At 39.1% G+C, this 115,343-nt stretch carries 117 protein-coding genes (2 of these 117 cut by a window edge); 25 read left to right on the top strand and 92 right to left on the bottom strand.

Translation table 11 applies throughout. From position 1 onward, the window contains the following. The 4 genes from H6793_00285 to H6793_00300 all read left to right on the top strand — a co-directional run. Window positions 1-457: the final stretch of a response regulator gene (locus H6793_00285; protein USN95594.1), read on the top strand. It extends 944 nt beyond the left edge of the window; 457 of the gene's 1,401 nt are visible here — the last part of the coding sequence; the start codon falls outside the window, past its left edge; its stop codon occupies window positions 455-457. A 14-nt stretch (window positions 458-471) separates the two neighbouring features. Then, entirely contained in the window at window positions 472-1,131 is a 660-nt protein-coding gene (locus H6793_00290; protein ID USN95595.1) for an rRNA pseudouridine synthase, read from the top strand. Window positions 1,132-1,165: 34 nt separating this feature from the next. Continuing rightward, window positions 1,166-2,575, top strand: coding sequence for a ribosome biogenesis GTPase Der (der, locus tag H6793_00295; GenBank protein ID USN95596.1), 1,410 nt, complete (start codon window positions 1,166-1,168; stop codon window positions 2,573-2,575). A 191-nt stretch (window positions 2,576-2,766) separates the two neighbouring features. Next, complete coding sequence (locus tag H6793_00300) at window positions 2,767-3,465, top strand: hypothetical protein (protein ID USN95597.1); 699 nt, start codon at window positions 2,767-2,769, stop codon at window positions 3,463-3,465. 166 nt (window positions 3,466-3,631) lie between these two features. Here the strand turns inward: H6793_00300 and H6793_00305 are convergent, their stop codons facing one another. Both H6793_00305 and H6793_00310 read right to left on the bottom strand, forming a co-directional pair. Continuing rightward, window positions 3,632-5,371, bottom strand: coding sequence for a glycosyltransferase family 39 protein (locus H6793_00305; GenBank protein USN95598.1), 1,740 nt, complete (start codon window positions 5,369-5,371; stop codon window positions 3,632-3,634). Beyond that, the gene (locus H6793_00310; protein USN95599.1) at window positions 5,352-6,941 is read right to left on the bottom strand and encodes an NAD(P)/FAD-dependent oxidoreductase; all 1,590 of its coding nucleotides are present in this window, start codon (window positions 6,939-6,941) and stop codon (window positions 5,352-5,354) included. The genes H6793_00305 and H6793_00310 overlap by 20 nt, the downstream gene beginning before the upstream one ends. A 285-nt stretch (window positions 6,942-7,226) precedes the next feature. Here H6793_00310 and H6793_00315 point away from each other — a divergent pair, with 285 nt between their 5' ends. The 3 genes from H6793_00315 to H6793_00325 all read left to right on the top strand — a co-directional run bounded on the left by H6793_00315 (window position 7,227) and on the right by H6793_00325 (window position 10,289). Continuing rightward, entirely contained in the window at window positions 7,227-8,318 is a 1,092-nt protein-coding gene (locus tag H6793_00315; protein ID USN95600.1) for a DDE-type integrase/transposase/recombinase, read from the top strand. 84 nt (window positions 8,319-8,402) lie between these two features. Beyond that, window positions 8,403-9,581 (top strand): hypothetical protein, encoded by a 1,179-nt coding sequence (locus tag H6793_00320; GenBank protein ID USN95601.1) that lies wholly within the window; start codon window positions 8,403-8,405, stop codon window positions 9,579-9,581. Between the two features lie 72 nt (window positions 9,582-9,653). After that, entirely contained in the window at window positions 9,654-10,289 is a 636-nt protein-coding gene (locus tag H6793_00325; protein ID USN95602.1) for an aminoacyl-tRNA hydrolase, read from the top strand. Here the strand turns inward: H6793_00325 and H6793_00330 are convergent. Then, the gene (locus H6793_00330) at window positions 10,279-10,866 is read right to left on the bottom strand and encodes a hypothetical protein (protein ID USN95603.1); all 588 of its coding nucleotides are present in this window, start codon (window positions 10,864-10,866) and stop codon (window positions 10,279-10,281) included. The genes H6793_00325 and H6793_00330 overlap by 11 nt on opposite strands. A 446-nt stretch (window positions 10,867-11,312) precedes the next feature. On the opposite strand from H6793_00330, the gene dprA reads away from it, so the two are divergent. From dprA to H6793_00350, 4 genes are all read left to right on the top strand, one after another. Further along, window positions 11,313-12,176, top strand: coding sequence for a DNA-protecting protein DprA (gene dprA / locus H6793_00335; GenBank protein ID USN95604.1), 864 nt, complete (start codon window positions 11,313-11,315; stop codon window positions 12,174-12,176). Window positions 12,177-12,250: 74 nt separating this feature from the next. After that, complete coding sequence (topA, locus tag H6793_00340) at window positions 12,251-14,539, top strand: type I DNA topoisomerase (protein USN95605.1); 2,289 nt, start codon at window positions 12,251-12,253, stop codon at window positions 14,537-14,539. 189 nt (window positions 14,540-14,728) lie between these two features. Next, the gene (locus H6793_00345; protein ID USN95606.1) at window positions 14,729-15,769 is read left to right on the top strand and encodes a hypothetical protein; all 1,041 of its coding nucleotides are present in this window, start codon (window positions 14,729-14,731) and stop codon (window positions 15,767-15,769) included. Between the two features lie 5 nt (window positions 15,770-15,774). Then, the gene (locus H6793_00350; protein ID USN95607.1) at window positions 15,775-16,428 is read left to right on the top strand and encodes a hypothetical protein; all 654 of its coding nucleotides are present in this window, start codon (window positions 15,775-15,777) and stop codon (window positions 16,426-16,428) included. 690 nt (window positions 16,429-17,118) lie between these two features. On the opposite strand, the gene H6793_00355 is transcribed toward H6793_00350, so the two are convergent. The 11 genes from H6793_00355 to H6793_00405 form a co-directional block, all read right to left on the bottom strand. Beyond that, window positions 17,119-18,027 (bottom strand): hypothetical protein, encoded by a 909-nt coding sequence (locus H6793_00355; GenBank protein USN95608.1) that lies wholly within the window; start codon window positions 18,025-18,027, stop codon window positions 17,119-17,121. 9 nt (window positions 18,028-18,036) lie between these two features. Then, entirely contained in the window at window positions 18,037-19,185 is a 1,149-nt protein-coding gene (locus H6793_00360; GenBank protein ID USN95609.1) for a UDP-N-acetylglucosamine--N-acetylmuramyl-(pentapeptide) pyrophosphoryl-undecaprenol N-acetylglucosamine transferase, read from the bottom strand. Then, window positions 19,112-20,362: a putative lipid II flippase FtsW gene (ftsW, locus tag H6793_00365; protein ID USN95610.1), complete on the bottom strand. Its 1,251-nt coding sequence runs from the start codon at window positions 20,360-20,362 to the stop codon at window positions 19,112-19,114. The genes H6793_00360 and ftsW overlap by 74 nt, the downstream gene beginning before the upstream one ends. Then, entirely contained in the window at window positions 20,362-21,405 is a 1,044-nt protein-coding gene (mraY, locus tag H6793_00370) for a phospho-N-acetylmuramoyl-pentapeptide-transferase (GenBank protein USN95611.1), read from the bottom strand. The genes ftsW and mraY overlap by 1 nt, the downstream gene beginning before the upstream one ends. Before the next feature lie 20 nt (window positions 21,406-21,425). After that, window positions 21,426-23,186: a penicillin-binding protein 2 gene (locus tag H6793_00375; GenBank protein ID USN95612.1), complete on the bottom strand. Its 1,761-nt coding sequence runs from the start codon at window positions 23,184-23,186 to the stop codon at window positions 21,426-21,428. 22 nt (window positions 23,187-23,208) lie between these two features. Beyond that, window positions 23,209-23,556, bottom strand: coding sequence for a hypothetical protein (locus tag H6793_00380; GenBank protein ID USN95613.1), 348 nt, complete (start codon window positions 23,554-23,556; stop codon window positions 23,209-23,211). Between the two features lie 152 nt (window positions 23,557-23,708). Further along, a complete protein-coding gene (gene rsmH / locus H6793_00385; GenBank protein ID USN95614.1) occupies window positions 23,709-24,602 on the bottom strand; it encodes a 16S rRNA (cytosine(1402)-N(4))-methyltransferase RsmH in 894 nt (297 codons plus the stop codon). A 335-nt stretch (window positions 24,603-24,937) separates the two neighbouring features. Then, entirely contained in the window at window positions 24,938-25,291 is a 354-nt protein-coding gene (locus H6793_00390; GenBank protein USN95615.1) for a hypothetical protein, read from the bottom strand. Between the two features lie 236 nt (window positions 25,292-25,527). Next, window positions 25,528-25,911: a hypothetical protein gene (locus H6793_00395; protein USN95616.1), complete on the bottom strand. Its 384-nt coding sequence runs from the start codon at window positions 25,909-25,911 to the stop codon at window positions 25,528-25,530. A 37-nt stretch (window positions 25,912-25,948) separates the two neighbouring features. Continuing rightward, a complete protein-coding gene (locus tag H6793_00400) occupies window positions 25,949-27,211 on the bottom strand; it encodes a glycoside hydrolase family 1 protein (GenBank protein USN95617.1) in 1,263 nt (420 codons plus the stop codon). Between the two features lie 43 nt (window positions 27,212-27,254). After that, window positions 27,255-27,959, bottom strand: a complete 705-nt coding sequence (locus tag H6793_00405) for a DNA alkylation repair protein (protein ID USN95618.1) — start codon at window positions 27,957-27,959, stop codon at window positions 27,255-27,257. 48 nt (window positions 27,960-28,007) lie between these two features. On the opposite strand from H6793_00405, the gene H6793_00410 reads away from it, so the two are divergent. Continuing rightward, window positions 28,008-28,628 carry a sortase gene (locus H6793_00410; GenBank protein USN95619.1) on the top strand — a complete coding sequence of 207 codons (621 nt, stop codon included), beginning with the start codon at window positions 28,008-28,010 and terminating at the stop codon, window positions 28,626-28,628. Between the two features lie 94 nt (window positions 28,629-28,722). On the opposite strand, the gene H6793_00415 is transcribed toward H6793_00410, so the two are convergent. From H6793_00415 to H6793_00505, 19 genes are all read right to left on the bottom strand, one after another. Continuing rightward, the gene (locus H6793_00415; protein ID USN95620.1) at window positions 28,723-29,295 is read right to left on the bottom strand and encodes an NYN domain-containing protein; all 573 of its coding nucleotides are present in this window, start codon (window positions 29,293-29,295) and stop codon (window positions 28,723-28,725) included. A 49-nt stretch (window positions 29,296-29,344) separates the two neighbouring features. Then, entirely contained in the window at window positions 29,345-30,577 is a 1,233-nt protein-coding gene (locus H6793_00420; protein USN95621.1) for a hypothetical protein, read from the bottom strand. Between the two features lie 66 nt (window positions 30,578-30,643). Then, a complete protein-coding gene (locus H6793_00425) occupies window positions 30,644-31,696 on the bottom strand; it encodes a DUF4868 domain-containing protein (protein ID USN95622.1) in 1,053 nt (350 codons plus the stop codon). Between the two features lie 86 nt (window positions 31,697-31,782). Further along, window positions 31,783-32,304, bottom strand: a complete 522-nt coding sequence (locus H6793_00430; protein USN95623.1) for a hypothetical protein — start codon at window positions 32,302-32,304, stop codon at window positions 31,783-31,785. After that, window positions 32,305-32,913 carry a class IV adenylate cyclase gene (locus H6793_00435; protein USN95624.1) on the bottom strand — a complete coding sequence of 203 codons (609 nt, stop codon included), beginning with the start codon at window positions 32,911-32,913 and terminating at the stop codon, window positions 32,305-32,307. Then, the gene (locus H6793_00440; GenBank protein ID USN95625.1) at window positions 32,903-33,361 is read right to left on the bottom strand and encodes a hypothetical protein; all 459 of its coding nucleotides are present in this window, start codon (window positions 33,359-33,361) and stop codon (window positions 32,903-32,905) included. The genes H6793_00435 and H6793_00440 overlap by 11 nt, the downstream gene beginning before the upstream one ends. Before the next feature lie 27 nt (window positions 33,362-33,388). Next, complete coding sequence (locus H6793_00445; protein ID USN95626.1) at window positions 33,389-34,516, bottom strand: hypothetical protein; 1,128 nt, start codon at window positions 34,514-34,516, stop codon at window positions 33,389-33,391. A gap of 50 nt (window positions 34,517-34,566) precedes the next feature. Further along, window positions 34,567-35,220, bottom strand: a complete 654-nt coding sequence (locus H6793_00450) for a hypothetical protein (GenBank protein ID USN95627.1) — start codon at window positions 35,218-35,220, stop codon at window positions 34,567-34,569. Continuing rightward, on the bottom strand, window positions 35,217-35,783 hold the full coding sequence (locus H6793_00455) for a hypothetical protein (protein ID USN95628.1): 567 nt from the start codon (window positions 35,781-35,783) through the stop codon (window positions 35,217-35,219). The genes H6793_00450 and H6793_00455 overlap by 4 nt, the downstream gene beginning before the upstream one ends. A gap of 23 nt (window positions 35,784-35,806) precedes the next feature. Further along, window positions 35,807-37,216, bottom strand: a complete 1,410-nt coding sequence (locus H6793_00460) for a glycine--tRNA ligase (protein USN95629.1) — start codon at window positions 37,214-37,216, stop codon at window positions 35,807-35,809. Between the two features lie 34 nt (window positions 37,217-37,250). Next, a complete protein-coding gene (locus tag H6793_00465; protein ID USN95630.1) occupies window positions 37,251-37,688 on the bottom strand; it encodes a hypothetical protein in 438 nt (145 codons plus the stop codon). A 66-nt stretch (window positions 37,689-37,754) separates the two neighbouring features. Further along, entirely contained in the window at window positions 37,755-38,441 is a 687-nt protein-coding gene (gene recO, locus H6793_00470; protein USN95631.1) for a DNA repair protein RecO, read from the bottom strand. Then, window positions 38,438-38,833, bottom strand: coding sequence for a response regulator (locus tag H6793_00475; GenBank protein USN95632.1), 396 nt, complete (start codon window positions 38,831-38,833; stop codon window positions 38,438-38,440). The genes recO and H6793_00475 overlap by 4 nt, the downstream gene beginning before the upstream one ends. Beyond that, window positions 38,827-39,546, bottom strand: coding sequence for a hypothetical protein (locus tag H6793_00480; protein ID USN95633.1), 720 nt, complete (start codon window positions 39,544-39,546; stop codon window positions 38,827-38,829). Before H6793_00480 ends, H6793_00475 begins: the two co-directional genes overlap by 7 nt. A gap of 43 nt (window positions 39,547-39,589) precedes the next feature. Then, complete coding sequence (locus tag H6793_00485; GenBank protein USN95634.1) at window positions 39,590-40,267, bottom strand: hypothetical protein; 678 nt, start codon at window positions 40,265-40,267, stop codon at window positions 39,590-39,592. 15 nt (window positions 40,268-40,282) lie between these two features. Further along, the gene (locus H6793_00490) at window positions 40,283-40,807 is read right to left on the bottom strand and encodes a hypothetical protein (protein USN95635.1); all 525 of its coding nucleotides are present in this window, start codon (window positions 40,805-40,807) and stop codon (window positions 40,283-40,285) included. A gap of 8 nt (window positions 40,808-40,815) precedes the next feature. Then, window positions 40,816-41,004 carry an exodeoxyribonuclease VII small subunit gene (xseB, locus tag H6793_00495; protein ID USN95636.1) on the bottom strand — a complete coding sequence of 63 codons (189 nt, stop codon included), beginning with the start codon at window positions 41,002-41,004 and terminating at the stop codon, window positions 40,816-40,818. A 14-nt stretch (window positions 41,005-41,018) separates the two neighbouring features. After that, on the bottom strand, window positions 41,019-42,131 hold the full coding sequence (gene xseA / locus H6793_00500) for an exodeoxyribonuclease VII large subunit (GenBank protein USN95637.1): 1,113 nt from the start codon (window positions 42,129-42,131) through the stop codon (window positions 41,019-41,021). Then, a complete protein-coding gene (locus tag H6793_00505) occupies window positions 42,128-43,168 on the bottom strand; it encodes a flippase-like domain-containing protein (GenBank protein ID USN95638.1) in 1,041 nt (346 codons plus the stop codon). The genes xseA and H6793_00505 overlap by 4 nt, the downstream gene beginning before the upstream one ends. A gap of 37 nt (window positions 43,169-43,205) precedes the next feature. On the opposite strand from H6793_00505, the gene H6793_00510 reads away from it, so the two are divergent. Together H6793_00510 and H6793_00515 are read left to right on the top strand one after the other, a co-directional pair. Beyond that, window positions 43,206-44,381, top strand: coding sequence for a methyltransferase domain-containing protein (locus H6793_00510; GenBank protein USN95639.1), 1,176 nt, complete (start codon window positions 43,206-43,208; stop codon window positions 44,379-44,381). A gap of 1 nt (window position 44,382) precedes the next feature. Next, a complete protein-coding gene (locus H6793_00515) occupies window positions 44,383-44,655 on the top strand; it encodes a 50S ribosomal protein L27 (protein ID USN95640.1) in 273 nt (90 codons plus the stop codon). Window positions 44,656-44,671: 16 nt separating this feature from the next. Here the strand turns inward: H6793_00515 and H6793_00520 are convergent, their stop codons facing one another. The 30 genes from H6793_00520 to rpsB all read right to left on the bottom strand — a co-directional run bounded on the left by H6793_00520 (window position 44,672) and on the right by rpsB (window position 72,323). Continuing rightward, window positions 44,672-44,962: a Fic family protein gene (locus tag H6793_00520; protein ID USN95641.1), complete on the bottom strand. Its 291-nt coding sequence runs from the start codon at window positions 44,960-44,962 to the stop codon at window positions 44,672-44,674. Next, window positions 44,944-45,312, bottom strand: a complete 369-nt coding sequence (locus H6793_00525) for a hypothetical protein (GenBank protein ID USN95642.1) — start codon at window positions 45,310-45,312, stop codon at window positions 44,944-44,946. Before H6793_00525 ends, H6793_00520 begins: the two co-directional genes overlap by 19 nt. Window positions 45,313-45,398: 86 nt before the next feature. Next, entirely contained in the window at window positions 45,399-45,794 is a 396-nt protein-coding gene (locus H6793_00530) for a response regulator (protein USN95643.1), read from the bottom strand. A gap of 42 nt (window positions 45,795-45,836) precedes the next feature. Next, window positions 45,837-47,447 (bottom strand): CTP synthase, encoded by a 1,611-nt coding sequence (locus H6793_00535; protein ID USN95644.1) that lies wholly within the window; start codon window positions 47,445-47,447, stop codon window positions 45,837-45,839. 79 nt (window positions 47,448-47,526) lie between these two features. Continuing rightward, complete coding sequence (locus H6793_00540) at window positions 47,527-48,729, bottom strand: S41 family peptidase (protein USN95645.1); 1,203 nt, start codon at window positions 48,727-48,729, stop codon at window positions 47,527-47,529. A 59-nt stretch (window positions 48,730-48,788) separates the two neighbouring features. Beyond that, the gene (locus tag H6793_00545) at window positions 48,789-49,940 is read right to left on the bottom strand and encodes a CHAP domain-containing protein (GenBank protein USN95646.1); all 1,152 of its coding nucleotides are present in this window, start codon (window positions 49,938-49,940) and stop codon (window positions 48,789-48,791) included. An 18-nt stretch (window positions 49,941-49,958) separates the two neighbouring features. Next, window positions 49,959-51,089, bottom strand: coding sequence for a peptidoglycan DD-metalloendopeptidase family protein (locus tag H6793_00550; GenBank protein USN95647.1), 1,131 nt, complete (start codon window positions 51,087-51,089; stop codon window positions 49,959-49,961). 116 nt (window positions 51,090-51,205) lie between these two features. Continuing rightward, the gene (locus H6793_00555) at window positions 51,206-52,150 is read right to left on the bottom strand and encodes an ABC transporter permease (protein ID USN95648.1); all 945 of its coding nucleotides are present in this window, start codon (window positions 52,148-52,150) and stop codon (window positions 51,206-51,208) included. Beyond that, window positions 52,150-52,836 (bottom strand): cell division ATP-binding protein FtsE, encoded by a 687-nt coding sequence (gene ftsE / locus H6793_00560; protein USN95963.1) that lies wholly within the window; start codon window positions 52,834-52,836, stop codon window positions 52,150-52,152. Before ftsE ends, H6793_00555 begins: the two co-directional genes overlap by 1 nt. Before the next feature lie 17 nt (window positions 52,837-52,853). Continuing rightward, on the bottom strand, window positions 52,854-53,948 hold the full coding sequence (prfB, locus tag H6793_00565) for a peptide chain release factor 2 (protein USN95649.1): 1,095 nt from the start codon (window positions 53,946-53,948) through the stop codon (window positions 52,854-52,856). A 3-nt stretch (window positions 53,949-53,951) separates the two neighbouring features. Further along, entirely contained in the window at window positions 53,952-55,244 is a 1,293-nt protein-coding gene (locus H6793_00570) for an insulinase family protein (protein USN95650.1), read from the bottom strand. Between the two features lie 9 nt (window positions 55,245-55,253). Next, window positions 55,254-57,869: a preprotein translocase subunit SecA gene (gene secA, locus H6793_00575; protein USN95651.1), complete on the bottom strand. Its 2,616-nt coding sequence runs from the start codon at window positions 57,867-57,869 to the stop codon at window positions 55,254-55,256. Between the two features lie 65 nt (window positions 57,870-57,934). Further along, window positions 57,935-58,303 carry a ribosome-associated translation inhibitor RaiA gene (gene raiA / locus H6793_00580; GenBank protein ID USN95652.1) on the bottom strand — a complete coding sequence of 123 codons (369 nt, stop codon included), beginning with the start codon at window positions 58,301-58,303 and terminating at the stop codon, window positions 57,935-57,937. 19 nt (window positions 58,304-58,322) lie between these two features. Continuing rightward, complete coding sequence (serS, locus tag H6793_00585; protein USN95653.1) at window positions 58,323-59,618, bottom strand: serine--tRNA ligase; 1,296 nt, start codon at window positions 59,616-59,618, stop codon at window positions 58,323-58,325. A gap of 27 nt (window positions 59,619-59,645) precedes the next feature. After that, window positions 59,646-60,434: a PD-(D/E)XK nuclease family protein gene (locus H6793_00590; protein ID USN95654.1), complete on the bottom strand. Its 789-nt coding sequence runs from the start codon at window positions 60,432-60,434 to the stop codon at window positions 59,646-59,648. A 23-nt stretch (window positions 60,435-60,457) separates the two neighbouring features. Next, window positions 60,458-61,708 (bottom strand): class I SAM-dependent RNA methyltransferase, encoded by a 1,251-nt coding sequence (locus tag H6793_00595; protein USN95655.1) that lies wholly within the window; start codon window positions 61,706-61,708, stop codon window positions 60,458-60,460. Further along, window positions 61,701-62,315, bottom strand: coding sequence for an HAD hydrolase-like protein (locus H6793_00600; GenBank protein ID USN95656.1), 615 nt, complete (start codon window positions 62,313-62,315; stop codon window positions 61,701-61,703). Before H6793_00600 ends, H6793_00595 begins: the two co-directional genes overlap by 8 nt. 62 nt (window positions 62,316-62,377) lie before the next feature. Continuing rightward, window positions 62,378-63,187, bottom strand: coding sequence for a hypothetical protein (locus H6793_00605; GenBank protein USN95657.1), 810 nt, complete (start codon window positions 63,185-63,187; stop codon window positions 62,378-62,380). Between the two features lie 8 nt (window positions 63,188-63,195). Then, window positions 63,196-63,450, bottom strand: a complete 255-nt coding sequence (locus tag H6793_00610) for a hypothetical protein (GenBank protein USN95658.1) — start codon at window positions 63,448-63,450, stop codon at window positions 63,196-63,198. Between the two features lie 43 nt (window positions 63,451-63,493). Beyond that, window positions 63,494-65,020 (bottom strand): lysine--tRNA ligase, encoded by a 1,527-nt coding sequence (locus H6793_00615; GenBank protein ID USN95659.1) that lies wholly within the window; start codon window positions 65,018-65,020, stop codon window positions 63,494-63,496. A 12-nt stretch (window positions 65,021-65,032) separates the two neighbouring features. Continuing rightward, window positions 65,033-65,302, bottom strand: a complete 270-nt coding sequence (locus H6793_00620; GenBank protein ID USN95660.1) for a hypothetical protein — start codon at window positions 65,300-65,302, stop codon at window positions 65,033-65,035. Window positions 65,303-65,486: 184 nt separating this feature from the next. Further along, complete coding sequence (gene greA, locus H6793_00625; protein ID USN95661.1) at window positions 65,487-65,948, bottom strand: transcription elongation factor GreA; 462 nt, start codon at window positions 65,946-65,948, stop codon at window positions 65,487-65,489. A gap of 77 nt (window positions 65,949-66,025) precedes the next feature. Further along, window positions 66,026-67,279 carry a prolyl-tRNA synthetase gene (locus H6793_00630; GenBank protein USN95662.1) on the bottom strand — a complete coding sequence of 418 codons (1,254 nt, stop codon included), beginning with the start codon at window positions 67,277-67,279 and terminating at the stop codon, window positions 66,026-66,028. Between the two features lie 22 nt (window positions 67,280-67,301). Continuing rightward, window positions 67,302-67,664, bottom strand: coding sequence for a hypothetical protein (locus H6793_00635; protein USN95663.1), 363 nt, complete (start codon window positions 67,662-67,664; stop codon window positions 67,302-67,304). Between the two features lie 75 nt (window positions 67,665-67,739). Then, window positions 67,740-68,498, bottom strand: coding sequence for a CPBP family intramembrane metalloprotease (locus tag H6793_00640; protein ID USN95664.1), 759 nt, complete (start codon window positions 68,496-68,498; stop codon window positions 67,740-67,742). A 2-nt stretch (window positions 68,499-68,500) separates the two neighbouring features. Further along, on the bottom strand, window positions 68,501-69,625 hold the full coding sequence (locus tag H6793_00645) for a site-2 protease family protein (GenBank protein USN95665.1): 1,125 nt from the start codon (window positions 69,623-69,625) through the stop codon (window positions 68,501-68,503). After that, complete coding sequence (gene uppS / locus H6793_00650) at window positions 69,626-70,324, bottom strand: di-trans,poly-cis-decaprenylcistransferase (GenBank protein ID USN95666.1); 699 nt, start codon at window positions 70,322-70,324, stop codon at window positions 69,626-69,628. It abuts the gene before it with no gap. Between the two features lie 39 nt (window positions 70,325-70,363). Beyond that, window positions 70,364-70,927, bottom strand: coding sequence for a ribosome recycling factor (gene frr, locus H6793_00655; protein USN95667.1), 564 nt, complete (start codon window positions 70,925-70,927; stop codon window positions 70,364-70,366). A 72-nt stretch (window positions 70,928-70,999) separates the two neighbouring features. Next, window positions 71,000-71,599: a translation elongation factor Ts gene (tsf, locus tag H6793_00660; GenBank protein ID USN95964.1), complete on the bottom strand. Its 600-nt coding sequence runs from the start codon at window positions 71,597-71,599 to the stop codon at window positions 71,000-71,002. Window positions 71,600-71,609: 10 nt separating this feature from the next. Next, a complete protein-coding gene (gene rpsB / locus H6793_00665) occupies window positions 71,610-72,323 on the bottom strand; it encodes a 30S ribosomal protein S2 (GenBank protein ID USN95668.1) in 714 nt (237 codons plus the stop codon). A 182-nt stretch (window positions 72,324-72,505) separates the two neighbouring features. Here rpsB and H6793_00670 point away from each other — a divergent pair, with 182 nt between their 5' ends. Then, the gene (locus tag H6793_00670; GenBank protein USN95669.1) at window positions 72,506-72,847 is read left to right on the top strand and encodes a type B 50S ribosomal protein L31; all 342 of its coding nucleotides are present in this window, start codon (window positions 72,506-72,508) and stop codon (window positions 72,845-72,847) included. Window positions 72,848-72,915: 68 nt separating this feature from the next. Continuing rightward, a complete protein-coding gene (gene prfA, locus H6793_00675) occupies window positions 72,916-73,968 on the top strand; it encodes a peptide chain release factor 1 (protein ID USN95670.1) in 1,053 nt (350 codons plus the stop codon). A 501-nt stretch (window positions 73,969-74,469) separates the two neighbouring features. Here prfA and H6793_00680 read toward each other — a convergent pair. Next, the gene (locus H6793_00680) at window positions 74,470-75,192 is read right to left on the bottom strand and encodes a hypothetical protein (protein ID USN95671.1); all 723 of its coding nucleotides are present in this window, start codon (window positions 75,190-75,192) and stop codon (window positions 74,470-74,472) included. A gap of 588 nt (window positions 75,193-75,780) precedes the next feature. After that, window positions 75,781-77,235, bottom strand: coding sequence for a hypothetical protein (locus H6793_00685; GenBank protein ID USN95672.1), 1,455 nt, complete (start codon window positions 77,233-77,235; stop codon window positions 75,781-75,783). Between the two features lie 73 nt (window positions 77,236-77,308). Here H6793_00685 and H6793_00690 point away from each other — a divergent pair, with 73 nt between their 5' ends. Then, the gene (locus H6793_00690) at window positions 77,309-78,112 is read left to right on the top strand and encodes a peptide chain release factor N(5)-glutamine methyltransferase (protein USN95673.1); all 804 of its coding nucleotides are present in this window, start codon (window positions 77,309-77,311) and stop codon (window positions 78,110-78,112) included. Here the strand turns inward: H6793_00690 and H6793_00695 are convergent. The 3 genes from H6793_00695 to H6793_00705 are packed head-to-tail and all read right to left on the bottom strand — an operon-like array spanning window position 78,105 to window position 81,733. Next, the gene (locus H6793_00695; protein USN95674.1) at window positions 78,105-79,337 is read right to left on the bottom strand and encodes a trypsin-like peptidase domain-containing protein; all 1,233 of its coding nucleotides are present in this window, start codon (window positions 79,335-79,337) and stop codon (window positions 78,105-78,107) included. The two genes, H6793_00690 and H6793_00695, sit on opposite strands and share 8 nt — an antisense overlap. A 19-nt stretch (window positions 79,338-79,356) precedes the next feature. Beyond that, window positions 79,357-80,106: a hypothetical protein gene (locus tag H6793_00700; GenBank protein USN95675.1), complete on the bottom strand. Its 750-nt coding sequence runs from the start codon at window positions 80,104-80,106 to the stop codon at window positions 79,357-79,359. Further along, window positions 80,087-81,733 carry an LCP family protein gene (locus H6793_00705; GenBank protein USN95676.1) on the bottom strand — a complete coding sequence of 549 codons (1,647 nt, stop codon included), beginning with the start codon at window positions 81,731-81,733 and terminating at the stop codon, window positions 80,087-80,089. Before H6793_00705 ends, H6793_00700 begins: the two co-directional genes overlap by 20 nt. Before the next feature lie 103 nt (window positions 81,734-81,836). Between H6793_00705 and lepB the strand changes: the two genes are divergently transcribed. Further along, window positions 81,837-82,562 carry a signal peptidase I gene (gene lepB / locus H6793_00710; GenBank protein USN95677.1) on the top strand — a complete coding sequence of 242 codons (726 nt, stop codon included), beginning with the start codon at window positions 81,837-81,839 and terminating at the stop codon, window positions 82,560-82,562. On the opposite strand, the gene H6793_00715 is transcribed toward lepB, so the two are convergent. From H6793_00715 to H6793_00735, 5 genes are all read right to left on the bottom strand, one after another. Then, complete coding sequence (locus H6793_00715; GenBank protein ID USN95678.1) at window positions 82,559-83,419, bottom strand: ParB/RepB/Spo0J family partition protein; 861 nt, start codon at window positions 83,417-83,419, stop codon at window positions 82,559-82,561. The genes lepB and H6793_00715 overlap by 4 nt on opposite strands. Beyond that, window positions 83,409-84,164: a ParA family protein gene (locus H6793_00720; GenBank protein ID USN95679.1), complete on the bottom strand. Its 756-nt coding sequence runs from the start codon at window positions 84,162-84,164 to the stop codon at window positions 83,409-83,411. Before H6793_00720 ends, H6793_00715 begins: the two co-directional genes overlap by 11 nt. A 91-nt stretch (window positions 84,165-84,255) precedes the next feature. Further along, a complete protein-coding gene (locus tag H6793_00725) occupies window positions 84,256-84,453 on the bottom strand; it encodes a hypothetical protein (protein USN95680.1) in 198 nt (65 codons plus the stop codon). A gap of 174 nt (window positions 84,454-84,627) precedes the next feature. Continuing rightward, a complete protein-coding gene (locus H6793_00730; GenBank protein USN95681.1) occupies window positions 84,628-85,761 on the bottom strand; it encodes an RNA-directed DNA polymerase in 1,134 nt (377 codons plus the stop codon). A gap of 121 nt (window positions 85,762-85,882) precedes the next feature. After that, complete coding sequence (locus H6793_00735; GenBank protein USN95682.1) at window positions 85,883-87,601, bottom strand: hypothetical protein; 1,719 nt, start codon at window positions 87,599-87,601, stop codon at window positions 85,883-85,885. On the opposite strand from H6793_00735, the gene H6793_00740 reads away from it, so the two are divergent. Next, entirely contained in the window at window positions 87,596-87,838 is a 243-nt protein-coding gene (locus H6793_00740; protein USN95683.1) for a hypothetical protein, read from the top strand. The genes H6793_00735 and H6793_00740 overlap by 6 nt on opposite strands. 191 nt (window positions 87,839-88,029) lie before the next feature. On the opposite strand, the gene rplU is transcribed toward H6793_00740, so the two are convergent. The 14 genes from rplU to H6793_00810 form a co-directional block, all read right to left on the bottom strand. Then, window positions 88,030-88,341: a 50S ribosomal protein L21 gene (rplU, locus tag H6793_00745; GenBank protein ID USN95684.1), complete on the bottom strand. Its 312-nt coding sequence runs from the start codon at window positions 88,339-88,341 to the stop codon at window positions 88,030-88,032. A 92-nt stretch (window positions 88,342-88,433) separates the two neighbouring features. Continuing rightward, a complete protein-coding gene (locus H6793_00750; GenBank protein USN95685.1) occupies window positions 88,434-91,388 on the bottom strand; it encodes an isoleucine--tRNA ligase in 2,955 nt (984 codons plus the stop codon). 239 nt (window positions 91,389-91,627) lie between these two features. After that, window positions 91,628-92,734 (bottom strand): DUF262 domain-containing protein, encoded by a 1,107-nt coding sequence (locus H6793_00755; protein USN95686.1) that lies wholly within the window; start codon window positions 92,732-92,734, stop codon window positions 91,628-91,630. Between the two features lie 5 nt (window positions 92,735-92,739). Beyond that, window positions 92,740-93,804: an adenine-specific methyltransferase EcoRI family protein gene (locus H6793_00760; GenBank protein USN95687.1), complete on the bottom strand. Its 1,065-nt coding sequence runs from the start codon at window positions 93,802-93,804 to the stop codon at window positions 92,740-92,742. Window positions 93,805-94,061: 257 nt separating this feature from the next. Then, window positions 94,062-94,328, bottom strand: coding sequence for a hypothetical protein (locus H6793_00765; protein USN95688.1), 267 nt, complete (start codon window positions 94,326-94,328; stop codon window positions 94,062-94,064). An 87-nt stretch (window positions 94,329-94,415) separates the two neighbouring features. Continuing rightward, window positions 94,416-97,187, bottom strand: coding sequence for a vitamin B12-dependent ribonucleotide reductase (locus H6793_00770; protein USN95689.1), 2,772 nt, complete (start codon window positions 97,185-97,187; stop codon window positions 94,416-94,418). 142 nt (window positions 97,188-97,329) lie between these two features. Then, complete coding sequence (gene nrdR / locus H6793_00775; GenBank protein ID USN95690.1) at window positions 97,330-97,806, bottom strand: transcriptional repressor NrdR; 477 nt, start codon at window positions 97,804-97,806, stop codon at window positions 97,330-97,332. Between the two features lie 142 nt (window positions 97,807-97,948). After that, complete coding sequence (gene ftsZ / locus H6793_00780; GenBank protein USN95691.1) at window positions 97,949-99,232, bottom strand: cell division protein FtsZ; 1,284 nt, start codon at window positions 99,230-99,232, stop codon at window positions 97,949-97,951. Window positions 99,233-99,349: 117 nt separating this feature from the next. Next, entirely contained in the window at window positions 99,350-100,588 is a 1,239-nt protein-coding gene (gene ftsA / locus H6793_00785) for a cell division protein FtsA (GenBank protein USN95692.1), read from the bottom strand. A 49-nt stretch (window positions 100,589-100,637) separates the two neighbouring features. Continuing rightward, window positions 100,638-101,399, bottom strand: a complete 762-nt coding sequence (map, locus tag H6793_00790) for a type I methionyl aminopeptidase (protein ID USN95693.1) — start codon at window positions 101,397-101,399, stop codon at window positions 100,638-100,640. A 6-nt stretch (window positions 101,400-101,405) separates the two neighbouring features. After that, the gene (locus H6793_00795) at window positions 101,406-101,939 is read right to left on the bottom strand and encodes a nucleoside monophosphate kinase (GenBank protein ID USN95694.1); all 534 of its coding nucleotides are present in this window, start codon (window positions 101,937-101,939) and stop codon (window positions 101,406-101,408) included. Between the two features lie 13 nt (window positions 101,940-101,952). Next, complete coding sequence (locus H6793_00800) at window positions 101,953-102,411, bottom strand: GatB/YqeY domain-containing protein (GenBank protein ID USN95695.1); 459 nt, start codon at window positions 102,409-102,411, stop codon at window positions 101,953-101,955. Window positions 102,412-102,417: 6 nt separating this feature from the next. Further along, window positions 102,418-102,633, bottom strand: a complete 216-nt coding sequence (gene rpsU, locus H6793_00805) for a 30S ribosomal protein S21 (protein USN95696.1) — start codon at window positions 102,631-102,633, stop codon at window positions 102,418-102,420. A gap of 33 nt (window positions 102,634-102,666) precedes the next feature. Beyond that, entirely contained in the window at window positions 102,667-102,960 is a 294-nt protein-coding gene (locus tag H6793_00810) for an ArsR family transcriptional regulator (GenBank protein USN95697.1), read from the bottom strand. A 106-nt stretch (window positions 102,961-103,066) separates the two neighbouring features. On the opposite strand from H6793_00810, the gene priA reads away from it, so the two are divergent. The 3 genes from priA to fmt are packed head-to-tail and all read left to right on the top strand — an operon-like array spanning window position 103,067 to window position 106,501. Then, on the top strand, window positions 103,067-105,013 hold the full coding sequence (gene priA, locus H6793_00815; protein USN95698.1) for a primosomal protein N': 1,947 nt from the start codon (window positions 103,067-103,069) through the stop codon (window positions 105,011-105,013). A 29-nt stretch (window positions 105,014-105,042) separates the two neighbouring features. Continuing rightward, the gene (def, locus tag H6793_00820) at window positions 105,043-105,612 is read left to right on the top strand and encodes a peptide deformylase (protein USN95699.1); all 570 of its coding nucleotides are present in this window, start codon (window positions 105,043-105,045) and stop codon (window positions 105,610-105,612) included. Continuing rightward, window positions 105,581-106,501, top strand: a complete 921-nt coding sequence (gene fmt / locus H6793_00825; GenBank protein ID USN95700.1) for a methionyl-tRNA formyltransferase — start codon at window positions 105,581-105,583, stop codon at window positions 106,499-106,501. The genes def and fmt overlap by 32 nt, the downstream gene beginning before the upstream one ends. Window positions 106,502-106,504: 3 nt before the next feature. On the opposite strand, the gene H6793_00830 is transcribed toward fmt, so the two are convergent. Genes H6793_00830 through H6793_00845 form a run of 4 tightly spaced genes read right to left on the bottom strand, consistent with a single transcriptional unit; the run spans window position 106,505 to window position 111,393 of the window. Beyond that, window positions 106,505-106,864, bottom strand: a complete 360-nt coding sequence (locus H6793_00830) for a hypothetical protein (GenBank protein USN95701.1) — start codon at window positions 106,862-106,864, stop codon at window positions 106,505-106,507. Between the two features lie 38 nt (window positions 106,865-106,902). Beyond that, the gene (locus H6793_00835) at window positions 106,903-108,504 is read right to left on the bottom strand and encodes a hypothetical protein (protein USN95702.1); all 1,602 of its coding nucleotides are present in this window, start codon (window positions 108,502-108,504) and stop codon (window positions 106,903-106,905) included. A 30-nt stretch (window positions 108,505-108,534) separates the two neighbouring features. Continuing rightward, on the bottom strand, window positions 108,535-110,304 hold the full coding sequence (locus tag H6793_00840) for a translation initiation factor IF-2 (GenBank protein ID USN95703.1): 1,770 nt from the start codon (window positions 110,302-110,304) through the stop codon (window positions 108,535-108,537). Between the two features lie 33 nt (window positions 110,305-110,337). Further along, complete coding sequence (locus tag H6793_00845; GenBank protein USN95965.1) at window positions 110,338-111,393, bottom strand: S1 RNA-binding domain-containing protein; 1,056 nt, start codon at window positions 111,391-111,393, stop codon at window positions 110,338-110,340. 152 nt (window positions 111,394-111,545) lie between these two features. Between H6793_00845 and H6793_00850 the strand changes: the two genes are divergently transcribed. Then, complete coding sequence (locus tag H6793_00850; protein ID USN95704.1) at window positions 111,546-112,430, top strand: ROK family protein; 885 nt, start codon at window positions 111,546-111,548, stop codon at window positions 112,428-112,430. Continuing rightward, window positions 112,411-112,881, top strand: coding sequence for a hypothetical protein (locus H6793_00855; GenBank protein USN95705.1), 471 nt, complete (start codon window positions 112,411-112,413; stop codon window positions 112,879-112,881). Before H6793_00850 ends, H6793_00855 begins: the two co-directional genes overlap by 20 nt. Window positions 112,882-112,942: 61 nt before the next feature. Here H6793_00855 and H6793_00860 read toward each other — a convergent pair whose 3' ends face one another. Further along, on the bottom strand, window positions 112,943-113,137 hold the full coding sequence (locus H6793_00860) for a hypothetical protein (GenBank protein ID USN95706.1): 195 nt from the start codon (window positions 113,135-113,137) through the stop codon (window positions 112,943-112,945). A gap of 249 nt (window positions 113,138-113,386) precedes the next feature. Here H6793_00860 and H6793_00865 point away from each other — a divergent pair, with 249 nt between their 5' ends. Continuing rightward, on the top strand, window positions 113,387-115,343 hold the 5' portion of the coding sequence (locus tag H6793_00865) for a DUF2817 domain-containing protein (protein ID USN95707.1). Its footprint extends 8 nt past the window's final position; only the first 1,957 of its 1,965 coding nucleotides appear in the window; the start codon lies at window positions 113,387-113,389; its stop codon lies beyond the right edge, outside the window.

The following is a 115,343-nucleotide window of genomic DNA, read 5'->3' on the forward strand; positions in this document are numbered from 1 at the left end:
ACAAATTATCAAAAAGAGTGATCCAGCCAATCAAAACGCCAACCAAGAACCAGGAATAGATGCAAGCGTTAGTGGTAGAAAAAAAGTTATCAATCCGATTAACGATGTCTTTGCGCCCACTAAAAGTATTCTAGACATAGCCAGTAAAGATAGCGGACCAGAAGTTAATACTCCGGAATTCAATACTATTGTTACGCCTGATGGAAGTACGCTTTCGGCAGCTCCTACACCTGTTCAAACTCAGCCTCAACCAGCAAATACCACACTAGACACCAGTCAAGTATCACAAAATCAACAAGCCCAAGTTATAGCAACTCCAATTACGACCCAAAACTCACAACAAACAGATAACGAATCGCCTATTAACCCACCACTTGTTAACGATATTATTGCGCCAAATCAACAGCAAACTGCTCAGCCAACACCAGGACAGCCCCTGCCACCCCCAGTAGCATAAGATATAATAAATGCATGAGAATCAATAAATTTGTTGCTCTAGCAACAGGTATGTCGCGTCGACAGGCCGATAATACCATCGAAGAGAAAGCAGTATTGATTAACAACATACCTGCTAAACATGGCCAAGAAGTTACAGAATCGGACACTATTAAACTCAATAATCATCAGATCTACATTCCAGAAATTAAACTTTTGCTAATCAATAAACCTATTAATATTGTCTGCTCTCATAACGGTCAAGGGAGTAAAACCATTTACGATATTATTCCTGATAAATACCGCAACCTAAAGCCGGTAGGCCGTTTAGATAAAGATTCGAGTGGCCTACTATTAATGACCAACCATGGTAGGCTCTCGCAACAATTAACCCACCCTTCATTTAAAAAGAGTAAAGTTTACCAAGTAAAATTAGACAGCCCACTATCGATAGATGACAAGCAAAGAATAGAAACCGGAATAATTCTAGAAGATGGAGTTAGCAAAATTCAACTCCAAGGTAGTACTAGAAATTGGAAAGTTACAATGAGAGAAGGCAGGAACCGACAAATCCGGCGAACTTTTAGTGCACTAGGCTATACAGTTATCGAACTGCACAGGATACAAATAGGTAACTATAAGCTTGGTAACTTAAAACCCGGGGAATATATAGAGGTTAAAGGTATTGAGGTATAGATACTTCACAATATTTGTGATATAATTCAAGTATATGGCTAGCAAACAAAAAGTCCCAATCATAGCAATAGTTGGCAGAGCCAACGTTGGTAAATCAAGCATCTTCAATGCTATTTTAGGCAAAAGAGAGGCAATTGTAGCAAACGAACCCGGAACAACACGTGACAGTATTTTTGCTAAAGCATCATGGAATAACTCTGACTTTTGGCTAGTTGATACAGCAGGAATCAAAGACCCAGAAGATGATTTCGAGTTCACGATACAAGAGCAGATAACTCAAGCTTCGGATAGTGCTGACGTGATATGGGTAGTAATTGAATCTAATGTCGCCATAACTGAAGACGATCGCAGAGTGGCTAAGTTAGCCCTCAAAACCCAAAAACCTGTTTTTCTGCTGGTAAACAAAATCGACAAAGCTCCAAAATCTACCATTGATGACTACAGAAAACTTGGAATCAAGAATATTCATTTAACTAGCGCAACTCAAAACAGGGGTATTTCAGACCTACTCGAAGACACGACGGCACAAATCCCTAAAAGCACAATCAAAATGGATGAAAATAGAATTCGTGTCGCGCTACTAGGTAGACCAAATGTTGGCAAATCACACCTATTTAATGCTCTTGCTAAAAAACAACAAGCAATCGTCGCAGATCGTGCAGGCACAACCAGAGATATCAATCGTACAATAATCCGATACAACAATAAAGAGATCGAGTTTATGGATACTGCTGGTATCCGTCGGAGCGGTCGAATAGAAAAGGGAATCGAGAAGTTTAGTGTAATACGCTCGATTAGCGCTATTGAACAAGCGGATATTTGCTTGCTCCTTATGGACGCCAACGAGCTCAACACTCAGCTAGACCAAAAGATTGCCGGTATGATTAAAGAAGCCGGCAGAGGACTTATTCTAGTTGTCAGTAAATGGGATAGTATTGATAAGGACGCCTATACAAGAGATAGTCTAGCACCAGAAATAAAGCATAACTTTATCTTTGTCCCTTGGGCTCCATTAATATTTACTAGTGCTGAAACAGGACAAAATGTTACAAAACTTTTTGATATTATTTGTGAAATTTCCGAAAACAGACAAAAATCCTACAAAACTACTGAACTTAATCGTTGGCTTAGGCAAGTAATAGATGCCCATCCTCCAGCAGGGTTAAAAAATCGTATGCCAAAACTAAACTACATCGCACATGAAGAGGGCAACCCCATACCAAGCTTTAAGGTTTTTGGGTCGCACACAAAGTTTTTGCACTGGAGTTATAAACGCTATATGGAAAGATTATTCAGGGAAAAATATGACTTAACTGGTACGCCATTAAAATTCTGGTACATAGAAAAGCACGAAACCCACAAACACAGCCAAAGCCCCACCAAAGAAAAGAACAAGAGAATCCGCCAGTACGAATACAAGAAAACAAACCACAAACAACTATAATATTTCATGCTATAAGCGTGCCAAATATCAATAATCACCTAGTTAAATCCATGATGAAAACTATTATCCGACATAACTTTTCCACAACTCAGCAACATCTCAGTTGACATATGTATGTAAGATACTTATGCTATAGTTATTGTTAGATAATTAAGTCTAAAAGAACAAACATATAAAAAGGAAAACCCATCATGGCAAGAACAACTAAAGTAGTGAATAAAAGAACTACTAGTAGTAAGAATAGTAATACAAGCAAGAGTAAAGGGTTCTTTGGTAAGAGTTTTGATTTAAAGAGTAGGAAGGTACAGTTCTTTGTAGTTATTCTTATTGTAGCCATACTTGGTGGGGGATACTTTACGTTGAAGAGTTTTGCGGCGACATCAGACAGCTTAATGCTGATACCAGGAGATTATGAATTAGTGAGCGCACATTACTTAACCGAAACCGCACCAGGACTTAAAGCAAACAAGACAGTAACAGAATTAAATCCTGGAGGATCAATCATAATAGATCCCACATATAGTCCAGGTGCAAAGAAATTACGTGATTTTCTTGATACAGTGTCTGGCCAGCAGGTAGTTATATGTGCTCTAGTAAGAGGCGTTGATGGAAGTTATCCTGTTAGAATTGGAGCTAAAGGTTTCGGTCCTGATTATAATCTCGTTTCCAAAACTACACCGTCTTTACCTACTAGTGATTATACCAAGGTGTGTAGCGATTCAATAACAGTAAGTCCTCAGCGAAAGTGGGGATCAGTGAGTATTACTAACTCTGATGGCACTGGAAATTTTATAAATAGTACTGCTCGGGTAGGCTACGTTACAATAGAACGGGTTATCACCGCTCCGGCCAAGAATTCAACCCCGTCAACACCTCCACCAAAAAAATAGGAATCTCTCTTGAGGTGCTTCACAAATCAGAGTGGCCTAGACCACTCTGATTTTTGTTGATAGACTACTGGCATGAGTTTGTTTCATTAAATTACGGCTAAACACAGTTAATAGATTACAATTGACCCCCTACAATAGAAGTGTTCAGAATACATTTTAATTAATACTACTTCTTTACCCAAAAGATTACGACAGGAATCGATGCCTCAGTAAATACATGTTCTTCGGTATAGTTTTTGCGAATAGCTTCAATAGATTCATCAGAAGTATATATAGAGGTTATCACATATCTAGGGTTATCATTCGTGGATACTGCAGGAAGGCAGTAATAATCTGATAAACTCTCTTTCTCAAGAAATGCATTCATAATAGTTATGGCCCACTCTTTGAAGCGCTCGCTACGTACAAAATTACATTCAATCGCCCCTGCCGGAAGTGTGCTACGATTATCTTTTAGATATCCTATAATATGATCAAACGACTCGAATGTAATCATACCTGGCTTATTCCATCCAATATACTGCTTTCCATACTGAGCGCCATCAATATGACCATAAGGGAATAACTTCCAGTAACGATACTGTTCGTGAATTGGAATCAATAATAAAACAACGAGCAATAATGCCATAAGTGGCTTTTTTAAATCGCTTGGTTTATCTGGAAGTACATATATAAGCGGTAAATAAAAAAACGGCATTATGAATAGCGGGTACCAAGCTATGACATATTTTACCTGAATAAAAACTAGTAGATGTAATAGAATTATCAACAGAAATAGGGCATAACTTTTCATAAAGTCCTTCATTTGACGTCGCCAAACAATAATTACCAAGGTACACATCATCATAATTCCTGCAAACAATCCAGTCTTGAACCCAATAATTGTAAAAATATCAGAACGGCTTGGATTGATAAAATTGTCTACTTTATGCCAGATATCCGACCATTTAAAAATATTCTCGATATTTATAAAATTAAGGTGGATTGGCGAAGAAATAAGAGTTGCCACAAAAGCTGTATGAACGATAACAATCCATTTGTTAATAAAATTCAGTTTGGTTTTATCGGCTTTTCTACGAAAATATTCAAAAATAAAATAGACAACGTAGTAAAGTATAAGAACGCATGCCATAAATACTTTAAATACACTAGGTAATGGCAATAAGTTAATCAGCACGATGATTAACGTAAAAGCTATATTGAGATCCTCGTAAGGCAAACCCCAGAATTTGTAGCTGTTGTTCTTTAAGAGAGATTGGCGATTTATGTAGGCATCGTAAAGAAAAATAGACACTAAAATAATCGCACTGAAAAAACGTGAACCAATTGCTAAACCAGAAACTAAGCCAAAAATTGCAAACTGATTGATTGTGGTTCTTGACGGGGTATTAAAATTGCTTAAATACAGATACAGCATTAACGTACCGAGTAATAATGACAGATTATTGCTGGTAGTCATCGTAAAGATCGAGAAGCTAAACAGATAGGCGCTTGATGCCACCAATACAATGCCGTAGAATGACTTTACTTTTGATAATGATAGTCTGAATAGTTTGTAAAGAACATAAAGATAGATACAATGTATGATTATATATAAAATTCGTGTTGCGATTAGTGGGTTATCCCCCAATGCTAGCAATATTGGAGCAGAAATAACATGCGGAAAACGTGCTTGGTCCGCTCCACTTGCCTTAGAAAAAAATTCATCAACTTGATCAAAGTCATTAAGAAACATAGCAAAGTCATCGGGCTCATCGGCAAAATACCCAAGTTTCGTTGTAGCAACAACCTTTACAACCAGACCATAAATGCATAGTACTGCAATAAATAAGATAAGCAAATTTCGTCTATTGATAGAAAATAGTTTCTTAGCTCTAGTAACAGAGTTAGATATTTTTGATCTCATGATAATCTTCTTCTGTGTTAATATCCCATATGTTCTTTTTATCTAATACGCCATTTATAATATTATAGACAGCCCTCATAGCAGTAAGCATAGAATGGTCTTGGTTATTATATCGATGCATGCCATTACGTCCGACTAAAAACAAATTTTGGTATTTATCGAGATATCGTTGCACAACATCGAAATCCCTATATGCACCGAAATAACCCGGATAAGCCTTTTTAACACGCACCACCACACTATCAATGACATCTTTTTGCTGAACAAATTCCAACTTTTGCAACTCGTTGATTGCAAACTTTTTAATCTGACTATCTTTCATTAACCACAAATCATCGCCTTCGTTTACAAAATACTCAAGCCCAAGCCAAATATTCTTTGGGTTTTTAACCAATGCAGGGCTCCAATTATTGAATATTTGAACCCTGCCCACTTTTAGGCCAGGTTCTTGAATATATATCCAATTGTCATCAACCAGCCTTCCTCCTACTGAGAGTTTAGTTTGTTTATTAATCTTTCCAATCAAAACTCCTACTGTTATAAAGTCACGATATTCCAGGCTAGTCGCAATTTTTTTAACTTGTAAAGGAACAGGATTTCCGTTAAAATTTGTAACCAAATTTTTTATAGCTACGCTGGAGATAAAATAATCAGCCTTATGTATTGTTTTTTTGTTAGTTTTTTTATCTAAAACGGTAACGCTCTTAATAATTTTTTGTTTGTTATTCCAACTAACCACTGGTGTATTCAAGTGTATTTCACCACCTTTTTCGCGAATTGTTTCCGCAACACGTTCCCATAACTGCCCAGGTCCATATTTTGGGTAGAGGAACTGTTCGATAAGACTTGTCTCAATATTCTTTTGCTGATAGTCCTGTGATTTTAAGAAAGACATGCTAGATTTAAGAGCATGCGTTAATACTTTGTGAACACTCAGCCCCTTAATGCGTTGCGCGCCCCACTCAGCACTAATCTGATCGCAAGGCACGCCCCAAACTTTTTCTGTATACTCCTTAAAAAAGGTTTTGTACAGATTGTCTCCAAATCTATTAATTAAAAAATCTTCAAGAGACACTTCGGGTTTACGTGGAAACATTAAGGCTTTAGCATAACTTATCCCCGCTAAACACAATTTACTCAGACCCAGATTCCTAAGCGTACGCACATTAAGTGTAAGTGGGTAATCAAAAAACTTGCCATCATAGTATATACGACTCTGTCTCCGTCGAATAAGCATAACATTGCCGTTATTGGAATAGGTAAACTTTGTATTGAGTGAAAGTTGTTTTGAATTATTGTGGTAGTTAATTACTGTGCTTGAGATACCTCTATCTTGCAATGGCAATACTTCATTCCACCAATCCATAACCACGTCAGACTTAGAAAAGAACCTATGTCCACCAATGTCGATCCTATTGCCTTTGTAGTTAACTGTCTTTGATATTCCACCTACTTGATTGCTTGATTCAAAAACAACTGGCTTGACACCTGTTTTATTAAGTAGCTCTAACGCCGCCGTTAAGCCGGCAGGGCCAGCGCCAACTATAACCACCGTCTTATTATTTAACATACCCTCATGCGCTTTCTGGCAATTATTATGACATATCAAAAAAGATAAGTCATTATTATCGTAATGGTTCAATATCTACGCACCACCCAAGCTCCTGCTAGCCCAGCTTTAGCAGAGACAATGCATGTATTAGGAAAAGACCTTTGCCTTAAAAGGATTAGTGAGCAATTGGACTTCTTGAAATAACATAACTTTTCCACAACTCAGCAACATCTCAGTGCATAAGTTCAGAAACATATTGGACTCCTGAAGGCTAGCGATAGCTAGCTGGGAAGGAGTCTTTTTATGCAACAGATATATACTGAATCATTCTTGAGGGGTTATGCTCGTAAGACTATGAGATCTATACAAGACATAACCCAACACCCATATAAACATGTAATTGAGCAAAGACTCAAGATAATTCAGTTCTATGATGATTTCGGGGAACAAGCCACCAGACAAGCTTTTAGCGTAAGTAGGAGCACTGTGTTCAGCTGGAAGAGGCGTCTAAAGGATAACAATGGCTCACTCAGATGTTTAGCTCCAAAGAGCACTGCACCAAAACACAAACGCAAGCGAATGGTAGATATGCGTATTACTAACTTTATTCTAGAACAAAGAAGCTTACACCCTAAGCTAAGTAAAGATAAGCTAGCCGTATTACTCAAAGATGAGTGTACAGCTTGGAATCTAAAACCACCTTCGGCATCTACCGTAGGTAGAATCCTCAAAGACCTTAAGTTTCAAGGCCTATTACCAAAATATACCAGGTTAACCGTTTCAGGTGCTACCGGCAAACTACTTGAGAAACAAAGTCGTAAGCCAAGACTCAATAAACAACGCAGGAATGGTTATCAGCCTGAGCAACCAGGAGATATGCTACAGATAGACACTATTGTTAAGTTTATAAACGGTATACGCCGTTATGTACTTACAGCAGTAGATTACAAAGGTAGATTCGGCTTTGCCTATGGCTATACTAGCCCCAGTAGTACCAACGCAGCAGACTTCCTGAACAAACTGCAAGCTGTTACCCCATTTGAGATCAGACGAGTGCATCATGACAATGGTAGTGAGTTCTACAAACACTTCATAAGAGCCTGTGATGAACGAAACATTGAACAGCTCTGGAACTATCCCAAAAGACCTAAGAATAACGGAATGGTTGAAAGATTTAACCGTAGCATCCAAGAAGAGTTTATAGACTGGAACCTAGATAATCTAGCCTATGACCTTGAGGATTTCAATAATTCATTGATGGACTGGTGTATATGGTATAACACAAAAAGACCACATTATGGACTTGGTTTAAAAAGTCCAATGCAGTACTTACTAGAAGTGTTACAATTAAGCCAACAGGAGTCCAGAATGTTATGGACGGATACACTCAGTTGACATATGTATGTAAGATACTTATGCTATAGTTATTGTTAGATAATTAAGTCTAAAAGAACAAACATATAAAAAGGAAAACCCATCATGGCAAGAACAACTAAAGTAGTGAATAAAAGAACTACTAGTAGTAAGAATAGTAATACAAGCAAGAGTAAAGGGTTCTTTGGTAAGAGTTTTGATTTAAAGAGTAGGAAGGTACAGTTCTTTGTAGTTATTCTTATTGTAGCCATACTTGGTGGGGGATACTTTACGTTGAAGAGTTTTGCATTTACGCCCTTAACGACTACTATCGATACATACAATGGGAAAATTGCTTTTGAGTCTACTACAGTACTCTCTACAAAGGCAAATCCGTGCATGACTACTGGTCAATATTTCGATGTCAAAAGAGGAATTCGACATGGTGTTGGTTCAGCAAGATATGAAGAAGAAATATTAACACGATTGACTCTACAAGATAATGGAAATGTAGTTTTATACGTAAATAATGTCCCGGTTTGGCACACAGCTACTGCTGGATCGGACGGGATCAAATTTTGTGTGCAAACAGACGGCAATTTAGTGCTCTATAACAACACTATGACGCCCGTATGGCACACCGAGACTGCAGGAATGAATACCTTAATAAAGACCGATGGCGTAGAACTAAAAATTCTTACAGGTGGAGACGATAATGCAGATTATAGTGGAACAAGTGGCCTTGCTTTATCAGGAGTAGCCGATGGATCCTCGCCATATAGTGGCCAATACTGGACAACGATAAATAGAAATTCACTTACCTCTGTGCACGAATATTTCACCAAAAATCAGAAGCTAAATTCCTTGAACGGCCAATATACTGCTACGTTACAAAATAATGGAAATTTAATTGTAGTGCGAAATACAGACAATAAAATAATTTATAGCACTAATACTTCAGGCTCAGGTGCGATTGCCTTAATCTCCTACAATGGCCACGGTGGGATTTCTCTATTAGGTAAATCCAGAAATGAGGTCTGGAATTCAGACTACGGCATGAATCAAGGCGATTCTGCACATCTATTGGTAATGCAGGATGATGGAAATCTGGTTGCCTACGGCTATAAGCTCAATGACAATACCCATACCCGATATCCACTATGGACTAGTAAAGACCAACCCCAACCACCGACACCCCAACCACCGACACCCCAACCACCGACACCCCAACCACCATCTGCCAAAAATTCTACACCCCAACCGCCATCTGCCAAAAATTCTACACCCCCTCCACCAAAAAAATAGGAATCTCTCTTGAGGTGCTTCACAAATCAGAGTGGCCTAGACCACTCTGATTTTTGTTGATAGACTACTGGCATGAGTTTGTTTCAAAAAAAGACAGTCGAGCATAGCCTTAACTTTAGCTTAAAAGGCTCTAAGCACCTACTTATTGTTGGGCTAGGGAACATCGGCAAAGAATACGACACAACTCGCCATAACATAGGATTTGATTGTATTGATGCGTTTAAAGAAACTCAAAGCGAATTCGAGCCTTGGCAAAATAAGAAAGCATTGTTCTGTCAAATGAGTAGCGGAACATTTGGGACAACTAAAGTAACATTAATAAAACCATCTACACTCATGAATAATAGTGGTCAGAGCGTTCAAGCAGTGTCTGATTACTTTAAAATTCCTGCTAAAGATACATTTGTGGTACATGATGATCTAGATATCAACTTTGGTCAAATTCGCACCAGAGTAGGGGGAGGTAGCGCAGGGCACAACGGCATTAAGTCTATTATTTCACATATTGGGGATGGCTATGGTCGAGTTAGAGTAGGTATTATGGGTGAAAAGCCAGAGCAAATGGACACTTCAGATTATGTGTTAGCAAAATTTAGTAATCTAGAGCAAAAAGATATAAGCAAACTGACTCGAGAAGTTTCGAGTATCTTGATCGAGTTAATCTACAGAGGCGAACTTTATCCAGAAACTAGAAATTTTATGTTATAAGTTCAAGCCCTGGCTGTTTAATGTCAAGTATTAATAAACTCCTCTCGTCAGATCCGATTCCTAAATGAAAAACCTGTTTAAGGCTACGCTCGGAAACGTTACTATGTAAATTTTGCCTGATAACTATCACATCTCCCTGACCATATGTTGTTAAGAACTTTGGGTATTCTGTAAACTCGCTAAAAGTATCATCATCTGCACCAAAAAAAGCAGAATTTCCATCAAAAGGTATTAAAGCGGATACCCCTGTTAGTGTAGATTGGTCTATATGCGAAATCGGTTTTGGGTCGTCACTAGTAAAAGGTGCGAGCGTTTCCGTACTTACATCCACATAAGTACGATCTTCAAAACGCGCAGAATCAAGCCTTAACACCTCAAATAACCCTCTTACTTCAGGAATATATTCTTGTAGTAGCATTAAGCTTAGAGGAGTACCATTATTTAACTTTTCCAGACTCTCATCGCTTATTACTTCACTAAATTTAACAACACAATTGACTACACAACTTAATATTGCACTATCTGTAAATGTGTCATACTCTGACGCAAATTCAGCCTTATATACATCTTTTCGCATAGTAAGTAACTCTTCTTATAACAAAAAACGGCCTACAGAGGGGGTGGGCACCGCTGTAAGCCGATTTCTGGACTCAAACACAAATCATATGCTTAAGTCTCAAAAAACACCCTTCAACCCACCCCAGCGAAACATCAGCGTACAACTCCACTAGGTACCTGTGTCTCTTAGTTGCAAGCAACCAAGAACCGTTTAGGCTCACTTTGAAAAACGGGTTTAGTTAAAGGGGTTAGTCTGTTTTAGAGCGTTACCATAAGGTAAAGCTAAATAAGTGGAGGGTAACAACTTAACTAGCGCGCTCTAAAACAATCTAACGTAATATCTTGGATAACCAAGATGTTAGAATGGGGGTATAAGGTACGTAAAATCCTAAAACAGGACTTACGGGTTGCTATTTTAGCAAAATTGTTTCATTATGTCAATACTATTTAACGAATTTGTTTATTATGCAAAAAGATTATAAATACCATAAGCTCAATAGTTCAGAGTTGCCAGAGAAGTTTAACTCGATAGATCCGTTGCCAAACACAATATACTATTGTGGCGGAGATCTATTGACAAACCTAGAAAAGCCCACTGTTGCCATAGTTGGCAGTCGAAAACCTACAACCTACGGTAGAGAAGTTACCGAAATGTTTACACGTGCACTAAGTTCTAAAGGAATTGTCATAGTCAGTGGCTTAGCACTAGGAATTGATAGCATTGCCCATAAAACATGTGTTGAATCTGGTGGTCAAACTATTGCAGTTTTGCCATGTGGTCCTGGGTTAATTTACCCAAGTAGCCACCGATCACTAGCGCAACGGATTATAGAACTTAACGGAAACCTGTTAACTGAATATCCAGAAAATTCACCAGCATACAAACAGAATTTTATAGCCAGAAATCGAATAATTAGTGGCCTAGCAGATATTGTTATCGTTACCGAAGCAAATGAACGTAGCGGAACATTGCATACTGCTAATTTTGCGCTTTCTCAAGGCAAAACAGTTATGGCGGTACCTGGACCAATAACAAGTCCGTATAGCAAAGGCACTAACAACCTAATTAAAGCAGGAGCTATTCCATTAACAGAACCTTCAGATATCTTTTTTAAATTAGGAATGCGTGAATCTAGACCATCAGAAATCACTGCCAATAATCAAGAGGAATACACAATATTAACACTTCTATCTCAAGGGGTTCGTGATGGTCAAGAACTTCTAGACAAAAGCCATCTTGAACCACAAATATTTAATCAAACATTAACGATGTTAGAGATTAACGGAAAAATTAGGGCTTTAGGCAATAATCAGTGGACTAATCAGTAAAACTTGCAAAATTTCAAAATATAGCATAATATCACGCTTTGGTATCAACTAATTTCTGGTAAACTTAAGCAAGTATGAGCAAAAATTTAGTAATAGTAGAGAGCCCGGCTAAAGCCAAAACTATCGAAAAATTTCTTGGCAAGGATTTCACCGTAAAAAGTAGCATGGGACATATCAGATCACTACCGAGCAAAAACGGCAGTGTTGATGTTAAGAATAAATACGCTCCGATTTATGAAACCGATCCAACCAAGAAAAAGATTATTTCCGAATTAAAAAAGGCCAGCAAAACTGCCAAAACAGTCTGGTTAGCAAGTGATGAAGACCGCGAAGGAGAGGCTATTGCCTGGCACTTATCTGAGGTACTCAAACTAAACCCTAAAACAACTAAGCGTATTGTCTTCCACGAAATAACCGAACCTGCCTTAAAGACGGCAGTTGCGAATCCTCGTGAAATTGATATTCCGCTTGTCGAAGCGCAACAAGCAAGACAATCTCTTGACTACTTAGTAGGCTTTGAGCTTAGCCCAGTATTATGGAAGAAAGTCAGACCACAACTAAGTGCCGGACGAGTCCAAAGCGTTGCTGTAAGACTTGTGGTAGAACGCGAGAGAGAAATCACGGATCACAAGCCACAATCCACCTTTAAGCTAGTAGCCACTCTTAAAACGCCATCTGGTCAAAATTTACCAGCCGAGGCACCTACCAAATTCAAAGACGTATCAAAAGTAAACAAAACTCTAGAAGACTACCTAAACAGTACTTTTGAGGTAACTAGCGTTGAGCAGAGACCCGGTAAACGCAACCCAAGCGCACCCCTAACTACCAGCACCCTTCAACAAGAAGCTAGCAATAAGATTGGGTACAGCCCCAGGACAACCATGCAACTAGCTCAAAAGCTTTACGAAGCTGGACATATTACATACATGAGAACAGATTCAGTTAATCTCTCACAAACAGCCCTAGATGCTATGTCGAACTACATAAAAAATGAATATGGCACAGATTACCTCGAGTCTCGTACCTTCAAGACGAAAAGCACTGGGGCTCAAGAAGCTCACGAGGCCATACGACCAACCGATATAACCAATCTCGATGCTGGAGCTGACGCTCAACAGAAAAAGCTATATCAACTAATTTGGCGACGAACCTTAGCCACCCAAATGGCTCCTGCCAAAATCGAAAAAACTATTATATCCATTAAGCCAAGTAACAGCAAAGAATTACTTGAAGCCAAAGGAGAAATAGTAGTTTTTGATGGATTCTTGAAAGTTATCGGCAAAAAGAACGATGACACTATACTTCCACCAATTAGTAACGGAGAGTCGCTTACGCTAACAGAGGCAGTTGCAACCGAAACCTTAAGCCGTGGACCAGCTAGATATACAGAGGCATCTTTAGTGAAAAAACTTGAAGAAATGGGCATCGGTCGACCAAGCACTTATGCTAGCACTATTAGTACCATACAGACCAGACAGTACGTTGAAAAAGGAGATATTGCCGGCAAAGAAACTCAAACATTAATCATATCACTCAAAAACAACAAAATATCTCAAACCACTCAAACAATTGAGTATGGTAAAGATAGTAACAAGCTACACCCGACTGATACCGGAAAGGTAGTTACTGACTTCTTAGTAAAACACTTTGCAGACGTAATGGACTATGATTTCACCAAAGATATAGAGGAAGAACTCGATCATATTGCCGAAAAGAAAAAGGGAAGAGAAGAGGTACTTGACCATTTCTACAAACCGTTTCACAAATTAGTTGTGGCTAGTGAAGATATTTCTCGCGCAGAGGCTACGCAAACGAGGCAAATAGGCAAAGATAAAGACGGTACACCTATATTTGCAAGATTTGGGCGATTTGGACCAATGCTTCAGCGCGGAGAACAGTCAGATGACCCCAAGCCAACATTTGCACCTCTACCTAAGGGAGAAACCATAGAAAGTGTTACACTAGAACAAGCCTTAAAGATGTTTGAATTGCCGAGAATCGTCGGGAACACTAAGTCTGGCGAAGAAATAATTGCTGATATTGGGCGATTTGGGCCATATATCAAAATAGACAAGACCTACGTTTCTCTTAAAGAGCCTTACGATCCTTTCACTATTAAAGAGAAAGAAGCAATTGATCTATATAAAGAAAAATTAGTTCAAATAGAAAAACGAAATATTGCAGATTTCGGAACTATAAAGATTCTTCTTGGTCCTTATGGACCATACATAACGGACGGCAAGAAGAATGCTCGAATACCCAAAGATATTGACCCTAAAACAATATCAGAAAAAGAAGCTACAAAGATGTTAGCAGATGCACCAGAAAAAAAACGAAAATTCTCACGTAAAAAAATAAAATAGTTTATTTAACAACTTTTTTCCACTTTTTGCACCTCTATTAAGTAATAATATTGTTATTTCAATAATAGGCGTATTTGTCTATTTGGTGCTATAATATTAATAGACTAGTGATGCTTGACGTGGCATTGTCATTAGGTTATAATATATTTTATCAGCTATCTTAATAAGTTAATTAACAGGGAAGTATAGATGTCAAACGATGTAACTATCAATATGGAGCAAATAATTAAAGATATTCTTGCTACCATCGAAAAAGAGCGAGAGCGAGAAATAATTTCAAGACGATATGGTCTATTTGACCGAAAGGAAACTCTAGAACAAATTGGCGAACTTCTAGGCATTACCAGAGAAAGAGTTCGACAATTAGAAAAAGCTATTATTACCAAAATGAAATATCAGGCAGAGCAGGGCAACCTGCCCCACGTCGATGCGGTTAGCACACAAATACAAGACATCTTAATCAAGCACGGTTTCATTCAGAGAGTTACAAAACTTTCCGACAACCTAATAAGCCAAAATTCTAAAGTAGACCAATCTAGAGTTGCATTTATTGCGACTTTATCTCCAAAATTGACCATAGTTGACGAGAATGATTCATATTATCAAGCAGTTGCTTCATCAGAAGAATATAAGAGCAGTAAAGACGTTTCGAAAAATGTTGATGAAGTTGTTGCACAAATTAAAGCCAACAAAAAACCACTAAAGATTAGTGACCTATCAAAGAGCTCCAAAATTAAGAACACTTCAAAACTTTCAGCTCTAGCTGAAACCTCTAAGCTCTTGTCTCATCTCAATGGTGAGTGGGGATTATCAAAATGGCCAACTGTTAACCCAAAGAATATTCGCGATAAAATATATGTAATTCTTAAAGAAAATGGCAAACAGATGCACTTCAGTGAAATTTCTAAAAAAATAAAGCAGTCTGACTTTAAGCGTAAAGATGTTACAACTCAAGCTATACATAACGAACTTATCAAAGACGATCGCTTCATACTAGTAGGGCGCGGTATCTATGCTCTAAAAGAATGGGGATTCAAGAAGGGAACTGTGTCAGATGTAATAACCGACATTCTTAAAAAAGCCAATGAGCCATTACATCGTGATGAAATTGTCAAACAAGTTCTCCAAAATAGATACGTTAAAGAAACGACCATCCTATTAAACCTTCAAGGGAAAAAACAGTTCAAACGAGTCGCAAAAGCCACCTACGCCCTTGCTGAAACAGACTAATTGCCATGGTAGCATCAGCTAGTGAATTACCTCCGTCACAAAACCATAAAACAGGTTCGTGGCTACACTTTGATTACCCTCTTGATAAATCTGACCTAAGACAAATATCGTCCTTGTTGGGTCAGATGGGGCTGTCATATGAATATATCGAGAACCCAACCCAAGACACCTACAACCCTGATAGCCAAATTGATAGAATTAACCGTTATGGTTTCAGGTTTACTGATATAAACTCTGAAGATGACTATATATTTAGAGAACATTTTGACTACCTAGCAGAGACTAACCCTTCACTATCACCTAAAAATTTCAGCAGACTATTTAACTATCTAGTTGATGGAGCAGGTGATACCAACTTAACAATGTTTAGTAACGAGGAAGGGCAAAACGGCAGATTCATACAACAACGACCAGTGTCGCCATTACCAGGCATACGGCTAGTCGATCGTATAGATTTTGGAATAGGACAATATACTTCAGACAAAATTCTTGAGCCACGCACACGAATAATTGCACGTTACGGAATACGAGTAGACACTCTACTTGGCACAATCATACATCATGATAAGCCCCAAAAAGGGATATTAAGAGAAGGTAGCAAACGCAACCAGTCAATATCTATTCTTATACAGCGATTATCCGAATCAATCAAAACGTGAACATTTTGTGAACATTGATATATTTTTAAAATAATCAATATAGACGATAAGACTTATAAGAGTATATCAAAATGTATATCTATGCTATATAAGGGGATTACAAATAATCATAAACAAAGCAAGGACGTGGAATCAACGAATGATAATTGAAAAATACAATAGGTAAAGAAGTGCAAAATACGGACATAGCAATCATGTCGCACAATGTATATTTTGCGACTTTCGTATACGTGCGACAGTTGTTATTCATACGCCTGCAATATGAGTAGGGCAATACAAGAAACAGTATCTATGCATAATATCCACTCTTTGTTAACCATACACCCATAAAAATACACACATTATATTGGTTAGGCTAATATTTAGTAGTCTAGATCGTTGTAATTATCCACAAACTCAGACTTATCCACAGTCTACATTTGCATTTCTGCGTTTTTGTGTTTGTGTATATATTTTTCACGTTCCCCTACTTTTCACGGATATTTGCTTTTTTTGCGTTTCTATGTGTTATTTAGTTTTTTTATTATTTGTCTGGATATCTGGTACTGAACATATTACGAACATGTAGGGTAGAGGCATTTGGGGGTAGCATCCGATCTTTTTTTATGGGATGATTTTTTACTTACAATCGCTGGCAATAATTTGTTTGTTGTTTGTGCTTTTCATATTGTAATTTAGGAATTAGCCTTCTTACTTATAGAATACTCTCTCCCCTACTCTCACATCAACATACTCATTTGGAGTTTTCTGTTGGCTCTCTAATCTTTGTATTAACGCAATGAATGCACCCGCCTGTTGTTTAGGATCCTCTAGAACATTAAACTTAATATAGTACTTTCGCCCCACAAGCTTAACGTGCAAATCGTATGGACTTTTTGGAATAGTTAATGACTCTACCTCATAACCTTGTTTTTCAAGCTGTTCTACGACATTACTTATAAACAAGGCTTGTTCTTGTGGTAACGCTGGCTTGCCTACTTCTAAGGCGACATTAGACTCATCACGAACAGTTCTTAAACCAAGTTTGGAAATATGGTCGACGTCACGCACATCTAGTAACGCCACCCCATTTACCCCAATTACATATGAATTCTGGCCAGAGTTTAATATAAATCCTGGTTTAGTAGTTTGCAAGACTACTGTAGGCCTACGCGCTATTATCGGCAACGACACAGAGACCGCTGAAACCTCTGGAAATTGCTTCTTCATCTTATTAATTAAGCCTTGACTATCAAAAGTGAGTTTTAGTCTATTTATCGGTGAAGAGGCTATAAACTGCTCTGCGCTTGATTGATACGTGGTCTTATCACGCAGAAATAGTGAATCGCTCGATTTCGTTGTAATTCGTACACTGCTATCAACTGTTATCATAAAAAATAAACCAACCATGGCGATAAATACCATAATCAACCATGGTAAATGCTTAATTTTTCGGGGTTTAGGTCGTGTTTGAGATGCGTTTTCTCTGTTAGCGTCCCTATTTCGTCCAACCTCCCCTGCTCTTTCTAGCCTTTTACTAGAATATGAATAACGAGTCTGGGTTGAACTCGGCAGTGGAGTTCTTTCACGAGTAGGCGTTTTTTCCTTTCGAATTCTCATGGATAAAGTTTACTCCTTTGTTCTTTCCGAAGATATTTCTTCCAGTAAATCGACAATTTTGGGTACAGCACCAGATGGATACGCCTTTGACAAATTCTCTGCCATTTCACGACTTAACGAATGATTGTTCATTAGTTTATCTATAGCGGATAATAATTTACCTGGGTTATTTCTTAAAGTATCTTGTTGAATAACCAACCCTGCCTTCACCTTTTGAATTAGCTGAGCATTCTTTAGCTGATGTCCGTCAGCTAGCTGAGGCGCTGGAACCAATATCACAGTTTTATGTTGAGCGGCAAATTCAGCGATTATACTTCCAGCTCGTGAGATAATTACATCCGAGGCACCAGAGTATCTATATAAATCATCAATATACTCGACCGTCTTATAACGTGTATTATCAATTGGCAAATCATTGCTTGTCCAGTTGCCTGTTTGATGAATAACATATAAATCTTTGTTGGCAATCAGGGCATGACTCACACTAGCAATCAAATCATTAAGTTCTTTCGCCCCCTGGCTACCACCGGTAATCAGGATCAATTTTGCATGTTTGGGAATATCTAATTCTTTACGATATTGAAGCCTGAGTTTTGTTGTTACTTTTTTGAAATCTTTCGATATTGGTATCCCAACCTGTACGATTCTGTCAGGATCGTAATTATATGCTGCTTTGTTCATTGCTACGGCATGTATAGTAGCCCACCGTCCAATTATCCGATTTGCTAAACCAGGTGTTGCATCAGAATCATGTGTGATGAAAGGTATTCCCGATAATCTACATCCAATACCACAAGGTACCCCAACAAATCCACCCTTAATAAACACAACCCTCGGCTTATATTTACTTATCAACATATATGCCTGAAATATGCCTACAACTGTCCTAAATGCGTCACGAATATTCAAGAATAATGTATTAAAATCTAGAAGCCTCTCAGCCATAGACTGATTTGGGTAACGACGGAATTTACCAGCATTAATCTTAAATACTTGGTCTATCTCCGAAGCAGATTCTAATAAATGCGCAAAGTTTGTACTTTTGTCTACTACTGCAATGATATGCGTTTTTGAGTCTCTGGATTTAAGCTCTTGAGCGACGGCTAACAGGGGCAGGATGTGACCTCCTGTTCCCCCACCGACTAGCATTACTGTCATGGCTATCTCCTCTTTTTTTACTAACTCGATAGTTCGTATAATGCGATATATTAAACACCAGCCCTAGACCCGCAGTTACAAAAATTAAACTACTACCTCCATAACTTATAAATGGTAAAGTTATGCCTTTTAACGGAAGTAAGCCAACCATGGCACCTACATTAATCATTGTCTGGAAGCTAAACCAAACCAAAACTCCGACTGCGATTAATCTAGTGAAGTCATCAGGTGATTTTTCGGCAATCTTAGCAATCCTTGCAAAAAGCGCCGTAAATAGCGCCAATAAACTAACCGTTCCAATAAAACCGAATTTTTCAGCCAATATGGCAAAGATAGAGTCATTGGCGGCCTCTGGCAAATAACCATAAGCCTGTACGCTTCTCGCTAAGCCCAAACCAAAAATACCACCAGAACCAACTGCGATTAATGCTTGACAAGTTTGATATCCCGATCCCTGGCAATCTGCTGATGGATTCAAATATGTTTTAACCCGCTCTCGTCGATATGGAGTAGCTCCAATCACGATGAACGCACCGACCATAATGATTACAGCAACGAGCAAGATTCGCTTCATCGGCAATCCAGCCACAAACGCCATTGATCCGGTCATGGCGACCATAACAGCGGTTGATCCTAGGTCACTTTGAAGAACTGCGACAACAAATCCTACAAGCATTAATGCGATAATTAATGGTCTGAATGTGCTTTTAAAGTCATTGAGATTACCCTGCTTAATTCTGTCCGCAAAAAAGAATGCTAGCCATATTAATAGCGTAAATTTTATCAGTTCTGCTGGCTGGAATGATAACCCTCCTATCTGAATCCAACGATATGCGCCATTAACCTGATCTCCAAACAGTCGAACAATAATTGCTGAAATTGCAGAAGCAATAATAAGTGGTTTTTCGAGGTGTCTCCATGAATTAAGCGGGAACTTCCCGACGAAAAAAAATACACCAATACTCAAAAAAACAGCCAATAATTGACGATTAATAAAGTAGTTATTTGGAACATGTTTCTGAGCTACTAAAGCAGGACTAATTGCAAAAAGCACTATTAACCCAACTACAACTAAACAAATCGCCAGCAATGGTAAAATGTAGTCCGGGCGATGACGACGCTGTATTGTCTGATCAAATGAGGCCGAGGCAAAAGAACGTCTGCCTGGAACATACATTAAAAATATCCTCCAACGGCGAATATTATTAACCCAATAACTGCAACTACTTGTCCCAAAATCCAAAAACGCATGGTTACCTTTGTCTCGGGCCAACCACTCGCCTCAAAATGATGATGAAGTGGTGACACTTTAAAAATCTTTTTTCCATTCCTTAATTTTTTTGAAGTAATCTGTAATATTACAGATCCTGTCTCAACAACGAATATTAAGCCAATGATTGGTAATAGCGTAACCGTATCAGTAAGCATGGCTACTACACCCAAAGCAGTACCTAAAGCAAACGAACCAACATCACCCATAAAGAATCTCGCTGGAAAAATATTAAACCAAGTATATGACAATAAACAGCCAACGACGGTCATACAAAATCCAGCTAAACCATATCGTCCTTCTAAGAAGGATATAATTGCATACACCCCAAAAGCGATTGATGTTAAGCCCCCGGCTAGGCCATCTAGTCCGTCTGTGATATTTACGGCATTAGCTGTTGCAACAACAACAAGAATAAATAGAGGAATTATCAACAAGCCCAATGTCCACTCACCAACAAAAGGTATATGTATCGAGTTAACATCTAGCTTAAAAAAGAAGAACCAACCTCCAATACTGGCCACCAGTATGGTCAGCAACAGTTTAATCTTGGACGGTAATCCAGCAACACCTGCCCCACTACCTCTAACGTTAATAATATCGTCCAGCAGTCCTATCATCCCTGCTCCCGCAAATGCTGCCAACGGTAACCAGGTTTCGCTACGCTCTAAGTTTAATAGAATAGTTACGATAGTTACCGCAAGCACAAAAACAATACCAGCCATTGTCGGAATATGACGCTCGTGTTTTTTAGCGTGAAGCTTCGAGAACATTTTGGCCTTCTCGCCAGTTACTGTGGTGCTCCTAGGCTTCTTCCACCATTCCCATTTATACGCCATATTTGTATATATGGGCGTCAATAACATGCTAAGAATAAACCCGATAAATCCTAACCCAAGAATCCTGATAACTGTACTTGTATTTACTGTAATGTCTATAGTTGGTGCCATATCGTTATGTTTAGTATACCTTAATTACTCTTTGGCAACACGTTAAAGTTATCTATCAGCATATTCGCAGTTGCACTAAATATTGGGCCAGCACCTTTTGATCCAGCATAGCCCGGAACTTTTGGTTCATTCACTCTTACAACTATCACATACTCAGGCTTATCACCCCCTACAAAACCAGTAAAACTCCCATTATAACGATCACCGTAATAACCTCCGTCAGGTTTTGCAATCTGGGCTGTACCAGTCTTGCCACCCACCATATAATTTGGTCTTAGATTAAACCCGTAAACATGGTGATTTTTATTGATCAAATTCACCATATTATCCCGAACAGTATCACTTGCAACCTGACTAACCACACTTTTCTCTACAACTTCGGGCTGAACCTTCTTAGTTTTACCATCAGCGCCAATCATTTCATCAACTAATCTCGGTCGATAGTATGTGCCTCCGTTGAGAACACTTGATAATGCTGCACCCATTTGAATTGGTGTAGCCATCATGCCCTGGCCAAAAGATGTATTTGCATATCTAATATTTAACCCATAACCATCATTTGGATCTGGAATCAAACCAGCAGATTCATAACCTTGCTCAATGCCAGTTTTTTGAGAAAATCTGTATTTATTAACCATGTAATCGTGCCAAGTTGATCGTGCCTTTTCGTTAATTGACCCTCCGCCCATTTGCATCAATAGCCAGGTTGCTCCAGTATTAAGAGATAACCTCAATATATCCGCTAATGTCCTCTGTCCAGGCCCGCCAGACTCCTCGACGTTAGTAATGGTTTCTCCATCAACTTTCACGGAATTTGAGTCATAATAAGTAGAATCTGGTCTTACAGCACCCTCCGTCAGGGCGGCGGCCATAGTGAGTGGCTTCATAACCGAACCGACCTCGTATGCATCGCTAACATTTGTGTTATTAAAAACGTTTGCATCTTCTACATTGTAATATTCCCCAGGATTATACGTTGGATAATTTGCCATGGCTTTTATTGCTCCCGTATATGGATCCATAACATAAACACCGCCAGATTTGGACTTTGCGTTCTCAAGACCAGTTTTTAAGATCTCTTCGAGTTGTTGTTGCATAGACATGTCAATGGTTAGCACGACTCTTTTGCCGTCTTCAGGATCTTGAATTACGTTATCTTTGTTAGCTACTAGTGGCACACCGCTCGCATCAGTAATTGCCTTCAATTGCCCAGGCTTACCTCGTAGCTGAGAATCCAACGCTTGCTCTATGCCATACTTCCCTTCTCCATCATTATTCACAAAACCAAGTAAGCTTGCGGCCATTTCGCCTTGAGGATATGTTCTATACGACTGATCACGCACACCAATACCTTTGATGTCTAACTTTTCAATCTGTTCTTTTTGGTCCTTGTTCAACTTTTTTGCCAGAATAACATATCTAGAATCGACATTTAGTTGCTTTTCGATGTCTTGCACCTGACCCCCGATGATCTCCTGTAGCTTCTTAGCGCTTTCGGGTTTATTTTTTACATATACTGGATCGGCAAAAACAGTATATTTGATCTCGTTTAATACAATTGGGACAGTTTCCTGGCCATTGTGAGCTTCTATTATTCCCCTTTTTGCGGGTATTTGATATTCCTTATATTGGCCACTTAAGGCCGTAGCCTTATAGTAATCATGTTTAATAACCTGAAGATAAAATAGCCTGATGATAAAAATTGCAATGATAATAACAATAAGTCCGAATCCAAAACGAATTCGAAAAAGATACTGATTAGAATCTTCTGATAATTGCATAGTTTATTGAAATATTATGTGATTATTCTTGGATCGTGGCGCTTGGAGCAACTGATACAAGCTGATTTGCTTGCTCACTTGTTTTAACTCGCTCTAAAGACTGCAGCCTTGCCGATGCAACCTCTAGTTCATCGTGTTCCTGTTGTAGACTGGTTTGTTGCTTGTTAAGTTCATTTAGCTGATAGCCAAAGGTATTTGTCTTGGTCACCTGCGTTAAATATAGCAACCCCAATAAACATGCTAACACAATTAATATTATTGTGTTACTTACAGGCCCTATTGCCTTGTCTTTAGACTTGAACGTCGTTACATTTTGATTGCGTCGCATGTATTGACCGCGTCCAGATGCTAATGTGTTTGAATATGTCATTTTTGTATTTATATTTTGTGTTAAGTTTGTATTCTGGTGCTCCTACAGCTTTTTTGGCCGTAGGAGCGGTTCGTGCTTACAAAACTTTTACTTTGATCTTGTACGCACGGGAACTACTTTTTACCGTTATTGGCATGTTGTCCCCTTTCTTTTTATTTTTTCACTGCGACTCTTAGCTTTGCACTACGAGCACGCGGATTGAAAACTAGTTCATCTTGGCTTCCAGTGATTGGTTTTTTTGTTAATAGGTTAAGGCTCGCATCATACTGATTTGCTCCATATTCGAGAAAAATCTGTTTGACTATACGATCCTCCAAACTCTGAAAGCTTATAACAGCCAACCTTCCCCGGGGATTTAATAGTTGTATCCACACCGGTAAGGCTGTTTTAATTTGAGCAAGTTCATCGTTCACGGCAATTCTCAACGCCTGGAATGTCCTGGTTGCTGGATGAGTTTTATGATTTATCCTGCCCCTGTAAACACGCTCAACGATTAATGCGAGATCCGTTGTTTTTTGTACTGGCCTACTATTTACTATTGCATGCGCAATACGTTTCGATTTTGGATCTTCACCATAATCTCTAATGATTTTCGATAAATCTTGCTTATTATAAGTGTTGACGATATCGTCAGCAGTTAGTGGCACAGATTCATCCATCCTCATATCTAGTGGACCCTCATACTGAAACGAAAATCCTCTATTGGCATTGTCGAGATGTGGCGACGAAACGCCCAAATCTGCCAGAATCAAATCAAATCGTCGGCCTTTATCTAACAACTCTTGAGAAGTTTTTGAAAAGTCACCCTTGATTATCTCTGGGCTTTTTTTTGGAAAGATTTTTTGGAGTTGAGAAATCGCATTTTGATCACGATCTATCAATACACTTCCTTCCGTTTGACCTGTAATATTCAGGATTGCTTCCGCATGTCCGCCATATCCCGCTGTCGCGTCTAAGAGTTTATCACCCTTCTCTGGAGCAAGATATTTTAGAACTTCTCTGAGCAAAACTGGATAATGTTGGTTCGATTGGTGATTGCTTACCATTTTTTTATTTTACATTTTTGTTTTTGTAAGGTCACCTATTCAGTAGTCAACTTTTTGTTTTTTTCGTTTTTGTTTTTGTTTGACCGCAAAGTTTTTGTTGTAGAAAGCTTATGAGTATGATCGGGGTAGATCATGCTTATGCCTTTTACTAACTTTGCAGTTTGAGAGACTTTTGTGTGAGGTGGAGTTTTGGGAGGTGTTTTATGAAAGGTACTAAGGTTTTTTTAGTGGTTAGCCTTCAATCCACGTGTTGACTACCGAATAGCTGACCTCAAGCATCGTATTAATGCCAGATTACTACTATTATTTGTTAATGTGCTGTGGGGTTCAACCAACTACCCGGCCTGGACTCGCCAGTACCGACCTGCTCGGACGGCCACAATATTTTTACGAATACCAGCATAGTCTAACAAATGCTGTTCGATTGTGACTCGACCTTGCTTAGTATCTATGCCACTCTCTACCTTACCAAACCGGAACTGAACATTAAGGTCAGCTACACGTTCATCAAGGATGCTTCCTTGTAGCTGCGGTTCAACCTGTTCGTCCCAAACACTTTTGGGGTAGATATGCAGATACTGCTTAAATCCACGGGTAACGACTACTCCGCTCTCAAACTCGGCTCGAAGTTCGGCTGGTATTGTCAGCCTTCTCTTGTCGTCAAGTTTCCTTTCGAAGTAATCCACCATATGAATTTATTTGGTCTCTTATTATTAATATTCTCTCGTGGTTGTTTTTATTTTTTGTTCTACGATGGGTTACCCACGTTTACCCACTAACATGAGTCTACAACCCACCAGTACCCACATGCAAGTACTTTTTTTACTTTTTACGATTATTCATTAAGTTATCCACAGATGTCCATCCAAAAAAATAACTCGCCACTACATCTAGTGTGACGAGTTAACATGAATACACAATCGTTTTAATCGCCGTTTTGATTCTGCTGTTTTTCTAATTGTTCGATCTCTTGGTCTGTCATCGGGATGTTTAGCTCATCTCCTGGATTAATTATACCGTCTTGTGCGGCAGGAGAATTCTCAATGATTTCATCTCTTATATCACGATAATCTACATGGTCTCCAATACTACGTGCAACATCTACGGCATATTTATTAACTGTATCCCCTGGCTCGACGATCACTGGGTGTGTAGGTCGTGGTTCGTCCTCAGACAAAACATTATTTACTGCAGACCCAAGACCAACAGCCGATACTGCAAGAATCCCAAGGGCTATAGCACGACGAATGATCGCCACCTCTTTAGTCTTCGGTGGCTCTTTTGAAAATATTCTGTCATCTTGCTTCATATTGACAATATAGCATAAGCGTGTCTATTTGTCAATGTTATTTTAAAGCTCTGATCCGCTTCACCTCTGTCGCGAACCATTTTGCGCTTGGCCTAATGGTGCGTTTCATGGTTTTTCGGTCAACTTCTACTAGCCCAAATTTAGGCCACCAACCATAAGCCCATTCAAAATTATCAAGCAAGCTCCAATGATAATAGCCAACTAACTGAACACCCTCGCTCAAAGCCTTTTCCATAGCAATGATCGTTTCCTCTATCCACCACCGCCTATACTGGTCTTTGCTATCCGCTACACCGTTTTCGGTAATAATAATCGGTTTACGATATCTAGCCCACACTCTTAATAATAATGGGTACAAGCCCTCAGGTTCCATGTACCAGCCTAAATCATTGGTCGGTAACTTGGGATTCTCTCGTTTGTTAATCCTATAGTAATCCGTAAAGTAATAATTAAATCCGATAAAGTCTTGATATTTACTAATACGATTATAAAACCACCAATTCCAGAAAAACCTCATCCATTTAGTCATCATCTGGTCAAGAAGATTATGCGGTCTTTTAGCCTGAATATTAGCTAGTTGTTGAGCAATTCCGATGTTTAAGCTTGGCTTTTTTTGCTTTAATACCTTATAGGCTATCTTGTGAGCTCTGGCAAGATTTAAGTAAACCACCAAAGCTTTGTGCCAACTTGTTTGTTGGGGTGGCCACCAACCTAGGACATATGAATGGCTTGCATATACATTAGGCTCGTTGAGTGTAATGATTTGTCGAACATATGGTGAAAACTCAATAGCAATTCTGCTAACAAATTCTTCCCAATAAACTAGATTAGCTCTTTTTTCAAAACCGCCTTTTCCCGAGAACCAAACCGGCAATGTCCAATGCCATATATTTAACATTGGCTCAATACCAGACTTATTAAGGTCCTTGAGATAAGTCTTGTAATATTCTATAGCTTCACTATCCCACTCGCCTTCTTTTGGCTGAATTCTAGACCATTCAATCCCAAAGCGATAAGAGTTAAGATTAAGCTCTTTGATTAACTTAAAATCTTCTTTAAACAGGCCAAAGTGATTAACTCCCCTTCCTGAAATATAGTTATCTGGATTCTCAGCTTGTGATTTTATTTGTTCCCAATTTGGCAACCACCCTAAATTTTTATGAGCATCTTTGGCGTGCTGTTTAGCAATCTGAAGCTCCCAAACAGACCACTGATTATGATTGCCACCCTCTACCTGATGACTCGCCGTACTTGCACCCCAAAGAAAATTCTTAGGAAATCGTGATTTGTATTTATCCATCTCTTATACTTTAACGTAAGCCTTTAATAAAACCCAATTTAGGTTACTTTTTTGCCAACATAAATCGTGATTTGTCGCTATTATTTAGGCGCTCAACACTGTATCGTAACATTGTTCTGGGCATTGAGCTTGCATAAGATTCAAGAAATTCAATCAGTGATCCCTCGTTCTTTTTCCCGGCTTCCCTCAACATCCAGCCAACAGCTTTTTGGATCAAGTCTTCACTATCATGAAGTAAAATTTTGGAGATCTTAAAAGTATCGTCTAGTTGAAGTTCTCTGATAAACCACCAGGTACTGACTATTGCAATGCGACGCTCCCACAGATTAGTTGAATTTGCTAAATCGTACAAAGGTTTTCGTGATTTATCAAACAAATACCTGCCTACTATGTCTCGACAACTAACATCAACCAAGTCCCAATTATTCACTCTGGCAGTTCGACGTAAGTACAGTTCATATATATCCTTTGCTTTATCAACGTTAGCTCTCTTAATTTGTAATGTCAGAATAATCAGTGCAACTAAACGATGCTCATGAATCGGACTTTCTAGAAGATATTCAATTTCGCGAAGCGACAGATCAATAAACTGCTTAGCGACCTTGCGAGATTGTGGCACGCGCAAACCAATAAAAACGTCCCCTTCACCATATTGCCCCTCTCCTGTCTTGAAAAAACGTTGCAAAAACTCCGCATCACTTGGATTCTCGTACTTAGCAAGTTCATCTATCACATCTTGAGCCTTCATAACACAATAATATCATCAAATCTAACTTAAAATTGTTATACTTATTAGGTGCGTGAGTTCGTTTATAAAAAGAAAGATCGCAAACTTCGTATCTTTAACGATTTTTTATCAATTATCGTTATTGCTCTTGGGATTTATTTAATAATTATGCCCTTGCTACCAGAGATGTCTTATTGGATAAAGTTAAAAACTGGAAAAATTTCTAATGAAATCGCCTATTCTGACAACAATCAACCAGGCACCAAACCGATACCTCAAGATAATCGCCTCGTGATTCCACAGATGGGTCTTGATACATCAATCAACGAAGGTAAATATTCGGATACTCTAAAAAAAGGCGTCTGGCGACGACCTCAAACATCCACACCTGACAAAGGCGGAAACACGGTAATTGTCGGACACAGATTTACTTATAGTGATGGCCCTGCTATTTTCTACCACCTAGATAAGATAAAGGTTGGCGACCAGTTTGCTGTCTTTTGGCAAGGCAAGAAACATCTATACCAAGCTCAAGAGGTACGTGTTGTTGAACCACATCAAACAGAGATAGAACAGAACACCGATGAACCAACCTTAACGCTGTATACTTGCACACCGATGTGGACATCTAAGCAAAGGCTGGTTGTAATCGCAAAGCCAGTCGAGGATAATCAAAGTAGTCATGAATGAAAAACTTAGAACGGTTATACTATTTGCACTACTCGCCCTAGGCATTGGTGCACTCTGGTACGTTAGACACTCTGCCGATATTAATTTCACTAACTTATTTTAGTTTTTTTGAAGCTTTTGTTTTAGGACGATAATCGATGTGCTCGAGCTCTTTGCGTCTTTGATCAAGCCTTACTACATATTTCTCATACGGTTTAAGCAAGCTTGAATACTTCCAGTTTGGAGTCATTATGTGCTTCAGCCTACTTTTTGACTCCAGATATTCTGCCAAACAATAGAAGTCGCCATCGCCCGAAACTATAATGGCCTTTGCGTAATTTGGCATTTCCTTCATGGCATACAATACAAGCTCTGCATCGATATTCCCCTTAATCATGGGTTTGGCTTGCTTGTCATCAGAGCTAGCATTAGACTCAACAGTTGGTTTGAGCACTATCAAATACCCTGCTTCATGAAGCTGGTTATACATATCTTCGTTTTCCGAAACATATCCAATAAACATGTATGCCTTAGTAACGCCATACTTGTTTTCTAAAAATTGTCTGAATTTACGCCAGTCCATCTTCCACCCTGCTCTTTGAATGCCAAGATTGAGATTTTGGCTGTCAATAAAGGCATAGACATCTGTCTTTTTTTCTTGTTGTTTTGGTTTTCTTCTAAATCTCATTTAAATATAGTATAACACCTTATTTTTGCGGCTTTTAGATGGGCAACGACTATTTAGTAATACTAAGTGCCTCGATTAACACAACCAACGCTATCACTATTATAGAAATTATCAATATATTCATTGGTGTTAGTGATATAAATAACAGGCTTAACCCAGCTAAAATTGCCAGAATAATTTCAATAAATCTCTTACTAGAACCCATCCATAATGCAAACTTTGGCTTTTTATCGTGATATATTGCCTGCTGAATATCTCCATTTAGAGCGGTTGAAATACTAGTCCTGGTACGAGTTGCAAGTTTACCCTTGCCTGTGAACCAAGCTACTCCAGAAACAAAGCTGAATACAAAAGCTAAAGCATAAGTTTGTTGTACTAACGATCTAAACACGATATCCCATATTGCCATGACAGCTGACTGATAATTTGGGTCAGTGCCATTAACCAAAGCCGTCCGGGCAATTCTAAGAGCCAGTAGTGAGGCAACCATTAGAAGTGCGTACAAGATATCTACTCTTATGATAGTTTTGCGTTTATTTTTTGAAATTTGTATCGCCAAAATAGTCAATAACACAAACATAGCTATCGATAGCAGTCGTATCCACCACAGATTTACGACCAACCAATGAGCTTTAGGAAGATTTGGAGCTGAAATTAGCTGAATTGACCCGATCTTGTCAGGAAGGTTTACGTTACCCAAAAAAGCTAGCTTACTGCCTTGCAAATTTTGAGTTATGCGATCAAATAAATCATTTACGTCAAAAGTTCCATCCCCTTGATAGTTTTTTACGAAATTCAGTAATCTTTGATGCGCTTGAGCATTAACGGTTTGCCAGGTATCCATAAACTTATCACTAGAGACAATTTTTTCTATTTGCTGATTAGTAAAAGATTCGGCCTGTGAGGCAAAAGATGGTGCTAAAAATTGTGCTTTAGGTGGCAAGATATCTTGAGCAATCTTTTCCACATCAATATTATCAAAAATTGCAGAAGTAGCTTTATCGGCAATTGCAGTCTGTACGTCTTTATTTTGGATGATTGGCTGAGTGGCCTGAACATATCTGTTTGTATCTGTAAGTGTTCGACCTGTCCAAAATACTAAATTGCCAACCACTAACATCGCACCAGCTAATCCGATAGCCAGAACTATTCCTACTTTTTTGAATACTGATAATTTTTGATTTGTTGGAGATGTCTGAACTTTGGCTAGACGTGCTTTTAGCTCTTTATTCTCCTTCTGGAGTTTTGTAATAGTTTGCGAATCTTGGGTACTAGATTTCATAATAACCTCGTATTAGGCAATATTATACACTCTTGTTGCTAAATTGTACAGTATAAAGTAATCCAGCTACTTGGCTAAGGCATCAGGAGGTAATGTTTTGAGTATTTCCTCGCCCTCTGGTGGTTTAAGAGGTTTTTTGCCCGTGATTTCGTATCTTTCATTAGTAACGGGTGATTCTACATAATCATCATTCAATAGATTTACGAACACATTAAGATCCTTGCTGTCCATAATGATGATAGCGCCGGAATTGTCAACCATTAATGGCAAGTCAAGCTCTTCTGCTTGTTGCACTAACTTCTCTTGAGTTACTTTTGTTGGATCAAGTTTTTGAAGTTTATTCACTAAATTCTTCTTCCCTTTTACCATTTGCTCTATGGTCTGATCTGTGTCAATACTTAGCTTAAAATGCTCAGCTATCAACTTCAGCTTTTGCTCTGCAATGGTGTATTTTTTTGCATCATACCCAAACAAGCTCGCCAACTTAGACTGATTGAATACATAGATATCGCTCTCTAGAACTAATAATTGATTATCAGCAGGTATTCGTAAAGCTCCCTCGGCATCAAATGGCACAAATTTTCCTCCACGCAACATCCAACCAGCACTACCTTTCATGATTTGTGACTGAGGTAAGGCTTTAATGATATAAAAAGGCGTTGGTAACTCCTTATGTGAGCACCTAGCCACTACACCCTTTACTCGCTTAAAGTCGTGCTCTTCCTCGACAAATGGTTCAATTTCATGTTCTTGGGTTTTTAACCAATTTAATACCATGTGAGCATTTTCGACTTTGTTTAGGCGAGTACGTTGTAGGACATTTTTTTCTTCTTCTGCATCTTCAAAATTACGCACCACCAAGCCACTATCAGCGCCATCTAGTACAGCCTCTAATAAGTTGTCGATAAGTATGGCTTCTAGATTTCTGTGCAAAGACTTGCTAACCTGGGCACGGTAAACAACATAATTCTTACTGAAAAGAAAAAGTTCAATTGTCAGTTCTTCTTTTATTTGAACCAAATTATTAGCCCAAGCAAAGACATCTGTTTCTTCACCACCAGCTTTTGTTTCTTTTTCTTTATTTGATTTCAGACTTTGTTGTGTGTCAGTATCTTCCAACTTGTTCTCCTATTTAGATATTAATTGCCTGGGTGATATTTTATCCTAACATTCAGAAAATTAATGCTGTATTTTTTGCGCAATAACTACAAAAACTCTGCAATTCTATCAAACAGTATCCCACAATCACCACTAGCAATTTCAAGCTGATTACCTGTGTTTTGTCGTAAAATCCTCTCTCCTCCCGCGATTTGATCGAGCATGGTATCAGACTCTAATAAATCAATATCCATTGTTGGAGATGAAATTTTTGGACACGCCAAAATGCTGTGCCCAAATTCTACCAAATCACCCTGCTCCTCTCTAAATACATAGCTATGATTCACCGAGGAATTCTCTGTTGTAGCATTGTGTGCTAGTTGCCTGTACTTTACTACCAAACTACTCCCCCACGATTGAGTTCTTATGATTCCATTTATACATAATGTAACCGGAGGCCATACTAAAAACTCAGTATCAATGTAAAGTTTCTCTGCACCAATATACAATGCATTTTGGTCGTTGGGCATCTGCTTTACGGTTGAATACTCAGAATAGCCAATCTCTACAAACGCTTCACGGAGAAGATTGTACTCTTCAATACTTGGTAATTCTAAATCCGCTCTCATTTAATTATCTGATTCTCCGATAAGTTGCTTAGGTACTGGATCAGAAAACCGAACTTCTTTTAGATTCGTAATCTTAAAGTTTTTTTGTATATTGGGATACTGCTTTCTGTAAACCGGCATTATACCGCCAAACAATGCTTGTTCCCAATCAAAGCCTAATAATTTTGCCACTTTCTTAACAGCCAATTCGTCTGCTTCTATCTCGATTAATGGATTTAGCCAAGGCCATATATCCAAAACAACCTCTGCACCCTCGAGACTCCACGTTTCACGTTTTGACTCTTGATAAGATAGCACCTTCATCCCAAGTAATGTAAAAAGTTCGATGCCTTTATCGAAATTATCTATTTCTACTTCTATCTCCTGTACTGAGTGTAAATTTAGTGGTCTTGATTTATCTATGCTCTTTAAAGTAGCAGTGATCTTGTTTCCTTCGTCGCGTAATCTTAAAAATTTATGGTCTTTGTGCAATATCAAATCTGGTGTATCCATGATTACACGCCTCATTTCTCGCATTGGAAATATACAATCAGCACCAACTTCTTTTAGTAGTCGACGAGTTTGTGTTAATTGAATATCGACGAACTTCACCTCAACTTCAGTTTGCATAGCCAAACCCGACCTTTTCTATGGCAACAAGATTATCGACCAATGGTACTGCTACGTGTAGATACGTTTGTGACAAACCATATTGCCCCTCAACATTATCGATGGTTTCAAAAACAATACTTGGCGATAATAGTGCGTGTTCTCCATACAACGAATCACCACTTTGCACTAAGTCAATACCACTATATACCCCATAAAATATATCTCCACTTTGTGCGTGAACGCCATCGGGCTCTCCAAAAGCATTACATCCAACATAATATGAAGGAATGACTCTATATACCCACCAGCCAGATAGAATCCTGTGACTTTCTAACCTAAGAGGCTCCATAATATTAGATAGAAGATCTTTGTCAGCAAAAAACTCCTCTGGGACAGTCTCAAGTGTCGTGCTGACTGTTCCTGCCATCATTTCTAGTCCATCAATATCGACAAATTCTCGAGTCATTTTTTAACCCATTTACTTAAATAGATTTTAACACAACTTTAGATCTACGCTATCAAACCTATGCATAGACCATAGATCATCAAATACACCAAATGCCAATGCGATAGTTTCAATATCTGCAGCCTTCAAGCTACCAGGCGCTTTATTCATACAACTCCGCGTAAATACGTTTGGATTTTTTATTAACGACATATCTCGTAGCACCGAAGGTGTTGCATCGGTCATAAAATGTCGAGCCAAGCGAAATTGTGCTGAAATCTGCAAAATTCTATCTTGTTCTCTGTGTTGATCAAATTCTAGGATAGCTTCAGATAATGTTGGTTCATGCTGAGATAGCTCTATCGCTTCCACGACTCTTTGCTCACGGTCGAAGCTTTCACTCTCAGTAACAGAATCATAATGTTGACGTGACAAATCCTGAAACTTTGATAACGACCCATAGTTTGAGTAAATAGCTTGTCGCGATGGGCCCAGGCCTGACGCTGATAGATTGTCAAGATTCCTTGCAGTAATCGTAGTGTTGGGGTTCTGTCGATAAAATGCTACAGACCAATCCATATAGTCATCATCTACCCACCCTCGACAACTAGGATAGCCGATAAGCTCATGAAATACTGCCAAACGACCAAACCTACCCTTAACCTCATCAACTGTTGGAAAATCGCCGAGCTGTCTAATTTCACCCTTTCCGGCTGACTGTATATCAAAACGCGTAGGCCGGCCTCCAACAATCTGCGCAAGACGCTTGCCTGCCGTTACATAATCCGCCTTCATCCAATCCTGAAAACGAAATTTTGGCCTAAAGCCTAAGTGGGACTGAATTTTGGACAATGTCGTCCTGTCATAAATAGCCTTCTGGCTCGGCACCATTCCAAGCTTCGAGGCCCTATCTATACTAACGCGAAGCGGTGGCCTATCGACCGCAGGATCCAATGCTAAAACATCCACCAACGGACGGAATAACTCGGCAAACTCTCCGTCATTCATGCCGTCATATCGTACTTGTGCTCTACGATTATTCGTGACAATCTCTACCGTCTCATCCAATATAACCCTGGCCAATGTTTGACGAGTTTCTTCACTAATCTCTGGGACATTCCCGGGCACTGCTTCAAAACCAGACAATTCCTGGCGAACATCAAATACCTCTGACATAAACTATATTATACTATGTTTAGAAGCACTTTACGAACGGCTGTTTTTGACTATTTTGTTGATAGCTTATTGTAGCTTCGGCGAAGATCAGCATTTATCTTTTTATAATCGTTTTGCTCTACATAGTCCCAGGCCTGAACATATGGCTTGCCCCATGACTCCTCATGTTCTTTACAGTACTGTTTGTCGCGCTCTAGTCTTTTTGGCTCTTTTAGAATATCTAGATAAACCGCTTTCAAGCCAGCATGAACAGGAATATGAACCAAGGTATTGAAGTCATGCTCTTTTCCAAACAGTCGCCTCCATTCGTCACCAAGCGTGGTTCCGTCACCCATCAGGTATTTGTTATTGGTCGTAAGTAATCTGTGTAGCAACTCATGAGTTAATGTGTCCACGAACTCATCCGGATCATGCTTGACGCCAATAACCAATGGGTCACTAAACGCCCCAAACCAAGGCGCAATATACACATCAATCAAGTTCTGATAAAATTCCAGATCATACAGATCGCACATACCTTTTATGACTCTGGCTTCATAATTTTCCCAAGATTTACGATAAGCTTTGACCACTTTTTTCATGTGCTCATCGTCTGCAAGGACATCGCCTTCTTTTGCCCATAGCTCATGAAGATGCTGCGAGGCATTTTGGCGCAATAACCAAGCGTCTTTGATGCGGATTTTTGGATTATTATCTATACTCATACTTCTTTTTCATCGGGCTTTGGAATTCCAAATCTCTGTCGCAAAACGGCTAATCTATCTTCAAATGATTCTTCTAAACTAAAAAGACCATCCACTGATTGAAAATGCGCTTCCATAACTAAAATTTTAGCAACATCCTTCAGGCGTCCAGAGCGCAACGATTGAGCTTCTTGACGTACACTTTCGTGATCTTCATCATGCATTTGCTTACCCAATAATATTCCATTAGCCAACATCAAGCTTAGGACAGGGCGTTTCATAAATTCTTCGCTAATACGATAATTTATCTGGCGGGCCTGTTTAATATATAAGTTTGGCAATTCAACCAGATCATTAAGCACAACGCCACCCCATCTGGCTATGCGAAGTCCGTATTGCATAAAATCAGGTACGATCTCTTTTTGGACCACATCTGAATTAGCAAATTCCTTGAAGGCCAAAACACCTGCCAGGTGTTTACCAACATGGGTCAAATTACTCTCTACTGATTTAGGGTTGGATCCTTCTGGATCACCTTCCCAGCCATCTTGGTCTACGTCATATACTCGTAGGCTATCGGCCATTCTGGTAAGAGCATCAACTTCTATCACAGTTTAGTTCCTAATTCTATAATTTTAATTCGTTCTTGTTTAGTGGTGTCGCGGTCGCGGACAGTCACGGTGTCGTCCTCTAAGGTTTGGAAATCTATCACCACACAATACGGCGTGCCGATCTCGTCCTGGCGACGGTAACGCTTACCGATGTTGCCGTTATCGTCCCACATAACATTACCAAACTCGTTCTTTAGAGTTTTGTAAACTTCTTGAGCCTTTTGCACCAACTCTGGCTTGTTCTTGAGTAGTGGCGAAACCGCCACCTTCACTGGTGCGAGATGCGCAGGAAGCTTTAGGAATACACGCTTTTCACCACTTTGTTCATCCTCTGCATAAGCACTGACAAGCACGGCCATAAACGCTCGTTCTACGCCAAAAGATGGTTCAATCACATGTGGCACAAACGGCTCACCACCATCTTTTGGGCGATATATCATGTTCTTGCCAGACTCTCGCTGGACATTACCTAGGTCAAAGTCCGTCCGATACGCAAGCCCAAGCAACTCATCACGCCCATGAGGGTAATCAAATTCAAAGTCTATAGTACGTTTGCTGTAATGAGCCAAGTCATCTTCGGGTACTTCAAGTTCATACACACTATCGCTAGGGAGGCCAAGTACTTCCAAAAACGTGTGAATATCTTTAACCCACTGTTCAAATACTGATTGCCAGTTATCTGGATGAACGAAATACTCAATTTCCATCTGCTCGAACTCACGACTACGGAATACGAAATCTCGTGGACTAATTTCGTTACGAAATGCCTTACCCTGCTGTGCAATGCCGAATGGTAGATCTGGGCTGAAACTATCTACAATATTTTTGTAGTTCGTGAATATTCCTTGTGCGGTCTCTGGTCGCAGATAAACAAGTGAAGTATCATTATTCAACGAATAGGCAATGGTTTTACTTTCTTCATCTTGTACTGTACTCACAGAACCTGTGGTTGTATCTACATTAGATGTTATATGTATACCTTGCTTTTTAATCGTTTCGTCAACAGGTCCTATGTGCGTCTTGAACATCATATTGAATTGACGTGCTGGACCGAACGGATTTTTGGTGCCGCAAGTTGGACACTTGCTGGTGTCAATCTTATCCTCGCGGAAACGACCATGGCAGTTACTACATTCCACCAACGGGTCAGTGAACGTGTCGACATGACCACTCGCCTTCCAGACCTTTTGATTCATGAGAATAGCTGCATCCACGCCATACATATCATCTCGCTCCTCGACGAACATCTTCCACCAAAGGTTCATGATTTTTCGTTTTAGTGATACACCAAGCGGACCGTAATCCCACGTGCCACTCAAACCACCGTAAACTTCGGAGCCCTGATAAATAAACCCACGCCTTTTACACAAGCTTACAATATCATCCATCTTTACTTTATTGTTCATATTGCCAATTATAACAGATTATATCGTTATAAGTTTACGATTTTGGTGGCCAAAAATTTGGGTCATCTTCTGGACCAATTGGTATTGACCGATTTGAGACACTTACTGAGTCTGGATAAATAATCTCCTGGTCATCTGGTACTCTATCATTAAAGTAGTTCTCTTCTGTCTCCGACTTTATGATATCTTTGACGATTAAAACCCCCGAGCCAACCAATAAAACAGCACCTAAGCCCATCACCGCAATGTTTAATATTTCTCCTTCTTTATCAGAAGAATCTATGTTACTCTCCTTTTTCGCATAATATCCGGGACTCTCTAGTGGAGATTCATGAATATAAGTTTCGACTACCGTAGTAGTGGTATTGTCGTTAGATTGTTCTAGTTTCTCTGCGCCAACATCTTTATTAAAAATAAAAATTGGTGGGAGTGATATAGCCAATGCAATTCCTGCCTTTTTTGAAATTTTCATCACCATACAATAACATATTACTGTATAAATGTATAGAGCCTAGCGAGGAGTGTATCAAATTTAATCTTAGCTAGTTGTTTGCTTTATGCATCTTGATAGGATTTGCTGAATATCGTTCATAATATCTAAAACCCCAGAAACATGCTGTAATATTGTCGGATTTTGATCAATTAACATACGTAGAATCTTAATGTGGTTCTTATTAAACCTTCCGGTACTTGCGGTAACAAAAGCCATATTTTGATAGTCAAAGTCATACTGTTGACTTTCTTTAAGAGCAATATTATCGACGTCTGTCACAACATTTGGATAGTGCCCTAAAACCTTTAATAGATTACCTAGAAACCAGCACCTAGTAATCTGGCTGTCTAGTTTTAGATTGTCTAAATATGACAGAGCATTAACCAAGAGATGATAATACTCAGTACCGCAACTATCTTCAGTTGTTTTATCTAATAAGCCCAGAACCTCATAACCAACAGAAGTACGAGAATAGTCTTGTATGATGTTACTAAAATGAGTTTGCAAACGAGTTGATGTTAGGGTTGATATTTCACCACTGCCTTGAATAAAGCTCAATGTACTAATACTAAATAATTCGATTCCTCCCGCTAGTTTACTTTTTATTTTTCGTACGCCACGAGCCATTAAACTAACCTTTCCAAAATCCGGAGTAATAACTTTAATGATCCTATCCGCTTCACGGTAATTTATCCTACCAAGTACTACTCCGGTTGTGTTTATGTGTTTCATTGAGCAAGCGCTTCCTGAACCGCGAAAAGTATATCTTGGTGGGTTGCTTGAGATTTGTGTAAATACTTAACAAACTTAAGCTGTTTGTCGTTCAATAAGCTGGAGAAACTCACCTCTGGAACATATGTCAAAACAATAATAGGGATTTCACTTAAATCTGGATATGAACGAATCTCATTTAGTAACTCAATACCATTATGTAAACGAAGTTGAATTTCAACAATTATTACATCTGGCTTTGTAGAGTCGATATCAATAATCGCGTCTTGTGCATTAGTCGAAGAACGTACGTAGTAGCCACTATCATTAAGTATCCTTCTGTATGTTTTGGCCAAAAGCTCATCCGGCTCAACAACCAACACATTAGTAATGCTAGGTTTTTTACTTAGCATAATGAAAGTTGTTTGCTTGGCATAAGCATTGCCTTAACGCCCTTTAGTTTATTATATCTGCTAGCAACTAATTTTGAATTCATATCACAAAATAGCTCATCGGCAATGATCAACCCACTATTACTACCGAACGAAAGCTCTGACAATGGTTGCCTTGCACGACCCTTTAACTGACGTAATCTACGCAAGCTACCGGATGATATGTTGCTATCGCTACTATACACACCAATCTCAACAGTATCTTTGTTGCTAGAATGCAAGTTAAACAACAGGGTATTTTTGTGTCTATTTGCTGGATCATAATCGTAAAGAAAACTATAAGCTAGGCTAGTTATTGCTAGCCCTAGAGCTTGATGGTTCGCGATAATTTGTCCAACACTCTTCTGTAAGTTTAATAATATATCAAAATTGTGCAAACGCGCTAGCTTGCCAAGCTGTTGGCTAGATTCATATAAAACTGCATGCGCTGAAACAGGCTCAATATTAAACTGTTGTTGATTGTGTTTTAGTTTGGTTGTCAAAATATATCCGTCAAGCAACTTTAGTGCTGCATCGGCAATAGTACGCGCATTCGTTTGATTTTTTAAGTTTCCTTTGGACTCTTCTAGGCTCAGCTCGTTTAGAATTCTATAAAATGGCACCCTTAGATCCTCGGCAATATTATAAAAAACGTCAGTGTTATTTACTCCTATAACATCACCAAAAGACCTCATTAGTATCTACCCCTTTACTATTTAAATAATAGCAGGAGTTTACTTATGGGGTAAATGAAAAGTTTGGCAAAACGTTGTTATTAAAGTCGCCGTAGTATTGATCAGACTCGGTGAATAATTTAACTGTTTTATCTCTTAGTGGCATTAGAATAACAATTCCTTGTTGTTTGGGTGATATTTCTCCGTCAATCCTCATACCAACAACGCCTGGTATGTTGCGATTTGTATAAGAAGTTGATCGTGCTTTCCCAGATTTCACTTGTGCATCATAAGTCCGGGCCTCTTCAGAAAATTGTCTATCTACCACCTGCACTCTCAATGCATACGCAGAGCCACTCTGCAATCCTGGAACAGTTGTTGGATTAAAATACCCGTCGACAGGTGTACCACCCTTACCGCTATCCTCGACATAAGCACTCCACGTTTTGGGGTACTTAATAATTACCCCACCGAACGAGTCTGGGCCCTGATATGTTTCAAGAGGTTGTTTCTCTTTTTCGGTAAATTCATTATCTTTTTGAGTGGCGGTTTCTTTTTTGGCAATCTCAACCTGTTTAGCCACAATACCGTCTGTATTGTTCTTATACTCTTGGCGACTTGAATAAGCCCAAATAGCAAATCCACTCACTGCAAGAAATAAAATTGTTACCAGAATCAGTGGTATCAACAAGGCATTTATCGATCCTTGATCGTTCTCAGTTATTCGACTATCCTTGTTCATACCGTTAATGTTAACCTACCTATGATTTTTTTTCAATTGTTTATCATATTCATAAAGATACATACCATTAATTTGCCTTGTAGGTTTTCTGTCCGGAATAGTAAATGCAAAACTAACTAATTTAACACCTTTGGGGTATTTTTGAATAATATGTTTGTCCAGTTTTTGCATGTATGGTTGTAATAAAAACACGAAAATTGCATCAGTTGGAGGCCATTGTTTTGTCCAGTAATTTCCCCAATGAATTTTTACTAACTTTCTGTACTTGAAAGTAATAATTTTTGAGTAAATAACAAGAAATGGATTTATCTCATACCCGACAGATCTAATACCCTGCCTAGCAAATGACAATAAAATACGTCCGTCACCACTGCCCAATTCTAAGACGGATTGGCCCGGCTTCAGCCTACAGAGTTTTTGAATATCTGGTACTCTGTCTTTTAAGGTGGGCAAAAATGGCGCTCCAACAGCAATAACAAATGTGAATGCAACAAAAATGACAGCTAACGATACTAAAATTATATTCCAAGCAAGTTCCATAGAATTTACTATTCTATTTCAGCTTTAATCTTAGTTATTTTATTCTCTGCTTCCTCAAGATATTTCTTCATTTTGCTAATTAATTTTTGAGCTTCTTGATACTTGCTTATTGCTTCATCGATATCCAAATCCCCACTCTTAAGCTCCATCATTAAGCTATCTAATTTATCAGACATTTGTTGGTAATTATTGCTCATAGTTAAAGTATAAACTACTCCTCTTTCGGTGCGAAATTAATGATACCATCACTAAACTGCAAACTTATAGGTAATCTTGTAGCTAGTTGCGAAGACTTACTTATTATCTTGCCATTTTGACGAACAATGACGAACCCTCTGTCTAGCGTTTGTATTGGATCAAGAATCTGAATAGTATTCATTGCTGTATCAAGATAATCCTTCGATTTATAAATACGATTCGTTACGGCTTCTTGAATTACTAACTCTCTGTCAACTATATGTGTTTTGGATGACTCTAACATCCTTTGCAGATAATCTCGCAAGTATTCTTGTTGTGTTGTGATGTTTTGTAAAACATGTTTTTTATCCGGGACCAATACCTGCGCCGCATTGCTAGGCGTACTGGCACGTTTATCTGCTACTCTCTCAGCAAGAGAAATATCAACCTCATGACCAATTGCAACCAGTGTTGGTATACGACTCGCTATAATGGCTCGGACCACTCCTTCATGGTTAAACGACTGTAGGTCATCGTTACTCCCTCCTCCTCTAGTAATTACTAGCACCTCAACATCCTGATAGTGTTGGTTTACGTAGTCAATTGCTCTGATAATTTGACTTGGTGAGTTATCACCCTGAACCGAAACATCACAAAGAATGATATCAAGGCCTGACCATCGCTCATTTACGATCTTTGTGAAATCAGTAAATCCAGCTGATTCTGAGGAACTTATGATTGCAACCTTACTTGGCATTATGGGTAAATTTCTCTTACGAACTTCATCAAACAAACCTTCCTTGGCAAGCTTCTGCTCCAGTAAGCTCTTGGATTTTTGGATACTTCCCTCTCCGGAAAGTTTAATGTTATGAAAGTTAACGCTAAAACCAAATTTTGGATGCAATTGAGGTATCCCGCTCGCTACAACCATCATTCCATCATCTAATTCACCAGGTAAGTTAAATGCACTACCAAAAAATCGTAATGATGAGTACTGGTCCTTTAAATCAAAATATACCCACTTATTTCTACTGATCTTATAATTGGCTATTTCCCCGATAACTTGAATGAATCCAAATGAAGTATCTAGAACTTGGTTACAAATTGCCACAAAATCAGTCACCGAATAGACTAGTTGGTTATTCATAACTTGATGTCGTTGTCTTGAACTGCTTTATGATAAAGAATGTACCCTGGAGGTAATTGCATAGCCATAGTTGATACACGATACATTATTACAACCGGAAAACTAATTCCAGCTGGCACACCCGCAGAAGCTAGCACTGCCGTCATTAGGGCTTCATAAATACCAACCCCTCCCGGGAGAATGGATACAAGACCCGCGAAGTTGGCAACAGCATAGGCTAAAATAACCGCTCCAGGATTAACCCAGAAACCAAAGGCTACGAACACCAAATACAACGTGACGATTTCTGTAATATTTGAAAACAATGCATGAAATAGGGGTTTCTTAAGAACGCTAAAATCTTTCTTTATAAGCAGATAGTTCTCATGAAGTTCGCCAAACGCTTTTTGAGCTCTATGTATATTAATGGTCTCGGGATTCTTTGGTCTAACAAAACTAACAACTTTATTAACTAATTTTGTGATACCCGTAAAAAACATATTTATTCTTTGTTTGCTACCGATGATATATGCAAGAAGCATGGTTCCAGTAATTAACAACGTTGCAATTGACCCGGCAATTAACAATACGAAATTATTAACCGCCCCCGAGAACGCCAAAGCCAGAACCCCAATTGCCAAAACTACCTGAAACGATACAAAAACTAACACAAATCTCATTAGCTGTATTAGAGTTGACGTGCCTGTTCTCACCCCTAATGTTCGTAATCGTAAGCTAAAGTATGAAAACCCAGAAACACCACCACTTGGAAAGACATGATTAACAAAGTTTAGCTCAAGAGTTATTCGGTATAATTTGCTGATACTAATTTTATGCCCTAAAAATCGCAGTAAATCATCATACATCAGGGCGTAAGTCTGAAAGTTTAGTGCTTGAACTGGTATCATCAATAGTAATATCCACCAGCTAATATCATCAATTTTTGCAACTGTTTCGATAACATCTTTACGTACCAGATAAATTAATAACACTAGCGCCAAGAGCGTTATTGTATTGATAATTATCTTCCAACGTTGTTGCTTTTTTTCTTCTGACATAGATATTCACATTATACCAGGTATACTAATAGCCAGTATGTCGAGTAGTTTGTTAATCTTAGGCCGACAGCCGTCAATATCACTAGCCGAGTTAGAAAGCATCTATGGCTCAGAGAATATTTCTCCTCTTGGAGAATCCTCTGCCATAATCGACCTCCCCTACTCAAAAATAAAACTTGATAATCTGGGTGGATGCATCAAGCTTTGTGAAATACTAACAACCATACCCAAAACAGATTGGAAAAATATCAGTCATCACCTGTCGATATTGCTACCAGATTTAATTAATAACTTACCAGAAGGCAAAATAAAACTAGGTATCAGCGTTTACGACCTGAACATCTCACCAAGAACAATAAGTTCAGAGGCACTCAAACTTAAAAAATTAATCCAAAATCTTAATAGGACAGTTAGAGTCATTCCCAATAGTCAACCGGCACTCAATACCGCTCAAGTCATCTTTAATAAACTTACCGCGGAACCCGGCATAGAGCTAATTATTACAGGTGACGCAAACCAGGTAGTTATTGCCAAAACTAAGAATGTCCAGAATATAAACTCTTACGCATCTCGTGATCAAAAACGGCCGAAACGAGATGCTAGAGTGGGTATGCTACCACCAAAACTTGCACAAACAATCATTAATCTTGCCTCGCAAGATTATTCACAAAGTATACTAGACCCGTTTTGTGGTACAGGCGTAATCCTTCAAGAAGCCTTGCTTATGGGTCACGATGTTTACGGAACTGATATTGAGGAAAGAATGGTTGAGTATTCCAAGATAAACCTAGATTGGCTTTATGAGCAAGCTTCTTACGACCTTAGTCGGCAAACATATCTTTTAGAAGCTGGTGATGCCTGTAATCTTATCTGGCAAGATTTTGATTGCATTGCATCAGAAACCTATCTTGGGCGACCCTTCTCATCTGAACCCAACCCAGATCAGCTTAAAACAATTATTAATAGTGTTAACGTTATTCACAAAAAATTCCTGCAAAATGTAGCTAGACAAACAAAACCGGGATTTAAGATGTGTATCGCGATTCCAGCCTGGTTTACAAAATATGGAATAAAACACTTACCTATGCTTGACCACTTAACAGATATGGGGTATACTCGAAAGAGTTTTGTTCACGCATTAGATAAAGATTTGATTTATCATCGCGATAATCAAATAGTAGGTCGTGAACTGGTAATACTAATAAGGAATTAATATGTCAAAAGTTAAAGCAGGTGGTAGCAGTAAAAACGTTCATGACAGTCCAGGACAAAGACTTGGTGTCAAGTTATTTGGTGGCCAAAAAGTTAAGAATGGTCAAGTTATTGTCCGTCAAGTAGGAGCCACAAAACGTGCTGGCGAAGGAACCTACATGAGCCGAAACTTCACAATTCATGCGTCAAAAGACGGTATCGTTACTTATACTACGCGTAAAGTAAGGCTCTTCACTGGTAAAACCGCTCGACGTACCGAAGTCTCAGTAAAATAGTAGTCCCTCACTTCTCTTAATCATGAAGTAAAGCCTGACCATATGGGCCAGTGTATAACTCATTGGTACTGTCAATGTATGTATTGATGGTGTCAGTTTGATTTAGGTTTTCACCCTTTGAATATGGGACATAGCCATTTATCATAAATCCACCACTTTCCCGTATTCTATCGCGCGATTCTACTAGTTGATCAAAATCTTCTTGACCCTCATTATCAAATTCAGACCGATATAATAAACCAATAGCTCTAGCGGTTCTGCCATTACCATCACAAAATGGATGTAATATTACGGTTGCAAGCGCCAATGCATCACCAACCGTGCTGGATTAATCCCCTGCTGTGAATTATGAATCTTTTCTATAACATTTGAAAAAATTTGATAACGATCTTCAGGATTAACTGTTTCTTTTTCGCCAATCTTCATAGTTTGATCATGTATCATTGTAGATTCAGTACCCGTCAACCCTCTATTTAAATCAGATATAAATAATGCTATGTTTTCTTTAGATGATGAACTCAATGCATTTAACCGTACTTCTGGAGAGTCACCCGACAACTCATAATTATTCAGCATTTCTTGAAAATCGTTAAACGAAAGTGTTTTGCTCTTTTCTTCAGCTTCCTGATTTTGTGGAATTTGGTCTATTTCTGACATCTTTATTTTGTTTTAGTACCAATACATTACTACAATACCAAATCTTTTGTCAATTAGAACAGGCTTTGTGCTAATAGTTGCAAAAATTAATCGTTTACACCAAGCTGGCTTTTAATTCTATCTACCACATCTGCAATGACTACTTGCGATTTAACGAGGTAATCATCTGCACCCAGCTGATTTGCCCTAGCTTTATCGTTATCTTGGCTCAAGGCAGTAAGCATTATTATCTTCAAGTTGGCGGTTTCGGGTGTATTTCTTAGTATATCTAGTACATCAAATCCACTCACTTTTGGCATCATCACATCCAATAAAACTAAATCTGGCTTGAACTCAATAGCAGAAGCTAATGCATCTTCTCCATTTGGTACACGCCTTACTATAAAGCCCTCCACTTCTAGTCTCGCAAGGTATACATTCGCCAGATTATCGTCATCTTCTACTAATAATATTTTCTTTTGTTTATTGTTTGATATATCCATAATGCTTATGCTACTCCATTTACGTTTATATGACAATTATTCTCATTTTTTACAACTATTAATAAACCCCTCGAACAATGATTGTGGCCTGTTTGGTCTTGAGGTAAATTCCGGATGAAACTGGCTTGCTAAAAAGAATTTATGATTAATAGCTTCTATGACTTCAACTAAGTGATTATCGGGTGATGTTCCGACAGCGCGAATACCCCAAGATTCGTATTGATCTCTGTAATCATTGTTACATTCATAACGATGACGATGCCTCTCAATAATTTTACTTTTTTTATAGACTCGCTCCGCTTTGCTGCCCTTAACTAATACGCATGGATAATTACCGAGACGCATACTCCCACCTGTGCCTTCTTTTCCTTTCTGATCAATCATCGTATTAATGACTGGGTGTTTTGTGTCTGGATCAATCTCTACCGAATTGGCATCATGCAAACCTGCATTTCGAGCCGAAGCAATCACACTAACCTGAAGACCTAGGCAAATACCCAAATACGGTAAGTTATGTTTCAAAGCCCACTGCGCAGCTTTTATCTTGCCTTCCACCCCTCTAGATCCAAAACCACCCGGAACCACTATTCCGTCTACTCGCTTAAATTTAACTGATAAGTTTGTTCCTTTTGTTTCAAGTTTTTCAGCATCTATCCATAAAATATCCAAATTGACTCCTTGCCACCATGATGCGGACTTTAAGGCCTCGAATACTGACATGTATGTGTCCTGATTATCCATGTATTTTGCAACTACACCAACTGTGACCTTGCTATCAAACTTTGTTTTTGCACGATTAACGACTTGATTCCACGATGATAATTGAGGTTTCTTCGTCTTAAGACTCAGCTTACTCACAATATAGTTACCAATACCTTGCTCCTCTAGGGTTAGAGGAACTTCGTAGACAGTTTTTGCGTTTGGCAAAACTGCGATACCCTCTTCTGCAACACCACAAAAAGCGCTTAACTTACGCCTGACAGCACCATTTGCAAAATTCTCACAACGTGCTACCAGTAAATCTGGCATTATTCCAATACTTCGTAATTCTCTTGTAGCATTTTGTGCTGGCTTTGTTTTTATCTCTTTACTTGCTTCTAGGTACGGCAAATAAACTACCTGCACATACAAACAATTTTCTCGCCCAACTTTGCTTGCAAATTCCCTTATTGCTTCAAAAAAGGCAGGACTTTCGTAATCCCCAACCGTACCGCCAATTTCTACAATATGTACATCAACGTTTTTTCCAGCTTCATCAATATAATCCTGAATAGCGTTTGTTAAATGAGGTACGACTTGAACTGTTTTACCAAGAAACTTGCCGGCCCGTTCATCCTCAATCAATTGTCGTAAAATACGACCACTCATTACTGAACTCTTTTGGGTTGTTTCAATATCTAAAAATCTCTCGTAATGACCAAGATCTAGGTCTGTTTCAGCACCATCAACTGTCACAAAACATTCACCATGCTCGGCAGGATTTAACGTGCCTGCATCGACATTTAAATAGGGATCTAATTTCTGAATATTAACTTTAAGATTACGAGATTTTAGAATATTACCGATAGATGCAGCAGTAATACCCTTGCCTAGTCCAGAAAGCACACCACCAGTTACAAAAATATACTTTGTTTGTCGCTTCCCTAAAGCCACAATCTTCCTCCCCTTCAAGCTATTACTGCCTTTTTACTTCTATGATAGTATCACAGGCTCAAATGACCTGCAAATAACATTATTGTTTAAGTTGCTCTTGGGCTTTTTGTAACTGTACATCTTCTTTAGTGTCTTTAGAGGCCTCGACTTTTACATCTGGTTCGAGACCTTGTTTATCTATACTCTGTCCACTAGGAGTAAACCAATGTGCAATAGTAACTTTCAATGAGGAGCCATCTGGTAAGTTCTCAACTGACTGGACACTTCCTTTTCCATAGCTCTTAACACCGACTAGTTTCGCCACCTTATTGTCTCTTAGTGCACCAGACACAATCTCACTAGCGCTAGCACTTCCACCGTCAATTAAGACAACTGTTGGAACACCCTCGAGTATTGGACTACCCTCCGCGTCATAAGTTTTAATAACAGCACCGTCTCTTTTCTCCTGAAGGACTGTCTTGCCATCTGGCAACCAAATACTAGACACACCAACTGCTGCGTCTAACAATCCGCCAGGATTACCTCTAAGATCCAAAATAATTCCTTTTGCTCCTTGTTGCTTTAATGACTGTGCAGATTCTTTGGCTAGCTGAACAGTATCCTCTGAGAATCGTGTAATCTTTATATATCCAATATTATTTTCTAGCATTTTACTCTCAACACTAGGGATTGTAATGTTAGCCCGCTTGATAGTTAATGTAAGATCCTCCTGTTGATTGCGCACGATGCGTAGCTTAACGTCAGTACCTTCTGGTCCACGAATCCTCTTAACTACCTCACTTAAGCTTTGGCCATATGTGCTTTGACCATCAACCTCAATAATGGCATCTTTTGCTTTTAGCCCTGCCTTTTCAGCAGGAAATCCTGCTATTGGCGAAACAACAATTACGGTGTCTTTATCTTTACCCAGTTCTGCACCTATGCCACTAAATGATCCATTAAGGTCTTGATTAAATTCTTTGGTTTCTTCCGCAGTCATATATTCAGTATGTGGATCGCCAGTAGCGTTTACCATACCTTTTTTCATGCCGTCTGTTAATTTTGTACTGTCTAGTTTTCCGTCAAAATTTTTTCTAAGTATGTCGTAGACCTTTTCTACGGATGCATAGCTTAGATTAGTTGAAAGTTGCCTATTTTGTGTTGATGGGCTTGATCCAAGCGTAATATTTCCAGCTCCGAGACCATAGCCAAAGCCAAAGATTACAAATATGGCAAGAAATATTAGACTAGCTTTCAGCCATTTTTTATTCTTATGCACCTTTTCAATATTCTGATTCTGCACGCATTTCTCCCTCTACAAGTTACCCATTAATTATATAGGATTATCCTTGGTTCTTCTAACTAAAATGCTCGTGTTCTGTAATATAATCGGCCATCAAGATTTGTATTGTATTCTGAAGTATTAAATTGGTTTCCGTTAACACTTTCCACATACATTGCATGCCCCCAGTATCCGTTCGTACTAATAGCGACGTCTCCAGGTTGTGGAGTTCTAAAAACCGGTATCCCATTGGCGTAAGCAGCTGCTACCCACTTTTTGGCATCTCCCCAACCAATAGGCGCAGAGCGTCCAGAAGCCATCACTGCCCATGCTGCGTACGATACACATTGCCTAGTACAATACCCCCACTTGTCTGTTGAGTCCGCACTTATAGGCGGACCAGGACATGGAGCATCTGCCTGACTATGCCCATAATCACGATACGTATAGTCAGCAGGATTTATGGCTCTTATTTGCCCCGGAAACCGTATAAAATAATATCCACCATCCGTAAAATTCGCACTTCTTTGTGCTGCGATTAATTCTTGCAAGCGAGCAGAGTTGGCTTTAATTTTGTTATTAAAATCAGATTGTTGATTTTGATTGTAAGATAACAATTTACTTTGCTCATTTTTGCTGATTGCTAATTTTTCACGTTGTGAATTTTGTTCTTTAACTAATTTATCAACGCTTTCTTTCTGGGCGTTTAGCTGATGTTTTAGATCATTAATTTTATTGACAGACTCTGATATCTTCGATTTAACTGAATCCCTATATTGTTGCTTATCAACAAATTCACTCAAGTTATTGCTAGACGCCAACATTTCAATGGTTGACATCTCACCTTCAACATACATTTCTCGTATGTTTTTTCCTAGTAAATCCCTTTGCTTAGCCAGCTCCTCTTGAACACGCTTAATTTCAGCACTTAATCGATTCTGTTCTGCTGTATTGATCTGCAATTTTGCCTCTAGATCAGCAATTTCGGCTTGCATTTTATTAATTGCATCCTGATAACTAGTTGCCTCAGCTTGCAATTGAGAGATAGCATTTTGATTATTGGTATTTTCTTGAATTAATCTATTAATCTCCTCTTGTGCAGATTCTGCGCCAACATTCCTTACAGGGTATAAGCACCCACCGACCATCAAGACACTTAGTATTACGACCGAAACAACCCTAAAACTATACCTTACTAATTTTTTATACGATGACCTTTTACTCTTCATCATTAACATAACCCTCTTTGATTAATTCGGTACCATATGTGCATATAAACTTATTATACCGTTACTGTGACGTATCATCACATAATATCCGTAGTTTATACTACAAGAGCCTTTACACCCACGCCATATTATTTCACCATCCGCCACTGCCCTTACTGGCCTACCCGATACACCTGCATAGTCGGTTCCTGTATGATACCCCTTATAGTATATTGAATCAGGGTTACCGTATGACTGCGAAACATAACCACCCTCCACAGGTCGACTCCATTCATGTCCTACATAGTTATTCGGATTAAGGTCTACACCATCACTATTGCGTGCTTCAAAGTGTAGGTGTGGGCCGAATGACAACCCCGTATTTCCGACAGTACCAATAATATCTCCCCTCTTAACGGGTCCTTGGCTCACTAAGTTCCCTGAAGCAATACTACGCTCCAAGGCCTTTTGAGCTTCTTGTAATTCTTTAATCTTTGCCTCATTAGCTTTAGTCTTATTATTAAAATCGACTTGCTCAGATTCGTTCATAGCCAATAATTTACTCTGCTCGTTACGGCTTTGAGCAAGTTGTGCTTTGCTATTTTTTTGTTCTTCAATTTCAACTTCTACTTGTTCTTTTTGGCCTTGTAATTGATGTTTTAAATCATTAATCTTGATTACTGACTCACTGATTTTATCCTTTACTGAACTACGATACTGCTGTTTGTCAATGAATTCGCTCAGATTATTGCTAGATGCTAGCATTTCAAGAGTAGATACATCCCCCTCTAAATACATTGCCCGAATATTATCACCGAGCATCTTCTTTTGTTGAGTTAGTTGTTCCTCGGCCTGCTTTATCTGAGATTCTAGCTCTTGTTGCCTTTTTTGACTTGCATCAATCGAACGTTGCTTCTCAGCAATATCTTCCTGTAGTTGATCTATAGCATCTTGATAGCTAGTTGCGATATCTTGCAACTTTTTAACATTGTCCTTGTTCTCAACATTCTGTTTTTTTAGTTCATCTATCTGATCTTGTAGTGATTGTGCGCGAACATACCTCACCCCACCAACACTAGAACCTACGGTAATCATTACTACCACCATAATCAGAACAACTGGTCGCCAACCAGCAACAAGAATAGACAACGATTTGTTTAGTTTTGTTTTCATTTTGATTTTGGCTTTTATACCACCATAATAGTAACATAACCACGCAAGTGGCTTCAACTCATAGACACCCCCACTAGATAATTTAAACTTGGTTATATACCTTAAGAAAATACTACCTACTTACTAGATTTAAATTTTAGATATCGTCTGGTAGCAATCATTGATGATACGCCACCTATTAATATTCCTATACTCAATTGCACCCCTAATATAGGCCAGAAGTGCTCCGCAAAATACTTAGATGCATACTCAATATCAAGTAATCCCAAACTATTAGCCCCGAAAGCAGACGTGGCTATCTCAAGTGCTACCTTACATAGAAGCACAGACACAAGCGCAGCAATAATACCATAGATCACAGTCTCTACCACAAACGGACCCCTGATATACCATGTGCTTGCGCCTAGCAACCGCATAATATTTAGCTCTTCTCGCCTATTAAATATCGCCATCCTAATTGTATTGAATATTATTAGCATTGAGATCACAGCAAATACTGCGACTCCCGCTAGTCCGGCTTTCTTAAAAAAAGTTGTAGCTTTCGCAATATTATCTATCGCAGTTTTTCTATCTTTTTGGTACGAAATCTTTAGAATAAATCTTTCCCAATCTTGCGAATTTATCTCTTTGCTAAGTTCCTCAAGCTTATTAATGTCTTTAGGTTTGATGCGAATTGTCGCCGGTATCGGGTTGCCATCGGATTGGCCAATTGACAATCGTAGCTCTATATCTTCTTTATTCTTATCTATAAATTGATCTTTGGCTTCGTCTTTAGATAAATACGAAACACTCTCAACATTGCTCATACCCTTCAGCTTTTCAATAATTATATCCTTATCATTGTTGCTTGTCTCATCTTTAAGATATATTGATATATCTACCTTGTCGGTAATTTGCTTGATGGTATTAGAAAAAGTAGCATTTGCAATTACCGAAAACAATACTATTGTGAGTGTAATGACCATGACCGCAATTGCGGCAACCGCAAGCCATGCATTGCGCACAAAATTCGTAAGACCATTTTTGAAAACTCTAGACAGGGTGATTAACTTACGCTTCATTACAGTTTATAACCTCCCCCAATTTTGTCGCTCACAATTTTACCATCAGAAATCGTCACAACGCGTCTTTTTAACTTATTAACAATTTCTTGGTTATGTGTCGTTAATAGTACTGTTGTGCCATACTTGTTTATCTTTTCTAAAACCTCTATAACATCCCAAGCGTGTTTAGGATCTAGATTGCCTGTTGGTTCGTCGGCAATAAGTATTTTTGGTTGCCGAGCTATGGCTCTTGCGATAGCGACACGTTGTCGTTCTCCACCAGATAATTCTTTAGGATAGTTTTTCTCCTTACCACTAAGGCCAACAATATTAAGCACCCTGGGTACAGTATATTGAATTTCTTTATTACCCATACCAACAATCTCTAAAGCAAATGCTACGTTTTCAAAAACATTTTTATTCGGCAGTAGTTTAAAATCTTGAAATACAACACCTATCTTGCGTCTTAGTAATGGTATTTTCTTGTCCTTAAGACGTTCGTAATCCACACCTCCAACAATAATTTTGCCACTTGTTGGGCGCTCTTCACGTGTTAGTAACTTTAAAAATGTCGACTTTCCTGCACCACTCTGGCCAACAATTACTACAAATTCCTTTGGTTCAACATGCAAGCTAACTCGATCTAGCGCAGTATGCGACTTTCCGTAAACTTTAGTAACTCTATCCAATAAAATCATGTAGATTCATTATACCAAATTGATTATGCTTGAGAAATCGAGTTTTGTTCTACTAATGCGTCTATTAAGTCATCGAGGTTGCCATCTAGTACCTTATCGGGGTCACTTGATTCATAATGCGTCCTTAAATCTTTGACTTGTTTGTAAGGGTGTAGGACGTAATTTCTTACCTGGTTTCCCCATTCAGCAGATTGATTTGGGCCCTTTAAGTCCTGTAACTTATCTTTGTGTTGATCCAATTGAAGTTTAGCGAGCTTTGAACGTAAAATGGTTAGCGCGGTTTCTTTATTTTGTAACTGTGAACGCTCGTTCTGAATACTGACAGTAATATTCGTTGGCAAATGAGTAACACGTACTGCCGAATCGGTTGTATTAACTGATTGCCCCCCATGTCCTCCTGAACGATATACATCAATTTTTAGTTCATCGTGATTAATTTCAACCTCATCAGGTCTATCTATTTTGGGCACTACATCTACCTTTGCAAAACTAGTTTGTCGTAAATTATCCGAATTGAATGGACTCAAACGTACAAGTCTATGTACGCCATGTTCTCCTTTTAATTTCCCATAAGTATAAGGTAGGCCTCCAATAGATAGTGTCGCACTTTTGATGCCTGCCTCTTCGCCAGAAGATTGATCGATCAGCTCGACTTTTGCTCCAGCAGACTCCGCCCAACGGGTATACATTCTGAGTAGCATTGAGGCCCAATCCTGCGCGTCAGTCCCTCCAGCCCCTGCGTAAATTGATAATATAGCGTCATGGTCATCAAAAGGATCGCGGAAGGCTAGTTGTTTTTTTAGTTTTTCATATTTTTTTGCTAATTTTGCAAATGATTCGTCTATCTCTGGTGTGAGCGTGTCATCACCCAGTGAATCTATGTCAACAAGTTCAATTAACGAGGCTTCTAATTTAACCCAAGAATCCGTCTTATTGTGCAAGCTTGCGATGCTCTTCATGGTCTCTTGTGCAACATTTTGATTGCTCCAAAAATCTGGTTGTTTGCTATCTTCTTCTAAATTCTTTAGTTGCTGTAACTGTTCTTCTATTTTTAAGATCTTGATTGACTCTCTGACTTCTTTTTGTAATTGCGTAATCTGAGTCGATAATCCTGACATCAACTACCCCCTTAACCAAAGACCGTCAAGTATTTTACTTGAACTATCTACAAACTTCTCTCCACAGCTTCCTAACACTCCAAAACCTTTAATATTCTCCGAAAAAATCGTATTTATGACTGCTTCGAGTTGGTTTTTAGTAACAGCTTGGATCTTATCTGGAACTTCAAAATAGTCCTCAACCTCTTCTTCGTAAAAATACCTACTGCTATACAGATTGGCAGTGCTCGCAACAGTTTGTGCACCACGTTGAAAACGACCTAATGCAAACAATTTTGATGCCTTTAATTCATCTTCTGAAAATTTTCCTTGCTTTAGGTTATTTATTTCGGTCAAAATTATCTTAAATAGTTCGCCTATATTACCTGGCATAACCTGGGCACCCAACCAAAAGTTTGACGAGCCAAGCAACCTTGCATAATTTGAGCTGACCCCATAGACTAGTCCTTTTTCTCTAGCTTGACCATAAATTCTAGAATGCAATGTTTCTGTTAGAATAACATTTGCTAGCATCATTGCATAACTTTCACTATCCGTAATACGGCGACGTATAAAAGTGTCCAGATAAAAATACATGTTCTCGACAGATGAATTTTCTATATACAGTGGTTTAGGTAAACTGTTGGGGGTTTCGTCAGGTAATGGAGTGCGGTATCCTTCTGTAGATAGCTCAATATTGGAAAGTAACTTCTCAATTATTTCTTTCCTAGATTTAGTGATATTTCCGGCGATTACAAAACGCATGTTTGGCGTTCTATGGGTTGCACTATAGTGTTCGCGGACATCCGAGACGTTAACATTCGACATTAACTGTAGTCGCTCTTGATCGGTTAAAGCCACGAATCCATACTCTTTTCGAAGCGCAAGATTAAGATGCCTAAAGTGGTTATTTGATCTTGAAAATAATTCTTCGCGTACATTGCCAAATTCTGAATCAAATTCTTCCTGCAAAAAAAGCGGCTTAGAAATAGCCGTTATCAGTAACCCTAATATTCTATCCCATTCGAAATCCGCACATTCCGCCTCATAAGTAATATCATAACTTCCTGTGCTAGCATTGGCATACGCACCATTTTTCTCTAATTCTGCTTGAAAATCTCTTGATTTTGGATAAAGTTCGTTGGCGCCTAACAAAATATGCTCCATTAAGTGTGGAGTTTCCCACTTTTGATGATCAACCAAGTAATCTCCTGCCCTAAAATTAATTTCGAAAGTCATTACAGTAGCGTCAGGTATATGTATCAATAATCCTTTTGATCCATTTGAAAGATCAATTTTTGAAATCTTATGATTCATGACACGAAGCTATTTCTTGCGACCTTTAGCTTTACGTTTACGCTCCGCCTTACGTGCTTTCTTGCGATTTTTTGTGGTAACTTGTTTCTTTGTAGAACTTACGTCGGTAAACACAGGTGTATCACCAGAGGCAGATATAAAATCTTCTTCGTGCATCTCTTCGGCTTGCAGGATTTTATCGGCATTATCTACTGAATTTTTTGCTGCGCGCGTTAGTTCTGTGTCTGTTGGATGGCTATGTTCTATTGGTTGTGCCGAGAATAACGCACGAACAATATCATGCCTCAGAGTCATCTGCATATCTTCAAACATCTGCTGTGATTGACGCCGATATTCAACTAATGGATCCTTCTGGCCTACACTTATCCAGTTAATGCCTTCACGTAAGTGCGCCATACTTTCTAGGTGTTGCATCCATAAATTGTCTAAGATCTGCAGGTAAATTTCTCGCTCAATTGTTCTCATTAACTCAGCTCCAAAGGAGGCTTCTCGTGCCTCGTATAACTCTAAGGATTTCTGCGTTAAAACTTTAGTGAACTTATCGTGTTCAGTATCAAAAATGACATCTAGCGTTGGCTCATCAAACGGAAAAACTTCTGTCAATATGCTCTCAAACTCAGCCGTATGAGACTGGGGCGAACTCGCCATCAGTTTGGCTTCGTCTTGAATAAATATCTTTATTCTCTTGCTAATATCTCCGTCTTTTAAGATCTCTTTCCTGATTGTATACGTAGCTTTTCGATGTCTATTCATTACGTCATCATACTGAACGACGTTCTTTCTTTGGTCAAAGTTAAACCCTTCTACCTTCTTTTGTGCAGCCTCTAAGCTTCGTGAAATTATTCGATTCTCTATTGGCGTCTCGTCGTCAACCTTTAGTCTTTCCATCATGGTCTTGATACGATCACCACCAAAAACACGCATTAAGTCGTCCTCGCAACTTACAAAAAATTGAGTCATACCTGGGTCGCCTTGCCTTCCAGAGCGTCCACGCAACTGATTGTCTATACGGCGTGACTCATGTCGTTCAGAACCCAAAACAAACAATCCACCAAGCTTCTTTGTTTCTTCATCCAAGACAATATCCGTACCACGACCTGCGATGTTTGTTGCAAGAGTTACCGCTCCTCTTTGCCCAGCCTTAGCAACAATGGCTGCTTCCTTCTCGTTATTCTTAGCATTGAGAACTTGATGTGGAATATCTGCTTTTTTTAGCAGATTTCCGAGTAATTCGTTCTTCTCGATAGACGCAGTACCAATTAAAACAGGCTGTCCTTTAGTGTGTAGCATTTTAACTTCTTTGATTATTGCTTTGAATTTTCCTGCTTCTGTTTTGTATATACGATCTCCGCGATCATCTCTGGCGATTGGTCTGTTAGGAGGTATCTGTATAACATCTAGCTCATAAATTTGATGGAATTCTTCGCTTTCAGTTTCGGCAGTACCCGTCATTCCGGATAGTTTTTCGTATAATCGGAAATAGTTTTGGAAGGAAATTGTTGCTAGAGTCATTGACTCTTCTTTTACTTCAACTCCTTCTTTTGCTTCAATTGCTTGGTGAAGACCTTCGTTATAACGACGTCCTTTTAGTAAACGCCCGGTAAACTCGTCCACGATAACAATCTCGCCATCTTTGGTCACAACATAATCTTTGTCCCTTTTAAAGATTGCTTGAGCCTTAAGAGCCTGTTCAAGGTGATAGATTGTACGGATATTTTCAGTTGCGTATAGGTTATCGATGCCCAATTTTTTCTCAACTGTTTCAATGCCTTCATCTGTCAAAACAACTGCTCGGCGCTTTTCGTCAATTTCATAGTGCTTCTCATCTTGTAATACTCGAACTACTTTTGAAAACTGTTCATATGCTGTCGCACTGGCGGCCGCAGGCGCAGAAATAATCAATGGAGTCCTGGCCTCATCAATCAAAATCGAGTCGACCTCATCGACAATTGCAAAATGTAAATCACGTTGTCGTAATTGTGGCTCCTCGCGCACCATGTTATCTCTAAGATAATCAAATCCAAACTCATTATTTGTTCCGTAGGTAATATCTGCCGAATATGCTTCTTGCCTAGTACAAGGGCGCAGGTGCTTCATCCGCTCATCGTCATGTTCGTCATTTATGTAATCTCGATCAAACAAAAATGATGAGTCGGGAATAATTACACCAACCGACATACCCAAATAATCATAAACTTGTCCCATCCATCCAGCATCACGTTGCGCTAAATAATCATTGACTGTTACAACATGGACGCCTTTCTCGGTTAATGCATTTAAATATACTGGCAAAGTAGCCACCAAGGTTTTACCCTCACCAGTTTTCATTTCAGATACATTTCCTTCATGTAGTGCCATACCTCCAATGAGCTGGACATCGAAATGTCTTTGCTTTAATGTTCTAGATGCTGACTCACGAACCACTGCAAAAGCATCTGGTAAGATTTTATCCAACGATTCTTTTTTTAGCCTCTTCTTTAATTCACCTGTCTGTGCCTTCAATTTACTATCTGGCATCTTTTCGTATTTGTCAGCCAAGTCGTTAATTTCTTTAACACGTTTTTTAAGACGCTTAAGCGTCTTAATTTGTGGATCGCCTAGTATTCTTTTTAGTACTTTATTCATTCCGTAATTCTTATTCCCCTCACTTTAATAAAAGTCTGTTCCACCGAATTTATATTGTACAATATTCAAGCCGTAGATTGCGAACGAAATTTTTCAATTAAGCGTCGTGTGTGTCCTCTTAAGATTGAGTGTTGCCCCTTGTAACGCTTAATTTGGTTTTTTAGCTTAGCTTCGACTATATCAACAGCCGCAAAAATATTTATTGTTGTTTCTTTAGCTGTTACATTACCTTTTGGTAACCTAATAGTAACCTCTGCTGTGCATTCTTTTTTCTGTTTTATCTTGCGTTCTTTTAGGAATACCTCTGCATGTGCGCTCTGTCGAGCTTTAGACGGCATGTATCTATCTAGATGACCAATTTTTTTAGTAACATAATCGTGTAGCTTTTTATCGACATCCATCTTAACGCCAGTTATTTCAATTTTACTAATCATAATATACCCCTTTCATTTACTAAATTAGCTCACGCCCACCTAAATACTTAGTAAGCACTTTTGGTACTTTAACGTCACCATCTTTAGTTTGGAAATTCTCAATAATAGCAATTAATGGACGTTGAGAGAATGCAGTAGCATCATTTGTATGAACAAGCTCAACCGAGCCATCACTTTTACGCACACGAGTCTTCATAGCACGAGCCTGATAGTCAGTAATGTAGTCGGCGGTGTGAGTTTCTCTATAGGCTTGTTGGCTAGGAAGCCAAGCTTCAATATCGACACCCTTAGCGTTAGGACGGCCAATGTCAGCAGTACACTTTTCTAGCGCGTGATATGGCAAATCAAGTTGTTGCATTAAATATTCTTGGATAGCCACCATAAATAGATGCTCATGTAATGAATCTTCTGCAGTTGTAAAACTTTCCATTTCTAGCTTATTAAATTGATGTAGGCGAAAAATCCCTTCGGTATCCTTGCCGTAAGTCCCAGCCTCTTTACGAAATGCCGTTGTATACCCAACGTACCTGATTGGTAGCTCGCCCTCTGTTAGAATCTCATTCATATACATTGGGGAAATAGTGTGTTCTGCGCTGGCATTAACCCATAGGTCTTCGTCTTCAAGTTTGTAAGTTTGCTCTTCACGATTCAGCCGACCTGTTGCCTCAAAGACGGTCTTTTTTGCTACTGCCGGAGGCAAAACTGGAACAAATGGCTTTGAGCTAACTCGTAAATCATTTTCTTTAATGATCTGCTTAAGAATGGTTTCATCGCTCAAAACTTCCATAGCATACTGCCACAAGGCAAATTCCAATCTTACAAGATCCCCCTTTGTGTAAACAAATCTAGCTCCAGCAATTTTTGTTGCTCGCTCCTTATCTATCCAGCCTTTTGCTTCGGCAATCTGGGCATGGTTTTTTGGGGTAAAATCAAAGTTAGGCTTCTCTCCAACAGTTTTAATAACTTTATTTTGATTTTCAGAATCACCTATTGGCACACTATCAAGGGGCATATTTGGAACTGTCTTAAGTAGCTCGCTGTATTCTTGATCAATTGCCGTAAATTTATGTTCTAAATCCGCTAGTTGCTCCTTTACTTGACGACCCTTTTCAATAATTTCGGTCGTTGGTTTTGCGCCCTTCATAGAGTCGGCTATTTTATTTCGCTCCTGACGCAAAATATCTATCTGGTTTTGTAACTCACGACGTTTTTTATCAAACCCAAGCAACTGTTCAATATCAATATCGTAGCCTTTTTGTCTTGACTTTTCTTTAACCAGTTGTGAATTATCCCTAATAAACTGAATATCTAACATACCTTTATTATACCACTGTCGTACATCTTATTTATTTAAAAACTTCAATGTTAACTCTGTACGACTTCTGGAATATAGGCAGTGTTCACATTCTCCACCCATAGCAGATTGTCCAACAGGCGGCATACCATCATCTTCTAAAACACTTTTAACCTCTGGTATAAGTTTGTCTATCCAATCTGTGCCACCCTTATGAGGAAAAACAAAAGTCTCAAACTTTAGTTGATTGTCAAATTTATCTGCCAACGAATTAGTTGTTGCATAGACAAAATACCCTGTATCACTAACCTTAAAGCCATTTTTTTTAAATAACCACTGGTAAATCTCCATCTGCCTTCTATACATATCGTGCCACGACCCTTCTGGCCCCAAAGATGTAACTGGTTTATCTTTGGCAGTCGCCTTATAATCAACAACTATTAATTGATCCTTACTATCTACCCACACATCATCAACAGCCCCAAAAATATGTAGATTTGTGTCCGTATCTAGATAATCTATACCAGCATCATCGCCAAAGCTCTGGCGCCATTTATCTAACTGCTCATGAGCAAACGGAATAGCCATTATTTTGGCTTGCTTCATTAGTGGATGAGGTTCTTTTTTGGCTCGATAGATATCAAACTCTTTCTTAAATAACCCATCAATAGCTTTGTTGATATTAAACGGTGGGCTACTGGGCCTGGAAATTTTTAATCTTGCATCCAACCAAAAACACCGTTTGCATTGCATAAATAACTCAAGCTTACTTCTGCTTAATCTATATGGCGTCTTTTGGCCTGGCTTATACGGCAATGAATACTTCCTGTAGCTCATTATGTATTCATTATACTGAACAATTAAATAGTTTTGCGTTGTAATATAGCCAGGGTTTCAATGTGTGGAGTTCGCGGGAAAAAGTTATAGCCTTCAAAAAAACTAATATCATATTTTTCTTTAAGTAATGTAATGTCTCTGGCTTGAGTAGATGGGTTACAACTCAGATAAACGATTTGTTTTGGTGGGTTCTCGAGTATTCTTTTTACTATTAACCCATGCAAACCTGCTCTGGGTGGATCAACTATTAATATGGTTTTAGGTTCTATATATTCCAGTGCTTTTTCAGATGAAGTATTTATAACTCTAGCGTTCGTATTTTTAGTATTCAGTTTAGCCATTGAGGTGGCGGTTTCGTTAATCTCGATGATTGTTGGCGCATTGGCGACACTGATGCCAATACTTCCTACGCCCCCGTACATGTCTACAACTTGACCATCAATAATATACTCTTTAATAGTACTTAGAACTTCATTAAAAATAGGTAGGTTAACCTGGAAAAATGAATCACAATTGTATACAAAATCTTTACCTAATAGCGTGTCCGAAACCATGTCATCACCCAGACTATATAATAATTTTGTCATGACAGATGCTGGGCTTTTTGGATTAGAATACCAGACATTCAATCCACCAATGCCATCAGGTAAATTCAAAGTTGGAAAATCTTCTGTCTTTACAAACAAACTAGAGGCTACTTTACCCGATTGGCTAGCTCGTACAATTACCGTTTTCAAACTTCCAGCACGTATATCACAACCGTTAAGCTCACTTAGGATCGCCTTTGCGCCATTGTTCACAGCAGGAAGAGCTAATTTTGAACCATTCACAATTTCTTTGCCATGACTTCCGCGACGATGAAGTGCCAAGTGTAGCCCAGCGTCATCTCCCCAAAATGAAAACTCCATTTTATTTCTATATTCAAACATGTGTTCTTTAAATATAAATTTGAAGTCAGGTAAGTTAATATGTTCTCTACCAAAAATCTCACTAATTATTTCATTCTTGTGTTTATTTTCGGCGTCGTACTGCATTATTTGCCACGGAGAAGTTGACAAGTAATTTTCTTCACTTGGCAGAATACGTTCTGTGCTAGCTTCTACTATATTTTCTGCAACAGCTTCAACATAATCTTTCCTCTTTTTTATAATTCGTATATCTACTTGCTCTCCAGGAAGCACACCCCAAACAAAAGCCTTCTTGCCCGAGCTAAGCTCTGTAAGGCCTTGACCACCAAAGACTAGCTTCTGTATTCTCACTCTTTCGCTATTCATTAATAAACTTGATTATATCTGTTACTTCTTCTGCAAAGTAATCAGGATTATAGCTAGACAATATTTGCTTGCCATTATAACCCCAAGCAACACTAATTATGGGCATGTTTATTTTTCTTGCGGCCTCTATGTCTCGAACTTCATCGCCTATGTATATCGAGTCCTCTACTGCAAAACCTTCCCTTTTCATCACTTTTTTCAATGCTTGAGCTTTACTAAATAAACCAACATTTCCATATACACCACCAAAATATTGTTTTAGGTGGTAGTTAGTTAGAAATTTATTAATAATACCGACACTATTTGAGCTAACTACGTACATTTTATGTCCATTACTAGCCAATTCTTTTATAACATTTTCCAAGCCTGGAAATATCTTTACTTCATTCATCCGTTTTTGTAATAACGGCCTACCCTTAACCAAGATGCCTGGGACTTTATACAACGGAACCCCAATCTCTTTTAGAACCTGTTTTGCTGTCATATTCCGAAAACTTTCAATTTGGTTTTGGCTTGCCTCGTATTTCAATAAGTCACCAGCAATACTAACCACAACCGGCAAACTATTTGCTAGAGTACCGTCAAAATCAAAAATTACTTTCTTCATACTCCTATTGTACAGAGGTCACAGCAGAACGCCAATAAAATATACTACGATAAATTTTAAAGTTATCTTATTCCAAAGAATGTAATCCAAACAACTGCCATTACTAGCACAATACTTAGCTTCTGGTTGATTTTCTCTATATAGCTATAATCTGCCCATTTTCCCTTACTGCTCATACAGTAAGTTCTTAGACTTAATTGTTGCATATATGTTAATAATAATGCTATCAGAGCGGTCAGATAGGCATACCATTCTAAACCACCGCCGCCGATTACTGCTGAATTCCAAATATAGTATGCAAAAACCACCCAAACTACCGTCAAGGCCGAACTGCCTAAGATGAATGATAAACGACTCGATGATTGATCGGTGCTTTTCAACCGTTCTGCTAAATACCCAGTTACGGATAGCGTGCTTATTAGTGCCATTATCATCACTATACTGCCTAGGTCAAAAACCCCCAATAGCATACACAGAATAATCATAACCAGGGTCGTACTAACTCCTATGTTAACCCACTTATATTTAGACAACTTACTTGTAATTGAGTTAAGATATTTTGCTTGTAGAAAATTACCGATCACCAAATAATAAACCGCCATAAATATAAGAAGCAAGGATAATATGTACAAGATATTTACATTAAAGACGGTACGCGTCGCAGATGTCATCACCACCTTACCTGAGTTGCTGAGCAAAGGATCCTTAGTTAGAAAGCTTGCAGTTACTGGAAGATAATCAGATTTTCCAAAAAACAATAAGATACCGGTTTGTACAACAAAAAACAAACTCAATAGTAAATAGCCTTTTTGAGGTTTATCTTGCTTTGATGATGATTTTGGTCTGGATGTTTTTTTAAATTTACCTTTCATATTAACTCCTATTTATTTACTGACCCCAAATCTGACTGATGATCTGCAGATGAATGGTTTCCTGAAAAATCTTTTTTACTAAAGTAAAAAATATAAAATAACGGTAAAATCCCGGCAGTATTCAACAACAAGAGCAAAACAAACCAAACTTTAGAATTCTTACGAGCAGCAATCCAAAGAGCAATTGCCTTTAAAACATAGTCTGTCAAAACAATAATTAACAAAAGCCAAACGTTATCGTTGATAAACTGCTCGTTAAACATATTATCTGTATTGTATCACGTAGGACATCTATTAGTTGCTTTTTTATGCCCCAAGATCAAGATCAGAGTAGATGCCAGCAGTAACCTCATCTACCTCACTACGAAGTTGAGGGAAAGGCACACCTTCACGTGCTGTCACACCCTCTAGTAGCCAAAATAGCCGTTCTGCATGACCATACCCACAGGCTGGAGGCATGCCATATTCTAGCATTTCAATAAAATCAATATCCATCATCATAGCTTCACTGTCGCCAGCATCCCGCATCCTTTGCTGTTCGATAAATCTACTTAGCTGATCTACTGGGTCGTTCAGCTCGCTGTATGCCTTAGAAGCTTCTGTGCCACCGAGCAGTAAGTTAAACTGTTCTGTTAAACGTGGATCTTTTGATTGTAGTTTTGCTAACGGTTGCAAATAATCTGGCACATCAACCAAAAAAGCCGGCCCACTAATATTCACACGAATTTTCTTCCACAACTTATCAATAACCCTTGAACGATTATCAATTTTTTCAACCTCTCCACCAATCTTCTTTAGCTGCTCGACAGCCTGTTCAAGTGTACACTCAAATACATCCAATCCATAGTTGTCTTTGATCAGATCAACAAAACTTAGCCTTGGCCAATCTTCACCATCTTCACCCAAGTTAATCTCTTGACCATTTGCTAGCTTAAAGCTTCTTGTTCCCCATGTTTTGTCCGCAACATAGCGTACAAGTTGTTGAGTAAAGCTCATTCCATCTTGCCAATCAGCGTATGCCCAATACCATTCCATTGCTACATGCTCTGGAAGGTGTTCGTCAGAATAGTTCTCATTCCTAAAGCGAGGACCAATATCATATACTTTTTCAAAACCTGCACCCAGCAACCTCTTGAGTGGAAGTTCGTGACTTATCCTAAGATAAAAATCTTGATCTAGTGCATCCATATGGGTAACAAACGGATTGGCGTCAGCCCCACCTGTTGTATGCTCAAGCACAGGAACATTTATTTCTATAAAGCCATTTTGGTTTAAGAAATCCCTGGTCGATTGCCAAAACTTGCTCCGCCTAATAAAGCGCTCTTTTACATCTAGATTTACATTCATGTCAATGTAACGACGACGCAATCTCTCTTCCTTATTAGTAAAGCCATCTTGAGTGGTAGGCATCGGGCGTAGCGATTTCGTAAGCAGTCGTAATTCTTTGACCTCAACTGATATCTCACCAGTTTGGGTTTTTATAACCCGTCCAGATACTTCAATAAAGTCTCCAGGATCAAGCAAATTAATGTGTTCAAATCCAATGTTTTGATGCTCAACACTAAGCACTTCCATAACATCATGTTTTAAGAACAACTGTATTTGGGCAGTAGTATCGCGTAATACAAAAAAAGCTATTTTTCCAAATTTGCGAGTGCTGATTATCCGCCCACTAACTATTACATTCTTGCTTTCAAATTCAGAAAATTTATCTATTATCTCTGATATGGTGTTTGTTCTGCCTGATTTTGCAGGATACGGTTGAAGATTTAATTTCTTTATATCAGATAGTTTACGTAGTCGTTCGTTCCGTAGTTCTTTTAGATTTGCCATTTCTCTATTATATCAACTTTCTTTAGTTTCACGCCAAACAGCAATTCCACGGACGCAAGTCTCTGTATCACCAAGTATACGGGAGCCAATAATGTCACTATCCTCTAGTCTATGTATTGCTTCTCTCCAGAAGATGCTTGGCAAACCAGCAGTACGACCAACTATTGTAAGTACCGGATACCTACCTTGCTCGATTAATCTGTTATTTTCTGTGGTTGCGCCATCTATTGATAGCGACAATACTTCATCACATCTTTCAATAAATTGTGCTCTATCCATCATATTTCCTTATTAGCAATCTCTGCGTCTTCATTCATTAATCGTAAGCATTAGGGAGATTTTAAAATAATACTTATAAGTCCTAAACCCTTACAACCAAAGCTTAAACTTTTAATTACTGATTAATCGTATCTAAGATACATTTATCAGATATTTATTTTACAATAAATATTGTAGTTAGTCAAAGTTACTTTATGTCGGTTACTTTATAGGTTGTTATATCGTTTGGGGTTTGGATCTCTACCTCTTCTCCCACTTTTTTCCCAATCAAAGCTTTACCTATCGGAGACTCATCAGATATTTTGCCATTTAAGGGATCTGCCTCAACTGTACCAACTATCTGGAATTCTCTTTTTTTGCCATCTTCACTCTTAAGGGTGACGCTCGATCCAAGCTGAACCTTACTGTCGCCTTTAGGCTTAGATATAATTTTTACATTTTGTAAAATATTCTCGAGTTCAGCAATGCGTCCTTCTGCCTGTTCTTGCTCCGATCTAGCTGATGCATATTCCGCATTTTCCGCCAAATCACCAAACTCTCTAGCAGTCTTAATACGCTCTGCCACTAGGCTACGTTCACTAATTAGCGTATCCAATTCTGCCTGTAATTCTGCAATACCTTCTTTGGTTAAATGAAACTGTTTTTTCATAATATCCTCACTCTTCGTTTAATTATTAATAAGCTCTAGCCTGTTAGCTATTGGTGAGTCGCTGTATTATATCAACCTTATGCAATAGAATCTAGCACTTTGTTGATGTCTTTTTCTGAAATAATTTCTGCGTCTTCACTTGTTCGCTGTTTGTACTCAATTACCTCATTAGCTAAAGTTTTTTCGCTAATAACAAATCTGTGTGGAACTCCTATCAAGTCTGCATCCGCGAACTTCTCTCCTGGGCGAATGTCTCGATCATCATATAGAACTTCAACTCCCATTTCTTGTAGTTGGCTATATAAACTATCTGCTCGCTTGACAACGTCAGGATGATTCCCAAGCCTACAAATTATCGCTCTGAATGGCGCAATATTATCCGGCCAAACTAATCCTCTGTCGTCAGACAATTTTTCAACTATCACACCCATAACCCTAGTGACGCCAATGCCATAGGATGCTAGATATAATGGCTTTTGATGACCGTCTTCATCCGTGAACATAACCTCCATTTGCTGTGATTTATCAACTCCAAAGTTAAAGATATTTCCAACTTCGGCACTTTTTGTTTTTTCTAACTCGCTTTTATCGATCCCTAGCTCTTTTACAGCATCATCAAGCACTTCCTCATTAACAGCAATATTCTTGGCACGATGGACATACAATACATCCTCGCCAGCGTCACATATTGTTTGAAATTCATGACTAAACTTCGTGAAAGCTCCTCCGCTTGCAAAAGTAACAAAGGTCGTATCACCAATACCTAGCCTACTAAAGATTCTCTCGTAAGCATCAGTAACTTTTTGGTAATATTTATCTAAATCGTCACCTGATGAATGTACTGAGTACATATCCTTCATCAAAAACTCTCGCCCTCGCATTATTCCACTCTTTGCGCGAAGCTCATTGCGTAATTTAGTTTGGAATTGATAAACACTAACTGGCAAATCTTTATAGCTCTTAACATGTTGTTGCAACATCTTAAGAATTGGCTCTTCGTGCGACCAAGCAAGCCCAACCTCAGTCTGATCCTTAAGCTCTGTCTTAAACCAAACATCCACAACTTCATCATCCCATCGAGTAGTTGCTTCCCAAGTATCCTGGGGTTGAAGATTGGTCATTATTAACTCTTGTCCATCAATCTTGTCCATCTCTTCACGAATTATTTGCTTGATATTTTCAAGAACTCTCAGGCCAAGTGGTAAATAAGCATACACTCCAGCCATTTCTTTGTGTACATAGCCCGCTCGTATTAATAGTTGGGCATTCTTTGCAGTTTCATCAGCTGGAGCGTTTTTTCGAGTCTTGGTAAATAGTTGGGAATATTTCATTAATGTTGTCCGTTCTTTAATGTCACATTGATTGTACTATTTTAGATTGACTTGTTCCAGTTTGATAACGATTATCGTACATTATCCTTGAAACTGCTTGTCTACATAAACGGATTTTCATACCGATAATTGCTCGTTCTTGAGCATTGCTATATAAATTAGCCAGCAAGTGATCATCGGCCTCAACAATAGCAAACGCAATCTCTTTTCGTAGCCCAGGCCTCTTATTGGTAGTCAAATCATTTATCATTTCATCAAATTCATGTTGATCTGAAATATCATCAATTAGCTCTTTTACTTTGATTTCTTCATAGACATCAAGTTCAAAATATTTGTCGATTTGTGTCCTAAGTATCTCTTCTGGATTTTCTGGCAATAGTTCCATTTGTCACCTATCTTCCTTGGTTAGGTATTAGTAATTTACTTTAATTAATGATCTGTTTTCTATAAATCCGGCTCTCTACTTCATAAATATAAACAATAATGAAAAGGCAATCATATTTTTTATGCCATGCAGTATCATTGAGGCTGCCAGTCTACCGGTCTTTTCGCGGAGATATACCAGAACTAACGACAACACAAAGGTGTCAATTGCCGCAATCCAGAGTAGTGGCGCATTACTCCCAAACTGAAGGTGTGCCGAAGCGAATACAATACTAGTAATTATTGCTGACGGAATAATTTTATATCGTGATCTAAGACCTGTATATAAGTAGCCACGACACAAAGTTTCTTCAACTATAGGAGGGAGAATAACCAAGCTAATCCCTGCCAATACAAGATTTACCAAACCTTTGTTGGCCTCAAATCCAAGTTGTTGTTGTTGATCAACATTTAGTGATGGAGAAATTTTTTTGGCAATTATTGTAGTCAGCATAAAAATTACCAGATAGCCAGCATACGCCAATAATGCTTTGCCGACATCACTCATCTGTGGTTTGGACATGCCCACCGATTTAAGTGTCTGTCCTTTTTTGCGCAGGAACATACGAACCCCAAAAAGTATTAATAAATCAGCAGTAACGACATAAATAAATTGTAGTGACGTGTTAAGTGACTGGCTAGTTTCACCACCACTGAATTTTTGCACAAATATGACCACAAAACTAGCAACAAATTGCGAAACAAAGAACAATGCTATCGTGTTAAAAATCAGTAAGATTGGATTATTTAATAGTTTGTATTGGTGAAGTTTGGCGTCATTGTTCGTTGCTTGCATGACTAAAAGAATCTTTTTACATCAACAACTGTTATCAGTACAAACAATAACATTAATACCGCAAACCCTATACCATGAATCATGTCTTCTGTTTTTGCGGTTAGTGGTTTACGCATTATCCTAAAGAGATATGTAACAAACAGCCGACCGCCATCTAGTGCAGGAATCGGCAAAACATTCATTATTGCAAGGGTCAATGATATCACAGCAATTATCATCAGAATAAACTGCAATCCTAACTTACTGCCCTCTTTGATTAAGACAAATACTCCTACCGGCCCAGATACCTGACTACTTGCCTTTTCGGTATCACCATGAAACAAACCAACTATAACAGAACCCAATCCTTTTAATGTAAGCTCCGTAAATTGCTTTGTTATGCCCACACCTACTATTGGTGCCGACCAAGTAGATCTTTGCATAGTAAATTCTGTTGGTACAACACCTAAATATCCCTTTGGATTATCTGAGTTCTTGCTTGATTCAACTTCCTCTGTAGTTCGTAATGTTGCCTTAGTTGTTTTTAATTCACCGTCTCGAACATAGGTAATCTCAACTGTTTTGCCTGAAAATTCATTTGTTATTTCTGGCAACGATTTCGCGTCAGGAATATCCCTTGATTCTTGCTCTTTAGTTATACCCAATAATTGATCCCTCTGTTGCAAGCCTGCTTTTGAAGCTGGAGAATCTTCTTCAACGGCACCAACCAATACCTTATTACTAATAACATTCGTATCGTTTGCAACAGTAAATTGATTATCTACTAATTTTGGCATACCGATGATGGCGAGTAACGTAAACATAAGAATTGCAACTAGCAAATTCATTACTACACCTGCTCCGATTATCTTTGTCTTTGCCCAAAGACTTGCCGCTCCATAACTTCCTTTAGCTTTGTCTTCGTCGTGCTCACCCTTAAGCTTAACAAACCCCCCCAAAGGCAACCAGTTTATAGTAAATAGCATGCCGCTCTTCAGTTTCTTGCCCCATGCTTGTGGAGGAAAGCCAATACCAAACTCCTCAACATCTACGCCGTTTCTTCGTGCCATAATAAAGTGTCCAAACTCGTGAACGACCACCAACATTACAAATAAAACCAAACCCAATATTAATAGAAATACCGACATTTAACCCCCGAACCTCCTTTGTCTCATATTATATTGTTGCAATGCATCTTGAAAGTCATGAACAGTATAGTCTGGCCAAAGCTTGTCTGAAAAAACCAGCTCCGCATAAGCAGATCGCCACAACATATACCCACTAAGCCTCTTTTCGCCAGAAGTGCGAATTAATAGGTCTATATCAGGAATATCAGAAGCATACAAATTTTGTTCAAAAATTGACGTGTCTAGATCTTGGGCTTTTATGCCTTTATTAATGATGCTTTTGGTTGCGTCGATTATTTCTTGTTGACCACTGTAATCAAGGCAGATTATTAAGGTTCCTTTATCATTGTTCTTGGTTACTGATTCAGCTTTTTCAATAGCCTTTAAAACTTTTTTATTTAAACGATCTTTTCGACCAATTATTCTTATATTTATGCCGTATTTGTGAAAATCCTTTAAGTATTTTTCAACTGCTTTAATTATTAACTGCATGAGATACGACACCTCTTCTTTGGTTCTAGCCCAATTTTCAGCAGAAAAAACGTATGCGCTTAAATATTGAACGCCGTTATCGAATGCGTACAAGGCTACCTCTCTAAAGACTTCTGAACCCTGTCGGTGACCTTCTAGGGTAGGAATTCCTCTATTTTTCGCCCAACGGCGATTACCATCCAAAATCATGCCAACATGACTTGGTATTGATGACTTTTCCTCAACCATTAACAGTTATTATACTTATAAAATACATCCGATGATAGTCTAGACAGTCATTATTTCTTGAATTTTATTTTTCTCAATAACTTCTGCGTCTGTTTTTGCTTGAGCCATGGCCTCCTCTATCTTGGCAATTAAACGCTTCGCTTCATCTTCACCGATTGCTTTATCCTTTTTTGCCTGATCAATAGCATCTATAGCTTCGTGCCTTATGCCACGGGTCACAATCAAGGCCTCTTCCAGTTTAGCGCTAACCTGTTTAGTTATCTCCCTACGTCGCTCTTCGGTTAATGGTGGGATAGGCACCCTAACGACTCGGCCGTCATCGCTCGGATTAAACCCTAGTGATTGATTTTCGCGAATGGCATTACTGATAGCTTGAAGATTATTTGGGTCAAATGGAGTAATCTGCAACAATTGCGCCTCAGGAGCAGTTATATTTGCGACCTGGTTTAGTGGCATCGCTGTACCGTAAGCATCTACCATAACTCCATCGAGCATAGCTGAATTCGCTCGACCGGTACGCACTTTTGAAAGTTCATCCTTGAACCTATCAACTGTCGCCGAAAGCTTTGTCTGAGTTTGTTTAACTATTTGCTGAACTTCCATATAATGCTCCTGTTATTTCATCTGTATTTTAGCAGATATCCAAAAAATTGTAATCTGTACTAATGACCATTATTACTCAACTTCGCCCAACTGAAAACGACTCATTCGCCTAACAACAATATTTTCTCCCAATTTAGCAATATGCTCTTTAACTAGCTGACCGACTGTTTGATCAGGGTTCTTGATAAATGGCTGATCTAATAAGCACCTTTCAGCAAAATGCTTCTTCATCATTCCTTCCACAATTTTATCTAGCATTTCAGCCGGCTTGCCTTCTGACTTTGCTTTTTCGCTCAATTCAGCTTTAACCTTGTCCCGTTCTTGCACAGGAATATCATCTTCACTAATGTACTGAGGAGCACTAGCAGCTACATGCATACTAAGATCTTTAACTAGCTCTGTAAAAATTTCGTTTCTAGCCACAAAATCTGTCTCGCAGTTAACTTCAACTAAAACACCAATACGACTATCGTGGTTATATGTTCCGATCACCCCTGCGCGAGCTTCACGCTCTCCACGCTTTTCTGCTTTTGTTAACCCCTTTTTGCGCATCGCTTCAAGTGCCTTATCGAAATCTCCATCAGTTTCGACCAAAGCTTTCTTGGCATCAGTAATTCCAACGCCTGTAAGTTCACGTAATCGTTTAATATCGTCTATAGAAATATTCGCCATTTTCTTCCCCCTATTTATCTTCATTTTGTTTAGTTGATGCCTTGCCAGATTCGATAGCTATCTTAAGATAATCCGCAACTAATTGAAGCGTTTTGATAGCATCATCGTTAGCCGGAATTGGATATGTTATATCTGTTGGATCAGCATTAGTGTCTGTGATCCCGACGATTGGAATACCTAGTTTATTAGCCTCTTTAACGGCATTGTGATCGGTCAATACATCGAATACAAAAACGACACCTGGTCTAATAGACATATTTTTTATTCCACCATAAAGATGATTCATGCCATCAATCTCTTCTTGGAATCTTTGTAGCTCCAACTTATTGTACTTAGAAGCTAGCTGGCCAGATTCCATTTTTTGTTCGAGATCCTTCAGATGCTTAACCCGTCCACCAATAGTATTCTGATTTGTAAGCATGCCCCCTAGCCAACGCTCAGTTACGTAAGGCATTTTAGTTTCCTCTGCTAGATTCTTGGCTATATCACGCGCTTGTCTCTTGGTGCCCACTATTAATACTTGCTTTCCTGAAGCTACGGTTTTCTCAACATACTTTAATGCATCTTCTAGCATTGTGACGGTTTTAGTTAAGTCAACAATGTATACTCCATCACGTTTTGAATGAATATATGGAGCCATCTTAGGATGCCATCGACTTGTCTTATGCCCAAAATGAGCACCGGCTTCTAATAATTTTTTAATGTCAACTTCTACGGTTGCCATGATTAATAAATCCTTTCTACTTCGGTAGAATCACGACCTATGTCACTCCTGCAAAGATATGACCAGGAAGGATTATTGATTCTCCTGCTTACTTGATTGTAGGTTCATTATATCAACTATCGACATTTTTTCAATAGATAGTTGACCAATTTACCCTGTTAGGCTATACTAACAATCTGATTATGAAGAAAGACTTACATCCAAAGAATTATCGACCTGTTGTATTTCAAGATCTAAACGACAATACGACCTACTTAACTCGTTCTACAGTAGACGCCGAAGATACTATCAAAATTGACGGCAAAGAATACCCACTCGTAAAAGTACATATCTCAAGCTCTTCTCACCCGTTCTACACTGGACAAGAAAAACTACTTGATATTGAGGGACGCGTTGATAAGTTTGAAGCACGGCGTAAAGCAGCCAAGAAAGCTCAAGAAGCTCGCAGTAAGGCTATAAGCAAGCAAATAGCGAAAAAACAGGCAAAAGAAGAAAAAGCCAAAGAGTCTTCGTCAACAAAGTAGCCACAAAAGCTTTAGTGTGATCTATTTTTGAATCATCACAATAGTTTAGTTATACTAAATCGTGTCATATGAACAATAAAGAACAATCCTTACGCGACGAACTTGCAGGCCTAAATGAACAGCTTAAAGATCCTGGCATTTTTTCTGACTCAAAATACCCCAAAATTGCACGCAGGCAAAGCGAACTAGAATCAATTATCAACCTCTTCGATGAACGAAATCGCCTAGCAAACATCAAACGTGACGCTCAAGAAATAATCGATGCAGGTGGCGAGCTTGCCGAACTAGCCAAAGAAGAGCTCCAAGAAACAGAATCGCAAATCATGGCCAACCAAGCAAAACTCACCGACGCCCTTTTGCCAAAAGACCCTAATAATGATCGTGATGCAATTTTAGAAATTCGTTCAGCGGCGGGTGGCGATGAGGCATCGCTTTTTACGGGCGACCTATATAGGATGTATACCCGCTGGGCCGAAAATCATGGCTATAAGTTAGAGCTTATCAACGAAAGTCCTAGTGAAGCTGGAGGATTTAAAGAAATCACTGTTGCCATTCGTGGGCAAAATGCTTACAAAAACTTTAAGTTTGAAGCGGGAGTACATCGAGTGCAAAGAATTCCAGTTACTGAAAGTCAAGGTCGCGTTCATACTTCAACGGCTACCGTTGCTGTTCTACCAGAAGCTGAAGAGAGTGATGTAGAAATTAAGCCCTCCGATCTTAGAATTGATGTTTATCGGTCAAGTGGGCATGGTGGTCAATCAGTCAATACCACCGATTCTGCGGTCAGAATCACTCACCTACCAACAGGACTAGTTGTAACTTGTCAGGACGAAAAATCACAAATCAAAAATAAAGATAAGGCTTTAGGAGTCTTGCGTTCGCGACTACTCCAGCAAAAAATAGAAGACGAACAAAAACAGCTATCTGATGCTCGCAGAAAACTTATTGGTTCTGGTGATCGCAGTGAAAAAATTCGTACCTATAACTTTCCACAAGATAGGATAACCGACCACCGTATTGGTTACTCTCGTAGTAATCTACCCAGTGCGCTTGATGGCAATATCGATGATATATTTGAGCAACTCCAAAAAGCTGAACACGAACTTTTACAAAAAGAGTAACTATATAACATTTTTGATTGTTTTCGGACTGACAAAATACTTCTGCTAACGTACTCTTATTGCATAGATACAAAGTTGGTAATTTAAGCCCCTGTACCCCACTACAGTAGCTTAAATATGGATTAACAAAATTAATACTAACTACATATCCCTCGTTTACTTTTCAACATCGATAAAATTCTGAATCATTATCGAGTGTTTAATTGTGGGCCATAATGCATTGTTAGTAACATATCTGATGATTGACAGATTGATTGATATTGTTTGCCTATTTCGCCAGAAAAACACGGTCACATAGCCTCGCTATATACTACTCATTCTGCATGATGGCTATGCCACCTCACCAATCTCAAGTACACAATAGCTCACTCGATGTACTTAACAAGAACACTTTCGATATCTGGAAGATCCATTATCCCGCCTTCTACCTCACCATATATCACTATTGTTCGATATTAAATATATCCGAATCACAAAATGCAAAAGTATTCTACTCACAAGCTACATTATTATTCTATTGTTGTTCTCTGGTTTGGGCTGAGCACCAGCAACACGCTTACCAATCGCTTCGGCAGTTTTTATTGCAGCTCTAGAACGTTGTTCTGCTAGAGGATGAGAACTACCACTATATTCGAGGTTTCTTTCACGAATAACCTCACCTTCAGGACTAGTTGTTTTAAGATGTGTCCTAATAATTGGCTCACCATTTTTATCTGTGCCTAACTCTGTCTGTCGTGAAATAATATTGCCACTACTACCAGTTTTTGTCTCAGTAAACGTTGTGCGGTCAACGCCTGACTCAATTCTTGATGTACGCTGGTGCTGGCTATTGCTTATATCTGGGCGTTGTCCTAGAAACCCCTCTGATGGCGCAGAAGTTTGCACTGTTTCGGACGTCCTGGGACCGTCCGGAGAACCACCATCTAGTAAAGAAGTCAAATCACCATTTTGCACATCTACAGCTGTTAAGGATTCTTTAACGGTAAAAGTACCGTCATCGTTTCTCTCCGAGGTTTCAGTGGCGCCATACTCCCTATTGCCAATTTGCGTAATTTCACCTCTCTCGGCTACAGCGTTAGTTGCATCAAACGTTGCCATCAAGGCGATATCTTCGAGTTGCTCTTTTGTATCCCTAGCAGTTTGGCTAAGATCTTGCTGTTGACCATTTTCTACATCAAAAGCTTCTTCTGCTTGATCTTGAGAAGGCATTGTTTCTAAACTCATTTAATTCTCCTTTTTAGATTTTTGTTTTTATTTACTTATTTTTAATACTACTTTTTGAGTGTAGCACACTCCGACCAAAAAATCAACACAATGTGGAGGTGGGTTCACTAAACTAAAGCGGAACAAGATGTTAAAGTAAGTAATGTCAACAAGCTTACAAAAGGAGGTCTTGTTCTGATGAACAGAATAGCGAGTTTGCCACGCAAGCGACAGTGTCAACTTCCCCAAATAACGAACTGGTTGCGTGATATTAAAAGGTTTTGAGTCAATCCCTACAGCTCTTGGTAACGCGGATCCAATAAAAAAACAGCAACCGCCAACACAGAGCCTATCCTTCCAAGTGAGCCGACATATGTAAACTTACCCAAAAATGAGCTGAACAACATAATAACACTAGAATTAAACAACAAGCCAAGACGCAGACCGAACTGGCGTACCCCACATGAAACCTGTGACCATCTTATAGCCACCCCAGTCAAACCGCTAGACTTAGTGCGCTTGATGGCAATATCGATGATATATTTGAGCAACTCCAAAAAGCTGAACACGAACTTTTAAGCGAAGAATAAGCTAAGGCTACCCCAAACCTCAACTCAATCTTTCTGTGTATTGCTGGTGATGACTATTTGTCGGGTCGAACTTGCCCAAGAATAATCTATCCCACAGTTCAGTCCTATCAGGTTCGGGTAACGAAGCAATTTTATTCAATAATGGTATCACCTTTATTTTGCCAGAGGCATAGGCCAAATCCTTGGCATAATGCAAAGTTACTCCTTTTGAAGTTTTAAAATGCTTGTCGGTAGGAGTACCCCTAAAAACACGCACCACACCAGTCGCAGTTGTTCGTTTTGATCTATTTATTGGGTCATCATTCGGACCATCCTCTTTTGATGAACCCAATACAAGCCTAACCTTAGTCATAACCTCCTGAACTTGCCTAGGAGTCCAACCCATATGAGCAAACGCAATGTTTAAATATAATGCCATACTTGCTATTCCCCACTCTTCTTCGCTACCTTGCATTATTTTTTGTAACGTACCGGCCAAGCCCTCTTCGAAGGTTAAATAATCTGGCACCTCATCGTCATTTGCTTCTGTAAATAAACCATTAGTAAGTGAATCATCGCCTAATTTTTTTCCACTTGCGTATCTTCTTCCGTGTACTCCAACTTCGTGGACAAAAACTCCCAATACTTCATCAACACTAGATAAGTTTTTGCGTTTCATGCCAACTACCACAACACCATCAGTAGATGACCAACTTAACGCGGTAGTATTCTGATCTTCAACAACATCAATTTCATGTAAATGCATGGCTTGTATTCCACTTCTAAACATAGCCACAACATCTGCTGGGGTAATAGATTTATCATCTCTTGCCTCAATTTCTGCTTGATAATATTTCTCAAAGACCTCTTTTACCGAGGCATATTCTTTGGATAGTTCGCCGTAAATCCATTCTTTCGCCTCCTGCGAGAGTGTTGGTAGTGGCTCTTGGATCGTATCTGTTGGGTTTGGCAATGCCGGGATATTAATCACCTCTCCGCTAGATGACGTAAATACCCAACCCTCCTTGAGGTCGTTTATCAAACCATCAGAGGCCCCTCCATGTTTCGACTCAATTTGACCCCACAGCCTTGATAACATCTGATCAACAACTGCCTTGTCAGGTTTACCATAAATTGATTCATTAATCTCTTGGAAATGATCAACTATCTGTTGAGACGGGTAGTCCAAGGTGTTGATTTGTTGGCTTGCCTTTAAAAAGTACGCTTCTGCAAGTCTAAATTCAACAGATGCGGATCCGGTATGGCCCTCAGGAACTAAACTTGTTAAGTTAGAAATGTGATCATCGATTTCTGGCAACAATAACTTGGGATAATCCAGACGTAGTTCTGTAGATTCGCCATCTATGAATCTTTCGATTATCTCTGGTCGTTCTTTTCCGCCAGCAAAGTACTCATATGTTTGAAGACCCATCGAGATTTCTGGGCTTCTGATAAACTCTGGGTTTGAGGCATCATCAATTGGTTTATCAAGCATACTTAAAAATTATTATACAATATGCTCTCCGTTTTGTCATGATGACTAGCCAACCTGTATACTATTACCCACTATGCAAATATTTCAATGGCTAGATAATGCCCGGAAAAAAATGAATAGCACAGGTATAACATCATCTGAACTTGACAGTCTTCTTTTACTCGAATATGTATTGTCAATTAATAGAGCATCTATCCTGGCTCACCCCGAAATAACTCTCACGCAAACTCAAATAACAAAACTCGCTAAACTTCTAAAATGTCGTTTAGCTCGTGAACCATTAGCATATATTCTCGGTCACAAAGAATTTTTTGGTAGAGATTTTATCGTTAATCCTGACGCACTAATACCAAGGCCAGAATCTGAAAGTTTTATAGAAATACTTAAAAAACAAGATTTCGAGGAACAGACCATTATTGATATTGGATGTGGTTCTGGGGTCTTAGGTATAACCACCAAACTAGAACTTCCCTCGAACACAGTTATATTATCGGATGTTAGCGATAAAGCCTTGAGCGTAGCTAAGCAAAATATACAAAAACACTCTGTTGATTGTAGAACTATAAAAGCAAATCTACTGCCTGCAAGCATAGATGCAAACATAATAGTAGCTAATTTGCCATATGTCCCAATAAATTTAAAGGTTCAGCCAGAGCTAAATTTTGAGCCAGCAATTGCTTTGTATGCAAAGGATGGTGGTATGGAATTATATCAAAAGCTCTGGAGTCAAATATCTACAAAACCCTCAATCCACTTTGTATTAACTGAAAGTCTAGTATTTCAACACAATGATATGGCAGTGATTGCTAAAAGCGCTGGGTTCCTACCGGACAGCTCTGAAGGACTAGTCCAATTATTCAAACGCAAATCTAGTTAGGTAATTCACCAAGCTTGACTTTTGTGGTTTGTTGTTTGCCATTGCGAACAAAAGTTACGGTCACTTCTTCGCCAACAGTAAATCTGCCGATAACAGATGACAAAGTATTATTCTCGTCAACTGATTGATCATTAATTTTAACTATCACATCTTTGTCTTGTAGGCCACCATTGTCAGCTGGTCCACCAGCCACAACACCAGATGAACCATTTGAGCCATTAATGTAGGCACCTTGTTCATTCTGGATTTTCAACTGAGAGGCCACAGAAGGATTAAGTTGCACATATCGAACTCCTAGATATGGCCTTTCTAACTTACCCGTCTTCAGCATGCCATTAATTAGTCCTTTGGCATCATTTATTGGTATCGCAAAGCCAATATTTTGTGCACCATCGCCTGCAACTGCGGTATTTATACCAATCACCTCTCCATTGGCATTCACTAATGGCCCTCCTGAGTTACCCTGGTTGATTGCAGCATCTGTTTGGAACATATTTTGTAAACTCTCGGCATTTGTACCCTGACCATCGGAAGCCTGCACACTTCTTCCATACCCTGACAATATTCCAGATGTTACTGTATTCTGGAATTGCCCCAAGGCGTTCCCAATAGCAATAACAGTATCACCAACCTGGGCTTTACTAGAATCGCCCAATTTTGCCACAACTAGTTTCTTTCCTTTAGTATTATTGATCTTTAAGAATCCGATATCTAAAGAGTCTGATTCAGATGTAGTCCCAACTACACTAACATCATCAAGAACGGTACCATCAGACATAGTTACACTAACCTTGGAAGCACCTTCCGGCACAACATGGCGATTAGTCAACACATAACCACTATCACTAATAATAAAACCTGTCCCTGCGCTCTGTTGCTCAACAGATCTCTGCCCAAAAAAGCCATCTTGAACACCTTGACTAGTGACATTAATTGAAACAACACTTGGGCCTACGGCTTTTGCTAAACTACTTATCAAATTACTCTGTTCTTCAACTGCTTGTCTACCCTGCTCAACGCTAGCATTTTGAGAAGTATTGGATTGTTGTTTACTATTTGCCCCAATAAAACCACCTGCAAAACCAGCACTCAAACTTATAAAAATAATCGCCAACATCCCTAACGCTCCACCCTTTTGTGACGAAGAAGGTTTTGGCCTTGTTAGATTTATTCGTTTTTTTGGTTTTATTACTTCTGGTTTTGCAATCGGTTGCTGATTATCCATGTATCCTCCGAGGTGATGGTTATATTATTTTATTACCCCAATCCGAAAAAATAAGAGTTATGACAATAACGGCTATCATCATAAATATTACTTGTCTTCTGATTAAAGTTGTCAATCGATCGGTCTGGTCCAGATAGTATAATGAAGCCAGTCCAAATCCTAGTACTATTAATATCAACGCAACCTGAGAAAAAGCTTGATAGTATATTAACCAGAAAGAAAGTATCCACGAAAGTGATGCGCCAAACAATCCCCAAGCATTAGAAAGAAATGAAGCATGTTTTTCTTCAAACCCAGAGAAAAAATGCCTTGCAACAGAATAACAGACTATCCAAGTCATAAACATAATAACTAACGCTGTTGACCCACCCCACTCCAGATATACAGCTACTAGTCCATACAAAAATGCCAGAAATGCCTGCAACGAAATCCCAAATATACTTGAACTAGGCTTAACTAACACTAGCCACAATGCATATGCTACTGCCCAAATCAGCTGAATTAATGCGCTGGATGTGTTGACCATGAAAATAATTGTCGAGATTCCAATTATTAAGTCAACTGCGTTTGCCCGTATTAATGGAAGCCAATATCGTGGTCTAACCGAAAAGATGCGCCACTTACTAAGTATTACTATAGCGATTGCTAATTGAACAAGGTTCAACCGAATTAATACATACACTAGTAATGGCATTATCACAGTCAAAAATAAATGAAAGACATGTGAAAAACCACTAATCGGTTTTATTTTATCGGTTACTCGTTTCATCTTGCCCTAATATTATAACAAAGTCTGCATTTTCTGGGGGAGTAATACCTTCTGGCAAGTTTGTTGTCGCTGTTGTCTTGTATCGAAGCTCTAGGTAGCGCTTAGTATATTTCGTGTCTTTCTTTTTTAGGTCAACGATTATTGTATTCTGGTAATCTTTGCTTGGCGCATCATCAACATTAATAACATTATATCCGTAGCCTTTTAGAATATCCGCCTTACTAGTAGCCAACCCGCTCCTTGTTGTACCGTTTAGTACTTGTATACCAGCATTTTCTTTCTTAAGAAAACCATCGATAAACGTTGTGCGAATAAAATTTTGAATATCATTATACCTATATATACCTTCTTTTGGAACCTGGATTGAGCCAAGACCCAAACTTGAGCTTCCGCTACCTATCAAAACATTTGGTTCATCCACCAAACTGACCGACTTGATATTTGATTCATTGATTTCTTGGCCGAGAGCATACAGTTTCAGTGCCTCGTCAGGTATTGACAGATTTGTTGAAATTCTCGAACCAAAACTATCAATCAATTGCGACATCTTTACTGGATTACTAAACGTTCCCAGACTAACCACTTTGTTTTTCAGAGCTATAATAACCTCTCTTTGCCGTTCAGACCGCCCAAAATCATTCTTATTATCACAGTGTCGACATCTTGAATAAGCTAATGCTTTTAATCCATCAAAATGCTGATTACCTGTCTGGACATTCAGATTATACACCTTACCTTTTAGTGACATTCGCTCACTAACAGAGTCTTTAACGTTAATATCAACTCCACCAACAGCATTGATGGCCTTTTCAAATGCCTCAAAATCGATCATCGCATAATAGTTCATCTTCAAGCCAGAAACATTCTCGACAACATCTTCGATTGCTTTTATACCTGTTTTTTCTGCCTCTTCATCAGATTTCCCCTCACTCTGAGCAGACATTTTAGTTAATGCATACACCGCGTTGATCTTTTGAGTTCCACCGTCTTCCATCTTAACCGCCAGATCTCTCGGTATACTTAGTAAGCCTGCTTCCTTATTACAAGGGTCGACGCTAGCAATGATTATTGTGTCAGTTAGATCTGGCCCGTCTGGTTGCTCAGGACCACCTTTTCCCATCAGCAAGAAATTTACACGACCATCCCCCTCCTGCTGAAGAGTGGTAGGATCCGGCTCGCACTTCCAGGCTATTGAATCACCACCACCTTTAAATATCTCTCTGGCACGTAGATATCCTCGTATGCCAAGGTAACTTCCCGTTAAAAATATAACCAGAAATATCACCAAACTGCTACGCAAGATAATCTTTCGTAAATTTCTTGGTTTCTTATTTGATCGTCGTTTTTTTGATGACTCATCGATACTCATGTCAATAGGCTTTATGGTTCTTGCTGGTTTTCTTCCAAGCGAACGACCATCAGGCGTAATTGTCTTAACATTACGAGTAATAAATCCTTCTTTCTTTGCAAAATTACCAATACGTGATTCTGATGATTTATTCTGAAAATTAACTGAAGAAGTCGCTTGGGATTTAGGTTTCATGTTTATTGAAGGACGCCTTCGCCCTCCGATCAACCCATCAATATTACCAGAATTTACACGTTTAGATCTTCTAAAATTATCCATAGCACGTGTGTTTTAGTATAGCCGTTATGGTAGTCATATCAAAATTAAATTCCAAAACAATTATGGCAATTTTACCGACATTAACGTATAGTTATAGACTGATATGTCAGAAATCAAATCATCATCGCCTGTTGACTACTCAAATTCCCCTCCAGCAAATAACCCACAACCCGAACAAGTCTCACCACTTTCTCCTCAAGACCCACAAGAAGAACAAGACCCTAGTCAAGAGGAATCATCAGCTGAGTCAAAATCGAACACCATAAAAAGTATCATCTCGACCGTCATTCTATTCTTGGCAGCACCATTATTGGCACTTTTTTTGATTGTCTTTGTTATTCAGTCATACGAAGTAGACGGACCAAGCATGCAACAAACCCTACATAATAAAGACCTTCTGATTGTTAGCAAGATCGATCGCACACTTGCCAGAATCACTAGAAGTGACTATATTCCCCCACGATATCAAATAATTATATTCACTCTCGATGAATCGGGTGGAGTCAGCGGTGGAGAATCTAGACAATTGGTCAAGCGCGTTATTGGTTTGCCTGGTGAGAGAGTAGTTGTAAAAGACGGTACCGTAACTGTGTTCAACAAAGAACATCCAGATGGATTCAATCCCGATAAAGACAAAGAATACAGCAAGTCATTTAGCACTACAAATGGAAATGTAGATGTTACTGTTCAGCCAGGTCAAGTATTCGTTATGGGCGACAACCGTGGAAACTCACTTGACTCTCGATATTTTGGACCTATTGATGATAGTACAATAGTTGGTAAGCTTGGGATGCGTATATTCCCACTCAATAAAGCTCGTACTTTTTAACCAATTAACTCTGTGGTTATTCGCTTCAAGTCATCGTCATCTTTAAAATAAACTTCAAGTTTTCCACCCTTGGCTGTTCGTCTAATATTAATAGACGTGTTGAGCCTTTTTGCTAAAGCTTCTGTTTGAGTGTTAGTAGTTGCCATATGTTCTTTAACTTTTTTGGTTGATTTCTTTTCTTCCTGACGACTAGCCGTAACGAATTGTTCGGCCTGGCGAACCGACCAACCAAATTTTAAAACCGACTCTAATAAGTCTGCTTGCTTTTGTGAGTCTTCCTTCAATGCCAGGATGGCTCGTGCATGACCTTCAGAAATCTGTCCATTTTTTAACGCCTGCATAGCTGATTTTGGCAACTGCAAAAGTCTGACTGTGTTGTGGATAGTCGGAACTGCCTTGCCAAGTTTTTTCGCAATTTCTGCATAGCTGAGATTGAATTGATCATGTAGTCTCTCTATCGACTGTGCCTGTTCAAGTGGTGAGAGGTCGACTCTTTGAACATTTTCAATTATTGCCACTTCTAGCTCTTCGATTAGTTTTAAGGATCTGACGACTGCAGGCACTTCTTTTAGTCCAGCAATCTTAGCAGAACGCCAACGTCTTTCGCCGGCAATAATACGATAATCATCGTTATATTTCGTTACAATTAACGGTTGCACGATTCCATGATTCTTAATCGATTTTGCTAGCTCATTAAGGGCTTCTTCTTCGAAATGCTTCCTGGGTTGTTCAGGATTTGGTATTACTTTATTAATCGGCAAATTTTGTACACGTTCGTTATTCTCTAAAATTGAAGAGTCGAACTCTTCTGGAATCAATGCGTCGAGCCCTCTGCCAAGCCCAGTTTTACCTGACATTTTGATCAATCTCCTTTGCTAATGCTTTATATGCCCTTGCCCCCCTGGACCACTTATCGTGAGCCAGTATTGTCTTTCCATGACTTGGAGCTTCAGCTAATCTAACATTTCTAGGAACAACGGTTTTGAATAGTTTTTGTTTGAAATGTTTTTGAAGCTCTTTGTAAACACTTTCTGATAAAGAGGTTCGACTATCATACATCGTAACTACTACACCCAACAAATTTAAGTCTGGATTAAGCCCTTTGCGCACTCTTTGAATTGTCCCTAATAACTGGGTCAAACCCTCTAGGGCATAATACTCAGCTTGTACTGGAATAATTACATAATCTGAGGCTGTTAACGCATTGATGCTCAATAAACCTAGCGAAGGTGGACAGTCAATTAAAACATAATCGTGAGACGCATGTGCCAGGCTTTGACGTAAACGACTTTCTCTATCTGGTTGAGAAACTAACTCAACCTCGGATGCAGCCAGGTTCGCATTTGCTGGCACTAAAGAAATATTTGATTCGTCTAAATCTATTATCACCTCGCTCAAGTTTGCCCGCCCTAATAATACATCGTAAGTTGTTGAATCAAAATTTCCTTGCTGACCAAGCCCACTGGTTGCATTACCTTGAGGATCTAGGTCAACCACCAAAACCGAGCGACCCATTTTGGCTAAATATGCACCAATATTTATAGTGCTAGTCGTTTTGCCAACACCCCCTTTTTGGTTCAAAATTGCAATTATATGTCTCATACCCTCATGCTTTTCACTCTTTAGAGTACCATTTTCACGCAATTATCTCAATATAGAAATTAAAATATACGGTTCTTAATACCGTTAAGAGTCAGCGAACCCCAATACCGTTAGCCCGATTGTCGTTGTTGCCAGGATTAACGTTGTCAGAATTGAAGTTCGCGTTGAAAGCGTTATCCGCAGTATCCGGGAAAGCCGAACTTGACCACAGGTTGCCGTTGTCGCCCTGGTCGTCGAAGCCCTCATTCCAGTTGCCAGCAAACAGCAACCAGCCACTGCGCACTAGCAATACTACTCGTTACCCTATACTCAGCATACTGAGTATAGGCGGACCTTGGCGGCACCATCCGTAAAGAACTAGCCTCAACAAATTAAGACCAGTGAGCATTGTCTCTTACTTATGCTTATATATCTGACTGTTAATCGGACAACGAGATATAATTACCACCAAGCACCGCCCGCCTTAAGCCAGCCCAAGCATACTTTTATTGTACCCCCCCCCCCGAAGTTTCATACCACTGAGAAGTCTTTTGTATTTATAATGCTTGACTAGCCCTCGATACGAAGCCTCTGTTTCTTTTGAACAATCAGGGTTTGAGAGGGCCAAGAGCAGGTTACGTTTTAAGCGTTTGCCCGGATGCAATCGAAATGGGTAGATGGCTGCACCGAGAAAGGCCACGCCACGATTGTGTTCCTGCAAATGCCGTTTATGTGGATGCAGTAGCAAGTCTAAATGCTGGCTCACATAGTTTTCTATTGTCTTGGTAACTTTAACTAACTCGTTTTTATTACTAGAGACAATATAAAAATCATCAACGTAGCGCCCATAATGCTTAAAGCCTAGATCAAATGTCACAAATCTATCTAATTGATCCAGATAGATATTACTAAGTAGCTGAGAAGTCAGATTACCAATAGCAATCCCTCGCCCTTTGGGCTGATGAAACAGGCTTTTGCTGGGTGGTAAACCACGCCAAGCACTTCGAGGGCAATTAAATATTGCATTTTTTATTGGATCATTAAAAATAATCACCTTCCATAGATATTTACAAACTTGGTAGGCGTGTCCTTGGTTTGGGTATTGCCTGTCTAGCCCCCACATCGCCCGTGTATAGAGTTTTTTACGGTCTAAGCTCATAAAATATCCTAGTAAATCTAGCTTAAGTACATAGGCAGGGCGAGTATAATTTAGGCTAACAGAACGAATATGATGGTCAAGCCGACGAATACCATAAAGTGTGCCCTTGCCTACTCGGCAACTATAATTATCTTCAATAAATCTTGCATCCCACCAACTATTTACTTGGTTGAACAAAAAGTGATGAACAACTCTATCACGGAAGTTAGCTGCAAAAATCTCTCGTTTGACAGGCTTGTTTACAATAAAGGCTGTTGATGGGCGTGGGGCGTAACTACGTGTGTCAATTTCATGGGCAAGTGCCGATATTTCAGCTTTGGCGATTTTTGTAAAAGCAATTACTTCGGCTTTATTAGATTTGCCAATCTTAGCACGCTGATAGGCTTTATTGAGCTCTTTTACTAGCCATTCTTTGCGAATATCTGAAGCCTTAGTGGTTGCTGGAGTATCTTTAGCCATGCTGTATTTCTATTGTCTGATGGGGGATAATTCTAGTGTAAAATATGGCCAGTCGACTCGGCGGGGTTAGGGGTGGTCACCCCTAACCGCCATGCCTCGCTTTGTGGCCATATTTAATTTTTTACAAGAGACAGCGAACCCCAATACCGAAAGCCCGATCGACGACGTGGCCAGGAAGAACGAAGCCAGAAAAGAAGACCGCGAGGAAAGCGTTATCCGCAGTATCCGGGAAAGCCGAACTTGACCACAGGCCGCCGCCGCCGCCCTGGTCGCCGAAGCCCCCATTCCAGAGGCCAGCAAATTGTCCTTTAAATGGGCCGTTAGGTTGCCAGTTTTGGTAATGTTCCCCGTAATTGCTTAAGTAGGTGGGGTCTTGGCCATTTGGGAAACCTGCCATTTTAGCGCTTAGTTCGTTGAATTCGTTGGTTGAGAGGGGTATGCCTGTGTTAGTATCTATTCCACCGATTGGTAGTCTCCAGTTTTTAGGGCAGATGGAGTGTGGGGCATTGCCGGCATTCTCATCGTGGGAGGTCCTGGATTCTCCTGCGGTTACAGCTGGCCAATTGTAGAGGTTGCCGTAGTCATCTGAGTTAGTTACTTCGGCGGTAGAAATACCGGGTCCATCGTTTTGGACTAAGTTAGATGTGTCTATAGTGATGTTCCAGCTGTTATCTAGGGTTGACCAGGTAAATGCAGTGGTACCGTTGCCATCAAGTTGGCTAGAACGGCTGGTGGTTACGGTTTGGCCTACGGCTGTAGTTAGGGCTGTAGCTACTGTATCGCCGTCAACATCATACGGAAATGGGCCAACGGTGGTAGAGATTGGAGTGGATATATTTAGGCTCCAGGTGCCACTGGTTGAATGTTCCCAGCCACTTGTGACTCTGAGTGCGGTTGGTATGTTGTAGGCTTCTGGGGTGTCGAAGCTAGCGTGTGATGAGTCAGAGCCAGAGTAGAGTTGTGGCAGGGTGAAGTTACTAGTTATGTCTGTGTCTTGGGGTGTAAGTAGAGTTGTACCTGAATTTGAACCTAGTTTTAGGTTGTTGAGCATCCAACAGTTGTTGTCGGCTAGTTTGGCTACTTGGTAGGTTTGGTTGTCTCCCCTAGCGTCTGTTAGGGTTAGGATAGCTTCGTTGTTAGAGCCATCATAGATTGTCATGTTATCTTGGCAATAGGATGATGTTAGCTCTTGCATGGTGGTTGGAGCTGGTGGAATTATTGATGGGTTGTCGGTAGCATTATAGGTTAGTTGTAATTGTTTGGTGCCAGCTGTTACTGTGTCGTCTATGGTGAAGTATAGGGTGGCTTCTGTTGTGTCATTACTGGTTGCTGAACTGGTGGTTTTTAGAGTTAGCGGAGTGGCGTTTGGAACTAGGGTGGTATTGGTGGCTATTTCTCCGCCTTTTATGCCAATAGCTATGCCTGGTTCAGTTGATTGGAGTTGGGCGGTTAGGGTGTACCCACTTGAGTTGACTGTGCCGGTGGTTAGGTTTGTGGTGGAGTTTACCGATCCGCCACCATTAGGGATAGTTACATTAATGTTGTTTTGGCCGGTGCCAAGAGTTAGGGTTGGGGTGGCTTGGGCAAAGTGAGAGTTAATAGTTAGGCCAACTACGGCTAATGAAAGAGCCAAGAAAACACCTAAACTACGAGTTTTTAGTTTATAACGAGAGCCTAAACGGCGAGAAGTTAAGTACCAAGTAAGTAAGCTTAGGGTAATTAAAATAATGGCAATGATTGGTAGTAGTTTGATTTGCGAGCCAGTATTAGCTAAGTTTCCGTTAGCTGGGGTATTGCCTACTACTATATTAAGAGTTTGAGTTATGGTTTGATTTTGCATGGATTAATTCTAGCTCCTACAATATTAGTTAGATTATTAATGTTACCTTGTAGGGCTTTTTATAGTTATAACCTTTTTGGCACCTACCAAACAGCTATTACAGCTATTACAGCTATTACAGCTATTACAGCTATTACAGCTATTACAGCTATTACAGCTATTACAGCTATTACAGCTATTACAGCTATTACAGCTATTACAGCTATTACAGCTATTACAATAAGCTTATGGCAATAGTAGTAGCCTGTCAAGAGTAATGCACTTGCTCACCACTTTATAGAGGACAGTCCTCTATAAAATAATTTTTCCTGGAACTCATCAGATGCCATTCTTTCATGGACAGTTTCATGCTCAGGTCTTTTATTCATATAGTTATCATTATACCATATTCTAGACTTGTTTACAATAGACTATTAAATACAGTTTTTTTATTTGGCTGTTATTTTGTCAATTAAAAGTTTAGTCAAGATTTGGCGATGACCACGAACTTTCTTGACCCGTTTTTTAGCTTTATAGCGGATTGAGGTTACTTTATCGGCTTTAGTTTCTTCAACGATTTTTGCAGTAACTTTTGCACCATCAACTTCTGGTTGACCAATAATTGTCTTGTCTCCGTCTATAATTAATAGTGGTGTAAAGCTTATATTTGCCTTTTCATTTTTAATACGCTCTACTTCTAGAGTTTCGCCTTCAGTTACGATATATTGTTTGCCGCCGGTGGCGATTACTGCTTTTTTCATTAATTTACTTCTACCTTTTTTATAATTTACTAAACAAGTTTAACAGATATGTTGTAACCTGTAAACCCCTTAAAGTTTTTGATAGTTATTTATTAATTTATTTCAATTATCAGTTTGTACTGTTCAATCTTAACCGGTAACAAGCTTTTATTTGTTGGGTCTTTTATTGTTAATTTATTTGCTAGAGTTTCTTCAGAAATTTGCTGTTTGTAGCTTTTGATTGCACTGATGAGATCATCGTCTTCTGTTGAAAGCAGTAGATTTATCTTTGCATCAACTTTTAAGTCTTTTACCTTGCGGGCGTTTTGAACTTGCCTTATGACTTCTCTGGCTAAGCCCTCGCTTTTTAGCTCAGTTGTTATTTCTAGGTCTAAATTAAATTCACCTTTTTTTACTTCTTTAACATTCAATTCTTCTTTTAAAATTTCATTAAAATCAAACACTTTGCCGTTTTCAGGTATTGTGACTGTTTGCAGTGGTTGCCTCACTTTTATTTGATTTTTAGCCCGCAAGCTTAAGCCCTCGTTCACATATGTTCGTAAATTATGCATATCGTCCACCACTTGTTCATTTATTTGCCCAACCTTTGGCCAGTCAAGTAAATGTACAGATTCACCGCCTGTTAATTTTTGATACAGTTCCTCTGCTAAAAACGGTGTAAACGGAGCTAAAATCATACTTAACTGCACTAATACATAGTGTAATGTGCGATAAGCGTCGTTCTTATCCTCATCATCACCACTTTTCCAAAACCGGCGTCGGCTCCGGCGGACATACCAATTAGATGCATCATCAATAAACGGCAAAATTAGTCTTGTTGCATCGGCTAACTGATACTTACTCATATTTTGACCAACTTCTTTAATAAGCTGATGTACCCGGCTTATAATCCATATATCCAAAGGATTATTAAGTTTTTTAATGTCTACTTCAACCGGAAACAACTTCTCAGTTCCGATATGAAACGAGAAGTCAGGAGTACCGGATTGAGCGGTATTTGACATACCGTGAAAGAGGAACGCATCTGACGACGAAGCATCATACGGAAATGTGAAGTTGTCTACCTCGGCATACATTGTGAAAAAGTCGTACATATTCCAAACCATACCAAGTTTACGCGCAACATCATTTAGGTCTTTATCTTGAAGCACAAAGTTGTCTCCACTGGTTAATGGACTTGTCATCAATGTAAAACGATAAGCGTCTGCTGAAACTTTATCCATAAGCTCAACTGGATCAGTATAGTTTTTATGTTTTTTACTCAACTTCCTACCATCCGACGCCATTACAAAACCGGTACAAATTAAGTTTTTATATGGCGACTTGCCAAACAAAGCTACATTTACAGCTGTTAGGCTATAAAACCAGCCTCTAGTTTGATCAATCGCTTCGGTGATAAAATCAGCCGGAAAACCGTCTTCAAACTGCTGCTTATTTTCAAACGGATAATGAAACTGTGCAAATGGCATAGATCCACTCTCAAACCAACAATCTAGCACTTTCCCAATATGACGCATCTGCACACCATCGCACTCAAAAGTTACGTCCATAACCATTGGCAAGTGGTAATCGTTCAGTTTTTTACCGGTTTCTTTTGCAAACTCCTCATAACTACCAAAAACTCGTACTACCTCCGTTCCATCAGTGCGTACACCCTTCCAAACCGGAATTGGCGTTGCCCAATAACGATCACGGCTAAGGTTCCAATCTGGTGCAGATTCTATGATGTTATGGAACCTACCTTCTTGCAGCACTTTTGGCACCCATCTTGTTTTATCGGTTGCACTTAACATTTCATGCTTTTGAGCTTGAATATCCATAAACCAGCTGGGGTGGGCACGGTACATCAGCTTTGTGCCACACCTATGGCAGTGCGGGTAGTCGTGCTGGATATACTCTACTTTGAGGGCTTTCTCCTCTGCTACCAGTGTTTTTGCTATCTCTTTATTTACTTCCCATATATTTTTGCCAAGCCAACGCCCTTCGGTGTAATGACCGTTTTCGTCAACAATAGACACAATCGGAATACCAGCTTTTTTGCAAAGCTCGTAGTCTTCCTCGCCATAAGCTGGTGCTTCATGAACAATTCCCGTGCCGTCTTCGGCTGTAACAAAATCGGCTTCTAAAACAATATGGGCCTCTGGGCCGCGGTTTTCAAACAGCGGACTGTATTTTAGACCAATTAACTCTTTGCCCAACACTGTTTTTAATACTTTAAAATCTAGTAGTTGATGCTTTTTATCTGTTAATACTTTCTTTATTGCGTCAGTTGCAATGTAAAACTTTTTATCACCATATTGCACAAGCGAATATTCAATTGCCGAATTAACGGCAATCGCTACGTTAGCTGGCAAAGTCCAGGGCGTGGTTGTCCAGGCAAGCAAATATTCATCGGTATCTTCTATCTGAAAGTACACAAATACACTTGGGTCTGTATCTACTTGGTAGCTATTTTCCATTGCTACTTCGCTTTTACTAATTGGCGTGGCGTCTTTGGTGCAGTAAATTAGAATTTTCTCACCCTCATAAATCTTGCCCTTTTCATAAAGCTCTTTAAATGCCCACCAAACCGATTCCATGTATTCGTTATCCATAGTTTTATAGGCACCCTTAAACTCTACCCACCTGCCGATCCGGTCAATCGTGTCTTCCCACTCGGTACCGGTTTTTACCATCGCCGTTCGGCAAGCTTGCACATAATCGGCAATACTAATCTTGGTGCCGATTTCTTTTTTGTTTTTAATGCCTAGTTGGTTTTCTACAAACACTTCGGCTGGCAAACCATGACAGTCCCAACCCCAAACTCGCTCTACACGGTGACCTTGCATAGTTTGGTATCGTGCAACTGTGTCTTTTATGGCAGAAACCAATAAATGTCCGTGATGAGGCGTGCCAGTCAAAAACGGAGGGCCGTCATAAAACACCCACCGCTTATTCTCTGGCCTTTGCTCAACCGATTTTTCAAAAGTTTTATTCTGCTTCCACTGCTTAATGATATCTTTTTCGTATTCAATTGGCTTGCGTCGTGTGCCTGATTTAAATTTCATCTCATTCCTTTTCGTTGATTATATTTTATGGCTATGTTATAATTGAAGTATTCAATATTGAAAATACCTCGCTCGTGCGCGTCCTTGCGGGGTTTTTTCATTGCTTGCCTTCCAATTTACGTTGTACTTTAGTTCGTATTTCATCCATAAATAAAATCTTACTGCCTGCTGCCTTACGCAGTAGGCTTGATGAGTATTTAAGATTCGGCGTTATAACCATTTTAAATTTCATTTTGTTCCTATCTATCACTCTTTCTGCGATTATCCTCTTTACATATCATTTGACAGTTTTCACTTACGGTTTTGCCGCCTTCACTCCACGGCGTAATATGATCGGCCTCCATTTCGCCGATCTCCCAATGCTTGCCACCACACACTGCGCCTCTAGCTACACAGTCTCCCTTTTGCCTTTCGTAAGCTTCACGCTTCATCCGATCAGAGAAACTACGCACCGAGAGATATTTCTCATGACCCGTCAAAAGATAAGAATATATCCCCGACTTGCTAGTAACATCATCATCTTGCATCAGCCGAGAAACTTCCCGCTCTAGCTCGTCGGCATTCAAATCATCGTCTTTATGCTCATTATAAAGCTCGCCCCACGGCACATTTTTCATCTCACCCCGATAATTTGGGAATATCCGCCGTGCCCACGCTATCACGTCCTGAAAATATCGCCATAATTCATCGGCGTTTTTGTCGTGTTGATGACGAGCCATGTAGTCACGGATTTCGCCCTTATTTATCCAAGATAAAGCTTTTTCTAGGATTTCCTGACGCAAAGGTGCTCCCGCCACCAATTGCCCACCATCGCTAGCCAGCAGATACGCTACGCAGTTACTTTTACTAAACTTCAGCTTGGCGTCCGATAGCCATGTCCCAGTATAAACAGCGTTTCGAATTTCCTGCGGAGTTAGTTTTTCGCCAGCGATATTAATGACCTCAAACCATTTTAATCGCTCGCTATCTGTCCCTTCGCAAAAATAAATCATCAATTCGTATTCAAGTATTGCCTCTTGCTCCTCGGCAGTTAGATTATGAAAAAATAAATCATCAACCGAAAAATCACCGTTAATATATTGTCCGATGCTAATCGTTCGTTGCTGCCCATCAAGCACCTCATAACCGCCGTCGCCACGCACCATCCAATACATGACATTGAGCGGGAAGTTTTGGCGAACTGTGCGAATTACTTCATCACGCTGTTTGCCACTATAAACAAACTCTCGCTGATATTTTGGGCGAACATCAAGTTCACCATTATATGCAACTACGCCGTGTTCGGCATTGTCCTGAAAGCCAGCAAGGGCGACACGGATTTTGATACGATGTAAATCAATTTTCATAATACTTATTTCTCTACTTTCTTGTTTTTAATTAAAATACGTGCATAAATTTTCTTTCCATTTAAGTATGGATATCCGAAGTTAAAATCATCAATTTTTGTTGTTACCATCTGTCCCAAAAGTTTAAATTGACTGGGATTAAATTTATCCAAAAAAGTTATCGGTACGCCCATCACTCCTGTATAATCTTTGGGTATATCAGCCACTACATTAACATTTATTGCATCATAGTTGTCATAGTGCGGGTACAATTCTGGGGTATAGCTACGATACATCTCAAACTCTTCATGTCGTTTGGTTGTGTCTAGATTAGTAAACCAACAGGCCATAATGTGCTTTACTTTTTTGCCGTCAACCATCTTTTCATAAGCTTGATCCTCCGGTACTTCAAACCACATATCACTATTGATATTACGATAGCCCAACCACAGTTTATTATCTTTTATCAAACTGAAAGTTTCTTTATAGGTAATCGCATTTTTATTGCCAATTATCAAAAACTTTTTATCGTGCTCCACCAGCTGTGCGATATATTCGCGGAAAAGACTAAATGGTGGATTCGTCACCACGATATCTGCTTTTTCTAGTAGCGCTACGCATTCTTTACTGCGAAAATCGCCGGCTGGATAATCTTTGTCACCTTTAAGTGTCACCCATTCGTTGTTTTTGTTTATCTGAAGTTGCTTGGCAACATCGGCTAGATTGTATGCTCCATCGCCATCAATATCACCAACATCATTGATAACAAATCGTTTTGCTTTAACTTTTGGACGACCTTTTTGTTTAGGCATTTTTGGCTCTTCTATCCCCAAAGATAGTGTTAGTTGCACTTCATCTATCGGCGACGGCTTATAGCTGGTCGTAATCAGTGATTTTAGCTCTAACTGCTTAAAGTTTAATACAAAGTAACGAAAAAAATTGCTCTCATATGGGTCATCGCAGTTACAATAAACAGTTTTACCCTTAAATTGAGCTTTATAATATCGCAACTCGTCTTCAATGTCTTTTGACTGAGTATAAAACTCATCTTTTTTTGACTGTTTAGCTTTTTGCAGAACTTTTTGAGCCATATATTCGACCTTTCTAAAATTAAAAACACTCCTTTTAGCTATCGGAATCCCAGCGTACTAGGACGGTACCATCCGATTTCTAAAAGAAGTGCTTATCACTTTTTTAGCTCTTATTTAACGGCTGTTACGGGCTTACCCGGCGAGGTCTACTTGTCTAACGACTTTCTTCTTGCTACTTCGTGGTTGATAGCCACTCATCCAAACTGGAACGTATTTACACAATCAGTTTACAATAAACAGAGGTAATTAACAAGTTTTTACTTAACTTCACCATATGCTGAAAGTTCATTAATTAACGGTAATGGATTTCCACTCCATTTCTGCAACAAAGACCCACCGTTATCTAATGCCAAAAAAATTGGATGATCTAACACATCGTATAGCTTCATTTTTGAGATTCCATCTGGAGTATCAATATTTAACAACTCGATATCTTTGCCTGTACGATCGTGAAACTCGCGTACATACTGTTCAACTCCTCGAGCAAATTCTGAATTTGGTCGATAAAGCACAATCAGTTTCATACAGTTTAGTGTACCACAGATAACTGTAATTATCTGTAAGGTTCGGTGCGACTTTACCTAAGCACCGAACCTTACTATTTATGTCTTCTAGCTACATCCTGTGGTGCTACCACAACTGGTGCACACGTAACAGCTACCTGAACGCTGAGTTTGGTTGCCACAATTAAAACAAAGTGGAGCATTATCATCCTTGATAGATGCTTGCTTATTACTAGCTTTTGCCTGTTTTACCATTTCGATTGGTAAGCTTATCGTTTCCGTAGCAACTTCTTTTGAATCTACTGTATCAACTTCTGGTTCGTCAATCAGCGAAGTTTGCTCTTCTGGCATATCATCAATTGACGCTAATCCAAGCTCTAAGCGATCATCAAATGGCAGATAATCAAGAGCTAATCTTCTAACTATATAATCTGTTATAGAAGTAGCTGTTCGAATATCCACATCATCCGTAATTCCTGCTGGCGCAAAACTAGTGCCACGCAAAGTCTTAACATAACTCTTTAGTGGAACCCCATACTGCAACCCGTGACTCATAGATATGGCAAACGAATCCATTAATCCAGACAGGGTTGAGCCTTGCTTTGAAATGTTCACAAATACTTCACCTGGTGTACCATCGTCGTATTCCCCAACAGTAAAGTATCCGTCCAGGTCGGCAATTTCAAAGTGATAGGTCTTACTGGCGCGTACTCGTGGTAGCTTTCGTCTTACGGCACCCTTAACTACAATCTTATCTTCGTTTGACTGAACAGGTGCAGATTCTGTTTTTTCGGATCCTTCTTTCTTGGCCATAGATAACGGCTGGGCTACTTTACAGTTATCTCGATAGATTGCCACCGCCTTTAATCCAAGCTTCCATGACTCTATATGTAATTGCTCAACATCTTCGACGCTAACATCTTCAGGCATATTTACTGTCTTGCTAATCGCCCCAGACAAGAATGGCTGAACGGCGCCCATCATCTTTACATGACCCATATAATGAATAGCATTATCACCCATTGAACAAGCAAAAACAGCCAGGTGCTCCTTCTTGATGTGTGGCGCACCGATAATAGTTTTTTCGGTATCTATATAGTCGATAATTGCGTCAATTTGCGACTTATTATAGCCTAGTGTTTTTAGTGCTCGCGGAACTGTTTGGTTAACAATATGCATGGTACCACCGCCGACTAGCTTCTTGACTTTCACAAGACCTAGGTCTGGTTCGATACCTGTTGTGTCGCAGTCCATCATCAGACCAATGGTTCCTGTTGGAGCCAAAACGCTAGCCTGCGAATTGCGCACGCCAAACATATTCCCCAGCTCAACTGCATCATCCCATGACTCTGTTGCGGCACTCAAAAGATCTTCAGACACTAAACCAGCGTCAATATTTGAAACTTCTGCGCGATGCATCTTAAGGACTTTCAGCATTGCCTCGCGATCTTTATGGAACCCACTGAATGGTCCGACTCTTCTGGCGATCCTAGCACTCGTTGCATATGCATGACCCGTCATCAGCGCAGTAATTGTTGCAGCCTGAGCACGACCTTCATCAGAGTCATAAGGCAAGCCCTGTGCCATCAATAATGCCCCAAGATTTGCATAACCTAAGCCAAGTTCTCTGTAGGCACGTGCATTTTTTCCTATACCTTCTGTTGGATATTCCGAATAACCAACTAGTATTTCCTGTGACGTAAACATCACCTCTACGGTATGCTTAAAGGCTTCTATATCAAACGTACCGTCTTTATTTAAATATTTAAGCAAGTTAATGGAGGCAAGATTACATGCAGAATTATCAAGGTGCATATATTCACTACATGGGTTTGAAGCATTAATGCGCCCGGCGTTTGGTGCAGTGTGCCATTTATTGATAGTTGTGTCGAACTGCATACCCGGATCTGCACACTCCCAAGCCGCCTCAGCAAATTGGCGCATCAATTTACGAGCCTTTATCGTTTTAACTGTTTTACCAGTTGTAACCGCTTTTAGGTCCCAGTCTGCATCGTCAACCACTGCTTGCATAAATTCATCTGTTACGCGAACAGAATTGTTGGCATTCTGATATTGCACAGAAAATGCATCTTTACCATCCAAGCTCATATCAAATCCAGATTCTTGCAGTACCCTAGCTTTCCGCTCTTCAATTGCCTTTGCCCAGATAAATTCTTCTACATCTGGATGATCGGCGTTTAAAATAACCATCTTGGCTGCACGTCGTGTTTTGCCACCACTTTTAATAGCTCCAGCAGAAGCATCTGCGCCACGCATAAAACTCAATGGACCACTAGCCGTACCAGCGCTCTTGCCTAGCTTCTCTGCAGATGATCGAATTGGACTCAGGTTAACACCAGAACCAGACCCACCCTTAAAGATCATTCCCTCTTCTTTATACCAATTTAAAATTGCTGGCATTGTATCCTCAATACCCAAAATAAAACAAGCACTAGCCTGTTGAGATCTATCCGTAGCGCCAATATTAAACCAAACTGGTGAGTTAAAAGATGCTCTTTGGGTTGCCAAAATATACTTTAACTCTTGCTTAAAATCTTCTGCTTCCTCTTTAGATTCAAAGTAATCTTCTTGCAATCCTTGTCTAACTATCGTGTCGGCCACCCGGTTAATCAAATCACGCAGGCTATTTTCGCGCTCATCAGTACCCGGGGTTCCAGAAAAATACTTTTGCGCAACAATATTTATTGCGTTAACCGACCATCCATCCGGAAATTCAACGCCTCTTTGTTCAAAAACATTGACGTTTGTTATCGGATTATTAATAATCGAGTCTCTTTTTACCCATTTTAATTGATCGTATGCTTTAGTTTTGGGCTTCGTAAAGAAGCGACCAACACCCAGTGTAGTTGTTTGTCCCATAATACCCTCACTTTATATTGTTATTTTGTTTTTATTTAGAGTCCTCATCATATCACTTATCGACCAATGATAGATGTTTGAGCTCCTCACAATTCTCAACTCATATTAAGAGCTGTGAGGAGCCAGAAAAACTACAGTATTTCTATGCAGATTTTTCTTGCTCTGTTTGATGTTGACGTATTTGCGATAATTCTTGCTCAAAACTAGCTATATCTTTGAAGCGTCGATACACACTAGCAAATCGAACGTATGCAACTTCATTAACGTTTGCTAGGTTATCCATAACAAGCTCGCCTATCTTAGATGAAGAGACATCGGGTTCGCCACAACTATATAACTTTTGTTCTACATTCGAAACAATTTTCTCAATTTGTACACTAGTTATAGTTGTTTTTTCGCATGCTCTATGCAACCCACTTAACAACTTATCTCGATTAAAAAGCTCCCGCGTACCATTGTGTTTGATTACTACTAGTTGAGGATACTCAATACGTTCATAAGTCGTAAATCGATTATTGCATTTCTGACAAGAGCGACGACGACGAATAGATTCACCTTCAGCAACGTCACGCGACTCAATCACCTTTGTGTCGGCGTTTTGACATTGATTACATCGCATTATTTACTCCTATTTCGCAATTTTATGTTTAATAATGTACGAACACTTAATCTATATATAGTGTCTATGCTTACAAGCATACCCCTACAAGTAGCGTAATTCAAGTATTTTCTGCTGTATTATTTATTACGTTAGACTAAGTTTACTCAGGGTGCTTATCTGATGATTTTTGGTTGTTCCGTTTTCTAAATCTGCGTAAAAATGAGGGCTTTTCTAACTCATCATCAATATGCTCTGCCTCGTTTTCGGATGGCTGATTTTGTGTTGCCTCATTGTCGTTCTCGTGATCTATCGCCCAAATATTTGGCATAGGCGTATCATTATGAAAATCCGATACATCGTGCGTATTTTCAGATTTGTCCTCTAAGTCCATATTTATACTCGATATATCCTCATCTTCTTTGGGGCTACTCGACTTATTCGCTTTGGTTGGCTTTTCTTCAATATTTGCCGTTTTTCGGTTAGCAAAATACGAGCTATCAAAACCCGTTGCCACAACCGTAATAATAATCTCATCGCCTAAATCTGGACTTATTGTTGCTCCAAATATAATATTTGCGTCTCCGTCAGCTGCATTTGTGATGGTTTCAGCTGCGGTATTAATCTCGTGCATAGTCATATCATTGCCACCAATAACATTGAACAAAACACCACGAGCGCCATCAATCGAGACTTCTAACAATGGAGACTCTATGGCCTGTTGAGCTGCCTTTACGGCTCTGTCTTCGCCACTAGCTCTACCAATACCCATTAATGCCGAGCCAGCATTGCTCATAACCGCCTTAACATCTGCAAAGTCAAGGTTAATAAGCCCGTGTACGGTTATTAGGTCAGATATCCCTTGAACACCTTGCCTCAAAACATCATCTGCAACCTTGAAAGCCTCCATTAATGGGGTTTGCCTATCGATTGTTTGTAATAATCTGTCGTTAGGAATAATAATTAGCGTATCTACTGCACTGCGCAAGTTATCGATTGCAGATTCCGCATTTTTTCGGCGTTTTTCACCTTCAAAAGCAAATGGTTTGGTAGCAAAGCCTACAACCAAAGCATTTTCTTCTTTAGCCACCTTCGCAACAATATGTCCCGCTCCACTACCAGTGCCCCCACCGGCGCCAATCGTAACAAATACCATATCAGCACCATGAATTGCTTTTTGAATTTCATCTATTGATTCTTGAGCGGCGCGCTCACCCACAGAAGGATCTGCGCCGGCGCCTAGTCCTCTAGTAGCATCTTTGCCAATATGAATTTTTTTTGTAGCCTTAGAGTGATGTAATGCCTGCGCATCGGTATTGATTGCAATAAACTCCACACCATCAACACCTGACTCTACCATACGGTTAATGGCTGCTCCCCCAGCACCACCAACTCCTACTACTTTAATGCTTGCGAATGTTTCAATAGCTGGTTCAACTTGTGGCATTTAATATTTCCTATTCATTATTCTTGCTTACGTAAATTTAGTATACGCGAGTGATTGAACAACTGCAATGCTACACACGAATTTTTTGTTTTTTCCTGTGAATAAGTTATGTGTTTATTATTTATTTTTCTTAATTTTGTGCCAAACACCACCTAAGACACCGAATACATTTCCGTTGTCATGACCACTTCCTGATCTTTGCGAACTTGCTGGTAGTAGTAAGATATCTAATATCATTAATCCTATACTAGTAGCAAACGCAGGATCGTTAACTGTATCTATTAACCCCCCTATGGGCTGAGCTTTGCCAATACGTGCTGCAAGTTGTAACTTTTCGCGCGCAAAGTCTGCTATACCGGGCATTTTAGCCATACCACCAACAATTACTACGCCACCAGGTAGCTTTTGTGATTTATGAATTCTTTTCAATTCTTTACTAATCAGCTCGAATAATTCTTCAACTCTAGCTTCAGTAATCATTGCAACTTCATCTGCATCAAAACTATAATTCTTTTTCTGAATACTAACACTTATAGTACCTATCTTAGCCTGGTCGCCAAGCCCTGCATGCTGAACTTTAACTGCTTCGGCAATATCTAGGTCGGTTTTTAATCCGATAGCCAAATCGTTAGTAAGATGGATTCCTCCGACTGGAATAACCCCTACATATTGAACCTCTCCATCCTCCACAACAACCATATTGGTGGTTCCAGCGCCTATATCAATAAGTAATGTTCCCGATTCTTTTTGCTGCCTAGATAGCACTGCCTCGGCTGATGCCAAGCTAGAAACAGTATAGTTAGTTGGCCTGACATGTGCTTTTTCAAGAACGAGATCAACATTTTTTAAATTAGAACTTAAAGCCGTAACTATGTGCGTATCTACCTCAAGTCGAATCCCCTGCATCCCTACTGGATCTTTAATGTTATCCTGGCCATCAATCCTATAGTTTTTCGCGAAAACTTGTATTATTTCCCGATTTGGGGGTAACTTTATAACAGTTGCTGCTTCTTCTACCCTAGAAACGTCTGAAGTTGTTATTTCCTTATTAGCTGTGCTTATTGCAACTACACCCCTAGAATTTAATCCAGCTATATGTGACCCATTAATATTTACTGTTGCGCTTTGAATGTGTACACCAGATACCTGCTCAGCCTGATTAATTGCTTTGATTATGGCATCGGTAACATCGTCAATATGAGCAATAACACCTTTACGCATACCAAGGTTTGTAGATAAACCATGACCAATAATTGACACTTTACTTTGATCTTGTTGGTCGATAACACCAACAATACACCGCACTGAGCTGGTACCAATATCTATTCCTACATAATGTTGTGGCTGTTCACGCATGCAAGCAGTATAACGCTTATACTCTATTTACATCAAGTTATTAAATTATTTATTCAGTAGATCTGGTTAGTATTTCAAATCCATCGTCAGTCACAAGAACTGTATCTTCAAAATGCGCAGACAATGAGCCATCACTTGTTGATACAGTCCATCCATCATTTTCAACATAGACTTTTTCATTTCCAAGCATTGCCATTGGCTCAATAGCTATAGTCATTCCTGAAAGTAGTTCTGGGCCAGTATTCTTTACCCCATAATTTGGGATATTTGGGTTTTCGTGCAATTTATGACCAACGCCGTGCCCCACATATTCTCTTACTATTCCTAGCTTTGCATCGTCGAGAACATTTTGTATTGCTGAAGATATTGTACCAACTCGAACAGTATTTTTAACAACTGATATTCCTGATAATAATGCTTGTTCAGTTTTTTCTAATAGAAGTCGCTTTGATGAATTTGTATTTCCTACAACGAAAGTTCTAGCTGCATCAGTAATCATGCCCTTGTAATTCACCCCAAAATCAACACTAACAACATCGCCATCATGAAGTATCTTGTTGGGTTTCGGTATACCATGAATTACTTGGTCGTTTACTGAAACACACATAACGTGCGGAAAGCCATGGTAGTTTAAAAACACAGGTTTTGCATGCTGATGTTCGTTTAGTTTTGATAATGATAAATCAGCAAGATCTTTTGTCGACATACCGGGTTTTGTGTACTGAACAACAAATTGTATCACATGCTCAAGAATACTACCACTACGTCTAATATTTGAAATCTCTTTAGGTGTTTTAATTTTATTATGCATAAAAAACTAAACCTTTAGTTGCTTGCGAATAGACCGTTGAACAATATCCACCTCTTGATCTGCGGTTATATCATGTATCGGAACACCTGCATCTTTAAAATGCTCTAAGATAGGTAATATTGAGTTGTTATACTCTTTGAATCGCTCTTCAATTGCAGATTCGGTGTCATCTTGTCGACCTCGCGCCAGCAAGCGTTTTCGAACAGCTTTTTTATCCGCTTTCAGATTTACGACTGCCGTCAATTTCAGTTGACCATGTTTTGCTTGATTCAACAACCAATCTGCCTGTGCCACAGTACGCGGAAAGCCATCTAGTATAAACTCATTCTTTGTGTCTACAACATTAAATATTTTTTGAACCAACGAGATTATCTCTTTATCTTCAATCAGCTTTCCGGCAAGCATGTCTTTTCGGCGTTCCCCAGAAATAAGCATTCTCAGGAACTCCCCGGTTGAAAGCCAAGGCAAACCTAAATAATCTGCTAGCATTTTACCCTGAACACTTTTGCCAGAACCCGCAACTCCGGTAAATATTATCAAAAAACTACCTCCATTATTTGCTACTCAACTGATCTTTAACGATACTAGCAATCCTTGCGCCATCCGCTCGTCCATCGCTAGATTCTTTAACACTTTTTATAATAACGCCCATATCTTGTATTGAAGCACTGCCATGTTTAGATATTATGTTTCTAGTTAATTCGATAAGCTCAGAATCGCTCATCATTTCAGGAAGATATGCTTCAATAACCTTCTTTTCGTCCAACTCTTTTTTTGACCGCTCGACAGAGCCTGCCTTAATATATAGATCGGAGGCTTCTTGACGCTTTTTTGCTTCTTTTTGTAAACAGGCAATTACTTCTTGATCGTCTAGCCCAGAATCACGTTTATTTTGTGCAATCTCTTGATTTAGAATAACGCTCTTTATCATTCGAAGTGTGTCGGCCTTCAGCCGATCACCGGCTAAAAGAGCCTCTTTTAAGTCTTGATCAATTACCTGTTTCAGGCTCATCAAAAACTAACCTAATCTAGTTCGCTTACTGCTACCCTTAATATTTTTACGTTCATTACGAATAATAGCCCTCTGACGTCTATCTCGTTTGCTCATTGGTTTTTCAAAATATTGGTTTTGTTTAGCAACAGCTAAAACACCTGATTGCTGTACTTTACGAGTAAACCGGCGCAGTAAATTTTCGGTCGACTCTTTTGGATCTTTACGTGTTACTTGAATCATATCGATGTATTGTACATTAACAGAGTGGAATTATCAAGAATTACTTTTCTTTCTTGCCTGACTGGCTCTTTGAGACTTCAAAACTATACTCTGAAGCTCTTTAAAAATAATAAAATGCTTATTTGTATAGTAAACTTTTGTGTTACCCTGTTTCTCGGATATTAGAAAGCCAATTTTCTCTAGTTTTTTCAGCTCTCTCTGAATATTGCCAGCGTCCTCTTTGATTAGCTTTGCAAGCCCACGGACATGAGTTTTAAAGTCGGGGTACTTGGCGTACACGACTACAATCTTCCTTCTAACTCGTGATGTTATAAACGTATCTAGCATAAGCTTCTATATTGTCATTAGAACAACGTCGTATACTAGTATATCTAGTTCGTAAAGAATTTCAAGTCTTTATTTGTTTTCTTTATTATCTTCTATAATATTTAGTATGTACTGTTATGAAATATGGGTTCGAAGCAATAAATACCACAGTAGTCTCCCGTTAACATATACCTCTCCTGTAAAATTATCTGCAGGCACAATAGTTAAGATTGATCTACGCAATCAAAGTTGCGTGGGCATAATTCGACGTGCGGCACCTGCCCCAAAAGGCGTCGCAATGAAACCCATATCAGACACACTTCTTGATGGCAGTCATCACTTGCCAATAGAAAGCCTTAAGTTGCTGAGTTGGCTTCTATTCTATTACCCTTCTGGAAGTGGCCAAATAACTCAACTATTCCTACCGCCCTCGTGGCCCAGAACAGAAGATATTTACTCTACAAACCCTAAAGAAAATAACCACAAACTAGCCACCCCACCCATCCTAACATCTGAGCAAACAAATATTCTGCAATCAATCCAAACAAATCCTGGTAGTTTTATTCTCCACGGTGACACTGGAACTGGCAAGACCAGGGTTTACTTAGAGCTAATAAGTAAAACTATCTCTTCGGGTAGATCCTGTATGATTTTAGTACCAGAAATTGGTCTTGCTCCGCATTTATACTCAAATTTGGCTCCATACTTAGATACAAATATTCAGATATTACATTCTGGGTTATTGCAAACCGAGAGACGCAAAACCTGGACCCAAACATTAACAAACCCGAATCCTCAGATTATTATCGGAACACGTTCTGCTTTATTTGCTCCTATGATAAATATTGGATTGATAGTTGTTGACGAATGTCATGATGACGGATATAAGCAAGAAAATACTCCAAGGTATCACGGACTAAGAGTCGCTTCGAGACTAGCTCAGCTTCATGACTCCACTTTAATATTCGGTTCGGCAACTCCTTCAATAAGTGATCTGTATATTGCCCAAGAAAAGAAGATACCGATACTTAGGATGACAAAATTAGCCAAAAAAAATAATAAAAACAGTAGACTTTTATTAATTAACAGGCGAGATAATAAAGAGTTTACCCAATCGAATTTTTTAAGCAATACATTAATTAATGAACTACACAAACAACTTAAAACGGGTCGCCAATCACTACTATTTCTGAATAGAAGAGGTAGCGCCAAAATAGTTGCTTGTACGGAATGTGGATGGAGAAACCTTTGCTCTTCTTGTGAGTTGCCGTTAACTTTTCATGAAGATAAGTTTATTTTGCGCTGTCATACTTGTGGAAGATCCGAAAAAACACCAACCAGCTGTCCTGATTGCAACAACACAAATATTATCTACTCAGGCCCCGGCACTAAGAAGGTTGAAAATGAAATACAAAAACTCTTTCCTGGTGCAGTAATTGCTCGCTTCGACAAAGACAACCTTACTCAAGATAGACTAGATAAAAAGCTGGCACATATACAAAACAATCAAATTGACATCATAATTGGTACCCAGATTCTCATAAAGGGGTTCGACATACCAAATCTGGGATTAGTCGGAATATTAGATGCAGATAGCTCGCTCTCTTTCCCGGATTTTACAACGGACGAAAAAACCTACCAAATTCTTACACAAACTATTGGTAGAGTTGGTCGTGGTCATACTGATAGCGTAGCGGTAATCCAAACACTTCAACCCGAAAGTAAACTCTTAGCTCAAGTAATGACAAAAAACTGGGAACAATTCTACAATCAACAAATTAAAGTTCGGCAAGAGCACAAGTTTCCACCATTTACTTTTCTATTAAAACTTGAATATAGCAAAAAGAAGTATGAAAACGTCATTAAATCAACCGAAAAACTCAAGACATTACTACTTGATAAATACCCTGGAATAACACTGCTAGGCCCTTCACCAGCTTTTAAAGAAAAAAGAGGTGGCACATATACCTGGCAATTGATCGTCAAATCATCCCGTCGCTCTATACTTCTACAGATTGTAAAAAGACTACCGAGTGGATGGAAGTATGATATCGATCCAACACATTTGTTATAAATTAGACTTCTAAGATATAATTTACAGATATGAGCAGTAAGTTAATTACATTACCGAATAAACATCTCAGGCAGAGGTCAAAAAAAGTAGGCATTATTGATGATTCAATAAAACAGATTATTGAAGACATGAAGAAAGCTACCCTAGATTGGGAAGATTCACGCGAGCACGAGGTTGGTGTTGCACTTGCGGGAGTTCAGATAGACCAATTATTACGAATTGTGATCATACGAGAGAATATTGATCAAAAACAAAACAAGAATTTTATTGTATTCATTAACCCTGAAATAACTAAATATGAAGGTGAAATACTTGAAGACTATGAAGGTTGCCTGAGTATTAAAGATATTTACGGTAAAGTACCAAGATATAGCAAAGTAAAAGTTAAAGCACTCGACCAAAATGGAAAGCAATTTAGAGTTACGGCTGAAGGTTTCTTGGCACGAATTTTTCAGCATGAGATTGATCACACCAAAGGTATAGTCTTTATCGATCATATTAAGGACGATCCAGATGCATTCTATCGACTTGAAAATAATGGCAACTTAAAACAACTTAACTACACAAATGAAATCCAGTCCAATAGTATTCTTTGGTAGTGGGCCTGTTGCGGGCAAGTCTTTGGAGTTCCTTGCTAATCATTTCAATATACACACTGTTATAACTAAACCCAGGCCCCCCCATCATAAAGGGGACGTTCCAGTTATTAGAATAGCTGAGTCCAAAAAAATACCAATAATTACCGTTAATAATCGGCAGGATTTAGATCTGCTAATCAAACAAAAATTAATCCCGAATGAGTTAGGAATACTGATAGATTTTGGTATTATTATTTCCCAAGAAGTAATCAGTTATTTTCATAAAGGAATTGTTAACAGCCACTTCTCTCTTTTGCCTGAATGGCGAGGTGCTGACCCAATTTCTTTTGCTATATTAAATGGCGACAAGAAAACAGGTGTAAGCCTTATGTTAATTGATGAAGGAATGGATACGGGCAAACTATTGACTCAAAGGACATTCCATATACCTCCAAACATGACTACACCAGAATTAACGGAAAGCCTTATCGAGCTCAGTAATGAACTTCTTCTCCAGGCAATTCCAAAATACCTCATGAATCTGATAACCCCCAAGCGACAACCCCATCCAGACAGAGCCACATACTCACGAAAACTTAGTAAAAACGACAGTATTATTGACTGGAATAAATCAGCAAACGCACTACATAATGAGATAAGAGCGTATTCAGGCTGGCCTGGTAGTAAGACCACTATATTTAACAAAGATGTAATCCTTATCAAGACAAATATAATTCAAAAAGTATCGGATCAGCCAGGAACAATAAAGGTCGACAAGAAACAAGGTCAACTTATGGTTCATACTGGTCATAATATTCTTGATATCTTATATCTAAAACCAGTTGGCAAACGTACAATGACTGCAAAAGAATTCATTGCGGGCTACTATACTAAAAAAATGACATCGTAGTAATTACTGAATTTGCGTTGTATTATCCTGACTAGCAGATAGTATTTGAGGAGCTGCTTGTTTAATCTCGTTTTTTAGACCTTCTAACTCATCCGCCACAACTTGTTTATAGTTAGGAAAGTTTGTTTCAAGCCAAGAAAATGCACTTCTTTCTTTATTCTGCTTTTCTTCTGTCGAATCTTCTTGACGTGGCATAAGTTGCTCAAACTCTGCTAGCTGATCGCTACTCATACGTTCAGCAAGCTTCATGCCAACCCTCAACTCTAACGTTTCATAAATATGATGTAGCATCATGTTTTTTTCAGCAACTGGCAATGTCCCCAAACCCAGTTCTTCAAGAAGTTGATTATTTAATTTAAACATATCTCCTCATTTCTATCCTTATTGTATCAATAATATTACTAATTTAACAAACTCCAAATAAACGCAACAAGTCCTAACGATACTAGCATTATAATACCAGTATTGATGCCGGTTTTGATCGCCTTTCTATATTCATCTGTAGCATTTCGAGATTCTTGATGGCGACGTTCAAGTAAAGAAATCTTATTATCTAAACTCTTAATTTTTGTTACTTGATGATGATGATCATCACCGTAACTACTTGATTTTGATCCTTCTAAACCGATCCCAGGCTCGTCGTGAGTCTTTATATGCATTACTGTCTGAAATTTTTCATCGCTATCTTTAGCTTCTATTTTTCTATGTAACATACTGTCGCTATCCATCGCTTCATTTGACACCAAATACTCACTGAGATTCTGGTAGGTAGTTGGCGTATTTATCGCTATTTCAGGCTTGTTTTCATTATTTATCCTTTTATACCGATCATTGTACCTCTGCTCTCTTTCTGAGTATCTACTATCATTACCTACTGTTTGTCTGTCATGAGCTCGTTTGCCATACACTTCATCTTTCGCTTCTTTGTATATATTTGACCCATCAGGACTTTGTGAGCCTATATTGTATTTAGTTGCAAAAATTGCGCCAGATTTTTCTGAATTGTTTTTGTTATTGATTTTTTGTGGTACTTCTCTTGGCGAATAAAGCTCTCTCTTTCCCATAGCCAATAATTCAGCATCCTGGCTTATTTCTTGTTTTTGTAAATTTTCTAATTTTTTTTGATGAGATTCCTGTTTTGAATGCAAATCATCAATGCGCTTTCTTAGCTTTCGTGTCTGCCTTTTTAATCTTCTTCTACTCTCTCGTTCTTTTTGCAGTGAGTCCTTATCGGCATAGTCTTTATTATGCGCTACACCTCTAGAAATAGGCTCCTCTCTTGTACTATTTTTTTCATATCCGGTGTGATGTATATCCTGAGGAACTTGTTGGTCATCCATGACATCTCTTGTAGTATCGTATAAACTAACCTCTTCTTGATTATGTTGAGTATGTATTTCGTCATCCGTCACCCTTAATGCTGTTGGGCGTGGTTCATAGGCATCTAGGTCAGATAATTGCGATACATCGGCAATATTGTCAAAATCACTTTGTCCTTCAACAAAAACATCGTTCGAGTCGCGAGATCTAACGTCGGGTATTGTTGTTTGATCTAAAACTTTATCATGTAGCTCTAGTACCGTGCCTACTTCGTCTTTTTCTGTGCCGTATTCTCTTCTCGGGTCATCTTCTGTTCCTGTGTAGTTACCACCATTAATTACTGTATCGTCGACATTAACTACCTCTGTAGTATTAACAAGCGGGATATTGAATGAATTAACGTGTGTTTCTTCAGCGTATTCTTGACTCCCCTTCTCGCCTTCATTACTGTCTCTATCGACCCCAATTAACCTACCAAATAGAGAGCTAAATGATTCGACAAAACTTTTTTGATTTTCGTCAGGCTCATCAGATTCACGACTAAATAGCTTCTTCCATATTTCACTAACTTTACTTTTTTTCTTTTTATCAGAAGATATCTCTAGGTCTGATTCATTAGTTGAATCGTAACCTTGTTCATCAAACTCTGATTCCGCTACTCCGAATGGTGATTTGTTCTCCATAACAATAACACCTTCTGTCCTCTAACCCACCTAGAGCGAACGAGCCACCTCTTCTCTTGTATAAACTTCAATCCGGTCGCCTTCCTTGATGTCAATTTTTGATGATATCTGAAGATGGACGCCACACATTTCGCCTTCTTGAACCTCTTTCGTATCAGTGGGTCCACGTTTTAGCCCAATAACTGTCGCATCTGCAAACTTCTCCCCATCTCTGATAATCCTAGCTAAAGCTGGAGCAACCAACTTACCTTTTGTAACTTCACCCCCCACAATGAGATCACTTTTTGTAGTCTTAAATATACCCTTAACAACTAATCTACCCATGTCGGTTTCTTTCACTTCCGGAGCAAGACGCAACGTTAGCTCATGCTTTACGTCATCAAGCAGTTCATAAATCACCTTATAAATACGAACATCGACTTTATCTCTAATAGCGACCTGTCGTAAACCCTTAGAAAGCTCGATATTAAAACCGTAAATAACAGCATTACTGGTCATTGCTAGCTGTAAATCGTTCTCAAAAATATTGCCAACACCACTGCCAACAATCCGTACTCCAACTTCTTCATTGTTTAATGTCTTGAGACTGTCAATGACCGAAGTTAACGATCCTTGTACGTCGGCTTTAACAATGACATTAAATTCTGATAGTTCTGTATTCCGATTAATTATGTGCAATAACTGACTACTTGTTGTGATATTCGATTTGGAAGTATTTGTTGATTGCCTAATTCTAGCCTCGACGATTTTCTTCGCCTCTTTGTCATTTGCCACAGCCATAAACTCTTGTCCAAACTCTGGTAATTCTCTAAATCCGGTTAATATTACGGGTGTTGATGGACCAGCTTCGGTGATAGGTGAGCCGAGTGTAGTTTCAAGATTTCGAATTTTTCCATATGTTTGACCCACAACAACCACTGAACCGTTCTTGAGTGTGCCTGTTTCTACCAAGGCAATAGCCACCGCACCCCTACCTTTCTCCATGTGAGATTCAATAATTAAACCCTTGGCGGGTGTATCTACATCGGCCTTAAGCTCTTCGACATCAGCAACTAATAATGTCATGTCTAATAATTCCTTAACTCCTTGCTGAGTTTTAGCCGAAACTGGAAGAATAATAGCATCACCACCCCAATCTTCTGGTATGATATTTTGTTCTGCTAACTGTTGCTTTACTCGATCTATATTTGCTTCAGGCTTGTCGGCTTTATTAATGGCAAAGATCATTTTAACGTTAGCTTTATTGGCAAATCTAATAGCTTCCAAGGTTTGTGGTTTTATTCCATCATCAGCGGCCACCACAATAATAGCCAAATCTGTAAGTTGTGCGCCATGCTCCCTAAGAGCCGTAAACGCTTCGTGCCCAGGTGTATCCAAAAAGGTTATTTTACGATCGCCATGAGATATTTGATATGCAGATATGTGCTGTGTTATTCCTCCTGCTTCTTGCTTGGCAACACCCGCACCACGTATTGCATCCAATAACGATGTCTTTCCATGATCAACATGACCCATAACCGCAACCACAGGAGCTCTCAGAGATGCGTTATCACTTATTTCATGCTGTCTCTTTTTAGGTACAGTAGTTGACTCGTCTTGTTTTCTGACCAACTCAATATCTGTTAGCTTTAATTCTTCAGTAATTATTTGAGCCGTATCAAAGTCAATACGCTCATTAACGGTCACCATAATACCGTTCTTCATGAGTTCGCCAATCAATTTCGTGACTGGAATCATAAGCTTATCGGCAAGATCGCCAACTGTAACCATGCCTTCTATTTCAATCTTCGCACGTGGCATACTTGCTCCTTTCTTACGATTAATCTACATGTTTTATTTAGATGATTTTTTACTATCTTTTAAGCTCAAAGCAATCTTACGTCCTTCTGTATCAACATCAATTACTTTAAATTGCTTCTTTTCGTTTAACTGGAATAACTTCTCTGGATCAATACTGTCGTCATCTCCCATTTCTGAGACATGAACAAGTGCCTCAACAGATGGGCTTAATTGCACAAAAGCACCAAATGGTGTTATTCGGGTAATCTTACCTTCTACTACATCATTCTTCTTGAATGTTTTAACTTCCTTTAACCAAGGATCTTCAGTAGTCTGCTTAAGACTTAGACTTAGCCTATCCTTATCGATACCAATTATTTTAGCAGTGATCACTTGTCCAGTTTTCACATAATCTTTCGGATTCTCGACCCGTTCCCAAGAAATCTCTGAAATATGGATCAATCCTTCTATGCCGTCAACGTTAACAAAGGCCCCGAAATCAATGACCCCCGTAATGACACCTTCTATTGTGTCTCCAACCTTGAGTTTAGAAAACCTATTCTGAAGCTCATCGCGTACCGCCTCTTTCTCGGAAACGATCAATTTATTATCTTTCTTGCTGACATCTAGTACTCGAACTTTTATAGGCTTGTCCTTTAACGAATTAAGCTTCTGTAAAATCTCATCTTTATCAGCACCCGAAACACGAGGATAATGGCCAGCGGCTAATTGACTTACGGGCAAGAAACCTCGAATGCCTTCTACCTCGATCAGTAGACCTCCCCGATTCGCATCATATGGATAAACATCGATTATCTCTTGTGATTCTTGTAGACGCTTTAGTTCATCCCAGCCTCTGTCTTTAGCTGCGCGTCGCATACTTAACAAAACATAGCCTTCATCAAGCTCTGGCTCTAATACACTAACCGTAACCTTGCTACCGACCTCGAGCTTTTGGGCGCCACTTATCTCGCGACGAAAGACGACACCCACACCATTAGCGCCAAGATCTATCCAGACCTCTTGCTTCTTGATATCGGTTACTACGCCGTCTATGACGTCACCTGTTTTTAATTGTTTGATTGTTGATGACTCTAATAGTTCATCCATTGTTATGGCTTTAGACACGTCTAAAAACCTCCTTATAATGTATTTTCTTGTCAGGAATACTTAAACACAAACTTATTGTTGCGTATACCTGGAAGATTACCGTAATTATATCTGTTAACTAACAAAAAGTAAAGTATTCTAATTCATGCGCTATGCATTTTTATGATAGTATATACGTATTAAGGTTTAAAACTGTTGAGGGGAATTTCTTAGGAATGTTTTTAGCGATTGATGTTGGGGGCACAAAAACATTAGTAGCAGTCTTCACTAATGATGGAAAACTTAAACAGACCATAAAGCTCAAAACACCTAAAGATTATGCTAAGTTTATTGGGGCAGTTCATGCTACAGTTAGTCGTCTTGATAACTATAAGTTTCAACAAGCATGCGTAGCCATACCAGGAAAAATAGATCGAAACTCTGGTGTAGGATTAGCATTCGGTAATCTAGATTGGAAAAATGTAAATATTAAACAGGACTTAAAGAAGTTTATCTCTTGCCCAATAGTAATTGAGAATGACGCAAACTTAGCTGGTTTATACGAAGCAAGAAACATCAAAAATGATTATAATCGTGTATTATTTTTGACTGTAAGTACTGGTATTGGGTCAGGTATTATCATAGACGATATTATTGATTCAGATTTTCAAGATAGTGAAGCTGGTCATATGATGGTCCAGTTTGGTGACAACATGATTCCATGGGAAGATGTAGCATCTGGTAGTGCAATCAAAGCTAAGTATAATAAAATGGCTAAAGATATCACCGACCGTCAAATCTGGAAGGATATCAGTTTTCGTTTGGCTATAGGGATCATGAATCTCATTGCCACAATACAGCCGGAAGTAATCGTGATTGGTGGTGGTGTTGGAACTCATTTTAATAAATTCAAAACACCACTCAATCAAGCCTTAAAGAAAATGAGCACTCCTCTCACCCCTATTCCTCCAATAATTCAAGCCAATAAACCCGAGGAAGCTGTTATTTATGGATGCTACGAGATGGCGAAAGATACTTATGGTCAAGCTAATAAATAAGCTATCTAAAGATTTCCCGGATATTCGTTTTATTAGAGGAACTACGTTTATGTGGTCGCCCTCAAAGAATGCCGTTTATTATCAAGAACAAGGCATTTCCAGAAGCACAGGAATATGGACATTGCTTCATGAACTTGGTCATGCACTAAATAAACATAAGAAATACACCTACGATATAGAGCTGATTGAAATGGAAGCTGAAGCTTGGCAAACTGCCCAATATTTATCAAATAAATACAACCAACAAATCAACTACAACCATATACAGAACTGTTTGGATACTTATAGAGACTGGGTTCACCTTCGTAGTACCTGCCCTATGTGCGATTCGGTATGTGCGCAAAACACTAAAACCGAATATTCCTGTCACAACTGTGGACATAGATGGATGGTCTCAAGTGTAAAATTTTGTAGACCCTACCGTCTATCATTGAATTCAACTATTGAATAATTAATATCAAAAATCCACCCACATAAAGTGAATGGATTTTAGATTATTAGCTTATCTTTTTCTAAGCTTTTTTTGTACGACGGCTAATGCGTCCACCTTTTGCGCCTGCAATACGTGCTAGCTCTCGGTTGGCAAAGAACCCGCCAGTGCGACCTTTTTTACCACCAACAGCACCAATCTTTGCATAAAAATCAGAGCCGTATTTAGCTTTGTTTGTTGCAGCGGCAGCCTTACCGCCAGCTTTTGTTCCAGCCATATAATGACCTCCCACTTTGATAAATTATTTAGTCTCTCCCACCATTTTTACCCTAAAGAAACAAAAAAGTCCCACAAAATGGAACCCTCGTTTCTTTCGAATATGCTTATGATATCACTTCATCTAGTTAATGTCAATAGCTCCAATAACTTCATGGTGTTTTGTACATATTAAATTGATAATTTGTTTAACGGTTTACATAATGATAGAATTAATCTGAGTCGTAAAAACAAAAACATTATTAAATCTATGGTTACTATACCAACCCCAATAACACCCGTATCGGCAAGTTCGTCGGGCGTTATTCTACACAACAAACGCAAGGCATTTATCAAAACATTGATTATTGCCGTCTTTATTGTTGTAGGAATAATAACGTTAGCATACAACGCCAGTCTTGTCTTACCTAGGTCAATCAATTTTGCTTTTTCAGAAACAACATGCTTTTTTCAGCCTATTGCTCTCCCTAACGTCTTCGGTGCGCAATCAAATGACTTTAACATAGAGTTCTCAGACGGCATTAGTATCAGTAATAAAGATATTTTTACAACAAAAGTATGTGCGTCTCCAAAAAATGCCCCTCAAGAAAACTCAAAGTCAACTGTAACTATAGCCCTTTTTAACTTAGTACCTATAAAAAAGATAACTATTAACTCTGGTAAATATCCTTCAATCGACACCAGTGCGCTTAATTCACCAATAGCAACCACAAAGCCAATTCAACTGAGCACCAACAAAGAAACTTCCATATTTTCATACCAATTAGTTTCCGAGAGTAACAGAACTAACTGCTCCATACAACAGCTAACCATTCTGTGTCCGTTGCAAGAGTTAAGCCTAACCCCTGGATCAAAACCTACTTTGAAAATCAACCGAACCTATAGTGGAAATCTTGTTGATTCTGTATTCAACAATCAGATACAAACTCTAGACCCAATTAACATTGTTGGTGGCAATATACTCAATAATTCAACAATTTATGATAAAGCAGAGACTCTAGAAATAGCATTTGATAAACCCCTAAGCAAAGTAGATAAGCCACTACTATCGCTTATAGATAAAAACTCAACAACTCCACTAGAGACATCATACACCATCAATAATAATAAGCTTATTATTAAGCCGAAAGACCCTTTAAAACGTCGTAGCAAATATTCATTCAAACTAGACCAAGCCATTTCAACAACCGATAACACCTTGCTTTCTGCTTACAGTTCTGAATTTAATGTTTCAGGTGGTCCAAGCGTTATCGGCAACAATACAGGATCCTATGGGTTTAACCCATCAAGTAATATTACTATTAAATTCAATCAAAATATAAATTCATCTACCAAACTAACTGATGTAATCGATGTATCTGGCGTTAATCAAGCTCTACTAAAAATTTCTGCTACAAACAATATGATCACCATTAATCCCACTACTAATTTACCAAGTTGTACGAGTATAAATATAAAAATAAATGGATCAATTCAAAACCAATACGGTGTAGATGGCGACTCCGCCTGGAATCACACCTTCCGAACTTTATGTAGAAGAACCAGTCAAATTGGTACCAGCGCTCAAGGTAGAGCAATACTTGCACACTGGTATGGTTCAGGATCCAGTATGGTTATGTTTGTTGGTGGAATTCACGGAAATGAAAAAAGCTCAACGCTAACTATGGAGTCTTGGCTCGATGAACTTGAGAGATATGCCGACCGAATACCCGCAAACAGAACAATAGTCGTAATTACTAATGCCAATCCCGATGGATACGCCGGTAATTCTCGATTTAACGCCAACGGAGTAGATCTAAACAGGAATTTCCCTTCAGATAACTGGAGTGCAAATGTTACTGGCCCAGGATACACAAATAAGATTAACGGGGGTGGAACATCTCCGCTATCTGAACCAGAATCTTCATCTCTGGCAAATTTCGTTAATCAATACCGCCCCAGAGCAGTATTGTCTTTTCATGCTGTGGCATCCATAGTTAGTCCAAATGGAACAGCCGACTCCACTGCCATTGCCCAACTTTACACCTCAAAAGCACCTTACAGATATGCAGACGCATCTCAAACAGACGCAACTCTAGGTTACACAACTACTGGTGATTTTGAATTTTGGCTACGAGACAAAGGTATACCAAATATTTTGATTGAACAGTCGACTTTTGCTAAAAATGAATTTTCTAAAAATCGCGACGCACTTTGGCTTATGGTTA

Source organism: Candidatus Nomurabacteria bacterium (assembly GCA_023898625.1).
Classification (GTDB): domain Bacteria; phylum Patescibacteriota; class Saccharimonadia; order Saccharimonadales; family JAGQNJ01; genus HK-STAS-PATE-36.

Bases quoted from the DNA above. Each gene is read 5' to 3' on its own strand.
- H6793_00290 (USN95595.1), top strand. From the start codon at position 472: ATGAGAATCAATAAATTTGTTGCTCTAGCAACAGGTATGTCGCGTCGA.
- der (USN95596.1), top strand. From the start codon at position 1,166: ATGGCTAGCAAACAAAAAGTCCCAATCATAGCAATAGTTGGCAGAGCC.
- H6793_00300 (USN95597.1), top strand. From the start codon at position 2,767: ATGGCAAGAACAACTAAAGTAGTGAATAAAAGAACTACTAGTAGTAAG.
- H6793_00305 (USN95598.1), bottom strand. From the start codon at position 5,371: ATGAGATCAAAAATATCTAACTCTGTTACTAGAGCTAAGAAACTATTT.
- H6793_00310 (USN95599.1), bottom strand. From the start codon at position 6,941: ATGTTAAATAATAAGACGGTGGTTATAGTTGGCGCTGGCCCTGCCGGC.
- H6793_00315 (USN95600.1), top strand. From the start codon at position 7,227: ATGCAACAGATATATACTGAATCATTCTTGAGGGGTTATGCTCGTAAG.
- H6793_00320 (USN95601.1), top strand. From the start codon at position 8,403: ATGGCAAGAACAACTAAAGTAGTGAATAAAAGAACTACTAGTAGTAAG.
- H6793_00325 (USN95602.1), top strand. From the start codon at position 9,654: ATGAGTTTGTTTCAAAAAAAGACAGTCGAGCATAGCCTTAACTTTAGC.
- H6793_00330 (USN95603.1), bottom strand. From the start codon at position 10,866: ATGCGAAAAGATGTATATAAGGCTGAATTTGCGTCAGAGTATGACACA.
- dprA (USN95604.1), top strand. From the start codon at position 11,313: ATGCAAAAAGATTATAAATACCATAAGCTCAATAGTTCAGAGTTGCCA.
- topA (USN95605.1), top strand. From the start codon at position 12,251: ATGAGCAAAAATTTAGTAATAGTAGAGAGCCCGGCTAAAGCCAAAACT.
- H6793_00345 (USN95606.1), top strand. From the start codon at position 14,729: ATGTCAAACGATGTAACTATCAATATGGAGCAAATAATTAAAGATATT.
- H6793_00350 (USN95607.1), top strand. From the start codon at position 15,775: ATGGTAGCATCAGCTAGTGAATTACCTCCGTCACAAAACCATAAAACA.
- H6793_00355 (USN95608.1), bottom strand. From the start codon at position 18,027: ATGAGAATTCGAAAGGAAAAAACGCCTACTCGTGAAAGAACTCCACTG.
- H6793_00360 (USN95609.1), bottom strand. From the start codon at position 19,185: ATGACAGTAATGCTAGTCGGTGGGGGAACAGGAGGTCACATCCTGCCC.
- ftsW (USN95610.1), bottom strand. From the start codon at position 20,362: ATGTATGTTCCAGGCAGACGTTCTTTTGCCTCGGCCTCATTTGATCAG.
- mraY (USN95611.1), bottom strand. From the start codon at position 21,405: ATGGCACCAACTATAGACATTACAGTAAATACAAGTACAGTTATCAGG.
- H6793_00375 (USN95612.1), bottom strand. From the start codon at position 23,186: ATGCAATTATCAGAAGATTCTAATCAGTATCTTTTTCGAATTCGTTTT.
- H6793_00380 (USN95613.1), bottom strand. From the start codon at position 23,556: ATGACATATTCAAACACATTAGCATCTGGACGCGGTCAATACATGCGA.
- rsmH (USN95614.1), bottom strand. From the start codon at position 24,602: ATGGTAAGCAATCACCAATCGAACCAACATTATCCAGTTTTGCTCAGA.
- H6793_00390 (USN95615.1), bottom strand. From the start codon at position 25,291: ATGGTGGATTACTTCGAAAGGAAACTTGACGACAAGAGAAGGCTGACA.
- H6793_00395 (USN95616.1), bottom strand. From the start codon at position 25,911: ATGAAGCAAGATGACAGAATATTTTCAAAAGAGCCACCGAAGACTAAA.
- H6793_00400 (USN95617.1), bottom strand. From the start codon at position 27,211: ATGGATAAATACAAATCACGATTTCCTAAGAATTTTCTTTGGGGTGCA.
- H6793_00405 (USN95618.1), bottom strand. From the start codon at position 27,959: ATGAAGGCTCAAGATGTGATAGATGAACTTGCTAAGTACGAGAATCCA.
- H6793_00415 (USN95620.1), bottom strand. From the start codon at position 29,295: ATGAGATTTAGAAGAAAACCAAAACAACAAGAAAAAAAGACAGATGTC.
- H6793_00420 (USN95621.1), bottom strand. From the start codon at position 30,577: ATGAAATCTAGTACCCAAGATTCGCAAACTATTACAAAACTCCAGAAG.
- H6793_00430 (USN95623.1), bottom strand. From the start codon at position 32,304: ATGAGAGCGGATTTAGAATTACCAAGTATTGAAGAGTACAATCTTCTC.
- H6793_00435 (USN95624.1), bottom strand. From the start codon at position 32,913: ATGCAAACTGAAGTTGAGGTGAAGTTCGTCGATATTCAATTAACACAA.
- H6793_00440 (USN95625.1), bottom strand. From the start codon at position 33,361: ATGACTCGAGAATTTGTCGATATTGATGGACTAGAAATGATGGCAGGA.
- H6793_00445 (USN95626.1), bottom strand. From the start codon at position 34,516: ATGTCAGAGGTATTTGATGTTCGCCAGGAATTGTCTGGTTTTGAAGCA.
- H6793_00450 (USN95627.1), bottom strand. From the start codon at position 35,220: ATGAGTATAGATAATAATCCAAAAATCCGCATCAAAGACGCTTGGTTA.
- H6793_00455 (USN95628.1), bottom strand. From the start codon at position 35,783: ATGGCCGATAGCCTACGAGTATATGACGTAGACCAAGATGGCTGGGAA.
- H6793_00460 (USN95629.1), bottom strand. From the start codon at position 37,216: ATGAACAATAAAGTAAAGATGGATGATATTGTAAGCTTGTGTAAAAGG.
- H6793_00465 (USN95630.1), bottom strand. From the start codon at position 37,688: ATGAAAATTTCAAAAAAGGCAGGAATTGCATTGGCTATATCACTCCCA.
- recO (USN95631.1), bottom strand. From the start codon at position 38,441: ATGAAACACATAAACACAACCGGAGTAGTACTTGGTAGGATAAATTAC.
- H6793_00475 (USN95632.1), bottom strand. From the start codon at position 38,833: ATGCTAAGTAAAAAACCTAGCATTACTAATGTGTTGGTTGTTGAGCCG.
- H6793_00480 (USN95633.1), bottom strand. From the start codon at position 39,546: ATGAGGTCTTTTGGTGATGTTATAGGAGTAAATAACACTGACGTTTTT.
- H6793_00485 (USN95634.1), bottom strand. From the start codon at position 40,267: ATGAACAAGGATAGTCGAATAACTGAGAACGATCAAGGATCGATAAAT.
- H6793_00490 (USN95635.1), bottom strand. From the start codon at position 40,807: ATGGAACTTGCTTGGAATATAATTTTAGTATCGTTAGCTGTCATTTTT.
- xseB (USN95636.1), bottom strand. From the start codon at position 41,004: ATGAGCAATAATTACCAACAAATGTCTGATAAATTAGATAGCTTAATG.
- xseA (USN95637.1), bottom strand. From the start codon at position 42,131: ATGAATAACCAACTAGTCTATTCGGTGACTGATTTTGTGGCAATTTGT.
- H6793_00505 (USN95638.1), bottom strand. From the start codon at position 43,168: ATGTCAGAAGAAAAAAAGCAACAACGTTGGAAGATAATTATCAATACA.
- H6793_00510 (USN95639.1), top strand. From the start codon at position 43,206: ATGTCGAGTAGTTTGTTAATCTTAGGCCGACAGCCGTCAATATCACTA.
- H6793_00515 (USN95640.1), top strand. From the start codon at position 44,383: ATGTCAAAAGTTAAAGCAGGTGGTAGCAGTAAAAACGTTCATGACAGT.
- H6793_00525 (USN95642.1), bottom strand. From the start codon at position 45,312: ATGTCAGAAATAGACCAAATTCCACAAAATCAGGAAGCTGAAGAAAAG.
- H6793_00530 (USN95643.1), bottom strand. From the start codon at position 45,794: ATGGATATATCAAACAATAAACAAAAGAAAATATTATTAGTAGAAGAT.
- H6793_00545 (USN95646.1), bottom strand. From the start codon at position 49,940: ATGATGAAGAGTAAAAGGTCATCGTATAAAAAATTAGTAAGGTATAGT.
- H6793_00550 (USN95647.1), bottom strand. From the start codon at position 51,089: ATGAAAACAAAACTAAACAAATCGTTGTCTATTCTTGTTGCTGGTTGG.
- H6793_00555 (USN95648.1), bottom strand. From the start codon at position 52,150: ATGAAGCGTAAGTTAATCACCCTGTCTAGAGTTTTCAAAAATGGTCTT.
- prfB (USN95649.1), bottom strand. From the start codon at position 53,948: ATGTCAGGATTATCGACTCAGATTACGCAATTACAAAAAGAAGTCAGA.
- H6793_00570 (USN95650.1), bottom strand. From the start codon at position 55,244: ATGAATCATAAGATTTCAAAAATTGATCTTTCAAATGGATCAAAAGGA.
- secA (USN95651.1), bottom strand. From the start codon at position 57,869: ATGAATAAAGTACTAAAAAGAATACTAGGCGATCCACAAATTAAGACG.
- raiA (USN95652.1), bottom strand. From the start codon at position 58,303: ATGATTAGTAAAATTGAAATAACTGGCGTTAAGATGGATGTCGATAAA.
- serS (USN95653.1), bottom strand. From the start codon at position 59,618: ATGTTAGATATTCAGTTTATTAGGGATAATTCACAACTGGTTAAAGAA.
- H6793_00590 (USN95654.1), bottom strand. From the start codon at position 60,434: ATGAGCTACAGGAAGTATTCATTGCCGTATAAGCCAGGCCAAAAGACG.
- H6793_00595 (USN95655.1), bottom strand. From the start codon at position 61,708: ATGAATAGCGAAAGAGTGAGAATACAGAAGCTAGTCTTTGGTGGTCAA.
- H6793_00600 (USN95656.1), bottom strand. From the start codon at position 62,315: ATGAAGAAAGTAATTTTTGATTTTGACGGTACTCTAGCAAATAGTTTG.
- H6793_00605 (USN95657.1), bottom strand. From the start codon at position 63,187: ATGAAAGGTAAATTTAAAAAAACATCCAGACCAAAATCATCATCAAAG.
- H6793_00610 (USN95658.1), bottom strand. From the start codon at position 63,450: ATGTTTAACGAGCAGTTTATCAACGATAACGTTTGGCTTTTGTTAATT.
- H6793_00615 (USN95659.1), bottom strand. From the start codon at position 65,020: ATGGCAAATCTAAAAGAACTACGGAACGAACGACTACGTAAACTATCT.
- H6793_00620 (USN95660.1), bottom strand. From the start codon at position 65,302: ATGATGGATAGAGCACAATTTATTGAAAGATGTGATGAAGTATTGTCG.
- greA (USN95661.1), bottom strand. From the start codon at position 65,948: ATGAAAAAACAGTTTCATTTAACCAAAGAAGGTATTGCAGAATTACAG.
- H6793_00630 (USN95662.1), bottom strand. From the start codon at position 67,279: ATGAAATATTCCCAACTATTTACCAAGACTCGAAAAAACGCTCCAGCT.
- H6793_00635 (USN95663.1), bottom strand. From the start codon at position 67,664: ATGGAACTATTGCCAGAAAATCCAGAAGAGATACTTAGGACACAAATC.
- H6793_00640 (USN95664.1), bottom strand. From the start codon at position 68,498: ATGCAAGCAACGAACAATGACGCCAAACTTCACCAATACAAACTATTA.
- H6793_00645 (USN95665.1), bottom strand. From the start codon at position 69,625: ATGTCGGTATTTCTATTAATATTGGGTTTGGTTTTATTTGTAATGTTG.
- uppS (USN95666.1), bottom strand. From the start codon at position 70,324: ATGGTTGAGGAAAAGTCATCAATACCAAGTCATGTTGGCATGATTTTG.
- frr (USN95667.1), bottom strand. From the start codon at position 70,927: ATGGAAGTTCAGCAAATAGTTAAACAAACTCAGACAAAGCTTTCGGCG.
- tsf (USN95964.1), bottom strand. From the start codon at position 71,599: ATGGCGAATATTTCTATAGACGATATTAAACGATTACGTGAACTTACA.
- rpsB (USN95668.1), bottom strand. From the start codon at position 72,323: ATGGCAACCGTAGAAGTTGACATTAAAAAATTATTAGAAGCCGGTGCT.
- H6793_00670 (USN95669.1), top strand. From the start codon at position 72,506: ATGAAGAAAGACTTACATCCAAAGAATTATCGACCTGTTGTATTTCAA.
- prfA (USN95670.1), top strand. From the start codon at position 72,916: ATGAACAATAAAGAACAATCCTTACGCGACGAACTTGCAGGCCTAAAT.
- H6793_00680 (USN95671.1), bottom strand. From the start codon at position 75,192: ATGAGTTTAGAAACAATGCCTTCTCAAGATCAAGCAGAAGAAGCTTTT.
- H6793_00685 (USN95672.1), bottom strand. From the start codon at position 77,235: ATGCTTGATAAACCAATTGATGATGCCTCAAACCCAGAGTTTATCAGA.
- H6793_00690 (USN95673.1), top strand. From the start codon at position 77,309: ATGCAAATATTTCAATGGCTAGATAATGCCCGGAAAAAAATGAATAGC.
- H6793_00695 (USN95674.1), bottom strand. From the start codon at position 79,337: ATGGATAATCAGCAACCGATTGCAAAACCAGAAGTAATAAAACCAAAA.
- H6793_00700 (USN95675.1), bottom strand. From the start codon at position 80,106: ATGAAACGAGTAACCGATAAAATAAAACCGATTAGTGGTTTTTCACAT.
- H6793_00705 (USN95676.1), bottom strand. From the start codon at position 81,733: ATGGATAATTTTAGAAGATCTAAACGTGTAAATTCTGGTAATATTGAT.
- lepB (USN95677.1), top strand. From the start codon at position 81,837: ATGTCAGAAATCAAATCATCATCGCCTGTTGACTACTCAAATTCCCCT.
- H6793_00715 (USN95678.1), bottom strand. From the start codon at position 83,419: ATGTCAGGTAAAACTGGGCTTGGCAGAGGGCTCGACGCATTGATTCCA.
- H6793_00720 (USN95679.1), bottom strand. From the start codon at position 84,164: ATGAGACATATAATTGCAATTTTGAACCAAAAAGGGGGTGTTGGCAAA.
- H6793_00730 (USN95681.1), bottom strand. From the start codon at position 85,761: ATGGCTAAAGATACTCCAGCAACCACTAAGGCTTCAGATATTCGCAAA.
- H6793_00735 (USN95682.1), bottom strand. From the start codon at position 87,601: ATGCAAAATCAAACCATAACTCAAACTCTTAATATAGTAGTAGGCAAT.
- rplU (USN95684.1), bottom strand. From the start codon at position 88,341: ATGAAAAAAGCAGTAATCGCCACCGGCGGCAAACAATATATCGTAACT.
- H6793_00750 (USN95685.1), bottom strand. From the start codon at position 91,388: ATGAAATTTAAATCAGGCACACGACGCAAGCCAATTGAATACGAAAAA.
- H6793_00755 (USN95686.1), bottom strand. From the start codon at position 92,734: ATGAAAATTGATTTACATCGTATCAAAATCCGTGTCGCCCTTGCTGGC.
- H6793_00760 (USN95687.1), bottom strand. From the start codon at position 93,804: ATGGCTCAAAAAGTTCTGCAAAAAGCTAAACAGTCAAAAAAAGATGAG.
- H6793_00765 (USN95688.1), bottom strand. From the start codon at position 94,328: ATGAAACTGATTGTGCTTTATCGACCAAATTCAGAATTTGCTCGAGGA.
- H6793_00770 (USN95689.1), bottom strand. From the start codon at position 97,187: ATGGGACAAACAACTACACTGGGTGTTGGTCGCTTCTTTACGAAGCCC.
- nrdR (USN95690.1), bottom strand. From the start codon at position 97,806: ATGCGATGTAATCAATGTCAAAACGCCGACACAAAGGTGATTGAGTCG.
- ftsZ (USN95691.1), bottom strand. From the start codon at position 99,232: ATGCCACAAGTTGAACCAGCTATTGAAACATTCGCAAGCATTAAAGTA.
- ftsA (USN95692.1), bottom strand. From the start codon at position 100,588: ATGCGTGAACAGCCACAACATTATGTAGGAATAGATATTGGTACCAGC.
- map (USN95693.1), bottom strand. From the start codon at position 101,399: ATGCATAATAAAATTAAAACACCTAAAGAGATTTCAAATATTAGACGT.
- H6793_00800 (USN95695.1), bottom strand. From the start codon at position 102,411: ATGAGCCTGAAACAGGTAATTGATCAAGACTTAAAAGAGGCTCTTTTA.
- rpsU (USN95696.1), bottom strand. From the start codon at position 102,633: ATGATTCAAGTAACACGTAAAGATCCAAAAGAGTCGACCGAAAATTTA.
- H6793_00810 (USN95697.1), bottom strand. From the start codon at position 102,960: ATGCTAGATACGTTTATAACATCACGAGTTAGAAGGAAGATTGTAGTC.
- priA (USN95698.1), top strand. From the start codon at position 103,067: ATGTACTGTTATGAAATATGGGTTCGAAGCAATAAATACCACAGTAGT.
- def (USN95699.1), top strand. From the start codon at position 105,043: ATGAGCAGTAAGTTAATTACATTACCGAATAAACATCTCAGGCAGAGG.
- fmt (USN95700.1), top strand. From the start codon at position 105,581: ATGAAATCCAGTCCAATAGTATTCTTTGGTAGTGGGCCTGTTGCGGGC.
- H6793_00830 (USN95701.1), bottom strand. From the start codon at position 106,864: ATGTTTAAATTAAATAATCAACTTCTTGAAGAACTGGGTTTGGGGACA.
- H6793_00835 (USN95702.1), bottom strand. From the start codon at position 108,504: ATGGAGAACAAATCACCATTCGGAGTAGCGGAATCAGAGTTTGATGAA.
- H6793_00840 (USN95703.1), bottom strand. From the start codon at position 110,304: ATGCCACGTGCGAAGATTGAAATAGAAGGCATGGTTACAGTTGGCGAT.
- H6793_00845 (USN95965.1), bottom strand. From the start codon at position 111,393: ATGGATGAACTATTAGAGTCATCAACAATCAAACAATTAAAAACAGGT.
- H6793_00850 (USN95704.1), top strand. From the start codon at position 111,546: ATGCATTTTTATGATAGTATATACGTATTAAGGTTTAAAACTGTTGAG.
- H6793_00855 (USN95705.1), top strand. From the start codon at position 112,411: ATGGTCAAGCTAATAAATAAGCTATCTAAAGATTTCCCGGATATTCGT.
- H6793_00860 (USN95706.1), bottom strand. From the start codon at position 113,137: ATGGCTGGAACAAAAGCTGGCGGTAAGGCTGCCGCTGCAACAAACAAA.